The organism is Tissierella pigra (assembly GCF_009695605.1).
GTDB classification, from domain to species: domain Bacteria; phylum Bacillota; class Clostridia; order Tissierellales; family Tissierellaceae; genus Tissierella; species Tissierella pigra.
This window is the reverse complement of record NZ_VUNQ01000006.1, coordinates 1-106,982: the sequence shown is the minus strand read 5'-3', so window position 1 is coordinate 106,982 and position 106,982 is coordinate 1. Positions and strand designations below refer to the sequence as shown.

Below are 106,982 nucleotides of genomic sequence, written 5' to 3'. Positions count from 1 at the left end.
ATAAATTAAAATAACCTTGGCAAAGATATAATCAAGATATTTAATTGTAAGTTTTATCCAGTTTAATATTTCTTGTCAGATTAGAGATGAGTAGTTATCTCTAAAGCACAAAGTTATTTACATTCTCTAGAAATTTAAGAATAAATAAGAAAATCTTTTCATATTCTCTAGTATTAATTAAACTTTTTATATGTTATTCATTTTATAATTAGTTAAATATAGAAGTTCCATAGTTAATATTCTAAATCTATTGTTAAAATTCAAGATATGGTATATAATGGAAATAATTATAAAATTAAATATAAAAATACTTAGGTTCTTTATATAATAGAGATTAAAAGATAATCATGTGTAAATCATGAACGGTCCGGCCACTGTAAATGGAGAGCAATTTTTTGACACACCACTGGAAAAATTCTGGGAAGGTAAAGAAAAGCTACGACCCATAAGTCAGGAGAACTGCCTAAGCTATATTTTCATTAGCCTTCCGGGATTGAGGTTAGATGTAGTGACTATGTGTATTGATATATGATTAAAATGTCTTAACTCCTGGAAGTTAAGACATTTTTTTTATTTAGGGGAGGTGCTATGCAAAGGTGAATGATAAAAATGTTAGTTTAAGGCTTACAGATAAGGAAAAAAATCTTATAGAATTAATAAGAAATACGGAATTTGGAGAAATCAAAATTATAATTCAGAATAGTGAACCCGTAAGAGTGGAAGAATTAAAGAAGTCGATAAAACTATAGAATATGCTGACCAGAAAACTGGAGGCACTACTTGTAATAAGGTAGTGTTTTTTTGTTTTTGTAGAAATTAAGAGGGGAATTTGTATTGAAAAGATTTATACCTTTTACATTAGTTAAATTATGGAGGGGTAAAATGAAGAAAAATATCATAAAAAAATTAATTCTTTTTTTCATCTTAATTACATTAATCATTCCTTTAACAGGATGTTTTTCAGATAAGGCTGAGGGAGTAAGCAGTAATGAGGATTTAGAAATAGACTATTTTATAGAGAACAAAAAAGATGAAGAAAGTTTAAAAGCGACTTCCCTACTGGCACAGATGAGAGAAAAGTTATCATCAAAAAATGAGGATGAAATTGAAATTGCAATAGAGGAAGAAGATGTAGTTCAGCAGGATAAAAAGGAACTATCATTTTGGGAGAAATTAAGATTAAAAAATTCGGAGAAATCTAAAGACGAAGAATTAAGGTTTGTATTAAAAGATAAAGAAGAAGGAAAAGATAATGTAGAAATAAAGCCAGCAGAGGACAAGAAAAAAGATAACTTTTTTGAACAAAAGTTAAGGGAGAAGGAAAGTAAAAAGGAAGAAGAAAAAGAGAAGGAAAAAGAAGAAAAGAAAAAAGAGAAAGACAATAGTAGAAATGAAAATAAAGGGGAAACGGAAAAAGAAAAAGAGCCAGAGAAACAGAAACCAAAGGAAAATACAGTAACCCTTACTATACGTTGTGACACAGCAGTAAATAAAGATATGCATAAAGACCCTAAATTTAAAGGAATAGTACCAGAAAGCGGAGTGATCTTATCTACAACCACATTTAAAATAAAAGATGGAGATACGGTATTAAATGTATTGGAAGTCGCAAGGGATAAATATAAAATACAGATGGCATATAGAGGAAATAAAGAATCAGCATACATAGAAGGGATAAATAATCTTTATGAGTTTGATGGAGGACAATGGAGCGGATGGATGTATTGCGTAAATGGCTGGTATCCTAACTATGGAGCTGGAGTATATGTATTGCAGTCAGGAGATGTAATAGAGTGGAATTATACCTGTGACTTAGGAAAGGATCTAGGTCAAGAATGGCTAGGGAATTAAATAAGAGGAGAATATAATGTCTTTTATTGAACTAAGGAATATTAAAAAAGAATTTAAAATAGGAGAAAATATAGTAAAAGCTCTTGATGGAATCAATTTATCTATTGAAAAAAAAGAAATCATTAGTATTACTGGGCGTTCAGGCTCAGGAAAATCCACCTTATTAAATATTTTAGCAGGATTAGAAAAATCAACAGATGGGGAAATTATAATTGAGGGAGAGCATATTGAAAAGATGGGAGAAAGTCAGAGAATAAAATTTAGACGTAAAAATATAGGATTTATATTTCAGTCATATAACCTATTACCTCAATATACTGCCTTGGAGAATGTAGCTCTTCCTCTGGCATTAAAGGGAATTGAACCAAAGGAAAGAATTGAAAAAGCCAGGGAGATAATGAAACAAGTAGGGATAGAAACCCATGAGAATCATAGACCTAATGAGATGTCAGGGGGACAGCAACAAAGGGTAGGAATTGCTAGAGCACTGATAACAGACCCAGCTATTGTACTGGCAGATGAACCAACAGGTAACTTAGATACTAGAACAAGCATAGAAGTCATGGAATTATTAATTAATCTTTTTAAAGAAAAGGGGACAACTTTCTTACTGGTCTCCCATGATGAAGTAGCTAAAAATTATACTGAAAGAACTATTAATCTACTAGATGGCAAAATCGTAGATATTGAACAAATATTTAGGGGGACAATTTTAACATGAAGAAGAGAAAAATATCCATTCTTTGTTTTATACTAGCAGTTTTTATAACTGTAGCTATGGCTAACTCAGTTTGGGCAGATACAACTACAACACCTGCACCATCACCTGCTAGAAACCAAGATAAGGTAGAAGGATCAGATAAAAAAGCAATAGTAATAGCAGACACAGGTGCATCTGCTGCCTTTGGAAAACCAGGAGAGAACATTATCATAGAACTCCCTCTAGCTGTAAACAGGGAATACTTACCCACAAGAAAGTATGTACTTAGAAATATTACCATAGAACCAATTATACCTGTAAAGCAGGAGGATATGAAGAAGTGGCCTTTTGAAATAAACCAGACAAGCTATGTAAAAAAGATGGAAGATATGACCTATGGAAGCATGGCAGATGTTTTTTATAGCTTCAAAATATCTGAAACAGCCAACAAAGGACTTTATCCTGTTACGTTTTCAATAAATGCAACAGTGTGGAGATTAGATGATATAAATGGAACCGATATAAAAGAAGATATAGAATTTCAGCTTGTGACTTATGTAAATGTACTAGAAGATGGAAGCCAGTCACAAAAGATTAATGAGTTAGGAGCATTGGCAATAGCGTCAGTTGATGAAGATGGAGCCATAATACCTGCCCCTGCAGGAAATGCAGGAGAAAGAGTAAATCTTAGACTTCCCATTGTAAATAATGGAGGAAATCTATCAAATATCAGCATAACTCCAGTTATATCTACATCGTTGGATGAATGGCCCTTTGTAGTGGAAGCAGTAAACTATGGGAAGAGTCTGCCACATATGAAGCATGGGGATATAACTTTCTTAGAATATGATTTCAAAATTTCTCCCAATATATCTGAAGGAGCAAAACCAATTAACTTCAGAGCAACATATAAAGAAAATGACGTATATATGGAGAGCTTGTTTTCAGCATATATCAATGTAGCAAAGGGAAAACCAGAGATAAAGGAACTTCCAGATTCTGTGCCTAAGCTGATAATTACAGGATATAGTATAGAACCAGAGGTAGTGTATGCAGAAGATGAGTTTCAATTGGTTTTAAACTTCCAGAATACCTCTCATAGTTCAACTATAAAGAATGCAGGTATTGTATTGACTTTAGAAGAAAATAGTATCATGCCTGCTAAAGGAGAAAGTGATACTAGGTATATAAATTCATTGAAGCCAAGGGGAACTACAAGTAGTACTTTTAAGCTTAAGGCATTGCCTACAGCCTTAAATTCCACAACTACAATTGCAGTTACTATGGATTATGAAAATGAAAAGGTTGTAAAGGGCACTGCCACCCAAGGAATAGTAATTCCCATTAAACAGAAAATGGAGGTATCAGTAGAAGAGCCTCTAATCTATGATGAGGATACTGCCGTAGGAGATCCTATAGCCGTAAGCATGGCAATTGTAAATAAAGGAAGGACTAAGGCGTTTAATTTAGAAATTGATATTGAAAGTGAAGATATTCTTATGTTTGAAAAATATTATGGGGGAGATTTGATACCAGCAGGTAAACATAGTGCAGATTTTCAAATTATCGGAGGAAAGACGGGAACCCTGACAGGTGATTTTGTAATAACCTATGAAGACATAGATGGAGAGATATTTGAAGAGAGAAAACCTTTTCAGGTGGAAATACTTAGTGAAACCTCTGACACAGATAAGATAATTCAAGGAGAAATTCAACAGCCTAAGAAGAAATCAGCATTGCCTTGGATAGGAGGCACAGGAGGAATAGGAGCCATTGCTTTAGGATATTTATATAGGTTTAAGTGGAGGAAGAAATAATGAAGTTTTCAGATTTTTTTCGTATGGGATTTATAAATCTAAGGCGAAGAAAAGTACGAACTATTTTAACAGCAGCAGCCATGGCAGTAGGAGTAGCCTGTATAGTGGTACTCATATCCATTGGAATTGGCTATAACCAAACATATCAGGAGTCTATTTCTGAAATGGGAAGTCTGACGAAAATAGATGTAACCCCTCCAAGGGAAACCAAGGGAAAAGTAGCTTTACTAAATGATAAAGCAGTATCAGCATTTAAAAAGTTAAAGGGAGTAGAGGCTGTAACTCCTGTTGTACAAGTAGTACCATATTTAAAAGGCGGAAAGTATATAGCTCCCATTAGACTATATGGAATTGATTTAGACACAGCAGGAGACTTTCAGATAACTCCATTGAAGGGACAACTGCCGTTGAAGGGCACAAAGCTTGTACCTCAGATTATATTAACAGATGATGTGGCAGACTCCTTTGCAGATCCTCAAACATGGGAGCAAATTAAGGATATGAAAAACAAACATCTAATAGACCCCATGAAGGGAAATATTAGACTTACCTTTGATTATAATACATTATCAGGACAGTATGTAGAAGGAGAAGATGGCAGAGCAGTACCAAGTGGGAATATCTATAGGATAGAGGTAACAGGAATCACCAGTATGCAAAACTATACATATTCTACTTCAGGATTTATACAGCTTAAAATATTAGAGGAATTAATAGAAGCCAATGAGGATTTTTTGCCTCCTTCCAATACAGCTAATGATATGAAAAATATAAAAACCTACCCTTTAGTATGGATAAAGGCTGATGATATAAAAAATGTACAAAGTATTACAGATGTAATAAGAAAGGCTGGATTTGAGACTTATTCCTTAAACGATATGCTGGAATCCGTGAAAAAGCAATCAAAACAAATTCAGGGGATGCTGGCAGCCATTGGGGCAGTAGCACTTTTAGTGGCTGGTATTGGAACAGCCAATACTATGATGATGGCAATCAATGAGAGAACTAAGGAAATAGGAATACTCAAGGTTCTAGGAACTGATTTAGGAGATATAGTAAAGATGTTCTTAGTAGAATCTGCAATAATAGGAGTTATAGGAGGAACCATAGGACTTTTTGTTAGTCTTATATTGCAAGGAATATTACCTATACTATTGAAGGAGATGGAAGTTCGCTCCATTATACCAATTTGGCTAGCAGGAGGAGCAGTAATATTTGCAGTATTTGTAGCGGTAATATCTGCACTGGGACCAGCAATAAATGCTATGAGAGTCAGTCCCCAAGTGGCCATAAGGGCTGAATAATTAGCAGTTTGGTTAAAGTGTAGTTTATTATAAATAAATCAAAAGATTGGAGGTATATAGAGGACTAGAGAGAAACAGGGAATTACATCCATAGTAAAGACAGGAAACAGTAATCTTAAGGGATAAGCCCATAAGATGAGAGAAAGAGATTTATAAGAAGAAAGGGGATAAGAGTATGTTTAAGAAGTTTAACAACAAAAAAATATTTAGTTTATTACTAGCATTAGTACTAGTATTGGGAATGAGTGTATCATCATTTGCGGCGACATTGACAGATGACGGGATATTAGTAGTAAAAGCAATAGAGGGTTCAAATGAGTATACAGCAGAGATGAAATTTGTAGATGTAGGGGGAGTCACCAGATATACAGGATATATTGAGTTTTCTAATTCCTCAAGTGTGGATTTAAGCGACGTGGAGATAGTTGCCACAATCGCAGGGTCATATACTCTAGAAGTAGATGGAACTCCTTATACTCCAAATATGAGTGTGGATTTTAGTGAGGGGTATGTAGATTTTGTTCTAAAATCAGGCAGTACAGTTTACAGAACTTATCAAATGAATGCTAATATCCAAGGAACAAGTGTTTTGATATTTGTAACCATTGATTTGGAAAATGCAAATGATTGGTTAGATGGAACTTATACAAGTCCTAATACCGGAGGTTATGTAGCTCCTACAGCAGCAGCTTATCCTGCAGCAGCAGCTAGAGTACAGAATGCAGTAACTGGACTGGAAAGTGGTTCATTATTCATACCGGTAACAGCGGAAGTAGGAGAGTCAGCAATGGATGTATTCCAAAAGGCAGTAGATGGAACCAATCTTAATGTAATCGGTATAAACAGCGGCTATGTAAGTGAAATTGGCAGAGGCGCTGACCCGACTTTGCCAGATCTATTATTCCAAAAAACAGAAGGGGAGCCAGATTTCCCATCATGGGATTGGGAGAAGGACAGAACAGGCTGGATATATCTTATAAATGGTGAGGTTGCTAATATAGGAGCATCTCAATATATTATAACAGCTAGTGATAGTACCTTAACATGGGGATATACCTTTGACTGGGGTATAGACTTAGGAGGACCTGAGTGGTAGAAGATGAATAAGGGTAAGGGGCTTGTGCCCCTTACTTTTTACATAAAATAAAAGAATAGGAAGATTTATATGAAAAAATATTTAAAACTAAAAAAAATATTAAGCTTTTTTTTAGCAATTCTAATTTTATTTACATCAGGGAATATTTCCTTTGCTTCAATTAGTGGTAGAGATTGGGTAGTCTATGCTTTTCAATCAATAGAAACTAAAGAGCATTTTAGCCCGGGAATGATTGTTCCAGATAATATATTAAACACTACTGGAGCGATTAGTATAAACTCTACTTTTATCCCCATAAAGGTTAAGGAAGCCACCATAACAAAGGCGAAAACATCTGCGTATAGCAATTCAAAAAATGGAAACTGGAATCAACCGCCATTGGGAGAACTAGTTATTGATGGACAAAAGCGTAACTATGAACTACCTTTAAAGTATCTTTATAGATTTACCTATGATAATGATACTAGGGAAGACTTTATGCCTGTATGGCTTATGGAGAATTATGACAAAAGTCAAAGAGTAGACCCTAAAGATGTAGAGGATTTAAAGGAGGATTTTAAAGAGGCTTTAGATGTAATTCAGTCCTTGGCAGATAAAATTGCCAGACAGGGGGAACCTAAAAAAACTGGGGATTATCACCCTATGCATAAAAATTATGCTATAAATGCAATTCGAGAATGGAAACAGATACTCTTAACAACTACGAATTCCACAGAATTCAGCCAGTTTCTTTCCAGAGAGAAAATAGAAGCATCTATTCCACTGCTTTATGATGTAGTAAAGTATATAGAATCCCATAGGATAAATGAACCTGAGATACTTGATTTTAAAATCGGTGAGTATTCAGGTGTAATTGATAAAGAAAGTTCTTTAGTGAATTTATATGTTCCGGAGGGAATAGAGCCGGATAAATCTCAGGTGGAGATTATCACACCTGATTGGGTAATTGGAAGATATAAATCTGGAGATTTTGAAATAGGGAGTTCTGCAATTTATTCTATAAGACCTATAGATGCGTCCCATGACAAATATATAGAATACTATGGTTTAAAGGATTATAGTCATATGGAAAAGGAGTGGACAGTCAAAGTATTAGAAGAAGAACCTAGACTGCTGATTAACTCTTTAAATTATACCAGCGAATATGGGGAAAAAATAGGTGGGATAATAGGAGAAGATAGCATAGACTTAGATATACCATTTTATATTGATTCACAGGAACTATATCTGGATATCTATCATACAGGTGATGAAGCCTATTATATAGATGAAAATAATAATAAAATTAAAATTGAAAAAAATAAAAATGTAAATATAGAAAAGATAAATAGTATAAAAATCGTAAGGGACGATTTAGAAAAAACATATACCTTAAATGTAACTTTAGAAAGGTCTCATAATAATGAAATTCTTTATTTTGGTATAGATGACTATAATGTAAATATCGACCATGATAATGGAAGGATTAATATTACAGCACCCTATGGAACCGATATTACTGCTTTAACACCAGATATTGGGATAGATTATAGAGCCAGTGTAGTTCCAAAGTCTAAAAAAACACAGGATTTTACAAATCCTGTCATATATACAGTAACATCTGAATCGGGGGAAACTAAAGAATATGAGGTAATAGTATCACATGGTATTGCTTCTTCTGAAAATAAGATATTATCTTTTAAGGTAGGAACCATAGACGGGAAAATAGAAGAAAATAATATTAAAGTGGAAGTTCCAAACACAGAAAATTTAAGTAATATAAAACCCTTTATAGGGATTTCTCCAAATGCAAAAGTAAAACCTGCTAGTTCGGAGGAAGTGGATTTTTCAAAGGGAGAAATTGATTATACAGTGACTTCCCAAAATGGGGAACAAAGAGTATATAAAGTATCCGTAATCCATAGTCAGGAAGAAGCCGTTGGCCCTGATGAAGAATATATGAACAAACTTAAACAATTAAGAGACAATATATACAATAAATATAAAAATGAAGCAACTCATGAAGATTGGGAATGGATGAACATAGGATTATACGAAGGAGAAAAAAATGGCACCTCTGATGGGATAAGGAGAACGACTGAAGATTTGCCTCAACGATTCGACATGTATGATGAAGTAGGAGAATTATCCAGCAGTAAAATTACAGATTTTGCCAGATTTGCTATGACTTTAACTGCTATGGGAGTAGATGCTACTAATCTAGAACCATTCAAAATTTATGGTAAACCCTTTAAGACGGATTTAGGTAGACCTTTCGGGAAAGAAGTTGTCAATATAATGGAGATGATGTATAACGGGGGTATCGGCGGTATAAATGGAGGAATTTATTCCCTTATAGCTTTAGATATGGGGAATTATTCCATACCTGCCAATGCTGATATTACCAGAGATGATTATATTGAATTTTTGCTAAATCATGAATATGGTTCCGATCCCTATGGAATTGATATGGTAGCCATGCTGATGCAGGGATTATACCCATACCAGAATCATCCCGTCTATGGTGATAAAGTAATGGATAAATTAGAAGAAGGGGTAGAGTCATTCTTAGGGGATAAGCGAGGAGGAAAATCAGTTAAAGGAGTAGAGCCATTAAATGATGATTTCTTAGGGATTTCATGGGGAGATGTAAACAGCGAATCCACATCTCAGGCTATCATAGCCCTATGTTCCATGGGTATCGATCCTTTTTCAAATTATAGATTTTCCAGAGGACCAGAGGATAATATGATAGTCAATTGGATTAATAAATTTGCTACTCCTGCAAGGGACGGATTCGGACATACTAATAATAGTTATAATTTCATGGGAACTTATCAAGGAATGTATGCTCTTCAATGGTATATCAATTTTGTAGAAAATGGGGGAAAAGCCTATTCCTTATACCATGATGCAGTTCCATTTGATTTTAGCTCCAATTTCAGCGATAAAGCTGAAATCACCTATTTTGAGTTATTAGGTAAGGAAGGAATGATTGACCATGAAAATAGCACAATAACTATTGAGATTCCCATGAATACTACAGATGAACAGTTAAAGGTAAAACCTATTATAAAGATTTCTAAAAATGCAGTCATTAATCCAGCAATAGGGGTGCTTCAAGATTTTACAAAAGAGATTTCCTATATTGTAACTGCTGAAGACGGGAGTACAAGAAAGAACTATAGTATTATAGTTGAGAAAAAAGAAGATATATTAAGCGGAGAAAAAGAAATAACCTCCATTGGTATAAAGGAATTTCCCACTGCCAAAGTCAATATAGATAACCATAATAGAGAAATATCCATAATTCTTCCTAGCGATACTGAAGAATCCAAGTTGAAAAATCTAGTATTAGATATAGACTTTAAAGGTAAAAGCATAGAAGTTAAAAGCAAAAATCCTAATCCTAGTGAACCACAAGACTTCACTAAAGATGTAATATATATGATAAGGGCAGAGGATAGTTCCATAGCTGAATTTACAGTAAAGGTCTCAATTGAAAAGGAAGACTCATATGAATTTACAAAATTTGTGCTTCGTGGAGTAGAAGGGGAAATAGATACTATTTTCAATAAAATAGTGATAAATTTTCCGAAGGAAGCATCTAGAGATTATCTAAGACCAAATGAATTTGAATTTGAACCAGATGAAGTTAATACAACAGTAAATCCAGGTTATAAGGTAGTAGAGTCTTTTGAAGATGAAGAAGAATATTCAATAAATCCCTATCCAAATTTTCAAGATGGAGTAACATATACTGTAACATTAAACACAGAAATTGAAATTGGAGGAAATAGCGAAATTGAAAAATTCTCTATTGGAAATCATGTGGCGGAAGTAGTCGGAAAATCTATTAAATTAAAAATACCAAAAGGAATGACCAAGACGAAATTTATAGAAAGTTTAAGCGATCAGGAACCGGAAATAGAATGGAGTGGAAAGAGTATTGATCCTATGCCAGGAAGTGAAAATAATTCTTTAAAGTATGAATTCATAAATTCTCAAGGATACAAGGATTATAAAGATGATTTTCTAAAAGATTATGTTCTAACTGATAATGATAATAATGTAAACTTGTATACAGTTGAATTTATTGGCGGAAGTACATCTCCTGGTACAGGAGACGATGAAGAAAATGATGATATAGAAATAACCTACTTTACTGTAAATGGCATAAAGGCGACTATAGATAACGGAAACGGAAGGATTTTTCTAGATGTTCCATTTGAAATGGAAAATTACAAGGTATTTCCCATAATCACGGCAAGTGAGGGTACAAGTGTATATCCTGATTTAAGACAGCCTATAGATTTAAGGCGAAATAATATATTTACCCTTAAAAAGGGAGACACATATAAACACTATACTCTGATAGTAAGACGGGCAGAACCAAAGCCTGCAACTTTGCTTTGGCGATATATGGAAGAGGATTTAAATATACCTTATTATCAATTAGTTGAATAAAGGAGGAGACTATGAAGAATTTTATCAGAGGAGTAATGATATTTGTTTTAGTGCTTATAAACATAATAAATATAAACACAGCATTTGCAGAAACGGAACCAGAAACAATAACATTGACCATAAGGGCAGTTGTAAATGATAAAAAGATAGATGAATTGATAAATGCGGGAATAGTAGTAGAAAAAGATGGAGAGGAAGTATTAAAAAATACCGTAAAAGTAGAACTGGGGACAACAATAACAATAAGGGCAGTAGACGGAAATAAAAGCTTTTTTAAGGAATGGAAAAGACCTACTGGTGTGAATAATTTAGATTTTATTGAGCTATTCGGAGGCTCACATGAGACTCCAGAATTGACATTTGTGGTAACAGAAGAGTTTAAAACAAGAGAGATAAAAACCATAGAAGCCAGTTATAACCATTTTATTGAAATAGATCCAAGCAGAACGGACTTTGGAAAAGGGACTGTTGATATTGAAGTGACAGGAAAGGGAGCTAATCTTTACTCGAAGAATGGATACCCTTTAGGACAAAATAATGATATAGTAAAATTTAAAGCTGATGCAAAATCGGGATATGAATTTGAAAAGTGGGAGTTTATAAGGGCAATGCCCATAATAGGATTAGGGGCGGCATCAAATCAAGATGTGAAAGAAACTGATGCTGAAATAGAAATAATTCTTCCTGCAATACCTAAACAAGGCCCCTCTTTCCCTCAGAATTACCTTCCTGTAATAGCTCATTTTAAAGTTTCTGAAAAACAAAGCTACAGGGTATCCTTTAACACAAATGGAGGAAGCACTATAGAGGAGCAGCTAATAGATGAAGGAGAAAAAGTTGTAAAACCAGCAGACCCTACTAAAGAAGGATATAAATTTATAGATTGGTATATAGATGAGACCTTAGAAAATGTATTCGACTTTGATACAGTTATTTCAGAGGATACAACTCTATATGCAAAGTGGAAGGATAATAATAAAACCTTAGATCCTAGTGATTATATAACCAATATAAAAATTCCTATTAGTCCAAAATCTCCAGACATAAACACAGTTTTTTTTCATAAGTATGAGCTTGTGGATAATAAAATGCTTCTATATATAGGAAAGGATTCTTCTTCTTGGAAAAATCCGACTTATAATGCATTTCTAGGATTTACTGATCCAATTAACGGTATGGGAAGATTGATGAATGATAAGCTTGTTATAGAAACCACAGGTATAAAGGAAATAAAGGTGGATAATCAGGCAGAGAATGAAACTATCTCTGATCCCAAACTCATAAGTATTAAAGGTTTTGGAGCAGAAGCGGATAAATGGAGAGAAGGTATATGGTTTAATGATTTTGGTGCTAAGGTCATATATAAGGACGGTACGGAACTTAATAGATCCAGATTTGATAAGGATAAACCCCCTTTATTTACTTTTATAACAGAGAATGGAGATGAATTTACCTTAACTTGGGAAGCTATCAAGGTAGAGGCAGAAATTGAAGAACTGATTGAACTTACAGTAAAAGCCTCTGATACAACATATAATATTTATGACCCAGAAGTAAAAGCTGGTATTCTGCAAGAGAATGAACTAATAGGATATAAGGAACTTAAAAAAGAGGATAGAGTTAGTATAAAAGCAGAAGATGGTAACAAGAGTTTTTTTACTAGATGGAAAATATGGAGAACGGAAGATATTGATATAGATAATAAATTAAATATACTTTTAGGAGAAGAGATCACAAATAGGGAAATAGAATTTAAGATAGGAGATTATGCCTTTGAATTGGCAAAAAATTATAGATTACAAATTGAAGCACTATATAAGACATATACTATTATAGATACAACTCAAACATCATATGAGGAAGGAAATATAGATATTTTAGTATTTGATATGAACGGAAAGGAAAGGAAAGACTTCAACTCAAAGGACGGTTTCCCTCTTTCAGATACAAAGGATATAATAAAGTTTCGAGCAATACCCGAAGCTGGATATGCCTTTGATAGATGGGAATTTATAACTCCTGGTGTTGCAGGGACAGGTACTAAAAATCCTAATGTGAATTTAAATTCTCCGGTCATTCAGATTGAGCTTCCAGAAATGATTTCGGGAGGTGATCCTGAGAAGAACTATAACCTTAGACTTAAAGCTGTTTTTTCCGAAAATACTAAAAATATTGAAGAAATACTAGATATGGAAGATGAAGAATTCATCCAAGGATATGATAACTATCAATTGCCTTCAACAGTAAAGGTAAGATATGATGATGGAAATGGAGGTTTAGAAATAATAAACTGGAATGAATCCGTAGAAACAGCTATATTAGGAAAGAATATATTTACAGGTACTATTGGAGATACCGATGAAGTAGTAAAGATTAATGTCATCATGAAAAAAATCACAGACATCAATGAAGAAGATAAGATTCAAGAAATAACAGTTTATAGGGATTTCTTTGGGGAATATCAAAGCTATCGTTTGCCAACAACCATTGGAGTGAAATTGAATGACGATAGTGAGAGAAGCATAAATATTGGAGAATGGAAAGGCAAAGATGTATACTATAATGTTAATCATTACAGTATTCGTTACTACAACCACGATACCTATAAAGCAGAGGGTACAATAAAAGGTTTTGATGGGAAAATTGAATTAACATTAAATGTAAAAAGGGAATCGGAGAAGCTGAAACTGAAGGTTGAATTTAATTCCAATGGTGGTAGCTCAATCACTTATCAAGAGATATTAGAGGGTGAAAAAGTAACCATACCCCCTCAGAAACCTACAAAAGATGGGTATAGCTTTGCAGGCTGGTACAAGAATGAAGGATTAACACAAGAATTTGATTTTGATACACTAATTACAGAAAATTTAACTCTATATGCTAAATGGGAAGAGGAACCCGTACCTGAAACACTTGAAATAACATCTGTAGAGCTGACTGAAGATGGACAAGTGGTTTTCGAAGGAGTAAAGGTGGGAAATACATTTTCCATTACACTTCCTAAGGATTACAGTAAAGAGTTGGATGTAGGTCATATTCTGAAAGTTACAGGAACTGAAGGCTCATGGCTTCAACAGGATATAGGACATGGGGCTCCTATAGAGAAGTGGGCTGCGGGAGATGTGGCCAATAGCATTCTTGTAGAATACGGACCTAAAAAGTTTACCATATCTAAAGATGGTGAGTCTCGGATTTACTATATAGAAATTAAATCCTTTGAAGAAGAAATACAGAGATATACAGTAAACTTCAACTCCAATGGAGGAAACAGTATATCTCCACAAGAAGTAGAGGAAGGTGGCAAGGCTGTAAAACCAAGTAATCCAACTATAAATGGATATAGCTTCATAGGGTGGTATAAGAATTCAAACTTAACCCAAGCTTTTGATTTCAATACTCCTATAGATGGAAATATAACCCTATATGCAAAATGGGAAAAAGAACCTACTAATGAACTGCCTAGAATTCTAAAATTTTCTCTTTTAGGCTATGAAGCTTCAATAGATGATAGAAATGAAAGGATTACTATTAATATACCTTATAATATGGATCTAAGCAATCTTGTTCCAAGTATTACAATAACTGAAGGGGCTACTATTTCTCCAAGTAAAGATAGTGCAGTAAATTTCAACCGTACTGTTTATTATACAGTATATGGATCAGGTAATACTCAAAGGACCTACCGTGTAATAATAAATATACCATCTGATAGAGATTCAAGTTACTGGGATGATTATTATGATAACTATAAAAAGGAACGAGACGATTATTATAAGAGAAGGGGAGAAATCTCTTGGTGGGAATTAGCAAAGGAAGCAAAAGAAAAAAGAGCAGAAGAGGAATTGAAAATAAAATCTGAAAGAGACGAGAAGTTAGTACTGAAGGAAAGGGCAAAGATTTTAAATGATGTAGGTAAGATTGAATCGAGAGCTAGAAATAGCCGCAGCTCTTTGATGATAAATGATCGATTTAATCATATAGAAATCAGACCTACTGTTTCAGATTTCAAATCAGGATTCAGTAATATAATAACCATACCCAAAGATGTTCTGCCAAATTTATTAAAGGGAGAATATGAATTCATAAAATATCATACTGGGGTTGTAAATATAGAGATATATCCATCTATGGAAACAGCATCTGGATTAAAACTAAATTTATGTGACATACCTAAGGATATACGAGAAAAATGGAATAAAGTAAAGGGAAAGGGTTATATATTCCAAGTAGAATCGGATTCTACTAAGGGTGGACTTTCCTATGAAATAAATCTAGAAAAACAGTATCCAGTGGAAAAACTTAGATTTGTAAAATACAATTATATGAAGGGGAATTTTGAAGATGTTTCTCCTGAGAAATGGTATGTATTCAACGGAAAACTTCGTTGTGATAAGGTTTCATCAGGGATTTATGGAATAATATACAAGGACTAGAATATTAATTGAAATATATAGATAGGGAGGGTTAATATATGAAGAATAAAGTCAAAAATTTATGGAGGATTACTTTTCTTATTATATTAAGCTTTAGCCTTATATCATGTACTGTTACAACATCCTCAACAGATTATAATATAGAAGAAAAAATAGTAGAAACAGCTAAATTTATGCAAGAAACTATACCTGATCCAACAGTGTCCTCCATAGGAGGAGACTGGACTATAATGTCTTTGGCAAGGGCAGATATAGAGATTCATAAGGATTATTTTGAAAACTATTATGATAATGTGGTAAGCATTCTTGAAGAAAATCAAGGTATACTCCATGAAAGAAAATATACGGAATATTCTAGAGCTATTCTTGCTTTAACTGCCATTGGAAAGGATCCTTCAGATGTGGCTGGATATAATTTGCTTGAAAAATTAGCAGATTATGAAAAGGTTATATTTCAAGGGATAAATGGACCCACATTTGCATTACTAGCCTTGGATTCCAAAAACTATGAAATTCCTTTAGTTCCAGAGGTAAAGATTCAAGCTACTAGAGAAATGTATATAGATAATATATTAGAAAGGCAACTACCAGACGGAGGGTTTTCCATAGCAGGTGATGATGCTCCTGCTGATCCAGATATGACAGGAATGGTATTGCAAGCTTTATCAAAATACAAAGATATGGTTAAGGTAAAGGATGCTATAGATAAGGCTGTGGAATGTTTATCTAAGCTTCAATTGGAAGATGGAGGATATGAAAGTTGGGGAGCTGCTAATTCTGAATCTGTAGTGCAGGTTATTATGGCTTTAACAGAGCTGGGGATTGATCCAAATGACAGTAGATTTGTAAAGAGTGAAAAAACGTTAATAGATAATTTAATGACTTTCTATGTAGATGGTGGAGGCTTCATGCATATAAGAGAAGGTGAAAAGGAAAATGGAGGAGCACAAGCGGGATTAGTAGATCCTATGGCAACAGATCAAGGAATGTATGGAATAGTAGGGTATCAAAGATATATGAACAATATGAATAGTTTCTATAATATGACTGATGTGAATTAACTATAACTTAGGATATAAATTAAGGTGATAAAAGATGAAAAATAGAAAAGTTAAAATAGGAATATTTGTAATCTTTGTATTGATAGTTACATTTTTTTGGGGTGGAAACAAAACTGTAAATCCTCTTGATTCCAATGAGATTTATGTAGATATTGACATAAATCAGGATGAAATAAATAAGGAACAAAAATTAGAGAAACAAAACATAATAGAAGAAGATAAAAATAATAGTGATGAAAAGGATAAATACTTAACAGACCCAGTTCCAGAGGGAAAGCCAAATCCAGTTGAATGGCAGGATATAACCATAAATAAGGAAAAACAACTGACAGCAACTCTATCTGTTACAAGTAAGACCATATTAAATAATATACATTTATTTAATAAAGATAAACTTGAAGTGCTGCCTGAGGATGGAATTATTTATCCCCCTCAGACAGTAAATTTCTACGAAGGAGAATCTGTATTCCATGTTTTGCTAAGAGAGATGCAGGCAAATAAAATTCATATGGAGTTTGTAATGACTCCAATATACAATAGTCATTATGTAGAGGGAATAAACAATATATATGAGTTTGATTGCGGAGAATTAAGTGGATGGATGTATAAGGTAAATGACTGGTTTCCCAATTATGGATCTAGCAGATACCTATTAGAGGATGGAGATATAATAGAATGGATTTATACCTGTGATTTAGGCAGGGACATAGGTGGCGGTTTTGCTGTTACAGGAGGAGAAGAATGATGTATGATAGTTTTTCTAATTTTCACCCTATAGTAAATTTCATATATTTTTTAGCTGTATTAATCTTTAGTATGTTCTTTATGCACCCTATATTTCAAATAATAGCTTTAATATCAGCTATTACTTATTCAATTATGATAAAGGGATTAAGAAAAGGTATAAGATTCAATATTATATATATGATGCCAATGTTATTGTTTATGGCAATTCTCAATCCTTTGTTTAACCATGAGGGAGTTACTATATTATTTTATCTAAAGGATGGAAATCCAATTACATTAGAATCCATATTCTACGGCATAGCTTCAGCTACTATGTTTATTACAGTTATTATATGGTTTTCTTGTTATAATGCAGTTATGACCTCCGATAAATTTATCTATTTATTTGGGCGGATTATACCTTCATTATCTTTAATTTTTTCAATGACTCTTCGGTTTGTTCCAAGATATATAGAACAAATAAAGGTGATTTCCAACGCACAAAAATCTATAGGCAGAGATTTATCTCAAGGAAATATTATTAGAAGGGCTAAAAATGGAATCAAAGTATTATCCATAATGACCACATGGGCATTGGAAAATGCCATCGAAACAGCGGATTCCATGAGGTCAAGGGGCTATGGATTACCTGGAAGGACTAGCTTTTCTATATTTTCTTTTGATAATAGAGATAAAATAGGAATTTCAGCCATATTACTATTAGTGCTGGTTATTTTAACAGGGGCATTTAAAGGAGAAAACACAATTAGATTTTTCCCATCTATTAAATTTAGTGAAGTAACAGGATTTAGCCTACTGGTATATCTAGCATATTTAATATTATGTATGATGCCTGTAATTATAAATATTCAGGAGGAAGTTAAATGGAAGTCTATAGAATCAAGGATTTGAATTTCACATATCCATTAATGGATAAAAAGGCATTAAATAATATAAATCTTATAATAAATAAGGGTGAATTTTTAACGATATGTGGGAAATCAGGTTCAGGAAAGAGTACTTTGATTAGACAATTAAAAACTATACTTTCACCTCATGGAAAAAAAGAAGGTGAAGTATATTTTTCTGGACAACCTCTACCAAAGGTTGAACATAGGATTCAGGCTTCTCAAATCGGATATGTATTTCAAAATCCAGATAATCAAATAGTAACAGATAAGGTTTGGCACGAGTTAGCTTTTGGACTGGAAAGCCTAGGATATGATAACAAAACCATCCGAATTAGAGTAGCAGAGATGGCTAGTTTTTTTGGTATTCATAATTGGTTTCATAACAAGGTAACTGAGTTATCAGGAGGACAAAAACAAATTCTAAATTTAGCAGGTATAATGACAATGCAGCCTTCTGTATTGATTCTAGATGAGCCTACATCTCAGTTAGATCCCATTGCTGCCTCAGAATTTATTGAAACCATAAAAAAAATCAACCAAGAATTAGGTACAACTATTATAATGACTGAGCATAGATTAGAAGAAATAATTCCAATATCAGATAGGGTTATAGTTATGGATGAAGGAAGTATTATTAGTGAAGGTACACCTGAAGAAGTTGGTAAAGATTTACATAGAAATAACCATCCAATGGTTCATAGTATGACATCAGCTATGCAGATATATGCAGGAGTAAGAAATCAGTTGCCTTATCCTATTACGGTGAATGAAGGAAGACGGTGGATTGATTCGTTTATGGAAGGAAAAGATATAAAGATAAATTCTGTAGAATCTATAAGAGAAAAAAGAGATGTAATAATAAAACTTAAAGATATTTGGTTTAAATACGATAAAAGCTTACCTGATACCATTAAAGATATGTCTTTGGAAGTAGAAAAAGGGGAAATATACTGTATATTGGGAGGAAATGGAACTGGAAAGACTACAGCATTATCAATTATTAGTGGAATATTAACTCCTTATAGAGGTAAGGTTTTCATAGGGAATAAAAACCTAGCTAAGATGAGTACCAGAGAAAAATTCATCAATAATCTAGGGGTATTACCTCAAAACCCTCAACACTTATTTGTAAAAAAGACTCTTGAGTTAGATTTGTATGAAATGTTGTCAGAGTTAAAGATACCTAAAGAGGAAAAGTCTCAAAAGATTAAAGAAGTAGTAGAGCTAACTGAATTGGAGAACCTATTGAATCGGCATCCCTATGATTTAAGCGGTGGAGAACAGCAAAGAGGGGCTCTTTCAAAAGTATTATTACTAGAACCTAAAATATTGTTATTAGATGAACCTACTAAAGGGTTAGACAATTTTTTTAAGGAGAAACTTGCAAAAATTCTTAAAACTTTAAGTAATAAAGATGTAACAACTGTAATGGTGTCCCATGATATAGAATTTTGTGCAAAACATGGAGATACTTGTGCTATGGTTTTTGACGGAAATATAGTCAGTTCTAAACCAACTAAGGAATTTTTTGCTGGGAATAGTTTTTACACTACATCTGCAAATCGTATTTCTAGACATATTTGTTCAAAAGCAGTAACTATAGAGGATGTGATTAGATTATGTCAAGAAAATATTTAGGGGAGAATTTTTTAAAGTCTAGAACTTTAATCTCAGCAATTATTATTTTAGTACTGATTCCAATAACTATTTTTTTTGGAATATACTTTTTAGATGATAGGAAATATTATTTCATTAGTGTTTTGATTATTATTTACACTATAATCCCATTTATAATGATATTTGAGAAACGAGAGCCACGGGCTAGAGAATTGGTTGTCATAGCTGTATTAACTGCCATAGCTGTAGCAGGGAGAGGTGCATTTTATATGCTACCTCAATTCAAGCCTGTTGTGGCAATTGTAATTATTACTGGGGTGTCACTTGGACCAGAATCTGGTTTTCTTGTGGGAGCAATGACTGGATTTGTATCTAATTTTTTCTTTGGACAAGGTCCTTGGACACCGTGGCAGATGTTTTGTTTCGGAATAATTGGATTTTTAGCAGGCATATTATTTCAAAAAAAAATTCTTAAGAAGACCAGATTATCATTATGTATTTATGGTGGGTTATCTACATTTTTCATATATGGTGGAATCATAGATATTGGAAGCCTTCTAATATTTACTTCTAATTTTTCATGGAAAGCTTTATTAGCAACTTATATTTCAGGGTTTTGGTTTAATATTGTTCATTCTATTTCCACAGTCTTTTTTATATTTTTCATTTCTCAGTCTATGATTGAAAAATTAGATCGGATTAAAATTAAATATGGTTTGATTGAGATAGAATAGTATTGAAGTTAAATTTTTATTAGTTAAGACCCTATATATTTGAAAATAATGGGGAATATATAGATTACTATTTAATATGTATAAGTCTATAAACTATTGATTTTATGCTTCTACTATGTTAAAATAGTAATGTTTTAGGGGATATATAAATTGTTGGGAGGTGTAAATATGACAATATTTTTCTCAGTAGTAGTACTTATATCAAGTTTATCATTAATAGTTTCAGTAGTAATGCAGGAAGGCAGTGAAAGCGGTTTAGGTGCCATAGGTGGGGGATCAGAACCATTATTCGGTAAGTCAAGAGGAACAAGCCGTGAAGACATGCTTAAAAGAATAACAGTAATATCAGCTGTTATCTTTATAATATCTACTTTAGTTTTAGCAGCTAAATAATAAAGGAGGAATAAAAGATGAATTTGGCATTAATTTCTGCGCCAGTAGTAGGTATATTGGCGCTGTTATTTGCTTTTTATAAAGCAAACAGTATCAATCAGGTTAGTCCAGGGAACGATAGGATGAAGGAAATTGCAGCTTATATCGCAGACGGAGCCATGGCTTTCCTAAGAAGACAATACAGGTCTTTAGCAATCTTTATAGTAGCACTTTTTATTATTTTATCATTTGCACCAGGACTTGGTTTAAGTACTGCAATTTGTTTCTTATTTGGAGCATTATTCTCTATTGCAGCAGGATACTTCGGTATGAAAGTGGCTACTAAAGCCAATGTAAGAACTGCAAATGCAGCGAAAGAATCAGGTATGACAAAAGCGTTAAACGTTGCATTTTCAGGTGGAGCAGTAATGGGAATGTGCGTTGTAGGATTAGGGCTTTTAGGAGTAGGTCTATTCTATATAATATACGGAGACGCAAATATTATAACTGGATTTGGACTTGGAGCTTCATCTATAGCATTATTTGCAAGAGTTGGTGGAGGTATTTATACTAAGGCAGCAGACGTAGGAGCAGATTTAGTAGGTAAAGTAGAAGCAGGTATTCCAGAAGATGACCCAAGAAACCCAGCAGTTATAGCAGATAACGTTGGAGATAACGTTGGAGACGTAGCGGGTATGGGTGCAGACTTATTTGAATCCTATGTAGGAGCTATTATATCAGCAATTACTTTAGGAATAGTTGCATATGGAGAAAGTGGAGTTTACTTTGCTCTTGCACTTTCAGCAGTAGGAATCATAGCATCAATTATAGGTGTTTATTTTGTTAGAGGAGATAAAGATCCTCAAAAAGCATTAAATAATGGTACATTAGCTAGTTCAGTAATTACTGTAGTAGTTGGTTTCTTTTTAAGCAATTATATGTTATCATCAATTAAACCATTTATTGCAATATTATCTGGACTTGCAGTAGGTCTTATTATAGCTAAAATAACAGAATACTATACATCTGGAGATTATAAACCAGTACAAAGAATTGCGAAAGAATCAGAAACTGGAGCATCAACAAATATTATAGGTGGATTATCAGTAGGTATGATGTCAACAGCTATGCCAATAGTAGTAATTGCTATAGGTATATTAGTAGCTTATTATGTATCAGGTGGATCAAGCGAACCTGCACATGGACTATATGGAATTGCTTTAGCAGCAGTAGGTATGTTATCAACAGCAGGTATGACTATAGCAGTAGATGCTTATGGTCCAATAGCTGATAACGCTGGTGGAATCGCAGAAATGTGTGAGTTACCAAAAGAAGTAAGACAAATTACAGATAAACTTGACTCAGTAGGAAATACTACAGCGGCAGTAGGAAAAGGATTTGCAATAGGCTCAGCGGCTCTTACAGCTCTTGCATTATTTGCTTCCTATACACAAGCAGTAGGTTTAACAAGTATAGACATGACTAAACCAACAGTTATAGCAGGTGCATTTATAGGAGGTATGTTGCCATTCCTATTCTCAGCTATGACAATGGATGCAGTAGGTAAAGCAGCATTCTCAATGATTGAAGAAGTAAGAAGACAGTTTAGAGAAATACCTGGTATTATGGAAGGAAAAGCAACTCCTGAGTATGGTACTTGTGTAGACATCAGTACAAAGGCTGCACTAAGAGAAATGATAATTCCAGGATTATTGGCAGTAATAGTACCTGTAGTTATAGGTCTTGTACTAGGTGCAGAAGCATTAGGTGGATTATTGGCAGGAGCATTAGTTACAGGAGTACTAATGGCTATATTTATGTCAAATGCTGGTGGTGCATGGGATAATGCTAAGAAGTATATAGAAGAGGGAAATCATGGTGGAAAAGGTAGTGAAGCCCATAAAGCGGCAGTTACTGGAGACACTGTAGGAGACCCTTTTAAAGATACTTCAGGACCGTCATTAAATATCCTAATTAAACTTATGACAATTGTAGCATTAGTATTTGCAGGATTATTTGGAAGCGGAATATTTTAATTAAAATCTCTAACATAGTTGCACCCCAAATGTTATATGGTAGACATTTGGGGTGTATTTTTATAGTATAAAAATCTATTTCTATATGATATAATTATGTAGTTGAGGACATAATTATATATAAAAGAGTATAGAAAGGTAGTAATGAAAATGAAAGTAGAAGATACAAAATTAAATTACATAGTAGAAGGAAAAGGAAAAGATATACTTATACTTCATGGTTGGGGAGCAAATATAAATACTGTACTTCCCATAGTAAATATACTTAAGAATAAATTTAGAGTACACGCTTTAGACTTGCCAGGCTTTGGAGAAAGTACTGAACCATCTGAGCCAATAGACTCTTTTAAATATGCAGAAATAGTTAAAACTTACATTGATAATATGGAAATTGAGAAGGTTACTTTAATAGGTCATTCTTTTGGAGGGAAATTATCTATTATACTGGGAGCCAAGTATCCAGAACTAGTGGAAAAAATAGTTTTAGTAAATAGTGCAGGATTAATACCAAAGAGGGGACCTAAATATTATTTTAAAGTATATAGCTTTAAGACTTTGAGATTTCTATATAAAACCCTTTTTTTCTGGATGAAAAATGAAGAAAAAATGGAAAGATTTTATAAAAAATTTGGATCTACTGATTATAAGGATTCATCAGGAATCATGAGAAAAATATTGGTTATAGTAGTAAATGAAAATCTATTGCCATTATTAAATAAAATAAAAGCTCCCACATTACTTATATGGGGAGATAAAGATACAGCAACTCCGCTATATATGGGGAAAATAATGGAAAGAGAAATAAAAGACTCAGGTTTAGTAGTATTAGAAGGTACAGGTCATTACTCATATTTAGATGATTATCAAAGATTTACAGTTATATTGAGGAACTTTCTACAGTATGATGCAATATAGTATATAGTAAAGAGCTTAAAATAGCGAATAGTTAAGAAAGAATAACTATTCACAATATAGTGGGGTGTTTTTATGTTAATTATATTTATTGTTATAGGTATTATTGCTATAGTTTTAATAGGAAACAGATCAAAATATTTATTACATATGATGCAGCTTGAGGGGTATAATTCAGAGCAATTTGAAAAATGGATAAATAACAATAAGAAAAAGGCATTTTCTTGGAAAAACAACACTGGTGATACCAAAAAACCATTAGTATTTACAAATAGGGCTAAGAGGCTATATACAGCTAATTTAGTGGCAAATAGTATATTTATCTTGTATTTTATATTTAAAGTCAGTATATTACGTGAGCTTTCTAATTTATTTATTGCTCTAAATTCAATTATATTAGTAATTCTAATTGGGATACTTTATTACCTACAACCTTTAATGTTCTTGGCAGTAAATAAAATAATCAGTCCCATGGAAAGAAAAATCAATATGAAATTTTACGAAGAAGCTCAAGAAAGGATAAAAAATAGAAAAGATTTAAATATAGTAGGAATTACAGGAAGCTTTGGAAAAACCAGTACAAAGTTTATACTGGGGACTATATTAGGTGAAAAATTCAAGGTATTAAATACTCCAGAATCATATAATACTCCTATGGGTTTATCAAAGGTAATAAACAATGATTTAACAGAAGAACATGAAGTATTTATTGCAGAGTTAGGAGCAAGAAATATAGGAGATATAAAAGAAGTCTCTGAATTGGTTCAGCCTAAAATAGGTGTTCTTACTTCTATTGGACCCACCCATATGGAAACTTTCAAAAATATTGATAATATAATGAAGACAAAGTATGAGCTAATAGAAGAATTACCACCAGATGGTGTAGCAATATTTAACTATGATAATGAACATATTAAAAAACTAGCAGATAAGACTTTCAAAGAAAAGATACTTTATGGATTTGAAAATATAGAACAATTAGACTTATATGCTGAAGATATAGAAGTGTCAGAACTGGGTTCTACTTTTACTGTCAAGGATAAAGATGGTAACTCTATAAGATGCACTACTAAGTTATTAGGCAAACATAATATATATAATGTTTTAGCAGGAGTGGCAGTGGGAAAGGTTTTAGGTTTATCTTTTGAGGAAATTAAAGAAGGAATAAGAAAAATAGAACCAATACCTCATAGATTAAATATAATGAATCCAGGGACAGGAATCATAATTATAGATGATGCCTTTAACTCTAATCCCATAGGAGCTAAGGCTGCTTTAGAAGTATTATCTCAGTTTAAAGAAGGCAGAAAAATAATAGTGACTCCAGGAATGGTAGAACTAGGTGCTATGGAAAAGGCTGCTAATAAAGAGTTTGGTATAAATATAGGAAAAGTTTGTGATTATGTAATATTAGTAGGACAAAGTAGAACAAAGCCAATATTCGAAGGATTAATGGAAGTAAACTATAGTAAGGATAATATATTTATTGTAAATACATTAGATGAGGCAACAGGATATATTCAAAAGATAGCAAGACCAAAGGACATTGTCTTATTTGAAAATGATTTGCCAGATAACTATAGTGAATAATATATAAGGAGGTCCTCTATGTGAAGAAAATCGGTGTATTTTTTGGGGGTAGAAGTGCAGAACATGAAGTATCTGTAATTACAGGTATGCAAATAATAGAAAATATAGATAAAACCAAATATGAAGTAGTGCCTATATATGTAAGTAAAGAAGGAAAATGGCTAACTGGTAGTAGTTTATTAGATTTTAAGAATTATAAAGATGGAAAATTTAAGGATACAAAGGAAATAATACTATCTCCTAACTATGAAGATAACAATGTATATGCCCATCCTGAAATAGTAGGTTTATTTGGTAAAAAAATAATAGATAAAATAGATATAGCCCTTCCTGCATTTCATGGAATGAATGGTGAGGATGGTACTGTACAGGGTATATTTGAACTTATGGATATTCCGTATGTAGGCTGTGGGGTATTGGGTTCAAGTGTGGGAATGGATAAGGTCTTAATGAAAGATGTCTATAAAGCAAATAACTTACCTATAGTTGATTATACTTGGTTTTATAGATCAAAATGGTTAAAAGATAAAGAGCTGGTTATAAACCAAGTTGAAAAAAAATTATCTTATCCTATGTTTGTTAAACCTGCTAATTTAGGCTCAAGTATAGGAATTACCAAAGCTAAAGATAGAGATGGACTTATATTAGCCATAGAAATAGCAATTAAATATGATAGAAAGATAATCATAGAAAAAGCAGTAGAAAATTTAAGAGAAATAAACTGTGCTGTAATGGGATTTGATGAAGAGGTTATAACTTCTTTATGTGAAGAACCTATTGGTTGGGAAGAAATTTTAACTTTTGAAGATAAATATGTAAAAAGCAATGAAAAAGGTGGAAAAGTCAGTGGAGAAAGAAGAATAATACCTGCTGATATTGATGAAGAAATTAGAGTAGAAATAGAAGAATTGGCTAAAAAGGCATTTATAACTATAGATGGCAGAGGAGTCTCAAGAATTGATTTCTTATTAGACCAAAATAATAAAGTGTTTATAAATGAAATAAATACTTTACCAGGCTCCATTGCATTTTACTTATGGGAAGGAAAGAATTATTCTTTCACTAAATTAATAGATGAATTAATAAATATTGCAATTAAGGTTCATAAAGAGAAGAAAGATAATATATACTCTTATGAAGCAAATTTATTAAATAGAACTAGTTTTGGTTCTAAAATTAAGTAGGGTGAGCAAAGCTCACCCTTAATCTTTAATTATATAATATAAAGTGGATTATTATTGGAAAAAGGGTAAATACTAAAAGTAAAGAAAAATATAGAATACTCCAAAGGGAGGAATAGAAATGAGCATTAGAGAAATAATTATTGAATTTATGGAAGAAAAAAAATATAGTCCCATGTTAAAAGAAGAACTAGCAGTTCATTTTGATATAGGACGTAGAGAATTAGAAGACTTTTATAATATATTGCAAGGCTTAGAAAAAGAAGGAATAATTATAAAAGCGAAAAATGAAAGATATGGATTAATAGATAATGACTATTTAGTAGCTGGTATTTTAGAAGGACATGAAAGAGGATTTGGATTTGTTGTATCTAAGGATAAAATAAGGCAAGATATATTTATTCCCGCTGAAAATATGAATGGAGCTATGCACGGAGATAGAGTAATTGCTAATCTTACAAAGAGACAAGAGGGACAACGTAGAGAAGAAGGAGAAATAATTAGGATTCTTGAAAGAGGAAACAAAACTATTGTAGGAACTTTTGAGGATAATAGAAACTTTGGATTTGTTGTACCTGATGATCGTAAAATTGGATATGATATATATATTCCAAAGGCTAAGACTATGAAGGCTAAAACTAGTCAAAAAGTAGTTATAGAAATAACACAGTGGCCAGAACCAAGGAGAAATCCAGAGGGTAAAGTAATAGAAGTCCTTGGATACTTAGATGAAAAAGGTACAGATATTTTGTCTATTATCAGACATTTTAACTTACCAGAGGAGTTTCCCAACAGAGTACAAGAAATTGCAGAAAGAATTCCTCAAGAAGTAGAAAAAGATGAGGCAGCAAGAAGAGTAGATTTGAGACATTTAAATACCTTTACCATAGATGGAATAGATGCAAAGGATATAGATGACGCTGTATCAATTGAGAAAAAAGATAATGGAAATTATTATCTTGGAGTCCATATTGCAGATGTTGCTCACTATGTTAAGGAAAGGGCAGTTTTAGACAAGGAAGCATTTCAAAGAGGTAATTCAGTATATTTAATAGATAGAGTAATTCCAATGCTGCCAAAGGAACTTTCCAATGGAATATGCTCCTTAAATCCTAATGTAGATAGATTAACTTTATCTGTAATGATGGAAATAGATAAAAAAGGTAAAGTAGTTGACCACGAAATAGTTGAAGGACTAATCAATAGCAAACAAAGACTAGTATATGATGATGTTTCTGACTTCTTAGAAAATGATGATGAGGAAGCTAAGAAAAAATTGGTTAATGTAGCAGATGATCTGAAACTAATGGAAGAACTATGTCATATTCTATATGAAAAAAGAGAGAGAAGAGGAAGTATAGACTTTGAATTTCCAGAAACTAAGATTATCTTAGATGAAAAAGGAGTACCAGTGGAAATAAAAAAAGAAGATAGAAGAATAGCCAACAGATTAATAGAAGAGTTTATGCTAGTATGTAATGAAACTGTGGCAGAAAGATTTTTTTGGTCTCAAACTCCATTTTTATATAGGACACACGAAGAGCCTTCACCTGAAAAGATAGCATCCTTTAGTAAATTAATACACAATTTCGGATACACTCTAAAGGGGCAAAATGAAATTCATCCTAAGGAGCTTCAGTTACTAACGAGAGAAGTAAAAGGAAAAAAAGAGGAAACCTTGATAAATACCCTTATGTTAAGATCTCTTAAAAAAGCAGTATATAGCAGTGAACCAGGAATTCATTTTGGTCTTGCAGCACAGTATTATTCTCACTTTACAGCACCAATTAGAAGATATCCAGACCTTGTAATTCACAGAATAATAAAATCATATTTACATGGAAAACTAAATCATCAAGTCCAGCAAAAACTTGAAGTAACTTTACCTGAAATAGCAGAACATACTTCAATGACAGAGAGACGAGCAGAAGAGGCTGAAAGAGAAGTTGAAGATATGAAAAAAGCTCAATATATGACAAGACATATTGGGGAAGAGTTTGAAGGAATAGTATCATCTTTAACTAGCTTTGGAATGTTTGTACAACTAGAGAATACAATTGAAGGTCTAGTGCATTTTAATAATATGTTAGATGATTATTATCATTTTGATGAAGAAAAATATTATATAATTGGTGAAAGAACTAATAGAATCTATAGATTAGGAGATATAATTAAAATAAGAGTCATAGATGCTAATGTAATGACTAGAAATATCGACTTTGAATTGATATAGAACATTGACATCACCATGGATATTTGTTAAACTTAATTACAAGAAATTATAATGTGGTGATAATATGAAGAAAAAGGGAACCAATGTAGTTGCAACTAATCGAAAAGCAAGATATGAATATTTTATAGAAGAGACTATAGAAACAGGATTAGTGCTGACAGGAACAGAGGTTAAATCCATAAGACAAGGAAAATTAAATATAAAAGATAGTTACGCATCTATAGAACAAGGAGAAGTATTTATAAACAATCTCCATATAAGTCCTTATGAACAAGGAAATATATATAATGTTGATCCCCTTAGGAAAAGAAAACTATTACTTCACAGAAGAGAGATAAGGAAACTAATGGTTGCCATAACACAAAAAGGCTATACATTAGTTCCCTTATCCGTGTATATAAAAGATGGTCTAGTAAAAGTAGAGTTGGCAACTGCCAAGGGTAAGAAACTTTATGATAAAAGAGATGATATAGCTAAGAAAGATGCTGAAAGAAGAATGCAGCAGCATAGTTCTGAGAAATACCAATAACAGTTGACATAATACTATTAATTTGTTACAATAGTTAAGCAAAATTAAATATGGGGGCGAATTTGGTTTCGACGGGGATGTGGAATCAGGAGTAGCGAGTCGTTGTCGCCAAGCAACGTTAAAAGTGGCAAAATAAATTAAACGCAAACGATAATTACGCATTTGCAGCTTAATTAAGCTGCTCGTTCTACCTAAGTAACCCACGGCTAAGGATAGAACGTCAATCTAGTGGGGCACCGCACTTAGGAAAGCTTTGACCTAAGGACGGAATCTATGAAGCTACTGAAACTTGAACCTTGTCAGTAAGGGTCAAGTAGAGGGAATGTTAAATTACTGACTGCACTCGGAGAAGCTCTTGTGGAAGTGTTTTCGGACGTGGGTTCGATTCAAGTAGGAGTCGCCCTATGGGGTAATCCATAGGTGAAAACTTGGCTTTATCGGTGAAGGCTTTAAAATGCTAATACCGAGGGGTATGTGGAGAAATCCAACAGCCCTGTATCGACTTATAGGCTGCTAAGTCTTATGATATGCAGTACTAGGATGGAAGAGAAAAACTATAATAATTTCCATAATACGCCAAGGAACTTTGAGAAAAGTTTAAGATATAGTCAGTGCCTTTAGGAAACTATTGGATAACATGTCCCACCGCCTCCACCATACATAATTACAAAACCCTTGATTAAGTAACTTAATCAAGGGTTTTATAATTCCATGAAATCTAAATAAAATTATTCTTTTGCTATTTTTTGTTCATTATTATATCTACCATTTCTCAAAGTAACTTCTTTGTACTTAGAAATAATATGTCTTGCCCTAGCTTTTTTCTTCTCTATTACTAAATAAGGTTCGATATTTTGTAAGAGTTGTATAGCTTCGTCATATATTATTGTATATGTATAGGAATTCTTATGTCTTTCTTTATTATAATTTTTTTTAGTAGTAATTTTACCAGACTTTATAGTATTTTTAATCCATTCTAATAGCTCTAGGTCAGTAGAAGAAATTGAAATACATGGAGAATGATATTGATTTTTATGAAATCTAGTAAGCACAATACTACCTTCTCCATCTATTATACCAGCTATATAAGCTTTCTCAGTATTTGTCGTTTTAATTATATAATAAATGGGCATAATAGCAAATATTCTATTTTATTTTAATATATAATATTATTATGAATCCATTTTATGGTAGTTAAATAGGGTTTATGATATAATTTAATTTATATTGATATTCAAGTGAGGTGGCTGATAGTGAATGATAAGCAAATAACTAAAGTTCAGATAAAGGGATATAAGTCCATTAAAGAATGTAATTTAGGTCTTGATATGTTAAATGTGTTTATTGGTTGCAATGGTGCCGGTAAATCAAATTTTATTTCTTTATTTAAAATGTTACAGCATATTATTGATAATAAATTAGAGTACTATGTTACTAGTCAAGGTGGAGTTGATTCTATCCTACACTTTGGTAGTAAAACAACAGAACAATTATTTGTAGATTTTAAATTTGGAGATAATGGATATGGATTTATTTTAGTGCCTACAAAAGATAATAAACTAATGTTTGAAGAAGAATGGTTTTATTGGGAAATATCTGGTAAGAAATATTTAGGTAGTGGTTACCTTGAATCAAGATGGAAAAAAGGCACGGATACAGGCATAGACAATTATGTAATGCCTATTTTAAAAGAACAAAAATGGAGGGTCTATCATTTCCATGATACTAGTGATACAGCACTTATAAAGCGGGAGCACGGTATAAATGATAATATCAGCTTTGCTACAGATGCACGTAATTTAGCTGCTTTTTTATATATGCTAAAAGAAACAGAAAGTCAACATTATGAAAAAATTGTTAAGACAATTAGATTGGTAGCACCGTTTTTTGATGATTTCATTCTTCGACCAAATCCATTAAAAGGAGATAGGATTCAGCTTGAATGGAAAGGAATAGATAATGATATACCATTTACAGCTTCGCAGCTATCAGATGGTACTTTGCGTTTTATTTGCCTTGCTACTTTATTGCTTCAGCCACCTAGGTTAATGTCAGAAACAATACTAATTGATGAGCCAGAACTCGGGTTACATCCATATGCAATTACTATACTTGCATCCCTTATAAAATCTGCATCAAAGAAGAAACAAATAATTATTTCAACCCAATCTGTAGAATTATTAAATCAATTTGATGTTGAAGATATTGTAGTAGTTAATAGAGAAGAAAATAACTCTACATTTAATCGGCTAAATGAAAAAGAATTAGAAATATGGCTTGAAAATGAATATACATTAGGTGAATTATGGAATAAGAATCTTTTGGGGGGGAGACCTGCCAAATGATAAGATTATTTATTTTATGCGAAGGGCAAACAGAAGAACGGTTTGTAAATGAATTACTTTCTGGATATTTATCTAGCAAAGGAATAATAGTAATACCTATAATTTTAGCTACTAAAAGAACTCCAACAAAGAAATATAAAGGTGGTATATCTAGTTATAATAAAATTAAAAGTGAAGTTGAGATATTATGTAAAAGTGATAAAGCTGCATTTGTAACTACAATGTTAGATTATTATGCACTACCATTAGATGTTCCTGGACGTAAAGAACCAATTGGAAAAGATATATATGAAAAAGTATGCTATGTTGAAGGGCAAATGTATGAAGATATAGCTCTTGAGAATTTTATGCCTAATATAATATTACATGAATTTGAAGGACTATTATTTTCAAATCCTGAATGTTTTTCATATTGTGATTCTGATACAAGAAGAATTGAAGAGATTGTTAAGATAAGGGAAGAAAATGAAACTCCTGAACATATAAATGATGGAGTAAGTACAGCCCCATCAAAAAGAGTAGTAAAAATATTTGATAATTATGATAAGATTATTGATGGAATCAATATAGCAATTAATATTGGAATAGATTGTATTCTAAAGGAATGTCATCATTTTGGGAAATGGATAGACAAGCTATGTAAATTGGTTAATGAGGATTGAAAATGAGCATGATTTTAAGTAAAAGAATTATACGAGTTTATTATGGTTTGTATACAGACTAGAATATTGTGTTATTAAAAAAAGCATACTATGATTACTACTAAAAAATCTTTCATTGACTTTTCGTAATGTATAATATAAAATCAACAATAATTAATAAAATTAGAAATTCTAGGAAGAGGAAAGTAATCATTTGAGTTTCTAACAGCGAACAAGAACAGAGTGAGAGTCTTGTAAGAAAGCTTATGGTGAAGAGAGCCTCGGAGAAGATGTCTGAGCAATTGCGAGGATAATACGTTAACTGCGTTAAAGTATTTAAGTGGACTTATGTCAATTTGAGTGGTACCGCGGATTTAAACCCGTCTCAGTTTATGAGGCGGTTTTTTTATTTATGTATATTTTGATGTTATAGTAATAATCCAATTTACTGAAACATCTAATATAGTTAAATTTAAGGAGGGAAGCCATGGAAAAATTAATTAAAATATTAAGTAGGATAGTTGAAGATGCTTTTGAGCAATGTGGATATGAAAGAAATTTTGGTAATGTTACTATATCCAATCGTCCTGATTTATGTCAATTTCAATGTAATGGAGCTCTACCTGCATCTAAGAAGTATAAGAAGTCACCTATACAAATTGCTAATGAGATATTAGAAATATTGAAAAATACTAATGTTTTTAAAGATGTTTTTTCTGCGGGACCTGGTTTTATAAACATAAATATAAAGGATAACTTCTTAGCCGATTACCTAAATGATATGAGTAAAGATAAGAAATATGGTTGTTCTAAGCCAGCAAAACCTATGACAATCATAGTAGATTATGGCGGAGCAAATGTTGCAAAACCCCTTCATGTTGGTCACCTTAGAGCTGCAATTATTGGTGAAGCAATAAAGAGAATTTCTAGATTTCTAGGGCATAATGTCATAGGTGATGTTCATTTAGGTGATTGGGGTTTGCAAATAGGAATGGTAATATCTGAGATTAGAAGGCGTATGCCCGAGCTACCTTATTTTGTTGAGAGTTATAAAGGTGAATATCCTGAGGAGGCTCCTTTTACAATAGATGAACTTGAAGAAATATATCCAGCAGCAAGCTCCTTAGCGAAAAGCAATATTGAAGCAATGGAAGAAGCTAGAAAGGCTACTTTCGAATTGCAAAGTGGGAGAAAAGGATATATAGCACTTTGGAAACATATTTTAAATGTTTCTGTAGAGGATTTGAAGAGAAATTATAGCGCTTTAAATGTAGAGTTCGATCTCTGGATGGGTGAAAGTGATAGTCAGAAATATATTAATGAAATGGTAAATTATCTAGAAGAAAACAACTATACCCATAAAAGTGAAGGGGCATTGGTTATAGATGTTGCTAAGGAAACTGATACTTATACCATTCCACCGATAATAATATTAAAATCAGATGGAGCTATACTATATAGTACTACTGACCTTGCTACTATTTGGCAAAGAGTAAAGGATTATAATCCGGATCAGATAATATATGTTGTTGATAAAAGACAGGGACTACATTTTGAACAAGTTTTTAGATGTGCCAAAAAAACAAGAATTGTAAATGAAAATCTATCCTTTGATTTTATTGGCTTTGGAACAATGAATGGTAAAGATGGGAGACCTTTTAAAACTAGAGAAGGCGGTGTTATGAGGCTACAAGATTTGATTAGAATAATTCAAGATAATGTAGTGAGTAAACTTGATGACAATAAGGGTTTTAGTGAATCTGAAATATATGATATAGCAAGAAAAGTCGGACTGTCTGCATTAAAATATGGTGATTTATCTAATCAGGTTACTAAAGACTATATATTTGACATGGAAAAATTCTCATATTTTGAAGGAAATACAGGACCATATATTTTATATACCACTGTAAGAATTAAATCTATTTTGAGAAAAGCTAGTGAGGAAAAGATGAATAATATAGATGTAATATGTGAACCCTATAGCCAGAGTGAAAGAGATTTAATGCTAAAGCTTTCAAAATTTAATGAGGTGATAGAGTTTAGTTTCTTGGAAAAGGCGCCAAACAAATTATGTGAATATATTTATGATCTATCTAATCTATTCAACAAATTTTATCATGAAAATAAAATTATAAGTGAGGAAAATATTGAGAAGAAAAACTCTTGGTTAAGTCTTATTACCTTAACAAAGAATATTTTAGAAACTTCTCTAGATTTACTTGGAATTGAAGTGCCTGATAGAATGTAAATAACAAAGTCAGAATTGAATAAAGATTTATAGATAATGAACAGGCTAAAAAGTATAGTAAAATATCAAGCAGGGAAGTCCAAGCTGGCTTCCCTGTTAAAGTATTTAGCTAGATTAATATCTTCTGGCAATTTTATAAAGTTAGATTTCGATAATCCATTTAAACGTATTCTTTATTAAGAATAGTATGAAGTTTATAACGAAGTTTTATGAAAGCAAGCTAATATCAAGAAATTCTTGGTAACTCTATGGTTAATAAATTATACCTAGTAAGGATATGATTAAAAATACTAAAATCAATATATTCCTTTCACATATTTCTGATAGTAATATCTCATTTTACCCAAATAATTTTTAAGTCGTTTCTCCATAGTCTTTCTATACATTTCCAATTTCAATACGTTTTCATCTGAAGAAATAGAGTTACTATACTTACTTTTTACAAAAATTTCTGTAATTTCTTTTATTCCTATGTCATCATAGGAATGGAACTTATACGCAATACGATTTGCATATTCATAGTGAGTTTCTCCATATAGCTGTGGACAACCCATCAATTCTTTAAGTCTTAGAATTTGCTGATATAGATAAATAACTCTTTTATTATTGGACAACTTTTTAGCTTTAGCTTCGCCATAGCTATATTGTAATAATCCTACTAAAGATTTTAGAGGGATAATTAATAATAAAAGGACTATAAATAAGCCAATAGTATTACTTGGTAAACCAGTAGATGTATCTTCGTAGTTTTCCTCATAGTTTGGTTTCATTTCATCCATAGCAATTTGGTCACTATCAATAATTTGACCATCAATATCATTTCTATGAGTTCTAATATTTTCCCTAGATTCATTTAACTCCATATTCTTATGAGATTCATTTAGCTGATAATTTTCTAATCTAGATTCTACAGGATAAGCCGGTGTAGGCTCAAAGGTCATCCAACCAACTGGTTCAATAAATGCTTCTACCCATGCATGAGCATTTTCATGTTTCACTTCATATATACCATCTTCAATAAGGTCTTTAGCTAAATAGCCTTCTATATACCTGCTTGGTATTTCTGCTAGGCGAAGCATTACAGCCATAGATGTTGCATAATAAGTGCAGTAACCCCTTTTTTCTTCAAATAAGAAATAGTCTACAAATTCTCGATGTTCTGGTACATATTTCACATCTAAGCTATATTTATAATTAGTTCTAAGATAATTCTCAATAGCTACTGCCTTTCCAAAGTCATTTTCTGCATCCTTTACAATTTCGTTTACTAGATTTCTTATTCGTTCAGTTATTTTTTCATTTGGAATTTGAAGATATATATTCAAATCGGGCAGATACGTCTTCTTATTTTCCATTCCAGTGGAGACAAGAATTCCATAGGGAAGAGGTTTTTGGATTTCAATAGTGTAACTTTCCCTATCATAAACTCCATTTGGGAAAATAATAACATCATCATTATTTACTTTTAATATATGATTATCCTTGAAATTAACTTTACTTGGTTTGTAGGGACTAAAAAGAGTAGTTGATGCAAAATCATTGTTGGTTATTATAATATGTTCTTCTTTATAAAAATATTGTTGTTCTTTATAAGTAAGCTTACTAAAATCTTCCCCTAACTTATAATCATATAAAGGTTTCAGTATGGAATCCCAAGAATCCCCAGTATATACATGTTTCACATTCCCTCTAAGATAAATGCTATCATCTGCATATACAGTCATAATTTTTTTGTTACTTAAATTTACTGGACCTCCTAACTTTGAAATTTTGCTTTGAAAACCTGTAGTAGAGAAATCAAATAAAATTGCCTCTCCTGATTTTCGAGTATATTTATCATAGGAGCGTAAATTTTCAACAAAAGGAAATGCAGTATAAACTTTTTGCTGCAACCAAAACCATTCAATATAGTTGTAATTTTTGGGCAATAGCAAAGCTATAAAAACAATTAATATACTATAGTTAGTTAATGTTTTGAGCCATGGAGCATAAAGGTTTTGTATCTTTTTCTTAGAATATTTATCTAATCCCATAAGAATAAAAAAAGCTATTAAAAATATGGAAATCATCCAATATGCTTGATTAAAAAAGTTGTACCAATAGTAAAGGAAAGTACTTATATAAATAGGAAGCAATAGATAAATAGTTTTGCCTCTAAACAAGATAAATGCAGTAAAAAGTGACACTAAAATTATAAGTATTCCCCAGAATAATAGTATATTATCTGATGCAATATTTTCTTTTCCTCGGAAGTTAGCTATTATGTTTTTAGATAAATAAAGGACTCTTTCTACAATGGTAAATAAAATGGGAGCAGCAAAACGGTGTATTAAAATAGTTATTATAGAGCTAATAGCTATAATTCCATATAGGATTAGTGGATTTAGAAGAAAGAATTTAACCATCATACTTCCTAGAAATACTATTAATACTTGTAGCATAATATTTATTTTTAGTCCTATTCCCAAGCCAAAAAGATACACTAGAGAAAATACAAAAGAAGCATATAACAGGTTAATTATCAGATTTTCACTTTTATTAGATATTTTATCCATGATAAACCTCCAATACTTCTTTAATACTAGTATTATAATCTAATATATATGTAGAAATTCCTTCCTGTTTTAATCTTTTCATAACCATCTGATCAATATATCCTGTCTTGTTACCTAAGTCAGTTATAGTTATAAACAAAGGATTAAGATTTTTCATTTTCAACTGGATTCCTTGTGCACCCATGGTCTTATCTAGGTTAGGAGTAATAATTATAACTGTTGAACCTTTATTTAAAGTTTCCACCTTTGACATAAGAATAGATTTAAACTCAAGAGCCCCGTTACCTCTAAATCTAGCTAAGGTTTCCAAAAAAGGTTTTAAGTCAGAAGTTTGTTGACCTTTTAATTCTATTTGAGTTTGATTATTTTGAGTTTCTAAATTCACTTCTATGTTTTGACTTAAACAATAATTTACTATGCTAAGAGCAGCATCTACTGATTTATCTTCAAGGCGACGATCTATATCGCCTTTAAATAGTTTTGACTCATTGTCTAAGAAAATAATAACATTTGTATCTCCTCGGTTTTCATAGTCTTTAATTATAGGAATATCTTTTTTTGCCGACAATTTCCAATGAATGGCTTTAACAGAATCACCTTCCTTATATTCTCTTAAAGAAGCAATTCTGCTTTTATCTTGGAAGTCTGAGGTCTGCACTAGAAGTTCCCCAGACTGATGGCTGGCAGTTATCTTGAAAGTAGAAAGAATAATAGTTTCGGGATAGACTAGTAGAGAGGCAGGAGTAGTAATTTTTTTCGTGAAAGAATAAAATCCAAAGACATCTTCAACTGTTACCTCTATTTCTCCAAACTGGTAATATCCCCTTCTTTTTAGGACTACAGATTCACCACTGTTATAGGATTCCTTTTTTTCCAGTGCTAATGTTACTTTAGGAGAATTAGTTCCTGTTAATTGTTTTGAAATATTAGACTGAATTTCTAAATAGGGTATTGGAAGAATACTGTTGTTTTCTACCTGATAATTTATATTGATTACTTCACCGGTGAATAGAGATTCCCTTGGAATCTCTATAGAACCTTTCAACCTCTTAAGGGTGATTAAACAGTGAATTAAAGGAAGAATAAATGTGAGCAATAGTATATAAAACAAAAAGTAAGGTAAGGTTCCACCAACTAACAATACGAAGGCAAATATAATTATAAAGAAGATCAGTGGAAGACTAATTTTTATGTTATTCATTTATTATCACCGGTACAAATACATGATTAAGAACTCCCTTTAGGACTTCATCAATACCCTTTCGTTCTATTCTAGCCTCTGGAGAAAGAATTAGTCTATGTCCCAATACAGGTACCACTATTTTTTTCACATCATCATGAATGACATAGTCGCGACCTGCTAGAAACGCCTTGGATTTTGCAGCTTTCAGCAAATCAATAGAAGCTCTGGGGCTAGCTCCTAGACGCAAATCTTCATAGACCCTAGTTGTATTAGAAATACTAACAATATAATCTATAATGTCACTATGAACAGTTATTTCATCTACCATAGATTGCATCTCTAATATATCTTCCTGAGAGACAACTGGCTCTATAAGATTAAGATTTTTTATGGATTGATAATTTTGCAGTATTTCTATTTCAGATTGCTTTTCTGGGTATCCCAGAGATAAACGCATTAAAAAACGATCTAGCTGTGCTTCTGGTAAAGGAAATGTTCCTTGGTACTCTAGTGGGTTTTGAGTTGCTAATACCATAAAGGGTTTCTCTAAAATATAGTGATTTTCTTCTGTAGACACTTCTCCCTCCTCCATAGCTTGCAATAAACTAGACTGAGTTTTTGGAGAAGTTCTGTTGATTTCGTCAGCTAGGAACACTTGATTAAATATTGGACCTTTCTTGAAAGAAAAATCTCCAGTATTTTTATCATAAACACTAATTCCTATAATATCAGAAGGCATTAGGTCTGGCGTAAACTGGACCCTTTTATATGATAAATCCATACTTTTAGCAAGTGCTTTGACTAAAGTAGTCTTTCCAACTCCAGGAACATCTTCGATTAAAAGATGGCCTCTGGCAAATAATGCTATTAATACCTTTTCTAGAACTTCATCTTTACCAATAATTATTTTTTTTAAGTTTTCTAAAATATCCAATGCTTTTTTATTATCCATATTTACCTCCATTACTCTTTTAGAGAGATTAAATTTATTAATAAACTTTATAGTTTTGAGGAATTCATATGCTATGTTAATTATACCATTAAAACTATTGTATTACGCAGAAAATATGAGGAAGATAACCCCCTTGATTAGAGTCATATCTAATCAAGGGGGTTTATTATTTTTGTAATCCATATTCATTAATTTTATTAAATAGCTGACGGGTACTAATATCAAGTCTACGAGAAGCCTCTGCTACATTACCGTTTACTTCATCTAAAACCCACTGTAAATATTTAGTTTCTGTATCTTTTCTAAAGTCTTTTAATGGAACTATAGATTCAAATCTATTTGTACTGAAACCAGATTTATGTTTTCCAATGGCATATAGAATTGGAAGATCATCCTTTCTTATAATGCCATTTTCTGATAATACTACTAGTCTATCAATAGTATTTTTAAGCTCACGAATGTTTCCAGGGTAATCATAATTATATAAGAACTCATTTACCTCAGGTTCAATATAAGAGATTTCACATTTGTTTTCAACACAAGCTTGTTTTAAGAAAAATTGTACCATATCCATAAGGTCTTCTTTACGTTCTCTAAGAGGTGGAATTCTAATGGCTATGGTGCTAATTCTAAAAAAAAAGTCTTCCCTAAAAGTATTATTCAAAATGTTTTCTTCTAAATCATTATTAGTTGCACAAATAAGTCTAAAGTCTATTAACATAGGTGTATTAGAGCCAATTCTTTCAAATTCCTTAGTTTCTATAACCCTTAAAAGCTTAACTTGAGTAAGTAAACTAGTATCACCAATTTCGTCTAAAAACAGAGTTCCTTCATGAGCAAGCTCAAATTTACCTTTTTTAGATTTCAAGGCACCTGTAAAAGCTCCTTGCTCATATCCAAACAGTTCAGACTCTAAAAGAGTTTCAGTAAAAGCACTGCAATTAACAGTCACCATATTATTTGAAGCTCTTGGGCTACAGGCATGAATATATTGAGAAGCTACTTCTTTACCCGTACCAGATTCTCCTATTAGTAAAACATTAGCATTGGAGTTAGCAACTTTTTCACAGTATCTTAAACTTTCTGCAAAAGCAGGACTTTTAGTATTTAGAAAAAAATTCTTTTTAATATTATTTATTTCTTTATTATTGGTGTATTCACCCATGTAATTTGTCTCCTTATTAGAATATTATATACATAATAAATGAAATAAATTTCATAGTCAAGAAATATATTTCATTTGTTATTGATAATAATAAATAAAATTCATAAAAAAATAATAATAAAATGTGAAAATTGATTTTTATAATCAATAGATGGCTATAATCTTCATACTTAGATATATTATGTAAAATATAGATTAAGTTTAAATGAAGTAATGAAATGTGGCAAGGAAATTGCAACTATAAGTTAGCAATATAAATTATGTTTTAATATAGAGGGAGGAATGGAGATGAAAGGGTTTGCAATGCTTGAATCAAATAAAGTAGGATGGATAGAAAAAGAAAGACCAATTGCAGGGCCTTATGATGCAATACTTAGACCTCTAGCATTAGCACCATGCGTATCAGATATTTATACTGCATATCAAAGTCAATTAAATTATAGAGAAAATTTGATTTTGGGACATGAAGCTATTGGAGAAATTGTAGAGGTTGGAGAAAAGGTTAAAGATTTTAAAACAGGGGATAAGGTAATTGTACCAGCTATTACACTTGATTGGAAAAGTAATGAATCAAATAATACTTTTGAACAACAGATATTTGGAAGAAGATATTCGAATATAAAGGATGGAGTTTTTTCAGAATATTTTCATGTAAATGATGTAGATATGAATTTAGCATTATTACCAGAAGACATTTCACTAGAGACTGCAATTATGCTTACGGATACAGTATCTACAGGACTTCATGCCGTAGAATTAGCAGAGGTAGACTATAATGATACAGTAGTAGTTTTAGGCACCCCATCTATATCATTGATGTCAGTTGCCGGTGCTAAGTTAAAAGGAGCCAGAAGAATTATTGTAGTAGGAACTAATAAGGAGTCAATAGATGCTGCTAAATTTTATGGAGCAACAGATATTATATATCACAAATATGGTCCAATATCTGATCAAATTCTTGAATTAACAAAAGGTGAAGGAGTAGATAAAGCTCTAGTGTCAGGTATGGATTCAGATGCAATTACAAATGCAGTAAAGGTTGTTAAGCCAGGAGGATATATAGGAAATGTAAATCACTTTGGTAGTGGAGAAAGGTTTTCAATTCCTAGACTTGAATTTCCAAGGGATACTAAATTAAGTATCATGGGGAAAATAACACCTGGTGGTAGGAAAAGAATGGAGAAACAGATTGAGTTGGTAACATCTGGGACAATTGACCCTAGTAAAATAGTAACCCATGTTTTTCATGGATTTGAAAAAATAGAAGATGCACTAAATATGATGAAGACTAAGTCTTTGGATTTAATTAAACCAGTAGTAATACTATAATTTTAAATATTCAGTTCTAATGAAATAATATTACTCCTTTTTGTAGCAGTCAGTTAAGATAATAAAAACTGTAACTACAATAAGGAGTATTTTTAATAAAAAGTATAACATTACTAAATGATAATGTTTATCATTTAGTAATATGGGCATATATATAATAAGATGATAATACTCAAATTAATATAGATAAAAAGGAGAGATAAAATGAAATTTTTATTACCAGAATTAAAATATTCATATGATGCTTTAGAACCACATATAGATAAATTAACTATGGAAACACATCATTCAAAACATCACCAAGCTTATGTAGATAATTTAAATAAAGCTCTAGAAGGTCATGAGAGATTTCAAAAAATGGAGATAGAAGATATTTTAAAATCTCTAGATGGATTGCCAGAAAGTATTAGAACTGCTGTAAGAAATAATGGTGGTGGGCATTACAATCATACTTTATTCTGGGATATAATGTCACCTGAAGGTGGAGGAAATCCAGAAGGAGAACTTGGAAAGAAAATTGATGAAGATTTAGGTGGATTTGATAAATTTAAAGAGGATTTTAAAAAGTCAGCTTTAGGTCAATTTGGTAGTGGATGGGCATGGTTAGTACTTCACAATGGAAAACTTGAAATAGTTGCCACATCAAATCAAGATAATCCAATTTCACAAGGAAAAGTACCGCTTCTTGGTATAGATGTATGGGAACACGCTTATTATTTAAAATATAAAAATAAAAGAGCAGACTATATAGATTCTTGGTGGAATCTAGTTGATTGGAATAGAATAGAAGAAATATATAATAAAGCTAAATAGTAAATAATATTATTTAAAGAAGTTAGTAAAAAACCAAAATAGATTTTAAAATCTGTTTTGGTTTTTATTATTTATAATAAATCAGTTAAGCTAAATCTACAATATTTAACTCCATTGATAAAATTTGAAAAACGATGTAATATATTATTTAGGTATTAGAATAAATATAGAGTTATAGAGAATAGTAAATTAATGAGTATGGCAGATGGAGGAGTATATGGAAACGCTTAAGTTGCTATTAAAGAAAAATGGAGCAAAGATTTCAAGAATAATATTTATAATGATTATGACAGTGGTTATAATTACTGGGGGAATAAGGGAATTAAAATCAATAGATTTTGCTAAGACAATATCTATAATCAGGGAATTTCCTATGCCTCTTATATTTATATTTACTATTTTGGGAGTATTAGCAGTATCATCAATGAGCTTATATGATTTTGCAATAATAGAATATCTAAATTTTAATATAAAAAAGACAACTATATTTAGTATTACTTTTGTGGCTAATACAATAAATAATATTTCTGGGTTAGGTGGATTAGCAGGTGCTTCCATTAGATCACTATTATTTAAAAAGAGTGCTAACAATAAGGAAGATATTATAGATTATAATTTACTACTAGTCCCATCAACAGGTATAGGTCTTTCTCTTATGATGATTATTGCACTATTTAAGTATCAATATATAAATTCACTTTTAGAGAAATATAGGTGGATGATTATAGCCATTATTGCTTTTATGATATACTTTGTTATCTATTTTTTCATAGATAAAATATTTAATATCTTAAAGAAAAATTCAAGAGAAGTAGATAATAATAGAATTATTTTGAGAGTGAGGCTGCTATTCTTATCCTTTGTGGAATGGATGATTGCCTTTACTTTATTCTTTGTTATTGTTAGACAGTTTAGTCAAGAGGTAAATTTAGATATAGTATTTATTATATTTACCTTAGGTTCTATAGCTGGTATCTTAAGTTTATTGCCTGGTGGAGTAGGGTCATTTGATTTAGTAGTGCTACTTGGTTTTCAATATTATGGTGTAGGAACTGAAAATGTCTTAGCCATATTAATATTATATAGAGTCTTTTACTATATAATGCCGTTGCTAATAGGAATAAATCTTACTTTAATAATACAATCTCAAAGTGAGGATGAATTAAATAAATTTATAGATTTTTCAAAGGTAACAGATTTTATCAATAAAACATCTAGTATTACAAATCTATTATTATCAATATTAATATTAGCATCGGGAGTAACATTATTATTATCTGCATTAGCTCCAGGGGCAATTGAACGAATTAAAATCGCTTCAAGGCTTTTATCCTTTCCAATCTTACAGCTATCAAGACAACTAACAATATGTATAGGAATATTACTGATAGTTATCTCTAGAGAAATAAGAATGAAGGTAAAGCGTAGTTATAAAATTACTATGTGGCTATTGTTTTTTGGTGCTATATTTGCAATGATTAAGGGATTTGCCTATGAGGAAGCGACTTTTCTAATACTAGTTCTAATAATATTAAAAATGTCCAAGCATAGTTTCTATAGAAGGAGTTTGCCAATTGATTGGTTTAAAGCTATTATGACTTTGATATTATCATTTATCGGGCTCCTAGCCTATGTAAAGATGTCCCATATAATACTGAGGGATTTCATAAGAATTGAGTATTTTAAGTCTTTAATTACAAAAGGAATCTCTTGGCCTATACCTAGTGGAGTTATTGCTTATGGTCTTCTCATTATTTTTGTTATCTATTATGAATTGACAAAGGAAAGGATAACGAATAATGATAGGTATGAAGGCGTTGATGAAGAGAGGGTAAATAAATTTTTACAGGAATATGATGGAAACTTTTTAACTCACCTTATATTCTTAAAGGATAAACATTTATTTTGGTCTAAAGATAATAAGGTTTTAATTCAATATGAGATAAGTCATGGTCTTGCTGTAGTTTTAGGAGATCCCATTGGAGATGCAAAGTACTTTGGTGAAGCTTTAACAGAGTTTCAGGACTTCATAGATGAATATGGATATAAATCAGTTTTTTATCAAACAAGTGAAAGATTATTGCCTTTTTATCATGATCATGGATATTATTTCTTTAAACTAGGTGAGACAGGACTAGTAGAGCTTGATAATTTTGACATAAATAGTTCCAAAAGTAGAGACTTTAGAAATATACTTAGACGATTTGAAAAAGATGGTTTTACTTTTGAGACATATTATGAGAACTCCATAGATGAAAATCTGTTTTTAGATTTAAAAAAAGTTTCTGATGAATGGTTAGCCCATAGAGAGGAAATGGGTTTTTCACTTGGATGGTTTAATAAAGAATATTTAGATAAATCTAAGATTGGGGTTATAAAGAATAGAGAAACAGGAGAAATAATAGCGTTTGCTTCCTTAAGTCCTAGTTATGATGATAAAACCGTTTCAATTGACTTAATGCGTTTTAGAAAGGAAGTACCTAATAACACTATGACTTTTCTTATATTAAATTTGATTTTGACATTTAAAGATGATAACTATAAGATATTCAATTTAGGAATGGCTCCACTTTCAAATGTAGGTATAGCCCAGAATGCCCATATACAAGAGAGAATTGCACACTTGGTATTTAAGTATGGTAAACATTTTTATAGTTTTGATGGTCTAAGAAAATATAAAAATAAATTTGATCCAAGATGGGAAGGGAAATATTTAGTTTATGAGGATTTGATATTGTTACCATCTTCTTTGATAGAAGTAACTTGGTTGATTCATTCAAAGAAGAATAAATCTTAAAGGGATGAGTGAGTATATGAAAAGGAAAATATTAAAAACCATAAGTACCATAGATAGTTTAAATATGGAAGAGATTGAAAAACTCAATATAGGTATTGAAATACAAGATTTTACAGAGCCTAATTTATCATTAAATGAAATCAATATGATAATTCACAGATATAAGGCTAAGTTGAAAGAGTTTAAAAACATTAAAGCCTTACATGGACCTTTTTTGGATTTAAAACCTTCAAGTCCAGATAAATTAATTAGAGAAGTAAGTTATAATAGATATTTATATACTATAAATGCGGCTAAAGAGTTAAATATAGATTATTTAATATTTCATAGTCAAATAAATCCATATTTAAATCAGCCATCCATAAGGAAATTAAATAATATTCAAAGTAGGGAATTTTGGGAAGCAATTCTAAAGGAAGTACCAGATTATAAAGGAATAATACTTTTAGAGAATATATTTGAGGAAACTCCTAGTATGTTAAAAGAGCTAATAGAAACTATAAACTTGCCTAATGTTAAAATCAATCTAGATATAGGACACGCTAATTTAGGGAAGGTTACATTGGAAGAATGGATTAAGGAGCTTAAAGATTATATTTTCTATATTCATATCCATTCTAATGATGGTCTATACGATAATCACCAAGCTCCAACTCTAGGGGAAATAAAAGAGTTATACTATCTATTGGATAAATATAATATAAATCCAGTATTATCATTAGAGTATAACGTAGATAGTCTAGAAGAAGAAATAAAAAAATATCGATAGGAGGAAAAATATGACAAATATTATGATACAAGGTACAACATCTTCCGCAGGTAAAAGTTTAATGTGTACAGGATTATGCAAAATATTTAAAGAAGATGGATACAAGGTTTATCCTTTTAAATCTCAAAATATGTCATCGAAATATTATACTACTAAAGAGGGATATAAAATAAGTACAGCACAAACTTTACAGGCTATGGCAGCAGGACTTAGCCCTCATCCCAATATGAATCCAATTTTACTTATACCGAAATCAGATAAAGGGTCTATGGTAGTTATAAAAGGTGAAGATACAGAGGATATGGAAGCAGTAGAGTATTTTAAGTATAAAAATACTCTTAGACCAATGATACTAGATATATATAAAGAAATAGAAAGTAAAAATGATATTGTAGTTATAGAAGGTGCAGGAAGCCCTGCTGAAATAAATTTAAAACAAAATGATATAGTAAATATGGGTATGGCTGAAATGGCAGATGCTCCAGTACTGTTAGTAGCAGATATAGATAGAGGAGGAGTATTTGCTTCTCTTTATGGCACAGTGATGTTATTAGAAGAACATGAAAGAAAAAGAATAAAAGGACTTATAATCAATAAGTTTAGAGGAGACAAAACCCTTTTAGATCCAGGAATTAAAATGATTGAAGAAATATTAAATATACCAGTTGTGGGAACTATACCTTTTGCACATTTAGAGTTAGTAGATGAAGATAGTTTAATTGACTATGATAAGGAATGTAATATAAATCCACAGACAGAAGAAGAAATGGAGAGGGAATTAAATAAATTAGCCTTACTACTTCGCCAGAATATGGATATGGATTATATTTATAAAATAATGGGGCTGGATTTAGTAAATAATTAAGGAGAATTTAATATGTCAATGAGTGTAATTTTAGGAATTTTATTGGACTTTAAGTTAGGAGATCCTTATAATTTCCCTCATCCAGTAAAACTGATGGGGAGGATAATCTCTTTTGAAGAGAAATTAGTAAGAAGAATTATTAAATCTAAAAATGGACTTAAACTTGCAGGACTTATTATTGTTATAATTAATATCCTACTTGGATTTACAGTTCCGTATTTACTATTAAAACTTATAAAACAATATAGACTTATTTATATCCTAGTAGATACATACCTAATTTATACTTGTATAGCTGCAAAATGTTTAGACTACGAGGCAACTAAAGTATCTGAAGCTTTAGACAGTGGTATAGAACAGGGGAGAGAGAGACTTTCTTATATTGTTGGAAGAGAGACTAAAAATCTTTCAGAAGAAGAAGTCATAAAAGCAACTGTAGAGACTGTGGCAGAAAATACTTCCGATGGAGTTATAGCTCCTTTAATGTATATAATTTTATTAGGAGCACCCGGTGGACTAGCGTATAAGTTTATAAATACTATGGATTCTATGTTAGGATATATGAATGATAAATATATAGATTTAGGATATTTCCCTGCGAAGATAGATGATATATTTAATTATATTCCTGCAAGACTTACTGGAATTTTTATGTGTTTAGGTTCCATAGGAAAGTTTAATATGAAAGATGGTTTTAGAATAATGATAAGAGATAGAAAAAATCATAAAAGCCCCAACTGTGCATATCCAGAGGGAGCTGTTTCAGGACTTTTAGGGGTTCAGCTAGGTGGAAATAATTATTATCATGGAAGACTAGTTGAAAAACCAACTATTGGAGATAATATAAGACCTATTGAAAAAAAAGATGTAAGAAATACAATAGATATTATGTATTTAAGTGAGATATTATTTTTGACTACTTGTATTATAATTGAATTAATAATAATTAATATAAAATAATATTTAACTATAAAAATAACTCTTTTAAATTAAGAGTTATTTTTATAACTAATTTTTATAAAAATTAATATTCAGTTCATATTAGTTTTTTATAATTATATAAGGATTTCGTTAGTACTATTGATTTATTTTTAAAATAATATTGTTAAGAGGGATATATATGATTAATATTCTAGTAGCTGAAGATGATAAGAATCTGCAAAAATTAATTGGAGCTGTATTAAAGCAGCAAGGATATAATGTTTTAATGGCTAATGATGGTATCCAAGCATTAGAAATATTAGATATGGTACATATAGATTTAATTATCAGTGATATTATGATGCCAAACATGGATGGTTATCAGTTAACTGACCTACTTAGAAAATCCAACTATAACCTACCGATTCTAATGGTAACTGCTAAAGAAACCCTTGATGATAAGAAAAAGGGATTTATTGTAGGAACAGACGACTATATGGTAAAACCCATAGATATAGATGAGATGGTATTAAGAGTAGCAGCATTACTGCGTCGTTCTCGTATTGTTAATGAAAATCGTCTAACAATTGGTGAATTAGTTTTGGATTATAATACTTTAGATGTGAATAAAAAAGACATCTCTATAAATCTTCCCAAGAAGGAATTTTATTTATTATTTAAGCTGTTAAGTTATCCCAAGCAAATTTTCACAAGACAACAGCTTATGGATGAAATATGGGGGATGGATTCAGAAGCTGAAGAACGTACAGTAGATGTCCATATTAAGCGTTTAAGGGATAAGTTTTCTGAATTTGAGGAATTTGAGATTATTACAGTTAGAGGATTAGGATATAAGGCAGAGATAAAAGCATGAAAAAGATTGCTGTAAAATTAGCTTTATTTTTTATTATTATAATTTATAGTTCTTCTTTTCTATCCTTTATTATATCAACTATATTTACTGAGAATATTGAAGATGAAATTAAATTAAATCAATTTAAAATAGCAAACTCTATATTACAGTTATATGAAAAGACAGATTTAAGTATAGAAGAAATTGCAGATATTACATCTACTTCCACATCTCATGTAAGTAAAATTGAAAATATTGATTTATTTAAGTTCACAGAAAAAGAGTTAGAAAAAATTTATAATCATGAGCCTGTTTTCTCATATGAAAGTAAGCGAAACAGTCCTGTAGTAGTATTATTTTTAGATGATTCATTTATACAAATTAGCCTATACCCTAAAAATACAATCTTTAAAATAGTAGTATCTAGAGTATGGTTTACCATGTTAGTGTATGTTGCTATAGGGAGCCTATGTATTATACTTTTATCTAAGAGAATAGTCAAACCAATATTGGAACTAACATCAGCTACGCAAGAAGTAGCAAAGGGAAATTTTGATGTATCTGTTGAAGTTGAAAGACAAGATGAAATAGGACAACTGACCCATAACTTCAATAAAATGACTAAAGAACTAAAAAACATAGAATATCTTCGTAAGGATTTTATAACAAATGTATCACATGAATTTAAAACTCCAATTGCATCTATTCAAGGATTTGCTAGATTATTGCAGAAAGGAAAATTAACGGAAATTGAAAGAGAAGAATATACAGATATAATTGCAGAAGAAACCGTAAGGTTGTCTAAGCTTTCCTCCAATATTTTAAAACTTTCAAAACTAGAAAGCCAAGAGATAGTAGAGAGGAAAACAGAATTTTCCTTAGATGAGCAAATAAGAAAAAGTATTTTACTTTTGGAATATGAATGGAGTAAAAAAAATATTGAGTTTGATATTGAACTTCATAAGGTTAAATATGCAGGAGATGAAGGATTATTTCAGCAGGTCTGGATCAATCTTTTGGGAAATGCAATAAAATTTTCAAGAGATAATAGTGTTATTAGTATAAAACTTGAGGAAATAGATTCAATGATAAGAGTAGAAATTAAAGATAATGGTGTTGGTATGAGTGAAGAAGTATTACAGCGTATTTTTGAAAGATTCTATCAAGGGGATAGATCCCATTCTGCTGAAGGTAATGGATTGGGATTACCTTTAGTAAAGAAGATTATAGATTTATATGGAGGAAATATTCATGTTCATAGTATTCCCAATATAGGCTCTGTTTTTACAGTTGAGTTAATATATTAAAATTTATTAATATAAATAACCAACACGAAATCATAATAAAATTAAGGAGTGATTATATGTTATATTCAAGAGGATTTTATGGATTTGATCCTACAATGATTATTTTGCTTCCAGCAATTATTTTAACAATCTATGCTCAAAGCAAGGTAAAAACAAATTTTGCTAAATATTTAAGAAAATCAACACAGAAGTCATACACAGGGGTTCAAGTAGCAAGAACTCTTCTGGACCAGCATGGATTACACAATATACCAATAGAAATTTCAAAGGGACATTTAAGCGACCACTATGACCCAGGAAATGGTATACTTAGATTATCCTCTGAAGTCTATCAAGGTAATTCTATTGCTTCTGTTAGTGTTGCTGCACATGAAGTAGGTCATGCTATTCAGCATGCTAATGGATATATTCCCTTATCCTTGAGGAATATGATATTTCCTTTGGCTAGTTTTGGATCTTCTACGGCTTGGATTTTTATTGCCGTAGGACTTATGGTTCCTAGTCTTGGTGGATTAATGGATATTGGTATATGGATATTTGGAGCTGCTGTAGCTTTTCAGATAATTACCCTGCCAGTTGAATTTAATGCAAGTAGTCGTGCCCTACAACTACTTGACAGCAATGGATTTATTGTGGGAGATGAAATTAAAGGGGCAAAAAAAGTTTTAAATGCTGCGGCTCTAACATATGTGGCAGCTATGGCCAGTGGTATCGCACAGCTATTGCGATTAATATTGATTAGAAATAGAAATAGTAGAGAGAAATAGAATAGTCAACATAGAAAATATTATAATATAACCTTATTTAATAAAAAAATTGGTACCATTTTACGTAATTTAAGGGGGAAATAAATGAAACGTGCAACGAAAAATAAGAAAAAGACAACTTTGCGTAAACAGTGGACAAGAAATATAATGATCTTTATAATTGTTTTATTTTTAGGATTTGGATTTTTCGTTTATAAAACAGTGAATATAGCAGCACATCAAATGTTGAATATCTCACTTAATGCTATGATGGGAATTGCCACAAGGGAGTTATCTCAATATGATTTAAAGGAACTTGCAGTGAGTAAGGATGAAAACAGTCAAGACTACCAGCATATTGTAACTACATTAGAAGAAATATCAAGTAAGGCTAAATCCATACTGGAAGGTATTTATATATTTACAAAGGATTCCAATAACAAATGGATATATATAGCAAATACATCTAGCAGTGATAAGCACAATATAGGAGAGTATTTATCCTATGATAATGAAGAAATGAACATGGCATATGAAACAGGAAGTACTCATACTGTGGCAATAGATCAGGATTTCCTTACTCAAGAAGCATACTCAGCAGTCTATATACCTATTTCTCAGAATGATGAAGTAACAGCTGTTTTAGGTGTAAATGTAAATACAAAAGCCTTTATAAAATTACAGACTCTATTCTTAGGTATACTAATAGCTATATTGGCAATAAGTTTGTTTTTCATATGGTGGATTGTTCGATTTATAACTATGCGACAAAGCAAATCAATAGAAAGTCTAGTAATTAAGATGCGAGAAATAGCAGAACTAAGTGGAGATCTTACTAAAAGACTGGAAATTGAGGAAAATAACGAAATAGGGGAATTAGCAATATGCACAAATCAAATGCTTGATACAATACAGAGTATATTATTGAATGTAGATGAAAATTCTAGAAATCTACTGGATAATACTCAACAGTTTTCTAAAGCATTTGAAGAGGTTAGTATATCCTTTGAACAAATAGATGATACTGTTGATAATGTAACTGAAAGAATAGCAGGGCAAACAGTTGAAATGTCGAAAATGACTGATTCAATCTCAGGGACACATCAAGCTATTAAAGATATAGCTAGACATTCACAACAAGTAACAGTAGAAGCTACAGAAACTCGAAATAATGCAATCCAAGGAAATGAAGCAATTGAAAAAATGAAAAATCATATTAATGATGTAGGTAAAGTTGTTAATGAAACCACAGAATTAATGATGATGTTAGATGAACATTCAAATCAAATAAATAGCATAGTAGATACTATTACAGGCATAGCTAAACAGACAAATCTTTTAGCATTAAATGCTTCAATAGAAGCTGCCAGAGCAAAGGAACATGGAGCAGGATTTACAGTAGTAGCAGAAGAAGTAAGAACCTTAGCAGAGGAATCATCAAAATCGGCAGGTGAAATATCTAATCTTTTAGAAGACATACGGAAAGGGATTTTAAATGCCTCAAAATCCATGAAGGAAGTATCTCAAAAAGCAGCAGCAAGTCATATACAAGTAGATGATGTAATAAATCGCTTTGAAAGTATTACAGAGTCTATACAGAAGGTATCATCTATGGTAGAGGAGGTATCTGATTCTACAGAAGAAATAACTTCAAGTACTGCAATAATATCGGAAGGAATGGAAAACCTAGAAGCTATTTCAGAAGAAAATACTGCATCAGTAGAAGAAATTGCATCTAGCATAGATAGTGAAACAAATACCATTAAAGATATATTACAGATAGTATCTCATATGGAGAATGAAACCTATGAATTAAATGAAAGATTGAGTAAACTCAAGCTAAGATAAATCTTTCACTTTGGTTTTGATTTCTTGATTTTTATCCCTAATCCATTTTGATTAGGGATTTTTTTGTAGGTCAATTAGTTAATTGAACTAGCTTAAAATATAATATTTAGATGCAAAATGATAGAGGCATTATTTTGGCAATAAGGTCATATGATATTAACTATTAGAATTTTTTTATTGGATTTTGATATTAATATTGAAAAAGTTTTTATATAATATAAATAATAGGACCTTTGGAATAATCTTAACAAGATTTTGCTTGACAACGCTTTTAATATTCAATAAAATTATGAATATGAAAATCGTTTCCAAATTACTATTTTATTAAAGGAGACGAAAATACATGAAAGTTAGAAAAAGTTATAATACGAAACAGAAGAAATTGATTATATCTTACCTTCAAGAGAATAAAGATCGTCATGTAACAGTGGAAATGATAGCAGATTATCTGAATAATAAAGGAGAATCTGTAGGACAAACCACTATTTATAGGAATCTGGATAAGTTGGTTAAGGATGGTATTGTTCTGAAATTTATAGAGCCAGAAGATATGCGTTCCCATTATCAATATTTAGAAAAGTCTTATGATAATTCGGATTATTATCACCTTATATGTGTTGGGTGCGGACAGGGAGTTCGTTTGAATTGTAATCATATCAACGAGCTTACAATACATATGCAGGAAAAACATGGATTTAATCTTGATAGGGACAGAACGATTCTATATGGGTATTGTGAAGAATGTAGACCATAGGAAAGGAGAAAGCACAATGAATATAAAACATTCTAATACAAAAAAGCTGATAGTTTTACTTATTATTTGTATAGCTATGACTTTCATTCTTTCTGAATTGTTTATTATCACCCATGCTGCTCATGATTGTATTGGTGAGCATTGCTATGTCTGTGCACAAATTCATACTTTAGAGAACCTTCTCAAGCAACTTAGCATAGTTGGCATTATTATAATGGCTGGGTTCTTTAAATCCTTAACTTCTTTTGTATTCATTAGTCGAAACAAGTCCTATGTAAATATGACACCAATAATTTTGAAAGTTAGAATGAATAATTAAAATATACCTCTAAGGGAGTAATATGTCCTTTTTTAGTAAGGATTTAGTGTCCCTTGTTTTTTTATGCCCAAAACAAGAATAAATGGAGGTTATATTTTTATGAAACGATTTATTTCAATAATATTGATGTTTTTTATTTTTATATCCATCTTAACTGGATGTAGTAAAAATGAAAATACCATTGCTAGTGAGAAAATAAGTGTTGTTGCCACTATTTTTCCTCAATATGATTTTGTTAGGGAAATTGCAGGAGAGAATGTTGAATTGACCATGCTTCTTCCTCCAGGTTCTGAAAGTCACTCCTTTGAACCTACTCCTAAAGATATTACTACAATACAAGATTGTGATGTGTTCATCTATGTAGGAGGAGATTCTGATTCTTGGATTAAAGGAATTTTAGAATCTATGGATACAAGCAAAATGAAGATCGTATCACTTATGGATATGGTAGATGTAGTAGAGGAAGAAATAGTAGAAGGAATGGAAGATGATCATGGACACGACCACGATCATGATGATGATCATGAACACGATGATGAACACCATGAGGAATCAGAATATGATGAGCATGTGTGGACATCTCCTAGGAATGCTAAAATTATCGTTCAAGCTATTTCTGAAGTATTATGTGATATAGATAAGGATAATTCTTCTATATACAGACAGAATACAGAGTCTTATGTGGCAAAACTAGATGAATTAAATATAGATTTTAAAAATATTGTAGATGAAGGAGCTAGAAAAACCATAGTTTTTGGTGACAGATTCCCATTTAGATATTTTGCTGATGAATATGGACTTGACTATTTTGCCGCATTTCCTGGTTGTTCTACAGAAACTGAACCCAGTGCTGCCACTGTAGCATTTTTAATTGACAAAATAAAGACTGAGAATATTCCTGTAGTATTCCATATTGAACTTTCCAACGAAAAAATGGCAGATACAATTTGTGAAGCTACAGGTGCGAAAAAGCTATTGCTTCATGCTTGCCATAATATTGCTAAAAGCGATTTTGAAAAGGGCATAAGTTATTTGGACTTGATGACAGCTAATCTTGAGGCAATAAAGGAGGCTGTTAAATAATATGTCACTTCTTATTTGTAAGGATGCCTCCTTTGCTTATGAGGGGCATACTGTAATCAGTGATTTGAATTTTTCGGTTAATAGTGGAGATTATTTGTGTATTGTAGGAGAAAATGGATCAGGTAAAAGTACGCTCATTAAAGGCTTACTTCGTTTAAAGGTTCCTCAAAGGGGAAGTATTCTAATGGATGAAGGACTTAAATCCAATGAAATTGGTTATTTACCTCAACAAACCATTGTTCAAAAGGATTTTCCTGCCAGTGTCTATGAAGTTATTTTGTCTGGAAGATTAAGTAAGATGGGAATTCGTCCTTTCTATTCAAAATTGGATAAAACTATTGCTGAAGAAAATCTTGTCCTTCTAGGAATTGAACATCTTCGCAATAAATGCTATAGAGAATTGTCTGGAGGTCAGCAGCAGCGTGTGCTGTTGGCCCGGGCACTTTGTGCTACACAAAAGTTATTGATTTTAGATGAACCAGTAGCAGGACTTGATCCAATAGTGACTCAGGATTTATACAAGCAGATTTTTAAAATAAATCGTGAGATGGGAATTGCAATTATTATGGTTTCTCATGATGTTCACAGTGCTGTTAAATATGCTGACCTTATTTTACATTTAAAAGGACAGCAGATATTTTTCGGAAAAACATCTGACTATGTTAAATCCAGTGTTGGATATGGTTTTTTAGGAGGTGAGTAGCATGGTTAATATATTAATTCAAATGTTTTCATATCCATTTCTTGTTAGAGCAGTAATTGTAGGATTGTTGGTTTCCCTTTGTGCGGCATTGCTTGGTGTAAGTTTGGTGCTGAAACGCTATTCAATGATTGGCGATGGCTTATCCCATGTAGGCTTTGGAACTTTGGCTATTGCCACAGCCATGAATGTAGCGCCTTTGACAATTTCCATACCCGTATGTGTTATGGCTGCATTTCTGCTACTTCGGATTAGTGAAAATAGTAAAATTAAGGGTGATGCTGCTATTGCCATAATTTCCACAAGTTCACTTGCCATTGGTGTTGTAGCTATATCCATGACTACTGGTATGAACACCGATGTATGTAACTATTTATTTGGAAGCATTTTAAGTATGAGCCATGCAGATGTTAAATTAAGTGTGACACTGTCCATCTTAGTCTTAGGAATGTTTATACTTCTTTATAATAAAGTTTTTGCAGTAACCTTTGACGAAAATTTTGCTAAAGCTACAGGTATAAAAACTGACATTTACAATATGTTAATTGCATTTTTAACAGCAATAACAATTGTATTAGGTATGCGAATGATGGGTGCCCTACTTATTTCCAGTTTAATTATATTTCCTGCCCTAACATCGATGCGATTTTGTAAGCAATTTAAAACTGTGACAATTTGTTCAGCTATTATATCTATAATCTGCTTCTTTTTGGGAGTAGTAGGTTCTTATGTTTATGCTACACCTACTGGAGCCAGTGTAGTTATAGTTAATATTGGAGCCTTTGTATTATTTTGGTTTGGAAACTTAGTTAGAATGAAGGTAAATGGAGTTAAGTCTATAAATGGAATAGAGAAAAGAGGGATTAAGTAATGAAAAAATACCTTATAATGATATTTGTTTGCCTTATATTATTGACTGGATGTAAGGAGCAAATCCAAGAGGATAATTCTTCTGATGATATTTCAACTATTATACAAGAGACGGACTCACAAAATGATGGAATCCAGCATAGTACCATAGATATTCCCCCTTCTGATATGGATATAATCGAAATAAAGGAAAAAATGTTCATTGCCCAAACCAATGATATTTATATAAATTCTGAAGATTATTTAGGAAAAACTATTAAATATGAAGGTATATTTACTTCAATTTATTATGATGTAAATGATACAAACTATAATTTTGTTATTCGTTATGGACCAGGGTGTTGTGGATATGATGATAATGCAGGTTTTGAAGTAGTTTGGTCTGGTGAATATCCTGATGAAAATGATTGGGTAGAAGCTATAGGAGTATTAGAAGAATATGAGGAGGAAGGAGAAGTGTATTTACGTCTGAACTTATCATCCTTAACTGTTCTTGATACTCGAGGGGAAGAATATGTGTATCAATAGATAACTTAGGTTTATTTAATAAGCTAGTATTCTGAAACAATTAAATTGATAAAAAAGGTCATATTTTAGGATATAAAAATATCTTGTATTAAATATTGTTTTATGATAGCATTAAAGTGAAAATTAAATATAATACATTAGGTTCTATAAATGATTAATAGGGAAATAAGTGAAAGTCTTATACAGCCCCCGCTACTGTAAGTGATGATGAAATCAGTTTATACCACTGGAGAAATCTGGGAAGGTACTGAAAGTAAGATAAATCACAAGTCAGGAGACCTGCCTAGTAGTATTGAAGTGACCTTCGGAGGGAAGGAAAATCTTAACTTTATACTATTTACAATTAAGTCTAGTATAATTTCCATCCCTAATCTATTTTGGTTAGGGACTTTTTATTTCCTTTATGGTCACCTAATTTAGTTATAAAGGAGAGTACTCCTTTAAAAATAAATGAGAGGTGATTTTATGAAAAAAAGATTAATGATGTGGAGTGTATTGTTGCTTTTACTTGTAACTCCACAACTAGGTCATGCAATGCACATTATGGAGGGGTTTTTACCATTGAAATGGGCTATTGTATGGGCAGTGCTATCTTTACCATTTTTAATTGCAGGATTTAAGAAACTAAGTAAAGGTTTAAAGCCAGAGCAAAAAATGTTTTTAGGTTTAGTAGGTGGATTTGCTTTTGTTTTATCTGCACTTAAAATTCCGTCTGTTACAGGGTCTTGTTCTCATCCAACAGGAGTAGGCTTGGGAGCAATAATGTTTGGACCAACGACTATGACAGTAATAGGAACCATTGTACTATTGTTCCAATCTCTATTATTAGCTCATGGTGGAATTACAACATTGGGAGCCAATGTATTTTCCATGGCTGTAGTGGGGCCTTTAGTATCATTTTGGATTTATAAGTCTTTGAAAAATAAGAACAGGGGATTAGCAGTATTTTTAGCAGCAGCTTTAGGAGATTTAGCAACTTATATTATTACATCTATTCAACTTTCTATTGCATTTCCAGATGCAGCAGGAGGATTTTTTACATCTTTAACAAAATTCATATCAATATTTGCAGTTACTCAATTGCCATTGGCAATAGTTGAAGGAATTATAACTTTAATGGTATTTAATCTTATTGCAGAATATAAAAAAGAAGGAGTGATTGAACTTGAAGAGTCTATATAAAAAAAATATTATCCTTTTACTTTTAGCAGTTATAATAATAATCACTCCATTGATCATAAAAAGAGACTCAGAATTTGAAGGAGCAGATGGACAAGCAGAGGGACTGATTCAAGAAATAAATCCAGAGTATGAACCATGGTTTGAGCCATTATGGGAACCACCAAGTGGGGAAATTGAAAGTTTATTGTTTTCATTACAGGTAGCAATAGGTGCTGGAATTATAGGCTATACATTTGGAGTACTAAAGGAAAGACGAAAAATTGTTGCTAATAGATAAATATGCTTATACAAACAAAATAAGATGTTACTCACCACAGGCAAAGATACTTCTTGCCTGTGGTACTATAATTATATCAAGAATAATCAACAATTATTATTTTGATTTATTGATTATTATACTTATGTCTGTATTAATAGTTGGAATAGCTAAAATTCCTTGTAAAGCCTATTTTAAAATGTTACTTATCCCATTATCATTTTTATTAGTCAGTATAGTAGCAATAGTAATTTCAGTTAATGATGTAAATTATATTTATTGTTTTAAGCTTATAAACAGTTATATAGGTATAACTTATGAATCCTTCAATACTGGAGCTAAATTATTTACCACAGTGTTATCATCTCTAACATCAGTATATTTTCTGATATTAACTACTCCAATAATAGATATTATTAAAGTTTTAAAAAAATTAAAAGTACCTAGTCTATTTATAGAATTGATGGTACTTATTTATAGAAGTATATTTATATTTATAGAAGAAGCAAATAATATTCATATGGCACAAACCATGAAGTTTGGATATGAAAATAAGAGAAATTCATTAAAATCTATATCATTACTTATTAGAAATCTTTTCCTTAGAATATTTATAAAACATAATGAAATGAATATATCCCTTGAATGTAAATTATATGATGGGGAATTTAAACTAGGTGATTAAATGTTAAAGATAAATAATTTATACTATAAATATGAAGATGGTACAAATGCATTAAACAATATAAACATAGATACATATAAGGGAAAAGTAATAGGAATTATTGGGGCCAATGGTTCAGGAAAATCCACCTTATTTTTAAATATTATGGGAATATTAAGACCAAGTAAAGGTGAGGTAATATATAATGATACATCCCTAAAATATGATAAAAAATATTTAAGGGAATATAGAAAGCAGGTTAATATTGTATTTCAAAATCCTGACCAACAGCTATTTTATTCTAATGTATTTGATGATATAGCTTTTTCTTTAAGAAACCTTGATGTTGCTGAAGATATAATCAAGGAAAAAGTATTTAAAGCATTGGAAAAGGTTGGTGGACTTGATTTAGTAAATAAACCTGTACATTTTTTAAGTTATGGGCAAAAGAAAAGAATTGCCATTGCAGGAGTTTTAGTTATGGACTCTAAAGTATTGCTATTAGACGAACCTACCTCTGGACTTGATCCATATATGACTAAGCAGATGAAGGAAATAATAAATGAAATAAGTAAAGATAAAACAATTATAATCTCCAGCCACGATATGGATTTAATCTATGATATTTGCGATTATATTTATATACTCAGTAAGGGTAATATCATTGGACAAGGAGAGAAAGAACTGATTTTTACGGAAGATAAGTTAATTGAAGAAGCAAGATTGGTTAAACCATGGCTTGTAAGAATTCATCAAAAATTTGATTTACCATTATTTAAAAATGAAGAAGAATTTAATTTATATAAAGGAAAGGGGATTTTATGAAAAAAGGAATAATAGTAGCTAGTTTTGGAACCACCCATGAGGATACGAGGGAATTATGTATTGAGAGCATAGAGAATCTAGTAAAAGAAAAATATAAGGATTACTTGGTATTAAGGGCTTTTACTTCCAGGATAGTTGTTCATAGATTAAGGCAAAGAGATAATCTTCATGTGTTAAATGAAATAGAAGCAGTGGAAGAAATGAAGAATCAAGGTATAGAAGAAATATATATTCAACCCTTACACATAATTCCTGGCCATGAATATGAAAAAATCACCAGCCTAAATTTAAAGGTAGGTTTACCATTACTAAGTTTACGAAAGGATTACATGAAGATTGTCTATGATCCTAAAGTCAATGAATTAGGAAGTAATCAGGCCCTAGTATTCATGGGACATGGTTCCGACCATGAGGCAGATGAAGCTTATGAGGTGTTGGAAAACACTTATCATGAGGAGGGTTTTAAAAATATATTTATTGGTTCAGTAGAAGGAAATAAAACCATAGAAGATATAGTAATGAAATTAAAAGAAAAAAATATAAAAAGGGTAAAACTAAAACCATTTATGTTAGTGGCTGGAGATCATGCCCAAAATGATATGGCTTCAGAAGAAGATGATTCATGGAAATCAATACTTGAAAAAGAAGGATTTGAAGTTGAGGTATGTCTAAGGGGATTAGGTGAATATAAAATTATTCAAGAAATATTCTTGAAACATCTTGAGCAAATAATAGGAGAGAAATAATGAAAAAACTATATGGAATTGGAACTGGTCCAGGAGATAAAGAATTACTGACCCTTAAAGCTGTTAAAACAATAGAAAAATCATCAGTTATATTTGCTCCAAATAATAAAGGGAAAAATATGGCTATAGATACTGTAAAAGATTTTATTGGAGATAAAAGAGTAGTATTTATAGATTTTCCCATGGGACAAGTTCAAACAGAGGATTATAAAAAGGCAGCAGAAATTATATTGAAAGAGATACCAGAAGATGAAATAGGTTCATTTCTTACAATAGGAGACCCTATGATATATAGTACATTTATATATATTATGGATGAATTAGAAGGAAAGGATATTGATGTAGAAATAATATCAGGAATTCCATCTTTTGTAGCAGCAGCTGGTGAAAGCAAAACTCCTATAACTGTAAAGGGAGAAAATTTTTTACTATGTGATGAGTTAGATAAGTCTCTATTGGAAAAGGTAGACTCCATAGCCATATTGAAGACCTTAAAAGATAAGGAAAGCATATTAAATGGTTTAGAGGAGCAGGACTTTAGTTATAAATACATTAAAAGAGCAACCTTGAAAGAACAAGAAATCATAATAGATAAAGAAGAAATATTGAAGGATAAAGACTATATATCATTGATAATAGGCAGAAGGAATTAGGAGGACAACAATGAAAAACAAAAAAATATTATCGCTGTTACTAGTATTTATATTAATGGCAACCATATTAACAGCTTGTAAAACCAAAGAAAATAATGAACCGATAGTGCAAACAGAAGGTGACTCACAACCACTAGAAATAAATGAAGATATAAAAGAGGAATATGGAATAACAATTACAGATAAAACTGTGTCCTTTGTAGATGGTAGGGGAGAAGAAGTTACTTTAAATAAAAATCCTGAAAAAGTAGTAGTTATATATAACTACTATTTAGATATATGGATGAAAAACGGTGGTAAAGTAATAGGTAAGTTAGAAGATTCTGTTGGTCAAGAAATAATATCAGGAACTGATGATGCTGAAATTGTAGGAGCTCTTGGCTCCATAAGTTTAGAGAAGATACTGTCATTAAGTCCTGACTTAGTAGTTTTAATATCAACTCAAAAATCACAAATAGAATTAGTTCCTTCATTTGAAGAGAATAATATACCATTTATAGCAATGGAATACTATGTTAAAGAGGATTATTTTAAATTAGCAAGATTATTTTCTGCTCTTAATGAAAGAGAAGATTTATACGAAGAAAATGTCCTAAAGGTTAAAAATGAAATAGACAGTATAATTGAAAAATCACCAAAAGATAAGGAAAATAAAGTACTTATAATGATGGCCAGTGCTAAATCTGTTACTGCTAGAGGTTCAGATTCTACAGTTGGAGAGATGTTAAAGGATTTGAATACCATAAATATTGCAGATACATCTAATGATATGCTAAGTGATAAAAATTTTAGTATTGAGAAGATACTGGAAGAAGATCCAGATTTCATATTTGTACAAACTACAGGAAATGATATGGATAAGGTAATGGAAAGAATTAAAGAAGATGTGGAGTCCAATCCTGCATGGGCATCTCTTTCAGCAGTTAAGAACGATAGATATGTGATTCTACCAAAGGATCTTTATATGTTTAAACCAAATCATAGATACGCAGAAGCATATGAAGGACTAGCTAAGATTTTATACCCAGAAGTATTTAAATAAAAAGGAGAGGCTATGATTAAATATACAAAAGAGGAATCTAAGAAAAAGACAATAATTACTGTCTTTATTATCTTATTCATAGTCAGCTTTTTCTTCAGTGTTGGCAATGGAGCAGTACAAATAAGTCCCATAGGAATAATTAAGTCAATTTTATATGAGAAAGGTACAGTTAACTATCAAATAATATGGAATGTAAGATTACCAAGAACCATAGTTGCAGCATTAGTAGGCATATGTTTGTCATTATCTGGTGCTATATTACAAGGAATAATGAGAAATCCCTTGGCAGGACCTAATATTATAGGAGTATCCTCTGGGGGAGGATTTTTTGCCCTTGTTATTCTTATAATTTTTCCAAGCTATTATTATCTCGTCCCCATAGGTGCATTTATTGGTGCCCTGTCAGCTACTTTGTTTATATATTCTTTGGCATGGAAAGAGGGAGTACTTCCTACTAGATTAGTCTTAGCTGGGGTAGCTGTTTCATCCTTATTTAGTGCAGGTACAAATGCTCTTATGACCTTTTTTCCTGATAGAGTTCATGGAGTTTTAGGATTTATGGTTGGAGGTCTTTCGGCTATAACTTGGAAAGATGTAAGGATGATTTTACCCTATGCAATTCTAGGTATGATATTGATATTATTCCTACCAGATAAATTAAATATCCTTATGCTAGGAGACGAAGTTGCTACAGGATTAGGATTAAGAGTTGAAAGGACTAGATTTGTTTTTATCATAATATCCTCCTTACTAGCAGGAGCAGCAGTATCAGTAGTAGGTCTATTAGGTTTTGTTGGACTTATTGTACCGCATATGACAAGATTATTTATTGGCTCAGATTATAGATACCTCTTTCTAGGAACTATATTTTTTGGTGCATCTATTGTGATGATTTGTGATACTTTGTCAAGAATATTATTTGCACCAATGGAGATTCCAGTAGGTATTATAATGTCAGCATTAGGAGCACCATTTTTTCTTTATTTATTAAGGAAAAAGGAGGCAATGAGATAATGAGTATGGAAACAAAAAGCTTACAGGTTAAATATGGTGAAAAGCTAGTATTAAAGGATATTAACTTTAGAGTGAGCAATGGAGAAATAGTTACTATAATTGGACCAAATGGATCGGGTAAAACTACTCTCATTAAATCATTGTCAAGATATATAAAGGCTTATTCGGGAGAGATATATCTTGATGGAAAGGATATATCTCAAATACCTACAAAGAAAATAGCAAGGGAAGTAGCCGTATTACCACAGGTGAAAAATGTATCAGCCGATGTTACCATAGAAAATCTTGTATCCTATGGCAGATACCCACATTTAAGCTTTGGTAAAAGAATAAACAAAAATGATAAAGATATTATTAATTGGGCGATTAAAAAGACTGGACTTGTGAAGCTTAAGGATAGATATATAGCAACACTATCTGGAGGAGAAAGACAGAGGGCTTGGATAGCGATGGCACTGGCACAGAAACCTAAAATACTAATCCTTGATGAACCTACTACATATTTAGATATATCTTATCAACTGGAAGTATTAGAGCTAGTAAAGGAGCTAAACGAATCTTTAGGCATTACAGTAATAATGGTTTTACATGATTTAAATCAAGCGGCTAGATATTCAAATAATATCTATGTATTGAAAAATGGAGAAATTTGCGAATATGGGAAACCTAGTGATATATTACAAGCTAAATTATTAAAAGACGTATTTAGAATAGAGGCACATATATATGAAGACGAAATAAATCGCTGTCCATATTTTATACCACATAAATTGAGTTTGAATTCAACAAATAATGATTTAAACTTAGTTTGAGTCCATAAGATAATATTATATAAAGAAGGTGATGAAGTGGAGCATGGAGGAGACTTGTTATCCTACGAAGACTATTATGATGGAGAATTAATAGATTATAGCAGTAATATAAATCCTTTAGGACCACCAAAGGGATTGGAAAAGATTTTAATAGATAGTTTTAATAGTCTTGAAGCATATCCAGATATTAAATATAGAAAATTAAAGAAATCTATATCTAGTTACTTAAAATGTAATGATGAGAATATTGTAGTTGGTAATGGAGCAGTAGAGCTAATAGATAATTTTATAATATTATCCAATAGGGTATTTGTCTGTACACCTTCTTTTTCAGAATATGAAAAAAGAGCTATTGTTCATGGAAAAGAAGTAATTAGAGTACCTTATAAGGATGATTTTACAATAGATATTCTAGCCATAGGGAGCAAAATACAGAAAGGTGATTTAGTAATATTAGGTAACCCCAATAATCCTACTGGTCTTAGGATAGATAAAATAGAGTTAATAATGCTATATGATTTAATAAAAAAAACTAAGTCATATTTATTATTAGATGAAGCGTTTTTTGAGTTCTGCCCTATGGATTATGATAGTATTGAAGTTTTTAGAAATACAAATTATGAAAACTTAGGCATCATAAGGGCTGCTACAAAGTTTTTTGCATTACCTGGTATTAGATTAGGATATGGATGTACTTCTGTTGATTTAGTTGAGAAAATATCTAATATAGAATTACCATGGAGCATAAATTCGTTGGCGGAATCAGCAGGAAACTATATATTTCACAATGAGGAATATATAGAAGAAAGTAAAGAGTATATAAAAAAAGAAAGAGACTATCTTTTTAAGGAATTATCTAATATAGAAGGAATAAGAGTATATCCTACTGAAACCAATTATATTTTAATTGAATTATTGAATTGGAATGAAGAATATGTATTTAAGTTTTTCTTAGAGAGAGGAATAGTTATTAGAAAATGTTCCAGCTTTATTGGATTAGATAATAATCATATTAGAGTTGCTGTAAAGAGCAGAGAAAATAATATAAAACTTATGGAAATTCTTAAAGAATTGGAGAATAAATAGATGAGAACCGTAATGATTACAGCTCCATCAAGTAATACAGGAAAAACAACTATAACCCTTGGACTAATTAGAGCCATAAAAAATAGAGGTTTCAATATATCTGCATTTAAGACAGGTCCTGATTTTATAGATACAAAATATCTAGAACAAGCCTCAAATAAAAAAGCAGGAAATCTTGATATACATTTAATGGGGAAAGATGGCATAAGAAATTCTTTAGAGATGAATTTAGGAGATTATGGTGTTGTAGAAGGGGTAATGGGGTATTTTGATGGAATATATAATACTTATGAAAACTCAAGCTTTCATATATCTAAGGAGTTAGATATTCCTGCTATATTGGTATATAAACCAGAGGGAGAAATGTTTTCGGCAATTCCCAAAATAAAAGGTATGGTGGAATTTTCTGATTCAAGGATTAAAGGGATTATATTTAATAAAGTGGATAAAAATATGTTTCTTTTATTGAAAGAAAAAGTAGAAGAATATATAAATATAGAAGTATTAGGATATTTACCTAAGGATACATCTTTAGAAATTGATAGTAGATATTTAGGATTAAAACAGGTTCATGAAAATCAACAGTCTGAATATTTAATATCAAAGGCGGCGGAAGCCTTAGAAAACACAGTAAATATAGATCGAATACTTGATTTGACTAATAATATAGAACTGGAGCCATATAACTATCCTGAAAAAAGAAATATAACTGTTGCCTTAGCCTATGATAAAGCATTTAATTTTTACTATAATGAGAATTTAAAGTTATTAGAGAATATATGTAATATAGAATATTTTTCACCTATGAAGGATAAGAAAGTTCCAAAGGCTGATATTATATATATAGGTGGAGGATATCCAGAACTATATAAAGAGGAGTTATCATCTAATGTATTTATGATAAATGATATAAGGGAAAATGCAGAAAAAGGTATACCTATTATAGCAGAGGCAGGAGGATTAATGTATCTTTTAACATCTATAGAAGATATTCCCATGTGTAATATATTTAGTGGAAATGCTATTATGACAAATAGACTACAGAGATTTGGATATGTAAATATAGAATTAAAAGAGGATACAATAATAGGAAAAAAAGGCACTACTGTTACAGGAAATGAATATCACCGTTCTCAAGTAGATACTGACGAACAGCCAGTATTTCATATTACAAAGCCAATGAATAACAATAGATTTTGGGAATGTGGTTATACTTATAAAAATGTATTAGGATACTATCAGCATATTAATTTCCTTGGAAATATAAATGCTTTTAATTATTTGTTGGATATGGCAGAAAACATAAGAAAAGAGGGATAAAATGTATATAAAAAATCCTATGGAAATAGAAAACAAAAGTATGGATATTATAGATGAAGTCATGAATGACACTAGTTTTTCAGAAGAAGAAAAGATAATAGCTAAGAGAATGATTCATACAACTGGAGATTTTGACTATAGAAATATAATAGTATTTAAAAATGATTTCATAGAAGAAGGAAAAAAGGCTATATTCAAAGGAACTACAATTTTTACAGATACAAAGATGGCATATATGGGAATCAATAAACCTGCTCTCAAAAAGGCAAATTGTGAATTGAAATGTTTCATAGATGATGAAAGAGTATTTGAAATGTCTAAAGCATTGGGAACTACAAGGTCGGCTTGTGCAGTGGATTTAGCCATAGAGGAAGGTATAGACATATTTGTAGTAGGAAATGCGCCTACTGCATTGTTTAGGATATTGGAGTTGGTGAAGGAAGGAAAAGCAAATCCTAAACTAATTGTAGGAGTGCCTGTAGGCTTTGTTGGTGCAGCGGAGTCAAAGGAATATTTAAGAGAATTTGACATTCCATCTATATCTACAGTAGGTACTAAGGGTGGGAGTAATGTGGCTGCTTCTATTATTAATGCTCTATTATATATGGTGGTAGGAAGATGACTTTAGATTTGTATGTAGTTAAAGAAGGAAAAAGTTTAAGATGTGGCTATACTACAGGTTCCTGTGCAGCGGCAGCAGCTAAGGCAGCAGCTATTATGCTGGAAGAAAAAGGTGTAATAAACTATGTGGAAATAGATACACCAGCTAATATTAGACTAAAACTTGAAGTAACTAATCCAGTTATTGAAGGGAATAAGGCTATATGTTCCATTGTAAAAGATGCTGGAGATGACCCAGATAATACAGATGGTATAGAAATATATGCAGAGGTTTCTAAGAGAAATGATGGAGAAGTTTTCATAGAAGGTGGAGAAGGTATTGGAAGAATAAAGAGAAAAGGATTATTTGGAGAAGTAGGAGAAGCGGCTATTAATCCAGTACCTAGAAAGATGATAGAAAAGGAAGTAAGGGAAGTTTCAAATAATGGCTATGACATAGTTATATTTGCCCCCCAAGGAGAAGAAATTGGGAAAAAGACTTTTAATAAAAACATAGGTATTGAAGGGGGTATATCTATTATTGGAACTAAGGGAATAGTATATCCTATGAGTGAAGAAGCCCTTATAAAAACCATATATATGGAAGTGGATATGATAGAAGAAGATCAGGGAAAAGATAATATAGTTTTAGTACCAGGTAATTATGGGGAAAAAATAGGAGAAGAATTGGGAATTAAAGAACCAAAGGTAAAAATATCAAACTTTATAGGAGATAGTCTACTATATGTTTATAATAAAGGGTTTAAATCCATGACTTTAATAGGTCATATAGGTAAATTTGCTAAACTAGCCATAGGTGTATTTAATACTCATAGTAAGGTATGCGATGGAAGAATGGAGGCGTTTATATATTATTTATCTTTTATGGGTGCCCCAGTTGAATTGCTTAATAAAGTAAATAATGCAGTAACAGCAGAAGAAGGATTAAATATATGTATAGAAGCAGGTTATGGCAGTGTTGTAAAGCGTATGGAAAAGGGAGCAGAGGAAAGAATACGAAAGTATTTAAAAGATGAAGATTATAATGTAAAAGTAATTATATATTCCATGGAAAGAGGTACGAATATATGTTAATAGTAGCAGGAATAGGCCCGGGGAATCCAAATTATTTAACTTATGATGTAAGAGAAAAAATAGAAAATACCGAACATATTTTAGCCTTTGGAAGAATTGCAAACTCTCTTAAAGATATTAGAGATGATATTGTAGAAGTAAATAAAGTAGAAGAAATATTAAATTACATAGATGATGAAAAAGAAATATTGTTACTTGCCTCAGGAGATCCTAATTTTTTTGGAATAGTAGAATTTCTAAAGAAAAAAGGACTGAGGGTAAAGGAAGTATTGCCTGGAATTTCTTCATTTCAATATATGATGGCAAAGCTTCAAAGATCATGGCAAGAAGGAGTATTTTTGTCTCTCCATGGCAGAAGTGGAGGTTTGGAAAGTATTAAGGACAATAGACTTAGTATACTTCTTATAGATAAAGATAATTTGCCTAGCAAAATATCTAAGGATTTATATAGATTAAATATTAAAGGAAAAATATATGCAGGATTTAATCTGTCTTATGATGATGAAAAAATAATAGTAAGAAACATAGGAGAAGAAATAGAAGATATTTCTTCCCTTGGGGTGGTGGTAATTGAAAATGAAATGGATTAAAGATGAAGATTTCATAAGAGGAAATATTCCTATGACTAAATTTAATATTAGAATCCTAACTTTAGGATATTTAGCCATAGAAAAAGGAGATAGATTTTTAGATATAGGAGCAGGTACAGGTTCCATATCTATAGAAGCAGCTCTTCATGGAGCAAGGGTTTATGCCATAGAGAGGGAAGAAGAAGGAGTAGAACTAATAAAGACCAACAGAGAAAAGTTTGGTGTAGATATTGATATAATAAAAGGACAAGCACCAGAGGATTTACCTAATATAAAGATAAATAAATGTTTTATAGGTGGCAGTGGTGGTCAATTGGAAGGAATATTTTCTTATTTAGATATAAACTTAGAAGATAATGGAATAGTATGTGGAAATTTTATAACTATTAAAAACTTAAATAATTTTATAGAGCTACTTAATAAGTATAGATATAGAGATATAGAAGTACAACTTATTCAAGTATCTACCATGGATAAAATAGGACTTTTAAAGGGACAAAATCCCATATTTATAGTAAAGGGAGTGAAGGATAATGATTAGCTTTGTAGGTGCAGGGCCAGGGAATGTGGATTTAATCACAGTAAAGGGAAGAAGGCTTTTAGAAGAAGCAGATGTTATTATATATGCAGGTTCATTAGTATCTAAGGAGCATCTAGAGTTTTGCAAGGAAGGGGCTAAACTATACGATTCAGCTTCAATGACTTTAGAGGAAGTAATTGAAGTAATGGAAATATCCATAAGAGACAATCTAAAGGTAGTTAGATTACATACAGGAGATCCTACTATATATGGAGCCATAAGAGAGCAAATGGATTTATTGAACAGTAAGGGAATAGGGTATGAGGTAATACCTGGAGTAAGTTCCTTTACTGCTGCTTGTGCTTCCATAAAGAGAGAATTTACATTACCTGATGTAAGTCAAACTGTAATACTTACTCGTATAGAAGGACGTACTCCAGTGCCAAAGGAAGAGGACTTAGAAAGTTTAGCTAAACACAAGGCTTCCATGGCAATATTTTTATCAGTACAGGAAATAGGCAGAGTAGTAGAAAAACTAGTAAAAGGATATGGCAGAGACGATATACCTGTAGCAGTAGTATATAAAGCTACATGGGAAGATGAAGATATATTATTTGGTACTCTTTCTAATATAGAGGAAAAGGTAAAAGAGAAGAATATCAATAAAATGGCACAAATATTAGTAGGCAATTTCATAGAAGGAGAGTATGAAAGGTCAAAATTATATGACCCTAGTTTTACCCATAAGTTTAGGAGTGCATCTCAATGAAAATAGCCTGTCTATCCTTTACCCATAAAGGTAAAGAAATAGGTGACAAATTAAAAACCCTTAGTGAAAAGGGAAAATATCTATTTCATCATTATTCAAATGATGAAATAGAAGGCGGAATAAAAAGTCGATTGGATTATATCTGGAAAGAATATAATGGATTAGTGTTTATTTCATCTACTGGCATAGCCATACGAATGATAAATTCATATATAAAAAACAAAACTATGGATCCAGCAATAGTAGTCATAGATGACTGTGGCAGATTTTCCATATCTTTATTGTCAGGACATTTAGGTGGGGCAAATGAGCTTTCTAATTGGATTGCAAAAGCAATAGATGCTATGCCAGTTATAACTACTGCATCTGATAATAGAGGCATAGAGGCAATAGATATATTTGCTAAGAAAAACAACTATTATATGGATAATATGAAATTGGTGACTAAAATAACTGGAATCATGGTAAATGGGAAGACCTTGGGATTTTATTCTGAAGATAATAAAACAATTAATTATCCCAATATAGTAACAGTTAAAGATTTAAACAATATACCTTCTGAAATAGAAGGTTTAGTTATAGTAAGTTCAGAAAACCAACAGATTGAAAATATAAATATTCCCTATATATATCTAAGACCTAGAAATATAAATATTGGAATTGGATGTAGAAAAGGAGTAGAGGGAAAAAGAATTATTGAATCTGTAAAATCTGCCATGAAGGAATTAAATCTTTCAGAGAATAGTATACAAGCTATTGGTACAGTAGAAGTAAAAAAAGATGAAGAAGGTATTATAGAAGCTGCAAAATATTTTAATTGTCCAATTAAAATATTTACCATAGAGGAAATAAAAGAGGTAGAAGATAAATTTGAGAAATCTCAGTTTGTGAAAGATACAATAGGCGTTTATTCAGTATCAGAGCCTTCCGCATACTTACTTGGAGGAAAATTAATTAAAGAGAAATCAAAATATAATGGTATTACAATATCCATATCAAAGGAGATAAGAAATGGCTAAATTATATGTAGTAGGCATAGGACCAGGCGGTAGAGAACATATGACTTATAAAGCGGTGGAAGTAATTAAAAAAAGCGATTTGGTAGTAGGCTATACTCCTTATATAGAATATTTGGGAGATTTAGTAGAGGGAAAAGAACTTTTTTCCACAGGAATGAAAGGTGAAATAGAGAGATGTAAAGTGGCCATAGAAAAGGTTAGAGAAGGAAAAAATACAGCAATTGTAAGTACAGGGGACTCGGGTCTTTATGGAATGGCAGGGCCGATTTTAGAATTGGCAGAAGACATAGAAGTGGAAATAATACCAGGAGTTACAGCGGCATTTTCTGCAGCAGCAGAACTAGGTTCTCCTATTATGCACGACTATACCTCAATTAGTTTGTCTGACTTACTTACTCCTTGGGAAGTAATAGAAAGCAGATTAGAAAAAGCTGCTGAGGCTGATTTTGTAATTTCCATATATAATCCTAAATCAAAGGGAAGAAAGGAACACCTAGAGAAGGCAGTAAATATAATCTTAAATCATAGAAAAATTGATACACCAGTAGGTATAGTTAAAAATTCAGGTAGAGAAGGGACAGAAATCATTATTACTACTTTAGGAAGTATAGATTATGATAAAGTAGATATGCTTTGCGTACTTATTATTGGAAATTCCAACACTTATATAAAGGGTGATAAAATCATTACACCAAGAGGATACAATATAAAATGATTTGGATAATAGGTGGAACCAGCGAAGCACGAGAAATAGTAAATAGGATAAAAGATATAGATAATTATATTGTTACCATGGCAACAGATGGAGGAAAGGAATTTCTTCATAGTAATAAAATTCTAATAGGGAGAATGAATTATGAGGAAATGATAGAGTTTTCCAAGAAAAACAAAATATCTTTAATAGTAGATTTAACTCATCCCTATGCTAGAATAGTATCAGAAAATGCAAAAAAAGTGGCAAACACTTTAGAAATAGATTATATTAGATATATAAGAGATAAAGTAGACGTAGAAAATAATATTATCTATTTACAAAGCTACGAGGAAGCTTATGAATATATATCAAAGATTTCAGGAACAGTGTTTTTTACAACAGGCTCTAAAAATATTGGAGATTTTGAAAAGATACGAGGAAATAATAGATTTATATATAGAATACTTCCTGCATTAGAAAGCATAGAGGAATGTAAGAAATATAATGTACAGATGAAAGATATAGTTGCAGTATTAGGCCCATTTTCTAAGGAATATAATAAGGTTATGTTTGAGGAATATAATCCTAAATATTGTGTTATGAAAGATAGTGGGCATAGAGGAGGTACTCTGGAAAAGATAAAGGCCTGCAAGGAATTAGATATAACACCAATAGTAATAGGCAGAGGATATGAAAATGGAATTAGAGATTTAAATATAATAGAGAATATAATCAGAGAAAAAAATAATAAGAAAGGAGAGATATAAATGGAAAATTCCTATAGATTTTATAGAAATACTGATTGTGACTATTTTCCATGTCATAAAGTAGAAAATACAGAAGAGTTTAATTGTATGTTTTGCTATTGCCCCTTATATTTATTAGAGGATTGTGGCGGGAATCATATGGAAAATTATGGTGTGAAGGACTGCTCTAATTGTCTTTTACCCCATAGACCAAATGGTTATGATTATATAAATAAAAAGTTAATTGAACAAAATAATCTTAAAAGAAACAAATAAGATAAGGATGTGTACATATGAAACTACTTAAAGATACTTTAGAATTAATAACACCCACAAATGAGGAAGTGAAAAATCTAGTAAGAAATCAGTGGGATGGACTAGTAAAACCAATGGGAAGTCTAGGTACATTGGAAGAAGCAACTATAAAAATAGCAGGTATGACTGGAAAAGTAAACAACAAAATTGATAAAAAGGCAATTGTTGTAATGTGTAGTGATAATGGAGTAGTAGAAGAAGGAGTCAGCTCTGCTCCACAGATATTTACTAAGGTACTAACTGAAAGTATGACAAAAGGAGTAACAGGAGTTGCTACTTTAGGTAAATATACGAGTACAGATATAGTTACTATAAATCTAGGAGTAATAGGAGAAATAGATGACCCTAAAATAATAAATAGAAAAATTGCCAATGGAACAAAAAACTTTGTAAAAGAACCTGCAATGACTTATGATGAAGCAGTTAAATCAATAGAAGCAGGTATAGAAGCAGGGGACAAGCTATATGGTGAGGGATATGATATATTAGGTACTGGAGAAGTTGGTATAGGAAATACCACTACTGCAGCAGCAGTTTTATCAGCTTTAACAGGTTTAGATGTAGATATAACTTGTGGAAAAGGTGCAGGTTTAACTGATGAACAACATTCAAACAAAAAAGATGTAATAAGAAAAGGTATAGAAAAAAATAAACCCAATGGTAAAGATCCTATTGACGTAATAGCAAAAGTAGGGGGTTTTGATATAGGAGGTATGTGCGGTTTGTTTTTATCCGCTGCCAAAAACAAAAGACCTGTAGTCATAGATGGATTTATATCATCTACAGCGGCCCTTTGTGCTGTTAAATTAAACCCTTTAGTTAAAGAATATATAATTCCATCTCATTTATCTGGAGAACCTGGGGCAAAGTATGTAATGGATAAATTAGGTCTAAAACCTATGTTAAATTTAGGTATGAGATTAGGTGAAGGCTCAGGATGTCCACTGGCTTTTCAAATTATAGAAGCAGGATTGTATACATTGGAGAATATGGGAACCTTTGAATCTTTGTCATTAGATGGTGATGCATTAGTAGATATAAGAGAAGACTAAATGGAGTGGTAAAATGATTACATTAGTTACAGGTGGTGCAAGGTCAGGGAAAAGTAGATTTGCAGAAAGTATATATAAAGATACTTTAGATGTGGTGTATATAGCCACATCTAAGGTTACAGATAATGAAATGGCAGAACGAATAAATCTCCATAGGGAATCTAGACCAAAGGAGTGGAGAACCTATGAGGGAAATTATGAACTTCAAAATGCAGTAGGTGAAGAAAAAAATTACTTTTTAGATTGTATAACAGTCCTTACTTCCAATATAATGTTTGATATATCTAAGGATGTGGAGTATATAGACTATGATTTGCAAAATAAAATAGAAAATACTATAATAGAGGAATTAAAAGCCTTAATAGATAAAGTTAGAGAAAAAGATTATGATCTAGTATTAGTAACAAATGAAGTGGGAGATTCCATAGTTCCGGAACATCATATATCTAGAGTATTTAGAGACATTCAAGGAAGGATAAACCAAAGGATAGCTTCAATTTCAGATCAGGTTTATTTGGTATGTTGTGGCATACCGGTGAAAATTAAATGATAAAAGGGCTTATACTTTCTCTGCAGTTTTTTACGAGAATCCCTATCAATATAAATGTAGATTTCAATGGAAAAAATATTAAATATAGTGTATTTTTCTTACCCTTAGTAGGAGCAATAATAGGAGGATTGGCAGGTTTAGTTTATTACCTAATATCACCCTATAATATTCAATTAGCCTCCTTTTTAACATTATTAACTACAATTATATTGACTGGAGGACTACATTTAGACGGATTATCAGATACCTTTGATGGATTTTTATCGGGGAGAGATAAAGAAAGAACTCTAGAAATTATGAAAGATAGTAGAATTGGGGCTTTTGGAGTAATAAGCTTAATTCTTTTAATTTTATTTAAGTTTATCTTGATTTCAAGTGTAAAAAACTTACCTTTAGCCATAACCTTATCCTTTGCAAATAGTAGACTAGTACTTAGTTATATAATATCTTATAAGAAGAATGGAAGACCAGGAGGCTTAGGAGAATTATTTCATAAAAGTAATCCTAAGAATATGATGTTTATAAGTGGAATTATATATATTGCCATATTAATTTTATTAGACATAAAATATATCATACCCCTTATAATTACATTTTTATTTGGAGAATATATGTCCTTTATATCTTATAAAAAAATAGATGGATTAACAGGAGATGTATATGGTGCAATTATAGAATTAGGAGAGGGCATTTCTCTACTTAGCTTTTGGAGTGTGATGATATGGATATAATTATGATAAGACATGGGGAAACAGAAGACAACGTGAAAAAGATATTTAGTAGAGATAATACTAGACTTACAGATAATGGTATAGAACAAATTAAAAAGACTAAAGAACTACTAAGGCATTTTGACTACAGTAAAATATACTATAGTCCCTTAACAAGAACTGTGGAGACTTTAGAAAATCTAGGGTTAGAGGGGATAAAAGAGGATAGAATTAGAGAAATTAACTTTGGTATATTCACTGGAAAAACATTTGAAGAAATATCAGAAATTTATCCTATAGAAAGTAAGGATTGGGTAGAAGATTCAATTAATTATGTAATTTCTCAAGGGGAAAGCTTAATAGATGTATATAATAGACTAAGTGAATTTTTAGAAGAGATTTCTAAAGAAGAAGATAATATTTTATTGGTCTGCCATGATTGTATAATAAGACTGGCATTATGTTGGATATTTGATAATCCCGATTACTTTTTTAGATTTAAAGTAGATAATGGCAGTATCAATGTAATATCAATAGATGATGGATTCAAATATATAAAGAAATTAAATTATAGCTAAAAATCTAAAATACAGTTCTTCAATGTAATAAATGAAGGACTGTATTTTGTAAGTACATAATAATATGATATAGATAACCAACATCATAATAAAAAATACCGTTCCTGCTGTTTAGAATATGGATAACTCCTGCAATTCATTCAGCTACAAAATCCTAAAATTTATAACTCCCTTTGCTCAAATAGATAGATTTCTTTACGGATTTTATGGCTTCACTTATGTAAATAAAGATATTATTTTAAGCACTGAAGTCTATTTAAGGCATTATAATATTTGGGAAATATCAGAAAAGATCGCAATAAGATTTCAGACTATTTTATTTATTGTTTACAATCTCAAATAAATGTGATATTATAAAGAAGCTTATATGTAGTAAATTTGGGGGTTATTATGGTGAATCATATTATTATAGATCAAATGACAAGAGAAATCTGCTCTGTACAATTGAAGCCGATGAAGCATTGTACCGAGCTTAAACTAAAAGCATGAAGCTTTCCATTCATCGGTAAATAGGTTGTTTTAGGCGTATATTGTTACGCTTTGTTTTCGTACCTATTTTCCGAGTAATTATGAGTGGTTTATTGGCCGTGGACAATGTTTTGTCTGCGGCCTTTTGTGTGAGCTCAAACTAAATTTTGAGCCGTAATGTACGTTAATAATACGTACTATTAGGAAGCAGAAGGTCGTGTGTTTTGCACAAGACCTTCTGCTTTTTTTATTAGAAAGGAGTTTTAAACATGAGTTTATTAGAAATTAAAAATTTGTCTCATACTTATGGAGACAAGATATTATATAAAAATGAATCTCTTGCATTGTTCAAGGGAGAACATATGGGTATTGTAGGGCAGAATGGTACAGGAAAAAGTACCTTAATTGGAATGTTGTCAGGAGAAATCATTCCTGATAGGGGGCGTATTATTTGGCAGCCAAATATAAAACTTGGACATCTTGATCAACATGCAGTTGTTCTAGGAGAATATACAGTTATAGAGTACTTGAAAACAGCATTTCAAAATTTATACATCTTGGAAGAAAGGATGAATAAGCTGTACGAGAAATATGCTATTACTGGTAATGAAAAAGATTTATTACAAGCAGCAGAGTGTCAAACCATCTTGGAAGTTCGAGAATTCTATATTATAGAGTCACGAATAGAAAAGGTTATGAATGGACTTGGACTATCTGCCATTGGTGGGGATAAACTGATTTCACAGCTAAGTGGTGGTCAACGAGCAAAAGTAATTCTTGCGAAGCTACTGTTGGAAGAACCAGATGTTTTACTGCTTGATGAACCTACAAATTTTTTGGATAAGGAGCATGTTCTGTGGCTTTCAGAATATCTATCTACATTTCCTAGTGCCTTTGCTGTAGTTTCCCATGATTATGATTTTCTCGAAAAAATTTCTAGTTGTATTTGTGACATTGATGGAGGAGTAATCAGAAAATATACGGGAAAATATTCTAATTTTCTGAAACAAAAAGAACACTTAAGAGAGGAACATATTCGTAGATATTATGCTCAACAGCAGCAGATCAAAGAGACTGAGGAATTTATCCGCAAGAATATTGCAGGTGTAAACAGTAAAAATGCTAAGGGAAGACGAAAACAACTTGAACGTATGGAACGAATAGTCCCACCTTCTGTTACAATTTCAAAGCCAGAGTTTTGTTTCCTAGAAAGTCCTAGTTCAGCACATGAAGCATTAAAAGTAAAAAAACTTGAGGTGGGTTATTACTATCCTTTATTATCACCTTTAAATTTTACTATTGATGGTGGTCAAAAAATTGTGATTACAGGTTTTAATGGAATAGGGAAATCTACCTTGCTTAAAACCTTAACTGGATATATTGAAAAAATATCAGGTGAGTTTATATTTGACAATTCTGTGAGAATTGAATATTATGAGCAGGATATTATATGGGAAAATCCATCACTCACACCCCTTGAGATAATTACTAGATGCTATCCGTCCCTAAACATTAAAGAGGTACGCCGACAACTTTCACGATGTGGCATAAGTAATGATCATGTAATACAGCCAGTGTCAACATTAAGTGGAGGGGAACAGGCAAAAGTGAAATTATGCAAACTAATGCTATCTCCTTGTAACTTTTTAATTCTTGATGAACCGACAAATCATCTGGACTCTACTGCTAAAGAGGCACTTAAAAATAGCTTAAAGAATTTTAGAGGTACTGTATTGATAGTATGCCACGAAGAAGCATTTTATCGTTCATGGGTAGACAAGGTAATAAACATAGAACTAACATAAGTATTGATATTTCAAATTATGAATTTAAGATTAATAGTGCGAACTTCTATATTTAAACAAATATCAAAAATAGGAAATATTAAGTTAAAGGTTTTTTAATTAAATATCTAGTGTGTTATAAATTCCCTCAAACCAATGTTTGAGGGAATTTATTATATGCGAAAAAACAAACTTTAGAGATATTCAGATATATTGTAATTTAATATATATTATAATATGATGTACACAATGTAAAAAAGTAGGAGAATTTATGTGAAAGGCATTTAGAATAAATTTTGCATGATAGTAAAGTAAATTTGCATCTTGGTTTTAGAGGTATTGTTTTATAGTATATGATGTAATATATTGAACTAGGAGGCAGGAATTATGATAATCAAACTAGAGGAGAACCCCAATCAAAAAGAACTTGAAGTGTCTATAAAATGTACAAAAATTGATAAAAAGGTTAAACGTATTGTTTCACTTATAAGATCTGTTGACAATATAATTAAATGTAGTTTGGAAAATCAAGAAACTTGGATTGATGCTTCCTATATTTATTATATTGAAAGTGTTGATAAAAAGACATTTGTCTATTGTGAAAAATCCGTATATCGTACAGAGTTTCGCTTATATCAGTTGTTGGAACAGCTTAGTTCTTGCGATTTTGTACAGATTAGCAAATCATGTATTTTAAATTTGAATGTGCTGGATAGTATACGTCCCCTAGTCAATAGTCGTCTGGAAGCCACACTTATAAATGGGGAGCGACTATATATTACTCGTAAATATCTTGCAGAGATAAAGTTAAAATTACAGGAGAGGTGATGAGAAATTGAGAAAAATAATAACAAATATATTTGCTGCAACAGGACTAACTTTAATTATATTAGCTGTTATTGCAAGTTTATATGGAGGGGAGTTTTTGTTTATTAGTAGTGTCTATCAAGCTCTTGCTGTAAATTTAATTATTGCTTTAGGATTAAATATTATCCAAAATATTGAAAGTAAATATTTTATTATTGAAGTTTTTCGAGATGTTACTTTTACCCTATGTATACTCATCTTTGCAGGTTATCTTTTTAATTGGTACAGCAGTACTCCTATTTTAGTGGTTATTATTATGGGTTTAGTAATATATGTTATAAGCTATCTTATAAATATAATAAAAATTAATGATGATATTGCATTTATCAATAACCGATTAAAAGTAAATAGAGATATAAAGAAAGATTAGGAGAACATTTCTATGTCTAAAATATTGGTATCACAAAGTATAACAAAGGAATTTAACAAAAAAGAACAAATTCTAAAAGGTATTTCTTTAGGGATTGAGGAGGAAACTTTTACTGTAATTTTAGGACCTAGCGGTTCTGGTAAATCAACCCTTCTCAATATATTATCAGGGCTGTTGAAACCTACTTCTGGTAAAGTGGTGTATAGAGGAAAAGAATTAACATTATTTACTGAAAGTCAGTTGGCAGATTGGAAACGTAATGAAGTGGGGTATGTTTTTCAAAATTATATGTTGTTAAATAATCTGACAGCTGAAGAAAATATTAAAATCGGTATATCTCCTAATTCTACGCCACTTCCATTTGATAGACTTACTCGTATTTTAGGAATAGAAAGTATTCTTGATAAATTTCCATCTGAAATGTCGGGAGGAGAGCAACAACGTACTGCAATTGCCAGAGCTGTAATAAAAAATCCAAGTATTTTATTTTGTGATGAAGCTACTGGTTCCCTTGATGAGTCAAACAGTAAAAAGGTAGTGGAACTTTTACATAGTTTAAAGAATATTTTTGGTATTAGTGTACTTTTTATAACACATAATCTTCAAATTGCCGAAACAGCAGATAGGATCATTACAATTAAAGATGGCTTATTGTTCGAGGACATAATTAATCATAATCCAATATCTGCAAGTAATATGATTTGGGGGTGATACCATGTATTTATTTAAGCAAATTACTAGAGAAATAGTGAGAAATAAAATATTTGTATTTTTATTATTTTTACTAAGTGCGTTTACTTCGTTTATGTATTTTTTTGTACAATTTTCAATTGACGGTAATATGAAAATGCTAAAATCTTTATCTGTTTTAAGTGAAAATCAATTACTTTATCAAAAGGCATTAAATTCTAATGTAATTCTTTCTAAAAACTTTCTTATTGTTTTAATAGGTTTAACATCTTTTGTATTTGCTATGTTCTTTTATAGATTTTATAAATCAAATGGAAAGCAAATAGGATGTTTAAGGGCATTGGGGTATAAAAATCGAGTATTAAGGAGTTATTTTGTCAGCTTTACTGCGATACTTTCTCTTGTTGGAGGATTGTTTGGATTTGTTTTCGGTTATTTTGCATCAGATATTCTCATAAATGCAAATAAACAGTCCTATAATTTAGCAGGTCTTATAAAAAATATTGATTTATCAAGTATTATCATTGGCTTACTTGCTCCAATAGTTATATTTTGTATTGTGACATTTTTCAGCTATGGTTTTGTTGGACGTATGGAGGTTGGCAATTTACTTTCTGGAGTAAATAATAAGTACGGATTTTCAGGGATATTGAAATTCGTAAATAGTTTCGTCAAAATTTTGCCTGTTAAAGATAAGTTTCCTTATCGTATAGCATTTAGAAAGCCTATTGCAGTCTTACTTATTATTACTGCTGTTATGGGATTTACGGTTATGTTTATTATGGGTTATTCACTAAACCGCAGTAGTCAAAAAGTATTTTTATCACAGACTGTTGGACATAGATATATGTTTGACACCCATTTTACAGAATTTAAAATAAAAGATGAAGAAAAAGATAATTCCATATATTATCTGATTTCTGATGTTGTTGTTAAATCCCAAAATGGCACAGAGGTGGAACAGCAGATTATCGGTATAGAACAAAATGATAAAATATTAGCTCTTCAAGACAGAAAAGGAAAGTTACTGAATGGTATTAAAAAAGATAAAGTTTATATTTCTCCAGCCTTAAATGAATTATATGGTTTTAATATTGGAGACAAGATTATTCTTACTTTTAGCGAAAAAAACTATCCTGTAATAATTGAAAACATAGCCATTAATGCCAAATCAAAATCAATTTATATATCTAAAGAAAAGTTGGCTGAGATTTTAAACCTCCCAGCAAATGTTTACAATGGTATATTAAGTATAGAAGAGGTATTAAGTGATGAAGGTATAACAACAACCTATGAACAAAAAATCGCCAATCTTGAGAGAGACTCTGTATCCAATCGAAATAGTGCGGTTATCAATCAAATTATTGGATTTATTGTTGGTTCTATTTTACTTTATTTGGCTCTTTTAATAAATTTTCAAGAAAACAAAAGAGATATACTTATTTTACACCTAATGGGGTACAAACCTAAAGCAATAGGAACGTTGCTGATTGATATTTATAGGCCTATTATTGGAATGACTTTCTTGTTAACACTTATGCCAAGTATTATGATTGCTCAATCAGTGCAAAAAACATTATCTATTCAAACTGGTGACTATATGCCTTTTCAGATAAGCTATTTATTTATATTTGTTATTTTTATTTTATTAAATATGCTTTATTCATTAGTGAAGATTACTTTTAGCAGAGAAATTAAGAGTATTATCAAAAGAGAAAATATAACTCATTATACAAATACGAATTAAAACTGGATAATAATAAAAAAATGTTATATATCAATTAATATTTAGCTACAAAAAAATTATCTTGCCACTTAACTTACTTATCTTATATTATGGGAATATCTATTAAATCAATTGGTTTTTCCCATAAACTTGAAAAGAGTGGATATGACTTATTTGGAAGATTTGGTGATGATGTTTTGTATATGGCGAAGAATAATGACGGAAATTAGATAATAATTATCAAGGCATAAAAATAAATATAACAAATACTAATTCAAATATTGTCACCTGATTTAGCATCAGGTGTTTTTTACTTCAAAAACATTAATATCATATTAATCTTATTAGTAGTGCAAGTCATATCAAGTTTTTATTAGTAATGGATGATTGGATTGAAGATAATATAACAGAAAATCCAACTTTGGTTGAAATGTCCAATTATGTTGGGTACTCTCCATTTTATTGTTCAGCAAAATTTCATAAAAATAAATGAATAATGTATTGTATGGGATACACTTAAAGAATAATATGTATCTAGAAGGGGATGTGAGAAGGATATTATTCATGTCTTTAAAAGGTTAAAATTTATCACTTTCTTATTCTTACAAAATTGTTAGGCGATTGTAAGGTAAATTAATGGCAAATGTATGGTTTATATAATATAATTAATTAGTAGAATACGAAAGGAGCAGGTGGAGATGAAAAAGAAAATAATTGTTTTAATTATATGTATTTTTCTCATGGGCATTTTTGCATTAGGTATATTTACAGCTCCGACTATTATTACTGGATATGAAATGTATAAATCTGCTATAGATAACACAAATCTTGAAGATGCAATTAATCAAGTTAGAGATGATGAAAATTATATTGAACTTGATAAAATATCAGATGACTATTTAAAACTTGTTTTAAAGTCAGAGGATAAGCGATTTTATTATCATTTTGGCATTGATTTTATTGCAATAGGGAGAGCTGCATACAATAATTTAAAGGCTGACTCCTTGGTACAGGGAGGAAGTACAATAACTCAACAGTTGGCGAAAAATTTATATTTTTCCTTTGATAAAAAGTATGAGCGTAAGATTGCAGAGGTCTTTGTAGCAATTGATCTTGAAAAGATGGTAACAAAAGATGAAATACTGGAATTATACTGTAATATCGCTTATTTTGGCGAGGGATGCTATGGAATTAAAGAAGCTGCTAATTATTATTACGGAGTAGATCCCATTGAATTATCAACTGAGCAGTCATATGCTTTAGTGTATACACTGAAAAGTCCAAACAATTATAATCCAAATGTTTATAAACCAATAGCAGTCTATGTGTTACCATGGACTCGTGCAATCCGCCCTAAGCAAATAAAAGCTTAAGGCGGATTTTTCATTTCCTTAAACTATGAGTTTAGGGAAAAATTCTTTTGTAAGTATATTCTAGCTTAGAAAGATTAGATATACAAAAATAACTTAAAATATTACGAATTATAGAGATTATATGATATAATACTCTTCTCATATAATAGAGCCATATATTTATTAATATCATGGGCTTTATTTTTTTCTATATATTATATAGAATTAGTGTACCGTCATTTCACCGCTTAACGGCTTATTTTAAATTTATAATTTTATATTGGAGGTGTCTTATGCAAGCTAAAAATCACCCAGAATTTAATATGGAAGACAAATATTTAAAGGATACTTGTGAACTTATAGACAGTGAAATAATTTACCTTGCTGATGAAGTGGAAAAGGCTGATGAGGAATTATTAAAACTTAAAAGGTCTGTAGGTGGTAACTATAGTGATGATGTAATTGTAAAAAATACGATCTATGAAGCAAATAAGAGAAAACTTAATCAACTGAGAAGTGTAGATGATAAACCTTATTTTGGAAGAATTGATTTTAAAGAGCTTGGAAAAGATGAACATGAAACTTTTTATGTAGGAAAAACAAGTTTAACTAAAAAAGATACTAACAAAATGCTTATTATAGACTGGAGAACCCCTATGGCAAGTTTATATTATAGCGGAGAAATAGGAGAAGTAATGTATAAAGCACCTGAAGGGTTGATAATAGGGGATTTGGAGCTCAAAAGACAATATGAGATACAGAAAAAGGAGCTAATTAATATTTTCGATAAAGGGCTTACTCCTATGGATGAATATTTGCAAACAGCATTATGGGAAAAGAAAGATAATAGACTTAAGGATATTGTAAATACCATACAAGGTGAGCAAAATGATATTATAAGAGCTGATAAAGAAAAAGCCTTAATTGTTCAAGGAGTAGCAGGAAGTGGAAAGACTACCATTGTGCTCCATAGAATAGCATATCTTATGTATACCTATCAAGATATATTTGATGCAGAAAAGTTGTTGATTGTAGTACCTAACAACCTGTTTTTAAACTATATTTCTGATGTGCTGCCAGACTTAGGAGTTGAAGAAATAAAACAGTCCACCTTTGAAGATATTGTAATGTCTTTATTAGGTGAAGAATATAAACTTACAGATACAGAAACTAAGTTTTATCAGTTACTAGATTATAAGGGATTATCAGAAGAATATAGAAGAAATTTACAATTAACCTCATATTTTAAAGGCTCCATGACATTGAAAAACATAATAGATAAATATGTGGTAGATTTAACCTTAGATTTAGTTCCTCAAATTGATCTAAAGATAAATGATATTACTATATATTCCTATAATGAAGTACTAAAGATGTATGAAAAAGATTATAAATACCTTCCCGTTGTACCGCGTTCAAAGAGGATACAAAAATATATGGAAGCAAATATTTCAGAAAAAGTTAAAGTAATTCAAGATAAAGTAACTAAAAAATGTGATAGGAAAATACAAGAGATGAAGGATTCTGTAGATGATATAGAAACCATTAGAGGTAAAATTAGACGTATATATAATAAGAGAGATAGAATCAATCAAGAGTTGGAAGGTTCTATGTATAAGGCTGTAAAGGAATATTTTAATCAGTGGAAGAATCTTGATATTCTAACATTATATCAGAATTTACTTTCAGATTCTCAGAAATTGGAGAAATATAGTAATGGTGAAGTTGATAAAGATATATTAGATTTTATTAGCAATTACTCTAAAAAGATATTTGATAATGGAATGTTAGAAAGAGAGGATTTAGCTGCATTGTCATATCTTGATTTGAAGCTAGAAGGACTATCTTTAAAGAGTAAGTACAATCATATAATAGTAGATGAAGCACAGGACTATAGTGAGCTTCAAATGTATATATTAAGACAGCTTAGTAGTAATGATTCTTTTACAATAGTAGGTGATATTTCACAGGGAATACATTCATATAAGGGTATAGGTGACTGGAAGGAACTAATGGAAAATGTATTTAAAAGCTGTGATAAGGAACTATTAAAGTTAAAAAAATGTTATCGTTCAACTATGGAAATAATGAATTTTGCTAATGAAGTCATAAAGAAATGGAAAAAAGAAGAAATAACTCTTGCAGAGCCTGTACTAAGGTCTGGAGATAAACCCTTTATTTTGAGGAAAAATAATGACCAAGAGATTATTAAAGATATAAGTTCAAGATTAAAGGAATTAAAGAAAGAAGGACATAAGTCCATTGCCATAATATGTAAGACTACGGAAGAAAGTACAAAAGTATATGAAATTCTAAAGGATACTTTAATTGATGATATACATTTGATCACAGATAAGGATGTTTTCTATAATGGGGGAGTAGTAGTAATTCCTGCATATTTATCAAAAGGATTGGAATTTGATGTGGTTATGGTGTTTAACTGCTCCAATGATAATTATATTGATAATGAACTTCACATAAAATTACTATATGTTTCAATAACAAGACCTTTGCATAAGCTTTTTATATATTATAAAGATAAGCCATCTGTACTGTTAGATATTAATAGTGAATATTTTAATATCTTATAAAATTTGAACACTGATAACAGCATATTATTTTCTACAGTGTTTTTAGGATAAAATATAAATGACATGGTAATTTAAGTGATGAAGGATTAAAATTAAAATAAGCAATGGGAAAAACAAATTAACATAAGGAGTATTAAATGAATTGAAAAATAGGGAGATTTAAGCATGAGAATATGGACCATACAATCAATTGATGTTTGGAATAAGCTAAAAGAAGAAAAGATTGTTACCTGTGATGAGAAGTTAGCATTTTATTTAAAAGATGAAAATTATTCATTTTTGGAGCAATATAATTGGATTAGAGATAAAATGATAAATAGAATAGGCCATAGCTCTTATAAATCTAATATATATCCTATATGGGGATGGTATCTTTATAAAGGGCAACATAAGAAACCAGATTTAAGACACTCAGCTCACGGGCCATTAGGTGAACAAATGACTTGTATTGAATTAGAGATTCCAAATGAGAAAGTCTTATTAAGTGACTTTGAGTTATGGCATTATGTTTTGAACAATGGATATATAGGGAATAGTACGAATGAAGAAGAACTGGATTCTGAATGTGAATGGTTGGACTCATTACCAAAAGAAAAAAGACGAAATTTAATCGAAGAATCATGGGATAAAATATTCAACATAAAAGAACTGCTTAATAATGGAATTTACTCCTCGGGAGAATATATTCAAGGTACATTTTGGGAGTTGAGATTTGATGAAGTGAAAAAGGTACAAATATTTAAAGCAAGATAAAACTATGTAGTGTTGGAGAATTAATACAGAAGGGTTATTTTTTTCAATCTTGTGATACTAATGTTTGCCGTACAACTGATAAATTCGTTTCTTTTTATTTCTAAATAAATATTGATTGTATAAGTTAGCCTCCATAAAGGATGTTAATAACATTTCCATTAGTAAAGAGATAAAAAACCTTAGAATATTAATATCTTAAGGTTTTTCCTGTAAACAATAATCTATGAATGTGCAAATTGGCTGTTATAAAGTCTTTCATAATAGCCACCACTTTCTAATAATTGACTATGAGTTCCACTTTCTACAATATTACCATTATCCAAGACTAAAATTAAGTCCGCCTCTCGTATAGTTGAAAGCCTATGAGCTATAACAAAGCTTGTTCTACCTTCTACCATCTTCAAGAATGCTCTTTGTATATTGATTTCTGTTCTAGTATCTATGTTACTTGTGGCTTCATCTAAAATAAGCATTGGTGGATCAACAAGCATTACTCGAGCAATGGTGAGAAGTTGTTTTTGTCCTTGCGATAAATTTCCGCCATCATCAGAAATAAAAGTGTTATAACCATGAGGTAAACATTGTATGAAACTGTGAGCATCAGCAGCTTTGGCAGCTGCAATGATTTCTTCATCTGTGGCATCTGGCTTACCATAAGAGATATTATCTTGTATAGTACCTGAAAATAGCCATGTATCCTGAAGCACCATACCAAAATTGGATCGTAGACTGTCACGAGTGATGGTATTGATATCAATACCATCAATAGATATGGAGCCTTTATTAACATCATAGAATCTCATAAGTAAATTTACAAGAGTTGTCTTACCCGCACCAGTTTTACCTACTATGGCAATTCTAGTACCAGGTTTTACATTTAGGTTGAAATTTGTAATTAAAGGATTATCAGGATTATATGAAAAACTCACATTATTAAAGTCTATTTTACCTAGACTATGGTTAATATTAATAGCATCTATGGCATCAGGTCTTTCTGGAGGTAAATCAAGAATATGAAATATACGTTGTGCTGATGCAGCAGCAGCCTGTATTTGAGTAAATATTCCAGTTATCTCATTAAAAGGTTTTGCAAATAAGTTTGAGTAAATAAGAAAACTAGATATTTCTCCAACTGTGATTTTACCTAAAATAGCTAAGGTACTACCAATAATACCTATAATAGCATAGGTGATATTATTTACAAGTCGAGTAGTAGGTCCAGATAATGAACCATAAAATTGTGATTTTACTCCAGAATTATATAAGGTGTTGTTAATTTTTTTAAATTTCTCGAAAGAACGATCTTCATAATTAAAGGCAGTAACAATTTTTTGTCCACTAATAATTTCTTCCACATAGTCATTTAACTTTCCTAAGCTTTTTGCTTGGTTTCTAAACATTTGTTGTGAACGATTAGCAATAAATCGTGCTATTAAAAAGGAAGCAGGAGCAGAAAAAATCACTATTATTGTCATAATTGGACTTATATATAGCATAAATCCTATTGCACCTATGATAGTAACCATGGCTGTAAGCAATGTTGAAAGTCCATGAAGCATTCCATCTGAAACAGTATCTATATCATTTATAAAACGACTTATTGTGTCACCATGAGGGTGACTATCATAGAACTTAAGAGGCAGTATACTAATTTTATCAAAAAGTTGATGACGCATATCATTGACAGTTTTATATGAAATCCAATTTGTTAAATAGGTCAAGAGCCATGTAAATAGGTTACCAAGACCATAGATCAATGCTAAAATGATTAAAGTTTTGAATAGTAATGTAAAATTTACAGCATCTACTCCAATCATATGGTCAATAGATTTACCTATGAGCATAGGACCGATTAAACTTGACACAACACTTAAAAAAGCGGCTATGAAGGAACCAAATACATAAACTTTGTAGTTTTCAATATATTTTAAAGTTCTTTTTAATATATTCTTATTCATATGGAAGCCTCCTCATTTGAAAATTGTGATAGACATATTTCTTTATACACTTTACAATTATCCATAAGTTCTTTATGTGTACCAGTGCCTACAATATGTTTGTTATCAAGTACAATAATTTTATCCACTTCTTTTATGGTGTTAACTCTTTGAGACACTATTATTACAGTCATGTTTTTACTAATATCATTAATTGCTTTCCTTAGTGCTGCATCTGTGGCAAAGTCTAATGCACTTGCAGAATCATCAAGTATCAAAATATCAGGTTTTGAAACTACTGCACGAGCAATGGTTAGACGTTGTTTTTGTCCACCAGAAAAATTTAATCCACCACGTGATACCTGTGTGTTATATCCATCAGGAAGCTTTGAAATAAATTCATCAGCCTGTGCAATTTTAGCTGCTATTATAATCTCTTCATCTGTGGCATTTTGTTTGCCCCAACGAATGTTTTCTGCTATAGTTCCTGTGAATAGCACAGCATTTTGTGGTACAATACCAATTTTATTACGGAGTTCATTGAGCTTATAATCTTTGACATTTATCCCGTCTACAAATATATTACCTTTTGTGGCATCATAAAATCTTGGAATAAGGTTTGTAAATGTAGATTTTCCCGATCCAGTACTACCTATAAGTCCAATGGTTTCTCCAGGATGAATAGTTATTGAAATATTTTCAAGGGCCATATCACCTGTATTATTATAAGCAAAGGAAACATCAGTAAACTGAATTGATGGAGTGTTATTATTTACAATATTGGTAAGAAACTCTGTATTGTCCTTAATTGATGTAGTAATGGCTAACAATTCATTTATACGGTCGGCAGAAGCAGATGCTCTAGTAAATATAATTACAAGATTTGACACCACCATAAGTGCAAGTAGTATTTGAGTAATATAATTGACAAATGCAATAATTTCTCCGTGGGAAAGCCTTCCTGTATTAACATGGAACCCAGCCACCCATAATATAGCTATGATAGCAACATTCATTACAAATGAAGTCATAGGATTAAGTAATGCAGATATTTTACCAACATTAATGGCAGACTCAGTTAAATCATCATTTGCGGCATAAAATCGTTGTTTTTCGTTTTTAGTTCTAGCAAATGCACGGATTACTCTTACTCCAGAAAGATTCTCACGCAATATTAGTCCCATTTTATCCAATTTTTTTTGATATTTACGATAAAGAGGTGAAGATTTGCTTATAACAAAATACAATATAATTGCAAAAATAGGTGTAACAGCTAAAAAAATCAATGATAATTTAAAGTCTAGTATCATGGCCATAATGATTGCACCTATACATATAAAAGGTGCACGTATAACTAGGCGTATAAGCATTGCAACTGCAAGTTGAAGTTGATTTACGTCATTTGTAATTCGATTTATTAGTGATGATGTACCAAAAGTATCTATTTCAGAATGAGAAAAAGAAGATATATGTTTAAAAAGGGTATTTCTTAAAGTCGTACCAAAACCTTGTGATGCACGTGCCGCATAATATTGACATATCATAGAACTACAAAATCCTAGTATTGCCATTAGGAGCATAAGTCCCCCCATTTTAAGTACATAATTTGTATCGTGATTAGCAACACCATTATTAATAATAAGTGCTATAATTGTAGGCAGTAGTAATTCAAGAATTGCCTCCAATAGTTTAAAAGCTGGCCCGATTATACATTCTTTTTTATATGGTTTTAAAAAGACTGCAAGTTTGAACAAATCTATCATCCTCCATCATAATATAATGATTAGAAATATTGCATATTTTCATATCTCAGACTATAATTGTATCATAAGGGTTTCCATATTTAAAATATCTATTTAATATATATAATATATTAAAATCATATATCATTTTGGAGGTTTTTTATGGATTTAAGACAATTAAAATATTTTCTTACAATTGCAGAGGAAGGTCAGATAACTTCAGCGGCTAAAAAACTTAATATGGCACAGCCTCCTCTAAGTCAACAACTCAAGCTGTTGGAAGAGGAGCTTGGTGTAAAGCTCGTGGAGCGAGGCTCACGACATGTGAAACTTACAGATGCAGGGAAAATCCTAATGAACAGAGCACGTCAAATCTTAGAATTGTCCAATTCAGTTGTAAGGGAAATTGATGACTTTAGTAAGGGATTAAAAGGAACATTATCAATAGGCACAGTTTCCTCCTCAGGCGAAACGCTTTTAAGCGGAAGAATATCAGAATTTCGCAGGGAACATTCTGGTATTAAGTTTGAAATATACGAGGGTAATACTTTTACGCTTATTGATCTTCTAAACAAAGGTATTATAGAAGTAGGTATTGCCAGAACTCCATTTAATGCTTTGAACTTTGAGTGTAAATATACAAAGGCTGAACCTATGATAGCTGCAATACCAAAGGAATGTCATTGGGATTCTACTGATTCTACTATATCAGTTAGTGAACTAAAAAATAAACCATTGATCATTTATAGAAGGTTTGAACACTTAATTTATGAAACCTGTATGGAGCATGGATTCGAGCCAGAAATATTTTGTAAAAATGATGATGCTCGAACCACCATTTTGTGGGCAAATGCAGGACTTGGAATAGCTATAGTTCCTAAGTCTGCATTTGAGCTTGCAGCTAATAGAAATCTTATCTACAAAGAGATAGAAAGTGAAAAGTTGAAAACTCAAATAGCTGCAATATGGGTGAAAGATAGATATATTTCTCCTATTGCATTAAAATTTATAGAAAGTTTTGGGAGTCCATAGGTGTTAAAAGTTTTAGAAATCTTATGTATATGTTTAATATTTTTAACTAGAATAATAAAGAAATAAGTTTTAAATCTAAAAGACTTACTTTTAAAAGTAAGTCTTTTTTTACTATTATAAGTTTCATAGGATAACAAATGTATTAGTTGCATTTAGGAATTTTAATTATATTTCTGTAATCGACTAAGAGAATTTTTCGCCCAAATTTTGATTTGCTAATTAAAGTAGGCAGATGCCTACAAATAATAGTTGACAATATTGAAATTTATATATTATGATATGAGTAGGCAATTGATTACTATGGAGGTGATAAATTGGATAACAGAGAAAAAACAAAACTTACAGATACAGAATGGAAAATAATGATGCTTTTATGGGAGAAAAATCCTTTAACCTGTAGACAGATGGAAGATGATTTAAAGGAGGAAACAGGTTGGTCAAGACATACAATTATTTCATTTCTAAAACGTATGCAGAAAAAGAACTATATTCGTATGGAAGAGGCAAACCCTGCAAGACTTTATTACCCTTTGCTAAATAAAGATGAAACCGTATTACAGGAAACACGTTCATTTGTAGAAAAAATATTTCATGGAAAAATGGGGTTACTTGTTTCCTCATTAGTAGATAGTGAGGATATTACAAAAGACGAAATTAATTCCATGTTACAATCTCTTAAAAAGGCGTTAATTGAAAAGGAGGATCAAAATGAATGAAGTTTTGAACTTCTTAATACATAATTCAATCCTTGCATCTTTGTTGATACTACTTATTTTTATGCTTCGATTTATTTTTAAAGATAAGATAAATCCAAGAATACAATATGCTTTATGGATGATCATTGCATTAAGATTGATTATTCCTTTAAATCTTCAATGGGAGATTGAAGTCAAGAATATTTTTCCGCAAATTCAAGCTTTAGACTTTAGACTCGATAATGATTTGGATTTATATGAGAGTAATATATATCAACATTTAGTTAATGAAGATACTACCAGTTATACACGAATATGGAATAATGGATCAGGGGATAATTATGATGGTTTATTTGATATTTTATCTATAGTATGGATTTTAGGAGTTATTTATATATTAGCTGTTTTTGGGATACGCAATGTTTTTTTTCAAAGGAAAATTCTGAAGAGTGCGACATTCTATGATTTTCATGATTATGATGAAGTTGCTGAGATGGCAGGATTGAAACATAATATTCCAGTATATATTTCTCAAAATCTAAAATCTCCTTGTCTAATTGGAATATTTAATCCAAGTATCATTCTAACAGAAAATATCATTCATGATACTAAAGCAATTAAATTTGCACTTATACATGAAATGGTTCATTACAGGCAAAGGGACAACTTTATTCGTCTACTGGGAAATATTCTTTGTGCTTTATATTGGTTCAATCCCCTCATCTGGCTATCCGTAAAGGTGTCAAGGAATGACGCTGAACTATCTTGCGACAGCAGAGTTATTGAAAAAATAGGCTCAAGTGAACATCTCAATTATTGTACTACGCTTCTATCCATAGCTGACAGTGGCAATCAAATAGTTGCTGCTATGTCAACAGGAGGCAGAAAAATGAAAAATCGTATTGAAATGATACTCAAGCCTCCACAAAAATCTAATATTGCTCTTATTGTAGCCATAATTTGTATCTCTTTTGGTGCAGTCTCATTTATCAATATAAATGTAAGAGCGGAGAATTCAAATATAATCGAGGGATTGACTGAATCTATTTCTCTTGGGAATATATATGAAGTTTATCAGCTTTTAACCTCACTTGAAAATCCCAATGACAATTATAAAATCAATACTATTATAATTGACAATAGAGGAAATAGAAAAGATCTGGATGATGTAGGACGAAGTCTGTATTTGGGATATGAATTTTCCAGAAGTGATAGTGTCTCAGGTCTTAAGGATGACCATGTGAAAAGAATAAACAAAAATGCTTTATATCTATTTTCTAACATAGTTGATTTAGAAAATATAACGATTTCTTATATTGATAAGCCTGCCAATTCAGCTATTAAAAATGAAAAAGCACCCATTTCTTATATTTATAAAAGAAGTGAAATTGAAGAACAATATGGTGACTTGTCCGTAGTTGGAATTGATATGGAAAGTTTAAATATTACTCCTAAAATTGATAATAGTTTTTGGCAAAGTATGGGCGGTAATAATGTGATTATCGTATATGGATATTCGGATTTTTTTTCTAGTTTAGGAATTGAAGAAAAGGAATACGAGAAAAATCCAGCAATAGTAAATAAGTTGTTTTCAAAATTAGGGGATTATAGTGACTCTTGGCAGAATAATGTAGGGACACTATATAAATTTTCTCCAAATCCCATATATAGTGAATGGGCAGATTTTATGATTACAATTGATGAACTTGGTAATCTTAAAAGTCATGGAGTTATTTTATCGGATTTAAATTGATAACAGGGGAGGAAAATTAAGATGAAAAGATTTATTTGTTTATTTATAGCAATATCAATTTTACTGGCAGGATGTGCTCCAGCTAAAACAACACAAACAGAAATATCAGAAATACCAGAACAACCAGATGAAATATTGGAAACTCTAGAAGAGTCAGAGGAATATAGGACGTTGCTATCGCCAGAAAATCAGTTGACCATTGTGAGAAAACCTAGTGCGGCAGATTATTCTTTTATTAATCCTGGAAAAATGAAAGAGTTACCAATTTATAATTCGGATTCAGATGAAATGTGGCAGATTGATTTGAGGAGCAGTGATTTAACAAAGCTTGATTTATCAGAAAGGCTGAACGATTTACTTAATGCTAATTTTGACAGTAAAACCCAATGGCCAAATAAATTACCTGAAGGATTTGATCCTGAGATGATAATGGAATTAGGGAAAAACCCTGGATTGGGAATAAGAGAACTCCATAAAAAAGGAATCACTGGAAAGGGAATTGGTATAGCAATAATTGACCAAGGTTTATTAGTGGATCATGTAGAGTATAAAGAGCAATTAAAATTGTATGAGGAAATTCACTGTATTGATGAAGTTGCAGCAATGCACGGACCAGCAGTTGCATCTATTGCTGTAGGTAAGACAGTTGGAGTAGCACCTGAAGCAGATCTTTATTATATTGCTGAAACACATGGAATTTTTGAAAATGGAGGATTTGAATGGGATCTTTCTTGGCTTGCAAAATCTATTGATCGTATTGTAGAGATTAATAAAATACTGCCTAAAGGGGAAAAAATCAGAGTTATATCAATTTCTTTAGGAGTAGGGGGAAACATGAATGGATATGAACAAGTATTTGACTCAATTAAGAAAGCGAAAGAGGAAGGAATTTATACTGTATATGTAGGAAGTAATCCATATTTTGGACTTGGACGTGACCCTTTAAAAAGCCCAGATGATATTAATTCGTTTACAAAAGGAGATTTTTGGAAGAAACAAATATATGAAAATGACCGACTTTTAGTTCCTATGGATTATAGATGTACTGCAAGCCCTACAGGTGTTGATGATTATGTCTTTTATAAAGAAGGCGGTATGAGTTGGACAGTACCTTATATTGCAGGATTATATGCACTTGCATGTCAAGTTAATCCTGATATTACACCTGAAGCTTTCTGGAGAGAAGCATTTAATGCAAGTGATATAATATCTGTTGATAACAATAGTCAAGAGAAACTTGGTAAAATAGTTAATCCAATAAAATTGATTGAAAAGATAGAGAATATAAAATAGTAATAGTGAAATCTATTAGATAAGAAACTTCAACTATTAGGTTAGCCTTGCTACAGCAACACAATAAATTCAATTATTAAGAAAGGGGTGTCTGTATGAAACGCATTACTGCCATAAAAATAATGGTTTCTTTGTTTGTTTTGATAATTATGCTAATGGGGTGTTCCGACAAAACCTTCCTGCAAAGTCTTGGGAAGATAGATGTATATTCTGCTTCCAATGAAAGTAGTGAAATAATTGAAATAGGTATACATAAGACTACAAAGCCTAATCCTGAAACGCATGGAACTTTAGATTCTTTTCCTGAAGCCCCAAATGACAACACTACCAGAATAGATGTTGGGAGCTATAATATAAGTAAGTTGGATATTTCCAAGTATGAAGATTTACTATATTATATTCGGTTTAACACAAAGACTATTTGGCCAGAAAAATTACCAGGAAATTTTGATCCAAATAAGATTATTGAATTAGGGAAAGATCCGGGACTTAATGTACGTGATTTACATGCTCAAGGAATAGATGGAAGAGGAATATCAATTGGGATTGTTGATGTGACATTATTTACAGGACACGACGAATATAGGGATAATCTTATATATTATGAAGATATTCCTAAGAGTGATGCAGAGTGGCATATGCATGGTGCAGCGGTGGCGTCCCTCGCAGTAGGGAAAACCACAGGAGTTGCTCCAGGTGCAAAGTTATATTTTATAGAAGCTTCATGGGATGATGAGAATGGTAAAGAAGGGGATATGACATACAGATATAATGCAGAAGGTATACACAGATTGTTGGATATAAACAAGCAATTACCGAATAAAGAAAAAATAAAGGTAATTTCTATTTCTGCTAATCCTAGTCCAGATTATGGTGTCAGCAACTATGCAGACTATGAAAAAGCTTTGAATAGGGCGAAAGAAGAAGGAGTATTTATTATGGCAGTCTCATCTGATGTGGATTATGGTTTTCGCTTTGGTGGACTTAGTAGAGAACCTCTTGGTGATCCGAACGATCTTAATTCATATTATGCTACTGATCTGAATGAATGGAAGGATGAGGGGCGTATTTTCTTCCCAATGGGTTCCCGTGCCTTTGCTAGCTATGCAGGTGAGAATGATTACACATGGATGCGATCAGGGGGAGCAAGCTGGACAGCACCATATATTGCAGGACTTTATGCTATGGCTTTGCAGGTTAACCCTGAAATTACTCCAGATTTATTTTGGAGTTCAGTTGAAGAAACTGCTGATGTTAAAATGGACTCTGTTTATAATAAAAATATTTTAATTGCTAATCCTGTTAACTTAATTACCAAACTAGCTGAAAAATAATGTTTCGCATTATATCTTATATCTCTCTAAGGATACAGAATTTAAGGATCTTATATTAAAGCCAATGGCCTTTACTTTGTCAACTCCCATGCTTTTATAAGGATTATCTGAAAGTTATATTAGGATGATTACTGGTTAAATATAAAACCCTCAGAATGCTAATAAATTTGGCATTATGGGGGCTTTATATTTTTTTCTCAAATCTAGTATCATCAATATCAAAATATTATAGTTTATATTAAATACATAAATATTGTATAAAAATTATTGACATTTACAATAGGGTGATATATCCTATAATAGAGTTATATATAGAATAATACTATTATATTCAAAATGAAATGGTGATATTAATCAAGTGATTTTAGATAATATTGAATGGAAAGGAGTATATTATGAAAAACCAAAGATATGGAATGATATTTGAAACTTCGAAGAAAAACAATTATTTTTATGATTCAGGAACTGGAAAAGTAGTAGGCTGTGATTTAAAAGAAATAAAATTAATTCATAGAATTCTTAATAATAAACTTTCACTAGAAAGGGCTTGTAAAGAAAATAAAACATTTAAAGAATTTATTGAAAAAGAAAACTTGTTTAAATATCCTGAAAGAATACCTTTTTCTATTCCAACAGTTAAAGAGTTGGAAAAGAGCTTAAATGGACAATGTACACAAATAATTATAGAATTAACGGAGGAATGTAATTTAAGATGTGGATATTGTATATATAACGAACACCATCCTAAATATAGAAGTTTTGGAAATAAAAGTATGCCTTTTGAAATTGCAAAAAAAACATTAGATATTGTTTTAAAAGATTATAAAAGAGATAGATTCTTTTTGACATTTTATGGTGGAGAACCATTAGCAAATTTTGATTTAATGAAAAAATGTATAGAGTATGTTAGGAATAATTATAAAAATATAAATCTAGGTGTTTCATTTACAACAAATTTAACTTTATTAACTTTAGACATGATAAATTATTTCAATACTCTACATAGCGATAACATTAGTGTTAATATTATGTGTAGTATAGATGGTCCTATGGCTATACATAATAGATTTAGAAGGTTTAAAAATGGAAAGGGATCATTTGAAATAGTAATAGAAAAGTTTAATCTATTGATGGATAATTTTTATGAAAAAAATAATGGAAATAAAAATATATCTATTAATTGTGTTATTACACCTCCCTGTAGTGAAGAAAAAATTACACTAATAAAAAAATATTTTGAAAAAGAACTAAATTTACCTAATGATGTTAAGTTTGATCTAGGATATGTTGACGAAGGAGATATGGTTTTTGACTATAATGAAAACAAGAAAATAAATGGAGAAGAAGAGAATAATTTAAAGTCAGTAAATATAACAAATTGGGTGACAAATACTGTTATTAAAGACAATGAATCTTCTATTAAAAGAAGTGATCTTAATTTACTTTTAACGTCAATACAATCAGTATCACATAGAGAGGTTTTAAATAAAGGTGTGTTTAAAGAAAAATTTTTACATGGGAATTGTGTTCCTGGACAAAGAAGACTTTATGTAACAGTAGATGGTGAATTTAAGCCTTGCGAACGTATTGGAAATTGTCCATCTATTGGAAATTATAAAGATGGAATTAATATAGAAGATATTTTGAAATATTATTTTAAAGAGTATATAGAGTATTATGAAGATAAGTGTAGTAAATGTTGGGCTCAGGGGTTATGTAATATTTGTTATTCAAGAAATATGGGGGAAAATGGAATTGATGAAGAAGAAGGATTGTGTGAAGAAACTAAAAAAGAAATAAAAATGAAATTTATAAACTATTATAATCTATTAGAAAATAAAAAATCTGCATTGAAGGAAGTAGTAAATGAAATAATAGTATAGCAAATCTAAAAGAAAGAGGTTAAAGAATGGATTTAAAAAGTAACGATTCAATAAAGAATATAAATAAGTTTTTAAATCTATTAAGTTTGATTTTTCTTGCGTTTATAATTCTTATATTCTTTTTTCAATTTGATATAGTAAGAGGAAATTACATAAAAGATATTCCAAATATTATTAAATATAATAGCTTTCGATTTAACATATCTAATATATATTCTAATGCAATTTTTTATGGAGTAAATATAAAATTTATTATATACCTTATAATATTTAATATCTTTATATTTATCCCCATAGGATGTATTTTAAATATACAAAATATATCTAAGAAAAAGTCTATAATTATATTTTTAATAATATCAATACTTTATGAACTTATAAAATCATTATTACATATCAGCCAACTAGGAATGGATATGGTATTTTTACATTTTATAGGATTATATCTGGGACATGTAGTGACAAGATTCTATGTATACAAAGCAAAAGATAGATTTTTGAAAAAGGGAATATTATTAATCATTTTCTTTTTCATTTTTACGTTGATTTCTCAATTTAGAATTATATATGAATTTTTTTTTATTGACCTAAATAGTACAACTGAGCAAAATTTTATTGAGGAGGTAAGATTAGAAAAACTTTATGATCCGTATGAAAAGTATCTTTATGATTCATACAAAAAATATTTAGAAAGTATAACAGACAATAAACAGATTAAAGGAGATCTTAAAGGCCTTCTATTCAAAGATAATTACTTATTTGTTAATATCTCTGATGAAATTCATAAGTTTAAAATTGATGGAGAAAGCAAAATTATTGATAAACAAGTTTTAGATTATGATCATCATAAAATATATGTACATCCTAGATTAAATGATATATTTAAAGATAATTTAGATGATAAAAATATCTGTAAAATTAATGAAAGATTAGCAACCCTTATAAGTTCTGGAGCTGAAGTTAATGTTATTTTTGATGAAAACAATATATTGAAGTTTTTATGTATATCCAGTGAACTCTACAAAAATGGGGTGAATAAATTTTGATGAAAATTAAAAATAAAATAGTAAATAATAATGGGGAGAAATTACTAAGTTCTAATGAACTCAAAACAATAGCGATTATTTGTATGATTATTCAACATGCTATGTATAGTGGTTTGATTAAAAACTATTATAAATTACCAGAAATTATTGGAACTATAACAATGCCTTTAATTACTTTCTTACTAGTTGAAGGATACATTCATACCAAGAATATATATAAATATTTTCTTCGTTTAGTAATAGCTATGCTTATTTCTGAATTTCCGTATAGATTAATATTTCCTATAATGCCTCAAGAAAGATTTTATTTTGGAAATATAATGGCCACACTTGCATTAACACTTGTTGCGGTATATTTATTCGATACAGTTAAAAATAATTTGTTTTTAATTGGATTTTCATTTACTTTAATAATCATTTTAACAAATATATTGTCAACAGATTATGGTTTTTTTCCTATAATTTTAGCCTTTAATTTTTTCTTTTTTAGAGATAATCCTGCTATAAAACTTATAATATGTTATTTGATTTACATAACTAGATATTCTAATTTTTTAATAGGACTGATAATAATATTGTTAATAGGAATGTTTAATAATAATCTTACAAATAAAGAAAACTTGGCTTTAAAACAAAAAGAAGTTTTTAAATATAGCTATTACTTAATCTATCCATTACATTTTATTGTTTTAAAAATAATCAAATTGATTATATGAAGTGGAAATGAATAAAAATAATTTAGATAAAAACTCAAATAGATATATAAATTTTATTTGGTGAGTTTTACAACTATATAAGTTCAATTATAATAGCGATAATAATGGATAAATGATGCTAGCTCATTTATATCCTTATTATAAATTAAACTTAAAACAGGGGGGAAAAAAGTGAGAATTATTGACGACTTTTCAAACAATGGTAATATTACACCTAATGCAGGATGCATATGTAATGGACAACTGGATAATCAAGCTGATACAAAAGGTTGGTGGGATCCAATTATTCGCTGTAAAGCTTCTTGTATAGGTAAAGAGAATCGTGATGGTAATAAAAATTGTGCTAAAGAAGAAACGAGGACAGCTTATTAGAAGGATAAAGTAAATATACCCTAGATTCATATTTGATTAAATATGAGTCTAGGGTATATTAATGCAAATTTTTATATTCCTATTAAACTTTAAATATTTCAATATACTGCTTATACCCACTGCCAGTCAGTTAACCACTCACCAGCAGTAAGTGACCATAAACGCTTTTGTTTTTTCCCATTAACTGTCCTATAATACCATCTTACTTTTTCATATTGAGGTTCAATAGACTCATCAAATACTTTTGAATATTCCATAAGAGTTTGAATACTTCCTTCACTAGCATAAATAGTATTACTAAAAATAAGTGTACTAAAAATCGTAATTAAAAGTAAAAGTATTTTCTTCTTTTTCATAAATTCACTCCTTATTTTTTATTTTTAATATATAACTATCTCTTTCATATATAAAATCATCTTCTTCTATAAAAATATAATCTTCCTTCGGATAATATATAGGTTTAAATGTAAAAATATATGATGACATAAAAATAGCGATAAATACGAAGCAAAATATTAAATTGTATTTTTTATTTTGTTGCTTATTATTATGATCTAAAACTAGATTAAATCTTTGTTTTAATTTATTATCATCATCATTATATAAAGCAGATACTTGTAAATTATTAATTAAAGCATTACTATTAATATATTTAGTATTTTTTATTATAGCAAGGATGCTTTCTAAATACTTAATACGTTCTTTATCTGTCATATATGATACAGTTCTAATATCGCATTGAATTTCTAATATATGATCTATATCTTTATTTAAAAGATAAATAAAGGGATTCCACCAGAATAATATTTTAAATAATAATATTATTATCTTTTTAAAATTATCCTTACCTTTTATATGATTTAATTCATGAATCAATATATTTCTTAATTTATTTTCCGAAAGTATTATATTAGGTAAGTAGATACTAAATTCAGTTATTCCCACTACAATTGGAATAGTTATTTCATTAGAACGATATAGATTTATATTTTTGTCTATATTCAATTCTTGCTTTATTTTTTCTAATAACTCTAAATCTTGAATGTAACTAAATTTAGATATATTTTTTAAATATATTTTAAATTTATAATATGTAAATATAGTCTTTAAACTTATAATACAACTACCTATTATCCAAATAAATAAAAAAAATGATAATAGAGTTAAATTTGAATCCACATATAGTGGCATTCTCAGCCAATCAATAATTTTAGGAAGGATAATTTTTGAATTAATATTAATAGAATTTTTAAATTCAAAATTAAATAAAGTCCTAAATATAATTAAAATAATAAAAACTATTAGGGAAGTAACATTAAAGTGTTTAATAAATTTGTTTTTATTTTTTAATAATGAAAGAAATAATATGAGAATATTTATTAAACATATAGACATTATTAAAGAAAAAAAAGAAAATTTCAAATTTATCAATCCTCTTTGTATTTTTTAATTAAGTTTTCTAATTCTTCTAAAGTATCATTTTCAATATTTTGAGATTCAATTAAAGCCGAAAAGAAATTTGTTAATGCTGATTTACTAGGTTTAAATTCTTTGAAAGAGTTTTTTAATTGCATTATTTCATATTCGTCTTTTGTCAATGTTGGCTTATAAGTCCTTCCATAACTTTTTCCTGTTCTTACAATATCATCTATTTTAATAGCATCTTTTTCTAAAAGTTGATTTAATAAAATATGAATAGAACTTTCTTTCCAAGTTTTATTGGATGTTAAATCTATTATTTCAGAACGTGTTAATGATTTATTCTCTCTCCATAATGTTTCTAGAATTTGTTCTTCGTTATTAGAAAGTTTAAAATTAATTTTTGACATTTTTTATTCTCCTTTTAATTCATTAATAATAGGGTTATATTATATAATATACTATCATGTATAAGATAGCAATATATAAAATGTATGAATAGTGAATTTTGTTATTAAAAAACAAATAAAGTAAAATTAATAGTAAGCTGTCAAGTATATAATAAAAATAATAAAAAACTTTTATATTAGGATTGCTTCAAAAACTAAGCAATCTTTTTTATTTATATTGACAATACATAGATAATCATCTATATTAATATATAGATGATTATCTATGTAGGAGGTGAAGGATGAATGAATAATTATGATAAAAATGCAAAAATACTAAAGGCTGTTGCTGATTCAAACAGATTAAAGATAATTGATATATTATCATGTGGTGAACTATGTGCCTGTGATATACTGGAGAATTTTGATTTTACACAACCAACACTTTCACATCATATGAAGGTTTTGGCTGATGTTGGTTTGGTTAAGGTAAGAAAGGATGGGATTTGGAACTATTATTCATTAGATATGATTAAGTGTAATAATATAGTTAAATTTTTAAATGATGTATTTCATGAATCTGAAAACTGCATTTGTAAAGTAATTGATAATAAAGAGTGTAAATGTTAATAGGAGGAGATTCAATTGAAGAAAATGGAAATATTTGATCCGGCTATGTGTTGTTCTACTGGAGTTTGTGGACCCTCTGTAGATAAAAATTTATTAAGAGTTGCTACGCTCTTAAATAGATTGGAGAAAAAAGGTGTAAAAGTAGAAAGACATAATCTAACTAGTGACCCAAAATCATACGTGGATAACAGTATTGTAAATAAATTGCTGCTTGACAACGGAGTCGATATTTTGCCTATAACCATGGTTGATGGAGAGGTGGTTAAAACAAAGGAATATCCAACTAATGAGGAGTTTGTAAGTTTACTTGAAATACCTGAGGAGTATATTATGTCTGAATTAGGTGCTAGAAAGGCTAGACACGAAAAACAATAATGTTATACAGAGTGGATATTATTAATATAGGTGAGGAGGAGATAAGATGTTCAAGGATTTTAATGTAAAAGATATGGATTTAACAAAATATTTATTTTTTACTGGAAAAGGTGGAGTTGGGAAAACCTCTACAGCCTGTGCTATAGCTGTTAGTCTAGCAGATAAAGGCAAGAAGATTATGCTTATAAGCACTGATCCAGCTTCAAATTTACAGGATGTATTTGACACAGAGCTTAACAACAAAGGAGTTCCTATAAAGGACGTACCAAACCTAGTAGTTGCAAACTTTGATCCTGAGGAAGCAGCGGCAGAATATAGAGAAAGCGTAATAGCACCATATAGGGGAAAACTTCCAGAAGTTGTTATTCAAAACATGGAGGAACAGCTTTCAGGGTCCTGTACAGTTGAAATAGCTGCCTTTAATGAGTTCTCAGGATTTATAACAGACAAAAAAGCTACAGAGGAATATGATCATATAATATTTGATACTGCCCCTACAGGTCATACCCTAAGAATGCTTCAATTACCATCTGCTTGGACTAATTTTATAAGCGAAAGCACTCATGGAGCATCATGTCTTGGTCAATTATCAGGGCTAGAGGAAAAAAAGGATATATATAAAAATGCAGTAGAAAACTTAGCAGATAAGGAAAAGACTACTCTTGTACTTGTTTCTCGACCTGAAGTATCAGCACTAAAAGAGGCTGATAGAGCATCAAAGGAGCTACAGGATATTGGAGTAAGTAATCAGCTTTTAGTAATAAACGGAGTATTAAAAGAGCATGATGATGAGCTTTCAAACGAAATTTTTAATAAGCAACAAGATGTGCTGAGGGATATACCAGAAGGACTAAGGAATTTAGAAATATTTGAAATACCACTAAGACCATATAATATTACAGGAATTGAAAATATTAGAGCATTTTTTAATAGTGGAGATATAAAATATTCAGATGAAGAATTAAAACCAGAAGTAATCCCCACTTTAAGTAATGTTATAGATGATTTATATAATTCAAATAAAAAGGTAATTTTTACAATGGGTAAAGGTGGCGTAGGAAAAACCACTATAGCTGCTACAATTGCTAGCGAACTAGCTAAGAGAGGAAAGAAAGTGCATCTAACAACTACTGATCCAGCAGCCCATATAGGCTATGTAATAGATGAAAGCTTTGGAATTACTATAAGTAATATAGATGAAAAAAATGAATTGAAAAAATACCAAGAAGAAGTATTGAGCAAAGCTAGAGAAACAATGAGTGATGAAGATATTGCCTATGTAGAAGAAGATTTAAGATCACCATGTACCCAAGAGATAGCTGTGTTTAGAGCATTTGCGGAAATAGTAGAGCGCTCAGAAGATGAGGTTGTGGTCATCGACACAGCACCTACAGGTCATACTCTATTATTATTGGAATCAACCCAAAGCTATAACAAGGAAATAGCACGTACACAGGGTGATATTCCAGAATCAGTTAAAAATCTGTTACCTAAGCTAAAGAATGATAGTTTGACAGAGGTAATAATTATAACATTAGCTGAAGCAACTCCTTACTTTGAAGCTATGAGATTACAGGAGGACTTAAATAGAGCTGAAATATTTAGCAAGTGGTGGATAATCAACTCTAGTTTTTATGCTACTGACACAACAAACGAGATTTTAAAAGCAAAGGCAAGTAATGAAATACAATGGATAAATAAGGTGAATGAAATCTCTAAAGGAAACTTTGCAGTAGTTAAGTGGACCCCAGAGGAACTAAAGGGAGAAAATCTAAGTAAGCTCTTAAAATAGAGCTTACTTAGCAAAGTTAAATAATTTTAAATGAAAGGTGGAATATTTATGACAAAGGAGAAACTATCACCAGGAATTAGTTTCTTTGAAAAATACCTTACTATATGGGTAGCTATATGTATGATAATTGGAGTGTTAATAGGAGTCTATCTGCCAGGTATTCCCGAATTTTTAAATAAATTTGAGTATTATAATGTATCAGTTCCTGTAGCAATATTAATATGGCTGATGATATATCCAATGATGTTAAAAGTTGACTTTAATAGTGTAAAGAAAGTGAGGGAAAACCCGAGAGGACTTATAGTTACTTGGGTTACAAATTGGTTGATTAAGCCATTTACCATGTATGGTCTGGCATATTTTTTCTTTTTTATATTATTCAAAAATATGATTTCTCCTAATCTAGCTAAAGATTATCTAGCGGGAGCAGTGCTTTTGGGAGCAGCTCCATGTACAGCCATGGTATTTGTTTGGAGTCACTTAACAAAGGGAAATCCTGCCTATACCCTTGTACAAGTTGCGACAAATGATCTTATTATTTTAATAGCATTTGTTCCAATAGTAGCGTTTTTATTAGGTATAAGTGGATTTACAATTCCTTGGGGTACTCTTTTTTTATCTGTAGTATTATTCGTAGTAGTTCCTTTAATTGCAGGAATTTTCTCAAGGAACTTTATTACAAAGAAAAAAGGTGTAGAATACTTTGAAAAGGTGTATATACCTAAATTTAGTAGTGTTACGATTGTTGGATTATTATTAACATTGATAATTTTATTTTCATTCCAAGGTCAAACTATTATTGAAAATCCTTTAGATATATTGTTAATTGCAGTACCATTGACAATTCAAACATTCTTAATATTTTTTATAGCATATTTATGGTCAAAAGCATGGAAACTTCCATTTGATGTTGCAGCACCAGCAGGTATGATAGGTGCATCAAACTTCTTTGAGCTTGCAGTAGCTGTAGCAATATCATTATTTGGATTAAAATCAGGAGCTGCTTTAGCAACAGTAGTAGGTGTACTCACAGAAGTACCTATAATGTTGGCTCTTGTAAGTGTTGCCAATAGGACAAAGTATTGGTTTGCTAAACCAAATAATAACTAATTCTAGTTTTGAGGTATACCGAATTAAGGAAAGAATAGAAGATTTAATTAGGAGAGTAAAGAATAGAGAAATATGAAGATACTTTGGAACATTCCGTGTATTGTAGGTTATAAAATATATCTAACAGGGTATTTAAAAAAGTTTGCTCATTGATATTGCTCAAATTATTTATGATATGAGACAATACATTTGTGACAAGTAAATATGAAAAAAGGAAAGACCTCTGATATAATGTTGTTTACCATAACAAACAAAAATCGGAGGGATCTTTCCTTATGAAAACAATTATAACAGAAGAGATGAGATTTCGTCAAAGGGTAGTTAAATATGCAATTAAACATGATAATAATGCTAAAGCAGCTAGAAGATACCACACTAGCCGTCAGCAAGTCCAACGTTGGAGAAAAAGATATGATGGAGATGTAAGATCTTTGGCAAATAAAAGCAGAAGACCACAATTTCATCCTAACCAACATACTCAAGAAGAGTTGGACTTAATAAAGCATAAACATAGATACCATCAGCATGAAGGATATGCACAAGTGTATCGGAAGTTAAGGGATGCAGGGTATAAAAGAACTTATGACTCTATGTGTAGACAGCTAAGAAAAATGAAATTAAACGTAGCCAAGAAAAGAGCTAGTTATCCTAAATCTAATTATCGTAAAGATGCTACTACTTATCCTGGAGAAAGAGTGCAAATAGATGTAAAATATGTTCCAAATGAATGTATTGGTTTTGCAAGTAATCATAGTAGATACTACCAAATAACAGCTATTGATGAATATTCAAGAAAGAGATATTTAGAATTAGTTAATGAACTTAGCACATATAGTACATCTAACTTTTTAACACGATTAGAAGATAAATTAGGATTTAAAG

At 30.8% G+C, this 106,982-nt stretch carries 95 protein-coding genes, 1 other RNA gene, 2 riboswitches and 1 other annotated feature; of the genes, 86 read left to right on the top strand and 10 right to left on the bottom strand.

The window, feature by feature from the left end:
* Positions 1-296 precede the first annotated feature (296 nt).
* Positions 297-481: riboswitch (cobalamin riboswitch) on the top strand.
* Positions 482-596: 115 nt separating this feature from the next.
* From FYJ83_RS19885 to ssrA, 21 genes are all read left to right on the top strand, one after another.
* Positions 597-749 carry a DUF2292 domain-containing protein gene (locus FYJ83_RS19885; protein WP_216584993.1) on the top strand — a complete coding sequence of 51 codons (153 nt, stop codon included), beginning with the start codon at positions 597-599 and terminating at the stop codon, positions 747-749.
* 133 nt (positions 750-882) lie between these two features.
* Positions 883-1,851: a DUF4430 domain-containing protein gene (locus FYJ83_RS04495; RefSeq protein WP_154439148.1), complete on the top strand. Its 969-nt coding sequence runs from the start codon at positions 883-885 to the stop codon at positions 1,849-1,851.
* Between the two features lie 16 nt (positions 1,852-1,867).
* Entirely contained in the window at positions 1,868-2,572 is a 705-nt protein-coding gene (locus FYJ83_RS04490; protein WP_154439147.1) for an ABC transporter ATP-binding protein, read from the top strand.
* Positions 2,569-4,368 carry a COG1361 family protein gene (locus FYJ83_RS04485; RefSeq protein ID WP_154439146.1) on the top strand — a complete coding sequence of 600 codons (1,800 nt, stop codon included), beginning with the start codon at positions 2,569-2,571 and terminating at the stop codon, positions 4,366-4,368. The genes FYJ83_RS04490 and FYJ83_RS04485 overlap by 4 nt, the downstream gene beginning before the upstream one ends.
* Positions 4,368-5,672, top strand: a complete 1,305-nt coding sequence (locus FYJ83_RS04480) for an ABC transporter permease (protein ID WP_154439145.1) — start codon at positions 4,368-4,370, stop codon at positions 5,670-5,672. The genes FYJ83_RS04485 and FYJ83_RS04480 overlap by 1 nt, the downstream gene beginning before the upstream one ends.
* A gap of 175 nt (positions 5,673-5,847) precedes the next feature.
* Positions 5,848-6,768 carry a DUF4430 domain-containing protein gene (locus FYJ83_RS04475; RefSeq protein WP_154439144.1) on the top strand — a complete coding sequence of 307 codons (921 nt, stop codon included), beginning with the start codon at positions 5,848-5,850 and terminating at the stop codon, positions 6,766-6,768.
* Between the two features lie 69 nt (positions 6,769-6,837).
* Positions 6,838-11,214: a DUF5018 domain-containing protein gene (locus FYJ83_RS04470; RefSeq protein ID WP_154439143.1), complete on the top strand. Its 4,377-nt coding sequence runs from the start codon at positions 6,838-6,840 to the stop codon at positions 11,212-11,214.
* Positions 11,215-11,225: 11 nt separating this feature from the next.
* Positions 11,226-15,647 carry an InlB B-repeat-containing protein gene (locus FYJ83_RS04465; protein ID WP_154439142.1) on the top strand — a complete coding sequence of 1,474 codons (4,422 nt, stop codon included), beginning with the start codon at positions 11,226-11,228 and terminating at the stop codon, positions 15,645-15,647.
* Between the two features lie 38 nt (positions 15,648-15,685).
* On the top strand, positions 15,686-16,708 hold the full coding sequence (locus tag FYJ83_RS04460) for a prenyltransferase/squalene oxidase repeat-containing protein (protein ID WP_154439141.1): 1,023 nt from the start codon (positions 15,686-15,688) through the stop codon (positions 16,706-16,708).
* Positions 16,709-16,742: 34 nt separating this feature from the next.
* Complete coding sequence (locus tag FYJ83_RS04455) at positions 16,743-17,453, top strand: DUF4430 domain-containing protein (RefSeq protein ID WP_154439140.1); 711 nt, start codon at positions 16,743-16,745, stop codon at positions 17,451-17,453.
* On the top strand, positions 17,450-18,346 hold the full coding sequence (locus FYJ83_RS04450; protein ID WP_154439139.1) for an energy-coupling factor transporter transmembrane component T: 897 nt from the start codon (positions 17,450-17,452) through the stop codon (positions 18,344-18,346). Before FYJ83_RS04455 ends, FYJ83_RS04450 begins: the two co-directional genes overlap by 4 nt.
* Positions 18,319-19,983, top strand: a complete 1,665-nt coding sequence (locus FYJ83_RS04445; protein ID WP_154439138.1) for an ABC transporter ATP-binding protein — start codon at positions 18,319-18,321, stop codon at positions 19,981-19,983. Before FYJ83_RS04450 ends, FYJ83_RS04445 begins: the two co-directional genes overlap by 28 nt.
* The gene (locus tag FYJ83_RS04440) at positions 19,965-20,696 is read left to right on the top strand and encodes an ECF transporter S component (protein WP_154439137.1); all 732 of its coding nucleotides are present in this window, start codon (positions 19,965-19,967) and stop codon (positions 20,694-20,696) included. Before FYJ83_RS04445 ends, FYJ83_RS04440 begins: the two co-directional genes overlap by 19 nt.
* Positions 20,697-20,864: 168 nt before the next feature.
* Positions 20,865-21,089 carry a preprotein translocase subunit SecG gene (secG, locus tag FYJ83_RS04435; protein ID WP_154439136.1) on the top strand — a complete coding sequence of 75 codons (225 nt, stop codon included), beginning with the start codon at positions 20,865-20,867 and terminating at the stop codon, positions 21,087-21,089.
* 17 nt (positions 21,090-21,106) lie between these two features.
* Positions 21,107-23,104, top strand: coding sequence for a sodium-translocating pyrophosphatase (locus FYJ83_RS04430; RefSeq protein ID WP_154439135.1), 1,998 nt, complete (start codon positions 21,107-21,109; stop codon positions 23,102-23,104).
* Positions 23,105-23,254: 150 nt separating this feature from the next.
* Complete coding sequence (locus FYJ83_RS04425) at positions 23,255-24,019, top strand: alpha/beta fold hydrolase (protein WP_326828299.1); 765 nt, start codon at positions 23,255-23,257, stop codon at positions 24,017-24,019.
* A 72-nt stretch (positions 24,020-24,091) separates the two neighbouring features.
* Positions 24,092-25,606: a UDP-N-acetylmuramoyl-tripeptide--D-alanyl-D-alanine ligase gene (locus FYJ83_RS04420; RefSeq protein WP_154439133.1), complete on the top strand. Its 1,515-nt coding sequence runs from the start codon at positions 24,092-24,094 to the stop codon at positions 25,604-25,606.
* Between the two features lie 20 nt (positions 25,607-25,626).
* Entirely contained in the window at positions 25,627-26,790 is a 1,164-nt protein-coding gene (locus FYJ83_RS04415; protein ID WP_326828298.1) for a D-alanine--D-alanine ligase family protein, read from the top strand.
* A gap of 118 nt (positions 26,791-26,908) precedes the next feature.
* Complete coding sequence (gene rnr, locus FYJ83_RS04410; RefSeq protein WP_154439132.1) at positions 26,909-29,020, top strand: ribonuclease R; 2,112 nt, start codon at positions 26,909-26,911, stop codon at positions 29,018-29,020.
* Between the two features lie 64 nt (positions 29,021-29,084).
* On the top strand, positions 29,085-29,549 hold the full coding sequence (smpB, locus tag FYJ83_RS04405) for an SsrA-binding protein SmpB (protein WP_154439131.1): 465 nt from the start codon (positions 29,085-29,087) through the stop codon (positions 29,547-29,549).
* Positions 29,550-29,610: 61 nt separating this feature from the next.
* Positions 29,611-29,938: a transfer-messenger RNA gene (gene ssrA, locus FYJ83_RS04400) on the top strand.
* Positions 29,939-30,277: 339 nt separating this feature from the next.
* Here the strand turns inward: ssrA and FYJ83_RS04395 are convergent.
* The gene (locus FYJ83_RS04395; protein WP_154439130.1) at positions 30,278-30,682 is read right to left on the bottom strand and encodes an LAGLIDADG family homing endonuclease; all 405 of its coding nucleotides are present in this window, start codon (positions 30,680-30,682) and stop codon (positions 30,278-30,280) included.
* Positions 30,683-30,802: 120 nt separating this feature from the next.
* Here FYJ83_RS04395 and FYJ83_RS04390 point away from each other — a divergent pair, with 120 nt between their 5' ends.
* From FYJ83_RS04390 to argS, 3 genes are all read left to right on the top strand, one after another.
* Entirely contained in the window at positions 30,803-31,894 is a 1,092-nt protein-coding gene (locus tag FYJ83_RS04390; RefSeq protein ID WP_216585004.1) for an AAA family ATPase, read from the top strand.
* On the top strand, positions 31,891-32,556 hold the full coding sequence (locus tag FYJ83_RS04385) for a DUF4276 family protein (RefSeq protein ID WP_154439129.1): 666 nt from the start codon (positions 31,891-31,893) through the stop codon (positions 32,554-32,556). The genes FYJ83_RS04390 and FYJ83_RS04385 overlap by 4 nt, the downstream gene beginning before the upstream one ends.
* 164 nt (positions 32,557-32,720) lie before the next feature.
* Positions 32,721-32,926: a binding site (T-box leader), on the top strand.
* Positions 32,927-33,022: 96 nt separating this feature from the next.
* Positions 33,023-34,786 (top strand): arginine--tRNA ligase, encoded by a 1,764-nt coding sequence (argS, locus tag FYJ83_RS04380; RefSeq protein ID WP_154439128.1) that lies wholly within the window; start codon positions 33,023-33,025, stop codon positions 34,784-34,786.
* Positions 34,787-35,082: 296 nt separating this feature from the next.
* Here argS and FYJ83_RS04375 read toward each other — a convergent pair whose 3' ends face one another.
* The 4 genes from FYJ83_RS04375 to FYJ83_RS04360 all read right to left on the bottom strand — a co-directional run bounded on the left by FYJ83_RS04375 (position 35,083) and on the right by FYJ83_RS04360 (position 40,641).
* Positions 35,083-37,341, bottom strand: a complete 2,259-nt coding sequence (locus FYJ83_RS04375) for a transglutaminase-like domain-containing protein (protein WP_154439127.1) — start codon at positions 37,339-37,341, stop codon at positions 35,083-35,085.
* Positions 37,334-38,386, bottom strand: coding sequence for a DUF58 domain-containing protein (locus FYJ83_RS04370; protein WP_195837916.1), 1,053 nt, complete (start codon positions 38,384-38,386; stop codon positions 37,334-37,336). Before FYJ83_RS04370 ends, FYJ83_RS04375 begins: the two co-directional genes overlap by 8 nt.
* 148 nt (positions 38,387-38,534) lie before the next feature.
* A complete protein-coding gene (locus tag FYJ83_RS04365; protein WP_154439125.1) occupies positions 38,535-39,476 on the bottom strand; it encodes an AAA family ATPase in 942 nt (313 codons plus the stop codon).
* 166 nt (positions 39,477-39,642) lie between these two features.
* Complete coding sequence (locus FYJ83_RS04360) at positions 39,643-40,641, bottom strand: sigma-54 interaction domain-containing protein (RefSeq protein WP_154439124.1); 999 nt, start codon at positions 40,639-40,641, stop codon at positions 39,643-39,645.
* 288 nt (positions 40,642-40,929) lie between these two features.
* Between FYJ83_RS04360 and FYJ83_RS04355 the strand changes: the two genes are divergently transcribed.
* The 48 genes from FYJ83_RS04355 (at position 40,930) to FYJ83_RS04115 (ending at position 86,582) form a co-directional block, all read left to right on the top strand.
* Positions 40,930-41,970, top strand: coding sequence for a zinc-binding dehydrogenase (locus tag FYJ83_RS04355; protein ID WP_154439123.1), 1,041 nt, complete (start codon positions 40,930-40,932; stop codon positions 41,968-41,970).
* A gap of 204 nt (positions 41,971-42,174) precedes the next feature.
* On the top strand, positions 42,175-42,783 hold the full coding sequence (locus FYJ83_RS04350; protein ID WP_154439122.1) for a superoxide dismutase: 609 nt from the start codon (positions 42,175-42,177) through the stop codon (positions 42,781-42,783).
* 217 nt (positions 42,784-43,000) lie between these two features.
* Entirely contained in the window at positions 43,001-45,580 is a 2,580-nt protein-coding gene (gene mprF, locus FYJ83_RS04345) for a bifunctional lysylphosphatidylglycerol flippase/synthetase MprF (RefSeq protein WP_195837915.1), read from the top strand.
* A 16-nt stretch (positions 45,581-45,596) separates the two neighbouring features.
* The gene (locus FYJ83_RS04340) at positions 45,597-46,349 is read left to right on the top strand and encodes a sugar phosphate isomerase/epimerase family protein (protein WP_195837914.1); all 753 of its coding nucleotides are present in this window, start codon (positions 45,597-45,599) and stop codon (positions 46,347-46,349) included.
* A gap of 10 nt (positions 46,350-46,359) precedes the next feature.
* Positions 46,360-47,214, top strand: coding sequence for a cobyric acid synthase (locus FYJ83_RS04335; RefSeq protein WP_154439119.1), 855 nt, complete (start codon positions 46,360-46,362; stop codon positions 47,212-47,214).
* A gap of 12 nt (positions 47,215-47,226) precedes the next feature.
* Complete coding sequence (gene cbiB / locus FYJ83_RS04330) at positions 47,227-48,174, top strand: adenosylcobinamide-phosphate synthase CbiB (protein ID WP_154439118.1); 948 nt, start codon at positions 47,227-47,229, stop codon at positions 48,172-48,174.
* 160 nt (positions 48,175-48,334) lie between these two features.
* On the top strand, positions 48,335-49,009 hold the full coding sequence (locus FYJ83_RS04325; protein WP_154439117.1) for a response regulator transcription factor: 675 nt from the start codon (positions 48,335-48,337) through the stop codon (positions 49,007-49,009).
* Positions 49,006-50,295 (top strand): HAMP domain-containing sensor histidine kinase, encoded by a 1,290-nt coding sequence (locus FYJ83_RS04320; protein ID WP_154439116.1) that lies wholly within the window; start codon positions 49,006-49,008, stop codon positions 50,293-50,295. The genes FYJ83_RS04325 and FYJ83_RS04320 overlap by 4 nt, the downstream gene beginning before the upstream one ends.
* Before the next feature lie 56 nt (positions 50,296-50,351).
* Positions 50,352-51,062 (top strand): zinc metallopeptidase, encoded by a 711-nt coding sequence (locus FYJ83_RS04315; RefSeq protein WP_154439115.1) that lies wholly within the window; start codon positions 50,352-50,354, stop codon positions 51,060-51,062.
* An 84-nt stretch (positions 51,063-51,146) separates the two neighbouring features.
* Positions 51,147-52,889 carry a methyl-accepting chemotaxis protein gene (locus FYJ83_RS04310; protein WP_154439114.1) on the top strand — a complete coding sequence of 581 codons (1,743 nt, stop codon included), beginning with the start codon at positions 51,147-51,149 and terminating at the stop codon, positions 52,887-52,889.
* A 343-nt stretch (positions 52,890-53,232) separates the two neighbouring features.
* Complete coding sequence (locus FYJ83_RS04305; RefSeq protein ID WP_154439113.1) at positions 53,233-53,643, top strand: Fur family transcriptional regulator; 411 nt, start codon at positions 53,233-53,235, stop codon at positions 53,641-53,643.
* Positions 53,644-53,659: 16 nt separating this feature from the next.
* Positions 53,660-53,962 carry a hypothetical protein gene (locus tag FYJ83_RS04300; protein ID WP_154439112.1) on the top strand — a complete coding sequence of 101 codons (303 nt, stop codon included), beginning with the start codon at positions 53,660-53,662 and terminating at the stop codon, positions 53,960-53,962.
* A 99-nt stretch (positions 53,963-54,061) separates the two neighbouring features.
* The gene (locus tag FYJ83_RS04295; RefSeq protein ID WP_154439111.1) at positions 54,062-55,045 is read left to right on the top strand and encodes a metal ABC transporter substrate-binding protein; all 984 of its coding nucleotides are present in this window, start codon (positions 54,062-54,064) and stop codon (positions 55,043-55,045) included.
* Between the two features lies 1 nt (position 55,046).
* Positions 55,047-55,748: a metal ABC transporter ATP-binding protein gene (locus tag FYJ83_RS04290; protein WP_154439110.1), complete on the top strand. Its 702-nt coding sequence runs from the start codon at positions 55,047-55,049 to the stop codon at positions 55,746-55,748.
* Between the two features lies 1 nt (position 55,749).
* The gene (locus FYJ83_RS04285; RefSeq protein ID WP_154439109.1) at positions 55,750-56,616 is read left to right on the top strand and encodes a metal ABC transporter permease; all 867 of its coding nucleotides are present in this window, start codon (positions 55,750-55,752) and stop codon (positions 56,614-56,616) included.
* Positions 56,616-57,143, top strand: a complete 528-nt coding sequence (locus FYJ83_RS04280) for a TIGR03943 family putative permease subunit (protein ID WP_154439108.1) — start codon at positions 56,616-56,618, stop codon at positions 57,141-57,143. Before FYJ83_RS04285 ends, FYJ83_RS04280 begins: the two co-directional genes overlap by 1 nt.
* A 122-nt stretch (positions 57,144-57,265) precedes the next feature.
* A riboswitch (cobalamin riboswitch) is annotated at positions 57,266-57,445 on the top strand.
* Between the two features lie 163 nt (positions 57,446-57,608).
* Positions 57,609-58,325: an energy-coupling factor ABC transporter permease gene (locus FYJ83_RS04275; protein ID WP_154439107.1), complete on the top strand. Its 717-nt coding sequence runs from the start codon at positions 57,609-57,611 to the stop codon at positions 58,323-58,325.
* Positions 58,303-58,602 carry an energy-coupling factor ABC transporter substrate-binding protein gene (locus FYJ83_RS04270; protein ID WP_326828297.1) on the top strand — a complete coding sequence of 100 codons (300 nt, stop codon included), beginning with the start codon at positions 58,303-58,305 and terminating at the stop codon, positions 58,600-58,602. Before FYJ83_RS04275 ends, FYJ83_RS04270 begins: the two co-directional genes overlap by 23 nt.
* The gene (gene cbiQ, locus FYJ83_RS04265) at positions 58,586-59,266 is read left to right on the top strand and encodes a cobalt ECF transporter T component CbiQ (protein ID WP_154439105.1); all 681 of its coding nucleotides are present in this window, start codon (positions 58,586-58,588) and stop codon (positions 59,264-59,266) included. The genes FYJ83_RS04270 and cbiQ overlap by 17 nt, the downstream gene beginning before the upstream one ends.
* Positions 59,267-60,070: an energy-coupling factor ABC transporter ATP-binding protein gene (locus FYJ83_RS04260; RefSeq protein ID WP_154439104.1), complete on the top strand. Its 804-nt coding sequence runs from the start codon at positions 59,267-59,269 to the stop codon at positions 60,068-60,070.
* Entirely contained in the window at positions 60,067-60,816 is a 750-nt protein-coding gene (locus FYJ83_RS04255; RefSeq protein WP_154439103.1) for a sirohydrochlorin cobaltochelatase, read from the top strand. Before FYJ83_RS04260 ends, FYJ83_RS04255 begins: the two co-directional genes overlap by 4 nt.
* The gene (locus tag FYJ83_RS04250; RefSeq protein ID WP_154439102.1) at positions 60,816-61,469 is read left to right on the top strand and encodes a precorrin-2 C(20)-methyltransferase; all 654 of its coding nucleotides are present in this window, start codon (positions 60,816-60,818) and stop codon (positions 61,467-61,469) included. Before FYJ83_RS04255 ends, FYJ83_RS04250 begins: the two co-directional genes overlap by 1 nt.
* A 10-nt stretch (positions 61,470-61,479) precedes the next feature.
* The gene (locus FYJ83_RS04245; RefSeq protein WP_154439101.1) at positions 61,480-62,511 is read left to right on the top strand and encodes an ABC transporter substrate-binding protein; all 1,032 of its coding nucleotides are present in this window, start codon (positions 61,480-61,482) and stop codon (positions 62,509-62,511) included.
* 12 nt (positions 62,512-62,523) lie between these two features.
* Entirely contained in the window at positions 62,524-63,525 is a 1,002-nt protein-coding gene (locus FYJ83_RS04240; protein WP_154439100.1) for a FecCD family ABC transporter permease, read from the top strand.
* Positions 63,525-64,337: an ABC transporter ATP-binding protein gene (locus tag FYJ83_RS04235; RefSeq protein ID WP_154439099.1), complete on the top strand. Its 813-nt coding sequence runs from the start codon at positions 63,525-63,527 to the stop codon at positions 64,335-64,337. Before FYJ83_RS04240 ends, FYJ83_RS04235 begins: the two co-directional genes overlap by 1 nt.
* Positions 64,338-64,373: 36 nt before the next feature.
* The gene (locus FYJ83_RS04230) at positions 64,374-65,423 is read left to right on the top strand and encodes a pyridoxal phosphate-dependent aminotransferase (RefSeq protein WP_216585026.1); all 1,050 of its coding nucleotides are present in this window, start codon (positions 64,374-64,376) and stop codon (positions 65,421-65,423) included.
* Positions 65,424-66,743 (top strand): cobyrinate a,c-diamide synthase, encoded by a 1,320-nt coding sequence (locus FYJ83_RS04225; RefSeq protein ID WP_154439098.1) that lies wholly within the window; start codon positions 65,424-65,426, stop codon positions 66,741-66,743.
* Between the two features lies 1 nt (position 66,744).
* The gene (locus tag FYJ83_RS04220) at positions 66,745-67,365 is read left to right on the top strand and encodes a precorrin-8X methylmutase (RefSeq protein ID WP_154439097.1); all 621 of its coding nucleotides are present in this window, start codon (positions 66,745-66,747) and stop codon (positions 67,363-67,365) included.
* Positions 67,362-68,438 (top strand): cobalt-precorrin-5B (C(1))-methyltransferase CbiD, encoded by a 1,077-nt coding sequence (cbiD, locus tag FYJ83_RS04215; protein WP_154439096.1) that lies wholly within the window; start codon positions 67,362-67,364, stop codon positions 68,436-68,438. Before FYJ83_RS04220 ends, cbiD begins: the two co-directional genes overlap by 4 nt.
* Complete coding sequence (gene cbiE, locus FYJ83_RS04210) at positions 68,432-69,028, top strand: precorrin-6y C5,15-methyltransferase (decarboxylating) subunit CbiE (protein ID WP_154439095.1); 597 nt, start codon at positions 68,432-68,434, stop codon at positions 69,026-69,028. Before cbiD ends, cbiE begins: the two co-directional genes overlap by 7 nt.
* Positions 69,015-69,569 carry a precorrin-6Y C5,15-methyltransferase (decarboxylating) subunit CbiT gene (cbiT, locus tag FYJ83_RS04205; RefSeq protein ID WP_154439094.1) on the top strand — a complete coding sequence of 185 codons (555 nt, stop codon included), beginning with the start codon at positions 69,015-69,017 and terminating at the stop codon, positions 69,567-69,569. The genes cbiE and cbiT overlap by 14 nt, the downstream gene beginning before the upstream one ends.
* Entirely contained in the window at positions 69,562-70,317 is a 756-nt protein-coding gene (gene cobM, locus FYJ83_RS04200) for a precorrin-4 C(11)-methyltransferase (protein WP_154439093.1), read from the top strand. The genes cbiT and cobM overlap by 8 nt, the downstream gene beginning before the upstream one ends.
* Positions 70,314-71,336 (top strand): cobalt-precorrin 5A hydrolase, encoded by a 1,023-nt coding sequence (gene cbiG, locus FYJ83_RS04195; RefSeq protein ID WP_154439092.1) that lies wholly within the window; start codon positions 70,314-70,316, stop codon positions 71,334-71,336. The genes cobM and cbiG overlap by 4 nt, the downstream gene beginning before the upstream one ends.
* Positions 71,329-72,051 (top strand): precorrin-3B C(17)-methyltransferase, encoded by a 723-nt coding sequence (gene cobJ / locus FYJ83_RS04190; protein WP_154439091.1) that lies wholly within the window; start codon positions 71,329-71,331, stop codon positions 72,049-72,051. Before cbiG ends, cobJ begins: the two co-directional genes overlap by 8 nt.
* A complete protein-coding gene (cobK, locus tag FYJ83_RS04185; RefSeq protein WP_154439090.1) occupies positions 72,048-72,797 on the top strand; it encodes a precorrin-6A reductase in 750 nt (249 codons plus the stop codon). Before cobJ ends, cobK begins: the two co-directional genes overlap by 4 nt.
* Complete coding sequence (locus FYJ83_RS04180; protein WP_154439089.1) at positions 72,798-73,052, top strand: cysteine-rich small domain-containing protein; 255 nt, start codon at positions 72,798-72,800, stop codon at positions 73,050-73,052.
* A 17-nt stretch (positions 73,053-73,069) separates the two neighbouring features.
* Complete coding sequence (gene cobT, locus FYJ83_RS04175; protein WP_154439088.1) at positions 73,070-74,143, top strand: nicotinate-nucleotide--dimethylbenzimidazole phosphoribosyltransferase; 1,074 nt, start codon at positions 73,070-73,072, stop codon at positions 74,141-74,143.
* 13 nt (positions 74,144-74,156) lie between these two features.
* On the top strand, positions 74,157-74,693 hold the full coding sequence (gene cobU / locus FYJ83_RS04170; RefSeq protein ID WP_154439087.1) for a bifunctional adenosylcobinamide kinase/adenosylcobinamide-phosphate guanylyltransferase: 537 nt from the start codon (positions 74,157-74,159) through the stop codon (positions 74,691-74,693).
* Positions 74,690-75,424 carry an adenosylcobinamide-GDP ribazoletransferase gene (gene cobS / locus FYJ83_RS04165; RefSeq protein ID WP_154439086.1) on the top strand — a complete coding sequence of 245 codons (735 nt, stop codon included), beginning with the start codon at positions 74,690-74,692 and terminating at the stop codon, positions 75,422-75,424. Before cobU ends, cobS begins: the two co-directional genes overlap by 4 nt.
* Positions 75,415-75,981, top strand: a complete 567-nt coding sequence (locus tag FYJ83_RS04160) for a histidine phosphatase family protein (protein ID WP_154439085.1) — start codon at positions 75,415-75,417, stop codon at positions 75,979-75,981. Before cobS ends, FYJ83_RS04160 begins: the two co-directional genes overlap by 10 nt.
* 737 nt (positions 75,982-76,718) lie before the next feature.
* On the top strand, positions 76,719-78,254 hold the full coding sequence (locus FYJ83_RS04155) for an ABC-F family ATP-binding cassette domain-containing protein (RefSeq protein ID WP_154439084.1): 1,536 nt from the start codon (positions 76,719-76,721) through the stop codon (positions 78,252-78,254).
* A gap of 366 nt (positions 78,255-78,620) precedes the next feature.
* A complete protein-coding gene (locus tag FYJ83_RS04150) occupies positions 78,621-79,061 on the top strand; it encodes a LytTR family DNA-binding domain-containing protein (RefSeq protein WP_154439083.1) in 441 nt (146 codons plus the stop codon).
* A 7-nt stretch (positions 79,062-79,068) separates the two neighbouring features.
* Positions 79,069-79,470 carry a DUF3021 family protein gene (locus FYJ83_RS04145; protein WP_154439082.1) on the top strand — a complete coding sequence of 134 codons (402 nt, stop codon included), beginning with the start codon at positions 79,069-79,071 and terminating at the stop codon, positions 79,468-79,470.
* A 12-nt stretch (positions 79,471-79,482) separates the two neighbouring features.
* On the top strand, positions 79,483-80,181 hold the full coding sequence (locus FYJ83_RS04140; protein WP_154439081.1) for an ABC transporter ATP-binding protein: 699 nt from the start codon (positions 79,483-79,485) through the stop codon (positions 80,179-80,181).
* Between the two features lie 4 nt (positions 80,182-80,185).
* Positions 80,186-81,907: an FtsX-like permease family protein gene (locus tag FYJ83_RS04135; protein WP_154439080.1), complete on the top strand. Its 1,722-nt coding sequence runs from the start codon at positions 80,186-80,188 to the stop codon at positions 81,905-81,907.
* Between the two features lie 677 nt (positions 81,908-82,584).
* Entirely contained in the window at positions 82,585-83,259 is a 675-nt protein-coding gene (locus tag FYJ83_RS04125) for a biosynthetic peptidoglycan transglycosylase (RefSeq protein ID WP_154439079.1), read from the top strand.
* A 272-nt stretch (positions 83,260-83,531) separates the two neighbouring features.
* Positions 83,532-85,829: an RNA polymerase recycling motor HelD gene (gene helD / locus FYJ83_RS04120; protein ID WP_195837913.1), complete on the top strand. Its 2,298-nt coding sequence runs from the start codon at positions 83,532-83,534 to the stop codon at positions 85,827-85,829.
* A 165-nt stretch (positions 85,830-85,994) separates the two neighbouring features.
* Positions 85,995-86,582, top strand: a complete 588-nt coding sequence (locus FYJ83_RS04115) for a DUF3841 domain-containing protein (protein ID WP_154439077.1) — start codon at positions 85,995-85,997, stop codon at positions 86,580-86,582.
* A 221-nt stretch (positions 86,583-86,803) separates the two neighbouring features.
* Here the strand turns inward: FYJ83_RS04115 and FYJ83_RS04110 are convergent, their stop codons facing one another.
* Both FYJ83_RS04110 and FYJ83_RS04105 read right to left on the bottom strand, forming a co-directional pair.
* Positions 86,804-88,540 (bottom strand): ABC transporter ATP-binding protein, encoded by a 1,737-nt coding sequence (locus FYJ83_RS04110; RefSeq protein ID WP_154439076.1) that lies wholly within the window; start codon positions 88,538-88,540, stop codon positions 86,804-86,806.
* Positions 88,537-90,273, bottom strand: coding sequence for an ABC transporter ATP-binding protein (locus FYJ83_RS04105; RefSeq protein ID WP_154439075.1), 1,737 nt, complete (start codon positions 90,271-90,273; stop codon positions 88,537-88,539). The genes FYJ83_RS04110 and FYJ83_RS04105 overlap by 4 nt, the downstream gene beginning before the upstream one ends.
* Before the next feature lie 150 nt (positions 90,274-90,423).
* Between FYJ83_RS04105 and FYJ83_RS04100 the strand changes: the two genes are divergently transcribed.
* The 9 genes from FYJ83_RS04100 (at position 90,424) to FYJ83_RS04060 (ending at position 100,385) form a co-directional block, all read left to right on the top strand.
* On the top strand, positions 90,424-91,293 hold the full coding sequence (locus tag FYJ83_RS04100) for a LysR family transcriptional regulator (protein WP_154439074.1): 870 nt from the start codon (positions 90,424-90,426) through the stop codon (positions 91,291-91,293).
* A 314-nt stretch (positions 91,294-91,607) separates the two neighbouring features.
* Positions 91,608-92,009, top strand: a complete 402-nt coding sequence (locus tag FYJ83_RS04095; RefSeq protein WP_154439073.1) for a BlaI/MecI/CopY family transcriptional regulator — start codon at positions 91,608-91,610, stop codon at positions 92,007-92,009.
* Positions 92,002-93,741 carry a M56 family metallopeptidase gene (locus FYJ83_RS04090; protein ID WP_154439072.1) on the top strand — a complete coding sequence of 580 codons (1,740 nt, stop codon included), beginning with the start codon at positions 92,002-92,004 and terminating at the stop codon, positions 93,739-93,741. Before FYJ83_RS04095 ends, FYJ83_RS04090 begins: the two co-directional genes overlap by 8 nt.
* A gap of 21 nt (positions 93,742-93,762) precedes the next feature.
* Positions 93,763-95,034: a S8/S53 family peptidase gene (locus tag FYJ83_RS19880; RefSeq protein ID WP_216585029.1), complete on the top strand. Its 1,272-nt coding sequence runs from the start codon at positions 93,763-93,765 to the stop codon at positions 95,032-95,034.
* A 95-nt stretch (positions 95,035-95,129) separates the two neighbouring features.
* A complete protein-coding gene (locus FYJ83_RS04080; protein ID WP_154439071.1) occupies positions 95,130-96,368 on the top strand; it encodes a S8/S53 family peptidase in 1,239 nt (412 codons plus the stop codon).
* Positions 96,369-96,763: 395 nt separating this feature from the next.
* A complete protein-coding gene (locus tag FYJ83_RS04075) occupies positions 96,764-98,251 on the top strand; it encodes a radical SAM protein (RefSeq protein WP_154439070.1) in 1,488 nt (495 codons plus the stop codon).
* A 26-nt stretch (positions 98,252-98,277) separates the two neighbouring features.
* Positions 98,278-99,297: a hypothetical protein gene (locus FYJ83_RS04070; RefSeq protein ID WP_154439069.1), complete on the top strand. Its 1,020-nt coding sequence runs from the start codon at positions 98,278-98,280 to the stop codon at positions 99,295-99,297.
* A complete protein-coding gene (locus FYJ83_RS04065; protein WP_229768486.1) occupies positions 99,297-100,013 on the top strand; it encodes a TraX family protein in 717 nt (238 codons plus the stop codon). The genes FYJ83_RS04070 and FYJ83_RS04065 overlap by 1 nt, the downstream gene beginning before the upstream one ends.
* Positions 100,014-100,184: 171 nt before the next feature.
* Positions 100,185-100,385, top strand: coding sequence for a hypothetical protein (locus FYJ83_RS04060; RefSeq protein WP_154439067.1), 201 nt, complete (start codon positions 100,185-100,187; stop codon positions 100,383-100,385).
* A gap of 110 nt (positions 100,386-100,495) precedes the next feature.
* On the opposite strand, the gene FYJ83_RS04055 is transcribed toward FYJ83_RS04060, so the two are convergent.
* From FYJ83_RS04055 to FYJ83_RS04045, 3 genes are read right to left on the bottom strand one after another with little or no spacing between them, the layout of a single operon-like run.
* On the bottom strand, positions 100,496-100,741 hold the full coding sequence (locus FYJ83_RS04055; RefSeq protein ID WP_154439066.1) for a hypothetical protein: 246 nt from the start codon (positions 100,739-100,741) through the stop codon (positions 100,496-100,498).
* 4 nt (positions 100,742-100,745) lie between these two features.
* Complete coding sequence (locus FYJ83_RS04050; RefSeq protein ID WP_229768485.1) at positions 100,746-101,780, bottom strand: M56 family metallopeptidase; 1,035 nt, start codon at positions 101,778-101,780, stop codon at positions 100,746-100,748.
* A 32-nt stretch (positions 101,781-101,812) separates the two neighbouring features.
* Positions 101,813-102,214 carry a BlaI/MecI/CopY family transcriptional regulator gene (locus FYJ83_RS04045; RefSeq protein ID WP_154439064.1) on the bottom strand — a complete coding sequence of 134 codons (402 nt, stop codon included), beginning with the start codon at positions 102,212-102,214 and terminating at the stop codon, positions 101,813-101,815.
* A gap of 285 nt (positions 102,215-102,499) precedes the next feature.
* Here FYJ83_RS04045 and FYJ83_RS04040 point away from each other — a divergent pair, with 285 nt between their 5' ends.
* From FYJ83_RS04040 to FYJ83_RS04020, 5 genes are all read left to right on the top strand, one after another.
* Positions 102,500-102,823, top strand: coding sequence for an ArsR/SmtB family transcription factor (locus FYJ83_RS04040; RefSeq protein ID WP_154439063.1), 324 nt, complete (start codon positions 102,500-102,502; stop codon positions 102,821-102,823).
* A 24-nt stretch (positions 102,824-102,847) separates the two neighbouring features.
* On the top strand, positions 102,848-103,198 hold the full coding sequence (gene arsD / locus FYJ83_RS04035) for an arsenite efflux transporter metallochaperone ArsD (protein ID WP_229768484.1): 351 nt from the start codon (positions 102,848-102,850) through the stop codon (positions 103,196-103,198).
* A 46-nt stretch (positions 103,199-103,244) separates the two neighbouring features.
* Positions 103,245-104,990 (top strand): arsenical pump-driving ATPase, encoded by a 1,746-nt coding sequence (gene arsA / locus FYJ83_RS04030; protein ID WP_154439061.1) that lies wholly within the window; start codon positions 103,245-103,247, stop codon positions 104,988-104,990.
* 48 nt (positions 104,991-105,038) lie between these two features.
* Positions 105,039-106,100, top strand: coding sequence for an ACR3 family arsenite efflux transporter (gene arsB, locus FYJ83_RS04025; RefSeq protein WP_154439060.1), 1,062 nt, complete (start codon positions 105,039-105,041; stop codon positions 106,098-106,100).
* A 275-nt stretch (positions 106,101-106,375) separates the two neighbouring features.
* Positions 106,376-106,982: helix-turn-helix domain-containing protein (locus FYJ83_RS04020; RefSeq protein ID WP_154439059.1), on the top strand; the 607-nt coding region annotated here is incomplete at its 3' end.

Excerpts from the sequence above, each read along its gene's own strand:
- FYJ83_RS04495 (WP_154439148.1), top strand. The coding sequence starts at position 883 with ATGAAGAAAAATATCATAAAAAAATTAATTCTTTTTTTCATCTTAATT.
- FYJ83_RS04490 (WP_154439147.1), top strand. The coding sequence starts at position 1,868 with ATGTCTTTTATTGAACTAAGGAATATTAAAAAAGAATTTAAAATAGGA.
- FYJ83_RS04485 (WP_154439146.1), top strand. The coding sequence starts at position 2,569 with ATGAAGAAGAGAAAAATATCCATTCTTTGTTTTATACTAGCAGTTTTT.
- FYJ83_RS04480 (WP_154439145.1), top strand. The coding sequence starts at position 4,368 with ATGAAGTTTTCAGATTTTTTTCGTATGGGATTTATAAATCTAAGGCGA.
- FYJ83_RS04475 (WP_154439144.1), top strand. The coding sequence starts at position 5,848 with ATGTTTAAGAAGTTTAACAACAAAAAAATATTTAGTTTATTACTAGCA.
- FYJ83_RS04470 (WP_154439143.1), top strand. The coding sequence starts at position 6,838 with ATGAAAAAATATTTAAAACTAAAAAAAATATTAAGCTTTTTTTTAGCA.
- FYJ83_RS04465 (WP_154439142.1), top strand. The coding sequence starts at position 11,226 with ATGAAGAATTTTATCAGAGGAGTAATGATATTTGTTTTAGTGCTTATA.
- FYJ83_RS04460 (WP_154439141.1), top strand. The coding sequence starts at position 15,686 with ATGAAGAATAAAGTCAAAAATTTATGGAGGATTACTTTTCTTATTATA.
- FYJ83_RS04455 (WP_154439140.1), top strand. The coding sequence starts at position 16,743 with ATGAAAAATAGAAAAGTTAAAATAGGAATATTTGTAATCTTTGTATTG.
- FYJ83_RS04450 (WP_154439139.1), top strand. The coding sequence starts at position 17,450 with ATGATGTATGATAGTTTTTCTAATTTTCACCCTATAGTAAATTTCATA.
- FYJ83_RS04445 (WP_154439138.1), top strand. The coding sequence starts at position 18,319 with ATGGAAGTCTATAGAATCAAGGATTTGAATTTCACATATCCATTAATG.
- FYJ83_RS04440 (WP_154439137.1), top strand. The coding sequence starts at position 19,965 with ATGTCAAGAAAATATTTAGGGGAGAATTTTTTAAAGTCTAGAACTTTA.
- secG (WP_154439136.1), top strand. The coding sequence starts at position 20,865 with ATGACAATATTTTTCTCAGTAGTAGTACTTATATCAAGTTTATCATTA.
- FYJ83_RS04430 (WP_154439135.1), top strand. The coding sequence starts at position 21,107 with ATGAATTTGGCATTAATTTCTGCGCCAGTAGTAGGTATATTGGCGCTG.
- FYJ83_RS04425 (WP_326828299.1), top strand. The coding sequence starts at position 23,255 with ATGAAAGTAGAAGATACAAAATTAAATTACATAGTAGAAGGAAAAGGA.
- FYJ83_RS04420 (WP_154439133.1), top strand. The coding sequence starts at position 24,092 with ATGTTAATTATATTTATTGTTATAGGTATTATTGCTATAGTTTTAATA.
- rnr (WP_154439132.1), top strand. The coding sequence starts at position 26,909 with ATGAGCATTAGAGAAATAATTATTGAATTTATGGAAGAAAAAAAATAT.
- smpB (WP_154439131.1), top strand. The coding sequence starts at position 29,085 with ATGAAGAAAAAGGGAACCAATGTAGTTGCAACTAATCGAAAAGCAAGA.
- FYJ83_RS04395 (WP_154439130.1), bottom strand. The coding sequence starts at position 30,682 with ATGCCCATTTATTATATAATTAAAACGACAAATACTGAGAAAGCTTAT.
- FYJ83_RS04385 (WP_154439129.1), top strand. The coding sequence starts at position 31,891 with ATGATAAGATTATTTATTTTATGCGAAGGGCAAACAGAAGAACGGTTT.
- argS (WP_154439128.1), top strand. The coding sequence starts at position 33,023 with ATGGAAAAATTAATTAAAATATTAAGTAGGATAGTTGAAGATGCTTTT.
- FYJ83_RS04375 (WP_154439127.1), bottom strand. The coding sequence starts at position 37,341 with ATGGATAAAATATCTAATAAAAGTGAAAATCTGATAATTAACCTGTTA.
- FYJ83_RS04365 (WP_154439125.1), bottom strand. The coding sequence starts at position 39,476 with ATGGATAATAAAAAAGCATTGGATATTTTAGAAAACTTAAAAAAAATA.
- FYJ83_RS04360 (WP_154439124.1), bottom strand. The coding sequence starts at position 40,641 with ATGGGTGAATACACCAATAATAAAGAAATAAATAATATTAAAAAGAAT.
- FYJ83_RS04355 (WP_154439123.1), top strand. The coding sequence starts at position 40,930 with ATGAAAGGGTTTGCAATGCTTGAATCAAATAAAGTAGGATGGATAGAA.
- FYJ83_RS04350 (WP_154439122.1), top strand. The coding sequence starts at position 42,175 with ATGAAATTTTTATTACCAGAATTAAAATATTCATATGATGCTTTAGAA.
- mprF (WP_195837915.1), top strand. The coding sequence starts at position 43,001 with ATGGAAACGCTTAAGTTGCTATTAAAGAAAAATGGAGCAAAGATTTCA.
- FYJ83_RS04340 (WP_195837914.1), top strand. The coding sequence starts at position 45,597 with ATGAAAAGGAAAATATTAAAAACCATAAGTACCATAGATAGTTTAAAT.
- FYJ83_RS04335 (WP_154439119.1), top strand. The coding sequence starts at position 46,360 with ATGACAAATATTATGATACAAGGTACAACATCTTCCGCAGGTAAAAGT.
- cbiB (WP_154439118.1), top strand. The coding sequence starts at position 47,227 with ATGTCAATGAGTGTAATTTTAGGAATTTTATTGGACTTTAAGTTAGGA.
- FYJ83_RS04325 (WP_154439117.1), top strand. The coding sequence starts at position 48,335 with ATGATTAATATTCTAGTAGCTGAAGATGATAAGAATCTGCAAAAATTA.
- FYJ83_RS04320 (WP_154439116.1), top strand. The coding sequence starts at position 49,006 with ATGAAAAAGATTGCTGTAAAATTAGCTTTATTTTTTATTATTATAATT.
- FYJ83_RS04315 (WP_154439115.1), top strand. The coding sequence starts at position 50,352 with ATGTTATATTCAAGAGGATTTTATGGATTTGATCCTACAATGATTATT.
- FYJ83_RS04310 (WP_154439114.1), top strand. The coding sequence starts at position 51,147 with ATGAAACGTGCAACGAAAAATAAGAAAAAGACAACTTTGCGTAAACAG.
- FYJ83_RS04305 (WP_154439113.1), top strand. The coding sequence starts at position 53,233 with ATGAAAGTTAGAAAAAGTTATAATACGAAACAGAAGAAATTGATTATA.
- FYJ83_RS04300 (WP_154439112.1), top strand. The coding sequence starts at position 53,660 with ATGAATATAAAACATTCTAATACAAAAAAGCTGATAGTTTTACTTATT.
- FYJ83_RS04295 (WP_154439111.1), top strand. The coding sequence starts at position 54,062 with ATGAAACGATTTATTTCAATAATATTGATGTTTTTTATTTTTATATCC.
- FYJ83_RS04290 (WP_154439110.1), top strand. The coding sequence starts at position 55,047 with ATGTCACTTCTTATTTGTAAGGATGCCTCCTTTGCTTATGAGGGGCAT.
- FYJ83_RS04285 (WP_154439109.1), top strand. The coding sequence starts at position 55,750 with ATGGTTAATATATTAATTCAAATGTTTTCATATCCATTTCTTGTTAGA.
- FYJ83_RS04280 (WP_154439108.1), top strand. The coding sequence starts at position 56,616 with ATGAAAAAATACCTTATAATGATATTTGTTTGCCTTATATTATTGACT.
- FYJ83_RS04275 (WP_154439107.1), top strand. The coding sequence starts at position 57,609 with ATGAAAAAAAGATTAATGATGTGGAGTGTATTGTTGCTTTTACTTGTA.
- FYJ83_RS04260 (WP_154439104.1), top strand. The coding sequence starts at position 59,267 with ATGTTAAAGATAAATAATTTATACTATAAATATGAAGATGGTACAAAT.
- FYJ83_RS04255 (WP_154439103.1), top strand. The coding sequence starts at position 60,067 with ATGAAAAAAGGAATAATAGTAGCTAGTTTTGGAACCACCCATGAGGAT.
- FYJ83_RS04250 (WP_154439102.1), top strand. The coding sequence starts at position 60,816 with ATGAAAAAACTATATGGAATTGGAACTGGTCCAGGAGATAAAGAATTA.
- FYJ83_RS04245 (WP_154439101.1), top strand. The coding sequence starts at position 61,480 with ATGAAAAACAAAAAAATATTATCGCTGTTACTAGTATTTATATTAATG.
- FYJ83_RS04240 (WP_154439100.1), top strand. The coding sequence starts at position 62,524 with ATGATTAAATATACAAAAGAGGAATCTAAGAAAAAGACAATAATTACT.
- FYJ83_RS04235 (WP_154439099.1), top strand. The coding sequence starts at position 63,525 with ATGAGTATGGAAACAAAAAGCTTACAGGTTAAATATGGTGAAAAGCTA.
- FYJ83_RS04225 (WP_154439098.1), top strand. The coding sequence starts at position 65,424 with ATGAGAACCGTAATGATTACAGCTCCATCAAGTAATACAGGAAAAACA.
- FYJ83_RS04220 (WP_154439097.1), top strand. The coding sequence starts at position 66,745 with ATGTATATAAAAAATCCTATGGAAATAGAAAACAAAAGTATGGATATT.
- cbiD (WP_154439096.1), top strand. The coding sequence starts at position 67,362 with ATGACTTTAGATTTGTATGTAGTTAAAGAAGGAAAAAGTTTAAGATGT.
- cbiE (WP_154439095.1), top strand. The coding sequence starts at position 68,432 with ATGTTAATAGTAGCAGGAATAGGCCCGGGGAATCCAAATTATTTAACT.
- cbiT (WP_154439094.1), top strand. The coding sequence starts at position 69,015 with ATGAAATGGATTAAAGATGAAGATTTCATAAGAGGAAATATTCCTATG.
- cobM (WP_154439093.1), top strand. The coding sequence starts at position 69,562 with ATGATTAGCTTTGTAGGTGCAGGGCCAGGGAATGTGGATTTAATCACA.
- cbiG (WP_154439092.1), top strand. The coding sequence starts at position 70,314 with ATGAAAATAGCCTGTCTATCCTTTACCCATAAAGGTAAAGAAATAGGT.
- cobJ (WP_154439091.1), top strand. The coding sequence starts at position 71,329 with ATGGCTAAATTATATGTAGTAGGCATAGGACCAGGCGGTAGAGAACAT.
- cobK (WP_154439090.1), top strand. The coding sequence starts at position 72,048 with ATGATTTGGATAATAGGTGGAACCAGCGAAGCACGAGAAATAGTAAAT.
- FYJ83_RS04180 (WP_154439089.1), top strand. The coding sequence starts at position 72,798 with ATGGAAAATTCCTATAGATTTTATAGAAATACTGATTGTGACTATTTT.
- cobT (WP_154439088.1), top strand. The coding sequence starts at position 73,070 with ATGAAACTACTTAAAGATACTTTAGAATTAATAACACCCACAAATGAG.
- cobU (WP_154439087.1), top strand. The coding sequence starts at position 74,157 with ATGATTACATTAGTTACAGGTGGTGCAAGGTCAGGGAAAAGTAGATTT.
- cobS (WP_154439086.1), top strand. The coding sequence starts at position 74,690 with ATGATAAAAGGGCTTATACTTTCTCTGCAGTTTTTTACGAGAATCCCT.
- FYJ83_RS04160 (WP_154439085.1), top strand. The coding sequence starts at position 75,415 with ATGGATATAATTATGATAAGACATGGGGAAACAGAAGACAACGTGAAA.
- FYJ83_RS04155 (WP_154439084.1), top strand. The coding sequence starts at position 76,719 with ATGAGTTTATTAGAAATTAAAAATTTGTCTCATACTTATGGAGACAAG.
- FYJ83_RS04150 (WP_154439083.1), top strand. The coding sequence starts at position 78,621 with ATGATAATCAAACTAGAGGAGAACCCCAATCAAAAAGAACTTGAAGTG.
- FYJ83_RS04140 (WP_154439081.1), top strand. The coding sequence starts at position 79,483 with ATGTCTAAAATATTGGTATCACAAAGTATAACAAAGGAATTTAACAAA.
- FYJ83_RS04135 (WP_154439080.1), top strand. The coding sequence starts at position 80,186 with ATGTATTTATTTAAGCAAATTACTAGAGAAATAGTGAGAAATAAAATA.
- FYJ83_RS04125 (WP_154439079.1), top strand. The coding sequence starts at position 82,585 with ATGAAAAAGAAAATAATTGTTTTAATTATATGTATTTTTCTCATGGGC.
- helD (WP_195837913.1), top strand. The coding sequence starts at position 83,532 with ATGCAAGCTAAAAATCACCCAGAATTTAATATGGAAGACAAATATTTA.
- FYJ83_RS04115 (WP_154439077.1), top strand. The coding sequence starts at position 85,995 with ATGAGAATATGGACCATACAATCAATTGATGTTTGGAATAAGCTAAAA.
- FYJ83_RS04110 (WP_154439076.1), bottom strand. The coding sequence starts at position 88,540 with ATGAATAAGAATATATTAAAAAGAACTTTAAAATATATTGAAAACTAC.
- FYJ83_RS04100 (WP_154439074.1), top strand. The coding sequence starts at position 90,424 with ATGGATTTAAGACAATTAAAATATTTTCTTACAATTGCAGAGGAAGGT.
- FYJ83_RS04090 (WP_154439072.1), top strand. The coding sequence starts at position 92,002 with ATGAATGAAGTTTTGAACTTCTTAATACATAATTCAATCCTTGCATCT.
- FYJ83_RS19880 (WP_216585029.1), top strand. The coding sequence starts at position 93,763 with ATGAAAAGATTTATTTGTTTATTTATAGCAATATCAATTTTACTGGCA.
- FYJ83_RS04080 (WP_154439071.1), top strand. The coding sequence starts at position 95,130 with ATGAAACGCATTACTGCCATAAAAATAATGGTTTCTTTGTTTGTTTTG.
- FYJ83_RS04075 (WP_154439070.1), top strand. The coding sequence starts at position 96,764 with ATGAAAAACCAAAGATATGGAATGATATTTGAAACTTCGAAGAAAAAC.
- FYJ83_RS04070 (WP_154439069.1), top strand. The coding sequence starts at position 98,278 with ATGGATTTAAAAAGTAACGATTCAATAAAGAATATAAATAAGTTTTTA.
- FYJ83_RS04065 (WP_229768486.1), top strand. The coding sequence starts at position 99,297 with ATGAAAATTAAAAATAAAATAGTAAATAATAATGGGGAGAAATTACTA.
- FYJ83_RS04055 (WP_154439066.1), bottom strand. The coding sequence starts at position 100,741 with ATGAAAAAGAAGAAAATACTTTTACTTTTAATTACGATTTTTAGTACA.
- FYJ83_RS04050 (WP_229768485.1), bottom strand. The coding sequence starts at position 101,780 with ATGTCTATATGTTTAATAAATATTCTCATATTATTTCTTTCATTATTA.
- FYJ83_RS04045 (WP_154439064.1), bottom strand. The coding sequence starts at position 102,214 with ATGTCAAAAATTAATTTTAAACTTTCTAATAACGAAGAACAAATTCTA.
- FYJ83_RS04040 (WP_154439063.1), top strand. The coding sequence starts at position 102,500 with ATGAATAATTATGATAAAAATGCAAAAATACTAAAGGCTGTTGCTGAT.
- arsD (WP_229768484.1), top strand. The coding sequence starts at position 102,848 with ATGGAAATATTTGATCCGGCTATGTGTTGTTCTACTGGAGTTTGTGGA.
- arsA (WP_154439061.1), top strand. The coding sequence starts at position 103,245 with ATGTTCAAGGATTTTAATGTAAAAGATATGGATTTAACAAAATATTTA.
- arsB (WP_154439060.1), top strand. The coding sequence starts at position 105,039 with ATGACAAAGGAGAAACTATCACCAGGAATTAGTTTCTTTGAAAAATAC.